Raw genomic sequence first — 115,343 nt, 5'->3', positions numbered from 1 at the left:
CATTGCCGCCCAGGCACTGGTAAAAGGCGAAGCCACTGCGCATCTGATCGAAGATATCCCAACCGGGATTTATACCATTCCGGAAATCAGCTCCGTTGGTAAAACAGAACAGCAGCTCACGGCAATGAAAGTTCCATACGAGGTTGGCCGCGCCCAGTTTAAGCATCTGGCACGTGCACAAATCGTGGGTATGAGTGTCGGAACGCTGAAGATCCTGTTCCATCGCGAAACCAAAGAGATTTTGGGGATCCACTGCTTTGGGGAGCGCGCGGCCGAAATTATTCACATCGGACAAGCGATAATGGAGCAAAAAGGTGGTGGTAACACTATCGAGTACTTCGTTAACACCACCTTTAACTACCCAACCATGGCAGAAGCCTATCGGGTAGCGGCGCTAAATGGCTTAAACCGCCTGTTTTAACGCACTGTCGAAATGGCCATCCATTGATCCACGGATGGCCTCTGCCAGCTGTTCATAACGGCTGCGCAGCGGCGAACCAGGACGGTACACCAGACCAATCGTACGACGCGGTTCGGGTTTAATGCATGGCAGATAAACGACACCATCACGCTTACGCTCCGGTGGAACGGCCAGCGCAGGCAGTAAGGTAATACCACTGCCTGCCGCCACCATGTTACGCAGCGTTTCCAGACTGGTTGCCCGAAAATGGGTATCTTCATCAGCACCCGCTTCAAAGCAGAAACCCATTGCCTGATCGCGCAGACAGTGGCCATCTTCCAGCATCAGCAGTTTTTCACCCGCCAGATCGGACATCGGTACACAGTCACGGTTTGCCCATGGGTGATCTTCATAGATCGCCAGCATCATAGGCTCATCAAATAACGGTACTTCGATGAACGCCTCACTCTCTTTGACCAGCGCCAGAATGACGCAGTCGAGCTTGCCGCTATCCAGTTGCGCCAACAGCTGATGTGTCTGCGCTTCATGGAGATACATCTCCAGTTTTGGGAAGGTCTGGTGCAACATCGGAATAATATGCGGCAGCAGGTATGGCCCCACCGTTGGGATCAAACCAATATGCAGCGGGCCAGACATTGTCTCGCCTTGTTGGCTTGCCATCTCCTTGAGCACTTTGACCTCGCGCAGCACGGTGCGCGCCTGATCCACCAGCAGCAAACCGGCCTGGGTGAACAGCACCTTGCGACTCGTACGCTCCAGCAACATGACGCCAAGCTCATCTTCCAGCTTGCGGATCTGCCCGCTCAGCGTTGGTTGGCTAACGTGACAGGAGTCTGCCGCTCGTCGGAAGTGACGATGTTCGGCTAGCGCCACCAGGTATTCAAGATCACGAATATTCATTATTCATCCTCCATCGCCACGATAGTTCGTAGCGATAGGTAGCATAGCAACGAACGATTATCCCTATCAAGCTTTCTGTTTAATAATGCACCACAGAAACGGAACGGTACCCCTTTAACCCTTGAAGCTACTGTCCGTTTGAGAGTTTCTCTCATACTCGAAATAACTAAAGCCAACGTGAACTTTTGCGGACCTTGAGTCCGCATTTTTTTTGCATAAAAAAAGCCCGGCGTCGCAAAGCTCGGCCGGGTTATGGTTTGGTAGGCCTGATAAGCGTAGCGCCATCAGGCAGAACGGCGCACAGTGCCGGATGGCGGCTTCGCCTTATCCGACCTACAGGCGTGCCTTCGCGTAGTCGATCGCCTGCGCAACCTGCTGCGGCGACACGCCACCTTTCGCTGCACGTTTATCCAGACACGATTGCAACGAGAGGATCGGGTAAACGTCATCGCCAATCACCTGGCTGAACTTTTGTAAGTCGGCAAGCGACAGCGCTTCCAGCGGTTTGCCCTGACGAATCGCCTCGACCACCGTTTCCCCCACAATATGGTGCGCTTCGCGGAACGGGACGCCTTTCGCCACCAGATAATCCGCCAGCTCAGTGGCGTTAGCATAACCCTGCTGCGCCGCTTCCTGGCAACGCGGACGTTTCACCTGGATTCCATCCAGCACCAGCGCGGCCATATGCAGACAGTCCAGCCAGGTGTCGAGCGCGTCGAACAGCCCTTCTTTGTCTTCCTGCATATCTTTGTTGTATGCCAGTGGAAGGCCTTTTAAAGTCATCATCATGCCGGTCAGCGCACCCTGCACGCGACCGCATTTACCACGGATCAGCTCCAGCGCATCCGGGTTTTTCTTCTGCGGCATCAGAGATGAACCGGAAGTCACACGGTCGGAGAGTTCAACAAAGCCCGCTTCGCCGGTGTTAAAGAAAATCAGATCTTCAGCAAAACGCGACAGGTGTACCATGCCGATAGAGGCGTCGGAGAGTAACTCCAGCACGTGGTCACGGTCAGAAACGCTGTCCAGGCTGTTGCGCGTTGCCGAGGCAAAGCCCAACCAACCCGCCAACTGCTCGCGATCGATTTCATACGCCGTACCCGCCAGCGCGCCGCAGCCTAACGGACTGACGTCCAGGCGTTTGAGCGCATCCTGCAAACGGCTCTCGTCACGCGCCAACATTTCAACATAGGCCAGACACCAGTGAGCAAACGTCACCGGCTGCGCACGTTGCAGGTGGGTGTAACCCGGCATGACGGCGTCCTGGTTATTCTCCGCCGTCACCACCAGCGCAGTTTGCAACTGACGATTGGCCGACAGTAATTCGATAACCGTGTCTTTGCACCACAGCTTGAGATCGGTCGCGACCTGGTCATTACGGCTACGCCCGGTATGCAGTTTTTTACCAAGCTGGCCGACTTTATCAATCAGCTTACCTTCCACCCAACTGTGAATATCTTCGGCATCGCTTTGCAAAATCTGCTGAGGATTCGCGCGAACCTCTTCCAGCAGGTTATTCAGCGCCTCTTCCAACTGCAGCTGTTCATCGGCAGTCAGTACACCTACCGTTACCAACGCTTTGGACCAGGCCACAGAGCCAACAATATCCTGTTCTGCCAGGCGGTAGTCAAAACGCAACGAGTCGTTGAACTGTTTGAACCGCTGATCTGCTGCCTGTGTAAAACGCCCACCCCAAAGTGCCATAACGAATTTCCTTAATATGATATTTTTGCCCGGTGGCGCTGCGCTTACCGGGCCTACAAAACCCACGTAGACCGGATAAGGCGAAGCCGCCATCCGGCACATTAATGGTTAAGCCAGAATACGCGTACCAATTGGCGTGCCGTTAAACAGCGCCGGAAGTTGCTCTGCATGACGCCAGGAGGCGATATCCACCGGACGGCCCAGCGTACGCGCGGCATCCAGCGCTGCATTCACCTTCACGATCATGCCATCGGTAATAATGCCCTGTTCAATCAGCTGTTCCGCTTTCGCCGCGGTCATTTCGGCAATGCGCTGGCCTTTGCCATCCAGAATACCGCTCACATCAGAGAGCAGGATCAGATCCGCACCCAGCGTTGCCGCCAGCGCCGTTGCAGCCTGATCGGCATTCACGTTCATCAGCAGACCATCATCAGTGACACCAATAGAGCTCACTACCGGCAGAAAACCGCTTTCCAGCAGCGTGTTAATCAGCTTAGGCGAACCCGGCTGCGCCAGTCCAACATGACCCAGTTCTTTATCGAGCGGCGTCACTTTTACGCTGTCGCCATCGCCAAGATACAGACCAACAGACGCGATGTGATGCTTTTTCGCCCAGGCCAGCAAGGTTTTATTCGCCGTTCCCGCCAGGGCACCGGTAATAATGTCAATTTGATCGGCAGGCGTGACGCGCAGACCATTTTTCTTTTTCACCGGCAGATTCAGCTGCTTCATCAGCTCGTCGACCACGCAGCCGCCGCCGTGCACAATGACCAGCGGACGCTGGTGCGACTCACGATAATTCACCAGTGCGGTAAACAGACGCTCCAGCGCCTCTTCGCTATCCAGTAAAACGCCGCCCAGCTTGATAATTAATGGATTCATTGTTGCACCCTTAAATAAGAGACTGCGTTTGGGCAAAGCCAAAACGAATATTTGCGCACTGCATCGCCTGTGCCGCCGCGCCTTTCAATAAGTTGTCTTCCGTCGCCACAACGATCAGATGCTCACCCTGCACAGCAAACCCGATATCACAGAATGGTAATCCAACCACATTCTTCAGCGCTGGAACCCCTTTGTCATACAGACGCACCAGCGGTTTATCGCCATACGCCTGTTGTAGCGTCTGAGCCACCTGAGCATGAGTTACGCCCGCTTTAAGGCGGCAAGTGATAGTTTCCAGAATTCCGCGCGGGAAGTTGCCCAGATGTGGGGTGAAAATCACTTCAGCCCCCAGATGAGTGGCGATTTCCGGCTGGTGACGATGGGTAAACACGCCATACGGTTGCAGGCTTACTTCGCAAAAACTATTAGAGATAGCCGCTTTACGGCCCGCGCCGCTCACGCCGCTGGTCGCATTAATTACCGGCCACTGGCTGAGATCCAACAGCCCGGCATCAATCAGTGGTTTCAGCGAAAGCTGCGCCGCCGTCGGGTAACAACCCGGCACAGCAATCAGATTCGCTTCTTTCAGCTGGTCTTCGTTCCATTCCGCCAGCCCGTAAACTGCCTGCTCCAGCAGGTCGGGATGCTGATGGGTAAAACCATAATATTTTTCATAGAACGCGCCGTCATTTACGCGAAACGCGCCAGAGAGGTCAAACACCACGCAACCGGCCTGCAAAAACTGCGGAGCCAGGTCATGACTTACCTCATGAGCCGTTGCGAGGAACACAACATCCACCCCTGCGCTAAACTCGCTGATATCTGACATTGGCTGCAACGGTAAATCGACAATGCCTTTCAACTGCGGATGCAAATCGGAGATTAATTTTCCTGCATCATTGCTTTGCGCTGAGACGGTCAAAGCGGTTATGGTCATATCAGGATGGCGATTTACATAGGTCACAAGCTCTGCGCCGGCATAGCCACTGGCGCCCACAATCAGCGTATTCAACATCGGGGCTGCTCACCTTCTTAGATTCTGTTGCCAGGTATAAGCCTTTATCACCTCACCTTACACTTGGTGGGTTTTATTACGCTCAACGTTAATGTATTTTTATTCACAAATACTGCATGAATATTGATACTATCATGACCCGAGGTGTGTCAACAATGAAAAACAATTTACCGCCATTTATCGAGATTTACCGCGCTCTGATTGCCACGCCATCGATTAGCGCTACCGAAGAAGCGCTCGATCAAAGCAATGCAGGTTTAATCACTCTGTTGGCGGGCTGGTTTAAAGATTTAGGCTTCAATGTGGAGGTCCAGCCGGTTCCCGATACGCGAAATAAATTCAATATGCTGGCGAGCATTGGACAGGGCGCTGGTGGTCTGTTGTTGGCGGGCCATACCGATACCGTACCCTTTGACGACGGACGCTGGACGCGCGATCCGTTCACCCTGACCGAGCATGACAATAAGCTCTATGGTTTGGGTACGGCGGACATGAAAGGCTTCTTCGCCTTTATCCTCGACGCGTTGCGTGATGTCGACGTCACGAAGCTGAAAAAGCCCCTCTACATTCTGGCCACTGCTGACGAAGAGACCAGCATGGCGGGAGCTCGCTACTTTTCTGAAACCACTGCTCTGCGCCCAGACTGCGCGATTATTGGCGAACCCACTTCACTGCAACCGGTTCGCGCGCACAAAGGTCATATCTCTAATGCGATACGCATTCTGGGACAATCGGGTCATTCAAGCGATCCGGCACGTGGCGTTAATGCGATTGAACTGATGCATGATGCCATCGGCCATATCATGCATCTGCGCGATGACCTGAAAGCGCGCTATCACCATGATGCCTTTACCGTTCCGTATCCAACGTTAAATTTGGGCCACATCCACGGTGGCGACGCCGCCAACCGAATCTGCGCCTGCTGCGAACTGCATATGGATATTCGCCCGCTACCAGGTATGACGCTAAACGATCTCAATGGGTTACTTAACGAAGCGCTGGCCCCTGTCAGCGAACGCTGGCCGGGCCGCCTGACCGTATCGGAACTGCATCCACCGATTCCAGGCTATGAGTGTCCGCCTGACCATCAACTGGTAGAGGTGGTTGAGAAACTGCTGGGCGCACAGACTGAAGTGGTGAACTACTGCACCGAAGCGCCATTTATCCAGACGCTTTGCCCGACGCTGGTATTGGGTCCTGGTTCTATTAATCAGGCGCATCAGCCGGATGAATATCTGGAAACACGCTTTATTAAGCCAACTCGCGAATTAATCACCCAGGTTGTGCATCATTTCTGCTGGCATTAACTGCTTGTCACCCCGCCAATCCTTTAGTGGTAAGCGGGGTGATTTTTTAACATTTCCATAAGCAACGCTTATTTGATTGGATGTGAATTAAATAACGTAAATTCACGGCATTTATTCGTTTGCTGAACCGATTTCGCAGCAATTGACGTCACGTGTTTTACGTGGCTTTATAAAAGACGGCTAAAAAATTAAGTCCGCAAGATTTCGCGTGATAGTCAGGCGTGAAAGATACAGGACATATTCAAAATAGATGGGGTGTCTGGGTTAATATGAACGAACAATATTCCGCGTTGCGTAGTAATGTCAGTATGCTCGGCAAAGTGCTGGGAGAGACCATCAAGGATGCGCTGGGAGAGAACATTCTTGATCGCGTAGAAACAATTCGTAAGCTGTCCAAATCATCTCGCGCTGGCAATGAAGTTAATCGCCAGGAATTGCTCACCACACTGCAAAATCTGTCTAACGACGAGCTGCTGCCGGTTGCCCGCGCATTTAGCCAGTTCCTGAACCTGGCCAACACCGCCGAGCAATACCACAGCATTTCGCCAAAAGGCGAAGCAGCCAGCAACCCGGAAGTGATTGCTCGCACTCTGCGTAAACTGAAAGAGCAGCCCAACCTCAATGACGCCACCATCAAGAAAGCCGTAGAATCACTCTCTCTGGAGCTGGTACTCACCGCCCACCCGACCGAGATCACTCGTCGTACGCTGATCCATAAAATGGGTGAAGTGAACGCCTGCCTCAAGCAGCTTGATAACAAAGACCTCGTCGATTATGAACGCAACCAACTGATGCGCCGTCTGCGTCAGCTCATTGCCCAGTCCTGGCATACGGATGAGATCCGCAAGCTGCGCCCAAGCCCGGTTGATGAAGCTAAATGGGGTTTCGCGGTAGTTGAAAACAGCCTGTGGGAAGGTGTACCGAACTACCTGCGCGAGCTGAATGAACAACTGGAAGAGCATCTGGGTTATAAGCTGCCGGTTGATTTTGTCCCGGTTCGATTTACTTCCTGGATGGGCGGTGACCGTGATGGTAACCCGAACGTAACGGCAGATATCACCCGTCACGTGCTGCTGCTCAGCCGCTGGAAAGCGACAGACCTGTTCCTGAAAGACATCCAGTTTCTGATTTCTGAGCTGTCGATGGTGGATGCCACGCCGGAGCTGATGGCGCTGGTAGGCGAAGAAGGTGCAGCTGAACCTTATCGCTATCTGATGAAAACCCTGCGTTCTCGTCTGATGGCAACCCAGGCCTGGCTTGAAGCCCGTCTGAAAGGCGAGAAATTGCCGAAACCAGCGGGACTTCTCACCCAAAACGAACAGCTTTGGGACCCGCTATACGCGTGCTACCAGTCTCTGCAGGCCTGTGGCATGGGTATTATCGCCAATGGCGAATTGCTCGACACCCTTAGGCGCGTGAAGTGTTTCGGTGTACCGCTGGTGCGTATTGATATTCGTCAGGAAAGCACCCGTCATACTGAAGCCCTGGGCGAACTGACCCGTTATCTGGGTATTGGCGACTACGAAAACTGGTCGGAAGCGGATAAACAGGCTTTCCTGATCCGCGAACTGAATTCCAAGCGTCCGCTCCTGCCACGTAACTGGGAACCGAGCAACGACACCCGTGAAGTGCTCGACACCTGTCGGGTCATTGCCGAAGCCCCATATGGCTCCATTGCCGCCTATGTTATCTCGATGGCGAAAACTCCGTCGGATGTGCTGGCCGTGCATCTGCTGCTGAAAGAAGCCGGAATTGGTTTTGCTATGCCGGTCGCTCCGCTATTTGAAACGCTGGACGACCTCAACAATGCCGATGACGTCATGTCTCAACTTTTAAATATCGACTGGTACCGCGGCTTTATTCAGGGCAAACAGATGGTCATGATTGGCTATTCTGATTCCGCAAAAGACGCGGGCGTGATGGCGGCCTCCTGGGCGCAATACCAGGCTCAGGACGCGCTAATCAAAACCTGCGAAAAAGCCGGTATCGAACTGACGCTTTTCCACGGTCGCGGTGGTTCCATTGGTCGCGGCGGCGCGCCTGCACATGCGGCGCTACTCTCTCAACCGCCGGGCAGCCTGAAAGGCGGTCTGCGCGTGACAGAACAAGGGGAGATGATCCGCTTTAAGTACGGCCTGCCGGAAGTGACCATCAGCAGCCTGTCGCTGTATACCGGAGCAATTCTGGAGGCCAACCTGTTACCACCGCCAGAACCGAAAGATAGCTGGCGTCATATCATGGATGAGCTTTCCGATATTTCCTGCGAGCTCTATCGTGGATATGTGCGTGAAAACAAAGACTTCGTCCCTTATTTCCGCTCAGCGACACCGGAGCAGGAACTGGGTAAACTCCCGCTCGGTTCACGTCCGGCAAAACGCCGTCCGACCGGCGGGGTAGAGTCTCTGCGCGCCATTCCGTGGATCTTCGCCTGGACGCAGAACCGCCTGATGCTCCCGGCCTGGTTGGGTGCAGGTACCGCGCTGCAAAAAGTGGTTGAAGACGGCAAGCAAAGCGAACTTGAAGCCATGTGCCGCGACTGGCCATTCTTCTCCACACGCCTTGGCATGCTGGAAATGGTTTTCGCGAAAGCAGACCTGTGGCTGGCAGAGTATTACGATCAGCGCCTGGTCAAAAAAGATCTGTGGCCGCTGGGTGCAGAGCTACGCCAACGCCTGGCAGCAGATATCGATGTCGTACTGGCGATTGCCAACGACTCGCATTTGATGGCCGACCTGCCGTGGATTGCCGAGTCCATTCAGTTAAGGAATGTTTATACTGACCCACTGAACGTATTACAGGCAGAGCTGTTACACCGCTCACGCCAGGCAGAAGAACAGGGCAATGCACCGGACCCACGCGTGGAACAAGCATTGATGGTCACAATCGCTGGTGTCGCCGCTGGTATGCGTAATACTGGCTAACGTCCCTCCCCCGTCGCCTTCGTGCTATTGTACGAAGGCGACAGCAAAAACCACTGTTACAACCACTTCATTTTCAATATATTTCCCCTCGAACATATTCACCACGTGGATATAACAACGGCAAAACACGATCCTAAGATCGTGATGCTTCAGTTCCTCTTAATGTTTAGGTGCTAATCTTGGCGCTACAATTAAAGACAGGCTCATACTATGCAATCCTTACAACTCCAGTCTAAACCCGTATTTAGCTGGAAAGCCCTGGGTTGGGCGCTCCTCTATTTTTGGTTCTTTTCTTCGTTACTGCAGGCCGTTATCTATTTTAGCGGCTACAGCGGATCTACCGGTTTACGCGACTCCTTGCTGTTTAGTTCGCTGTGGTTGATTCCGGTATTCTTATTTCCAAACCGTATCCGCATTATTGCTGCCGTGATAGGCGTGGTGTTATGGGCGGCCTCGCTGGCTGCTCTGAGCTATTACGTCATCTACGGGCAAGAGTTCTCGCAAAGCGTTCTGTACGTAATGTTTGAAACCAATGCGAACGAAGCCAGCGAATATCTGAGCCAATATTTCAGCCTGAAGATTGTCTTAATTGCGCTGGCCTATACAGCTGTGGCAATTCTGCTATGGACACGTCTGCGTCCTGTGCATATTCCATCACCCTGGCGCTATCTGGTGTCGTTTGCACTGTTATACGGATTGATTCTGCATCCGATGACAGTGAACACATTTATCAAACATAAGCCGTTTGAAAAAACGTTGGATGGTCTCGCCTCACGCATGGAGCCTGCCGCACCGTGGCAATTCATCTCCGGTTATTATCAGTATCGTCAGCAGTTGACCGCGCTGAACAGCCTGCTGAATGAGAACAATGCCCTACCGCCGTTGGCCAACTTTAAAGACAGCTCAGGTGATGCACCGCGTACGCTGGTACTGGTGATTGGCGAGTCAACGCAACGTGGCCGCATGAGCCTGTACGGTTACCCACGCGAAACAACGCCTGAACTGGATGCGCTGCATAAATCCGATCCTAACTTCACCGTGTTCAATAATGTCGTGACCTCACGTCCGTACACCATTGAAATCCTGCAGCAGGCGCTGACCTTTGCCAACGAGAAGAACCCAGATCTGTATCTGACTCAGCCGTCCCTGATGAACATGATGAAACAGGCAGGTTATAAAACCTTCTGGATCACCAATCAGCAGACGATGACCGCCCGCAACACCATGCTGACGGTGTTCTCTAAGCAAACGGATAAACAGTTCTATATGAACCAGCAGCGTACCCAAAGTGCGCGCGAATATGACAGCAACGTGCTGGCGCCATTTAAAGAAGTACTGGCTGACCCTGCACCGAAAAAGTTCATCATCGTTCACCTGCTGGGTACGCATATTAAGTACAAATTCCGTTACCCGGATGGTCAGGGTAAGTTCGACAATAATATCGACAATGTGCCCGCTGGTCTGAGTAACGATGAGCTGGAAGCTTACAACGATTACGACAGCGCGAATGTCTACAATGACCATATCATTGCCAGTCTGATCAAAGACTATAAAGCGACCGATCCGAACGGCTTCCTGCTGTACTTCTCCGATCATGGGGAAGAGGTATACGATACGCCGCCGCATAAAACGCAGGGTCGTAATGAAGACAACCCAACGCGTCATATGTATACGGTGCCGTTCCTGCTGTGGACCTCGGAAAAATGGCAGGCTGCACACCCGCGTGACTTCTCACAGGATGTGAATCGTAAATACAGCAGCTCAGAGCTTATCCACACCTGGTCTGATTTAGCGGGCTTCACCTATGATGGTTTCGATCCAACTCGTGCCATTACCAGCCCGCAGTTCAAAGAGACGACCCGCTGGATTGGCAACCCGTACAAAAAGAATGCCCTGATTGATTACGATACCCTGCCTTACGGCGATCAAATCGGTAATCAGTAACAGTCTGCCGGATGGCGGCTAATGCCTTATCCGGCCTACAGCTCGCAAAGACTTGTAGGCCGGATAAGGCATTAGCCGCCATCCGGCAATAATCACTTGAGGGCGATTGTTTTCAACGTTACTGTTTCCCTGTCTGCTGCCTGCAAGGGATTAACATGTATCACGACATCAGCCACCTGCTCTCTCGCCTGATCAACGGCCCCACACCGCTGCGGCAGATTTACTTTGCCAGCACCAGTAGCTCAACGCCGGAACTGGCGTATCAGGTCGATTTTCCCCGACTGGAGATTGTGCTGGAAGGTGAATTCACCGATAACGGTGTTGCTGGTGCATCCGCGACGTTACAGCCTTGCGATGCCTTGTTCGTTCCGGCTGGTGGCTGGAACTTTCCACAGTGGCTCACACCGGTGACCACACTCAGTATCTTATTTGGCAAACAGCAACTGGGTTTTAGCATCGTTCAGTGGGACGGTAAGCAATATCAAAACCTTACCCGCCAGCACGTCGCGCGGCGTGGACCGCGTATTGGCTCATTCCTGCTGCAAACGCTCAATGAAATGCAGATGCAGCCGCAGGAGCAGCAAACCGCCAGGCTAATCGTTGCAAGCTTACTGAGCCACTGCCGCGATCTGCTCGGCAGCCAGATCCAAACCGCATCACGCAGCCAGGCGCTTTTCGAAGCCATTCGCAACTATATTGACGAACGCTACGCTTCACCGCTCACCCGAGAATCCGTCGCGCAGGCGTTCTACATCTCACCCAATTATCTTTCCCACCTTTTTCAAAAAACGGGCGCTATCGGTTTTAACGAATACCTGAACCACACGCGACTAGAACACGCAAAAACGCTGTTGAAGGGTTACGAATTGAAGATTAAAGAGGTGGCGCACATTTGTGGGTTTGTTGACAGCAACTACTTCTGCCGCCTGTTTCGCAAAAATACCGAACGTTCACCATCAGAATACCGTCGGCAATACCACAGCCAATTGACGGAGAAAGAAGCTAATCCAGAGTAAGATGTGTGTGCTGTGGCGCTGAAAGCAGCTTTCGCACGGCGCTCATCACCCGCTGCGGCTCACGCAGAAATGCGCTAATGCCCGACTGAACGTATCGGCTCTGCGTAAAACGCTCTGCTCCTGCCAGTTCAATATCAGTAATGAGCAACACCACATCAGCGCGGTTAATATCCTCTTCCGTCAGGCGATTTTCGGTACCCAGTGCCCCTTGAGTTTCGATCTTGATGCTCCATTTTTCCTGCTGGCAGAGTTTCTCCAGCCGCTCAGCTGCCATATAGGTATGGGCTACGCCGCTTACGCACGCGGTGACAGCAACCAGATATCGTACAGGTGCGATGGTCATACTATCCTCCTACTGTTACCTGAAATCCGGCGCATTCTGCCATCTTACGTATAATATCCACCTCTTGCGCAGTCGGTACGGGCACTTCTTTCATCAACCAGGGCAAACCGAGCAGGCTGTATTTGGGCTCGCCATATTGATGAAACGGTAGCAGGTGTACCTGTTTTATGCCTAGCGATGACAACATCGTCAACACATGCTGCGTGTTATCTGAATTCATCGTAAAGCCCGGAATCAGCGGCAGGCGAGGTATGACATTAACCCCTTCCTCCACCAATAGCCGTAAATTCGCCAGTACACGCGGTAGGTTCATGTTGATGACCTCACGAGCCAGATCTCCATCCATTATTTTGAGATCGAACAACACCTCATCACACTCTTTTGCCAGCGATAACAAGCGACCGGCCGGCGCATCGCCAGCCGTTTCAATTGCACAGCGCACATCCCAGCGCCGCAGACGTTGCAGGAACCGTGTGGCAAAGGGCGCTTGCATCAGCACTTCACCGCCAGAAAGCGTTACCCCCCCACCAGAAGAGCGAAAGAAAATATCATCTTTCATCACTTCACGTTCCAGATCGTCCAGCGTGATATCACGACCAATACGTTCAAACGTCCCAGAGGGACACTCGTCGGCATCACGCAGACAGGGTGTACAGTGCAGACATTTACTCTCCCGCCGTACCGTTTCAATACGTGGTGAGAGTGATTCCGGGTTAGCACACCAAGGGCAGGTATGCGGACAGCCTTTAAAAAAGACGACCGTACGAATACCCTGCCCATCATTCAGTGAGTAACGCTGAATGTTGAATATACGCGCGACTTCCTCGCCTCGTGGGTCAATTACCTCACAGTTGATGCGCGGTGCGGCGAATGATGTCATCCTGGATCTCCTTCGACAACTCGACAAAGAAGGCGCTGTAACCCGCCACACGCACCACCAGCCCGGTGAAATCCTGCGGGCGCTGCTGCGCTTCGCGCAATGTGTCGGCATTCACCACGTTAAACTGGATATGCTGGAGTTTGAGCTGGGTAAATGCCCGCAGAAAATCCGCCAGCTTGCGTAAACCGGCCTCACCTTCCAGTGTGGCTGGCGTAAACTTCACGTTCAGCAACGTCCCATTGGAAAGCAGTGTGTTATCCAGCTTGCTGACCGACTTCAATACCGCCGTCGGTCCTTGCATATCCTGTCCCAGCATCGGCGACAGCCCCCCATCTGCCAGTTGCTCCCCGGCGAAGCGGCCATCCGGTGTTGCCCCAACGACCGAACCCAGCGGCACGTGTGCAGAGACGGTATACGAACCCGGCGTAAATTGCCCGCCGCGCGGATTCTGGTATTTTTCTACCTCTTTGCAGTAATGACGTAGCAGTTCGGCGCTGATGTTATCTACATCATCGATATCGTTGCCGTATTTTTCGAAGCGATTGATCAGCCTGGCGCGAACTTTCTCGCCTTCCGGGGTAGCAAAGTTATCTTTTAGCACCGACAAAAGTTCATCAAAAGATAAGCGCTGTTGTTCGAATACCAGCCCATTGAGCGCATGCAGCGAATCGCTCAGGTTTGCAATACCGATCCCCTGTACGCCGGAGAAGTTATAACGCGCACCGCCGTCGGTAATATCGCACCCTTTATCCAGACAGTCGCTAATAAACGAGGAGAGCAGCGGCACCGGCGCCCAGTCGCGGTGACCGATATCGCAGATATTACTGCCCTCCACCATCAACGTGATGTAGTGGCTGATTTTGGCACGAATATGCGCCAGGAGATCGTCGTACGTCAGAGTGCGGTTGCCTTCGTTCTCATGCAGACAAATTTCCATCACTTTCAGCAGATTAAACATAGCGATATCGTGCAAACCGTATGTTCTGCCTGGAATAGACAGCTCGACACAGCCTACTACCGCGTAATCCCGCGCATCTTCCAGCGAAACACCGCGATTCAGAAACGCGGGCACCACCACTTCATCGTTAAAGATTTGCGGGATGCCGGTACCAAGACGAATGGTCTGTGCTGTTTTCATCAGGAACGGTGTATCGATCAATGCATTCGTGCGCACACCGAGGTTTGGTTGTGGTAGCTGTACGTTCTGGTACGCATCAAGACAGAGGAAAGACAATACATTTACCGCACTACGACCATTCTCCGTCAATCCCCCCAGTAGCGCGGTGTAGCCTGTTGGGAAGCCAGCGAAGTAGCGCGCACTGCTGGTGGATCGCAGCAGTACGATGTCATTACATTTCACCCATAGGGATTCGAGGATCTCTTGTAAGAATGCTGGGTCTTCCCCCTGCGTCAGCGAAGCCTGATAAAACGGCAGCATATACTGGTCGAAGCGTCCAAGTGAAAGAGAACTGGCGTTGGATTCATATTGCAAAATAATGTTCATGTACCAGAACAGCTGACATGCCTGCCAGAAGGTTTGCGGCTTGCTTTGGGCGTTATGCCGAGAGTTTTCAGCAATCGTCAGTAATTCCTGGCGTCGCTGCGCATCCGGGCAGCTTTCCGCCATCTTCTCTGCCAGCATAGCGTAACGCAGAATATGGTTTTGCGAAGCCTCAAGCAGCAGCAGCGCAGCCTGATAAAAGTGATTCTCCGGCTGCTGCAGACAATGCGCTCGCATCTGCGCTACCAGTTCGCCAAGCCCATGATTCAACAGGCGTGGATAATCAATAATGATATGTCCCTGACCTTTGTCAGTCTGGTTAATGCTAAAAATCTGGGTACTGACGGCAGCTTTAACCTCATCGGTCATCTGACCGTTGATGAAATCTTTCATCGACCGCTTTTCCCAGTACGGATACAGCACATCGCGATAGAGATGTTTATCCTCTTCGCTGATGTCAAAACGGTCCTGCGGACGGGTTGGAAACTGCTCCAGCTCTTTAAGCAGCCAGTAAGGATCCATTTCCGGTGACATAATGCCCGCACGCGGTTTAACAGTACGGTTTCCGGCAATCAGTTCCTCATCACGAATCGAAATCTCAACGTGCTCAAGAATATATGCGGTGGCTTTCGCCCGACGCAGAATAACCGGCTCTCCCTCCGTCTGCTGGTGGCTGGCGGTATATAACAGCGCACGTTCAAGCGAAATTTCACGGTTGTTCTGAAACAGAGCGGTTTTTAAACGTTGGATACGGTTCGTCATGAGGAACTCCTGCGGGAATAGTTGCCTGATGGCGCTACGCTTATCAGGCCTACGCATCTGTAGGCCGGATAAGGCGAAGCCGCCATCCGGCAAACAAACGGTTAAGCGGTTTGCGCCAGATGCGCGCCAATCTTGTTCATGATGGCATCGGCACGTTTCACCGCATCGCTGATGTTGACGCGAACGATAGTTTTGCCCGCAAAACGTTCTTCAAATTTAATACCAATGTCCTTGGTCAGAATGACCATGTCGGCTTCCGCCACATCCGCCGCGGTCAGTTCGTTTTCCAGACCGATCGAACCCTGAGTCTCAACCTTTACTTGCCAACCTTTAGCTTTAGCGGCGCTTTCCAGCGCTTCGGCTGCCATATAGGTGTGGGCAACGCCAGAAGGACATGCGGTTACTGCGATAATCTTGGTCATGACTCATTCCTCACTTAATTCATTTCAAAATCTAAATCCAGGTCATCTTCTTTCTGATCGACCTGAGACACTTTTTTCCGCGCCAGACTTTTCAGTACGTTAACGCACACTGCGGTCACTACAGCACCAACGGCAACCGCCGCGATATAACCCAGTTTTCCTTCCACTACAGGCAGAACAATCAGTCCGCCCCAGCCGGCATAACACTGCGCACCAAACAGGGCGGCGGTTACCGTGCCACAGGCGGAACCCACCATAATCGATGGAATGACACGCAGCGGATCGGCTGCAGCAAACGGAATCGCGCCTTCCGTTACGCCAACGCAGCCCATTACCAGCGCAGCTTTACCGGCTTCGCGTTCTTCAGAAGAGAAATTCTTACGACCAATCAACGTCGCCAAACCTAAACCCAGCGGCGGCACGCAGATCCCTACTGCGGCGATTGCCACGACGGTATAAACCCCCTGCGCCACGCAAATCAGCATGAAGGCGTAGGCAACTTTGTTAATTGGCCCTCCCATATCGAAGGCCAACATCAGTCCCATAATTACCGCCAGCAGCACAATGCTGCCCTGCTGCATACCCTGCAGCCACTCAGTCAGGCTAGTGGTTAACGCGCCAACAGGCTCCCCCAGCCCCCACATCATGATGCCTGCGGTGATAAAAGTGCCGACGATGGGAATAACGAAGATAGGCATTACCGAACGCAACACCTTATGTACGGGGATCTTCTTCAGATAATGGACAACGATACCGCCAATAATCCCAGCAATTAATGCGCCAAAGAAACCTGCACCGAAGCTGTTTCCCACCCATGCGCCAATCGCACAAGGGGCCAGAGCAGAACGTTCAGCGATGGAATAGCCGATATAAGCAGCAAGAAATGGCACCATCAAAGTCAACCCGGCGACGCCAATATCAAACAGCTTTTTAAGATTAGGATCGGTCGCAGCATCCGGTACCGCGCCTTTGCCATACAGCATGACGGAGACAGCCAGCAAAATACCGCCCGCTACTACGAAGGGGATCATATGCGAAACACCGGTCATCAGGTGCTGACGAGTATTTTTCAGGATTTGTACCAACTCTTTCATAAGTCGCTCCCGGGCTGCCTAAAGCCCATATCCATAAACTTGTTGCGGAAAACAATAGGCAATCTGACGCGACGCAAACAGTGGATAAAAAGGCCATTTGCTGGACTTTTGTAATATCAGTACAAAAATGCGATCCGCCTCATAACTTGCAGTTTCTCGGAATTTATAGTGGATACGCTGACTTGTGAGGGATGTCTCACTTTGATAGTTACATTACATTTATCCAGTTTTTGGCAGATTTGTCACATGGCAGGCTCAGGCGTTGCCCTTTTATCCTGTAGCGAGAAATCGTTATGGGAGATGAGGCTATGGCCCTGATTGTGGAATTTACCTGTGAGCTACCCAATGGCGTACATGCACGCCCGGCAAGCCACATAGAAACGCAGTGCAACACCTTTACCTCACACATTGAGTGGCACAACCTGCGTACCGAACGTAAGGGCAACGCTAAGAGCGCACTATCGTTGATTGGCACCGATACTCTGGCGGGTGATAGCTGCCAGTTGCTGATTTCCGGTACAGATGAACAGGCAGCCCACCAGCATCTGAGCCAATGGTTACGAAATGAATTTCCGCACTGCGATGCACCGCTAGCGGAAGCCAAAAACAACGAGCTGGAGCCACTTCCGGCATCGCTCACCCATTTAAATCCACAGCTTTTCCGCGCTCGCACCGTCTGCAGCGGCAGCGCAGGGGGCGTTCTGAGTCTGCTTTCTTCGCTGGATCTTAACGCGCTCAGTAACCTTCCATCCGCTCAAGATATTGAAACCGAGCAAGCGGCACTGGATAACGGTTTAACGCTGTTGATGAAAAATATTGAGTTTCGATTACTCGACAGCGACGGCGCTACCAGTGCGATTCTGGAAGCACACCGCTCGCTGGCAAGCGACCTCTCACTGCGCCAGCACCTGCTCGCTGGCGTATCACGCGGGTTAAGCTGCGCCCAGGCGGTTGTCGAAAGTGCCGGACATTTTTGTGATGAATTCGCCCGTTCAAGCAGCAGTTATTTACAGGAGCGTGCACTGGATGTACGCGATGTTTGCTTCCAGCTTCTGCAGCAAATTTATGGGGAACTGCGCTTCCCTGCACCGGGAAAACTGACCCAGCCTACGGTTTGCATGGCGGATGAGCTAACACCGAGCCAGTTCCTCGAACTGGACAAAACATTGCTGAAAGGCTTGCTGTTAAAAAGCGGTGGTACTACGTCACACACGGTGATTCTCGCCCGGTCATTCAACATCCCTACGCTGGTTGGCGTAGATACTGAATCTTTGATGCCATGGCTACAGCAAACGGTTTATATCGATGGTAACGCAGGAGCAGTCGTCGTTGCCCCTGATGAATCCATCGTACGTTATTATCAGCAAGAAGCCCGTATCCAGGATGCCATTCGGGAACAGCAACGTATCTGGCTGACCCAGGAGGCACGCACGGCTGATGGCATCCGTATGGAAGTCGCCGCCAACATCGCCCACTCCGTGGAAGCACAAGCAGCCTTTAGTAACGGTGCGGAAGCGGTTGGCCTGTTCCGTACGGAAATGCTGTATATGGACCGTACCTGCGCCCCGGATGAGAACGAGCTATACAACATTTTCTGCCAGGCGCTGGAACCCGCAAAGGGACGCAGCATTATTGTACGCACCATGGATATCGGCGGTGATAAACCCGTTGATTATCTGAATATTCCTGCTGAGACCAACCCATTTCTCGGTTATCGCGCGGTGCGTATTTATGAAGAATATGCCACGTTGTTTACTACGCAACTGCGATCGATCCTGCGCGCCTCAGCGCACGGTAGCCTGAAAATCATGATCCCAATGATCTCCTCGATGGAAGAGATCCTGTGGGTCAAAGAGAAACTGGCAGAAGCCAAGCAGCAACTGCGAAGTGAACACATTCCGTTTGATGAGAAGATCCAGCTCGGTATTATGCTGGAGGTTCCGTCTGTGATGTTCATCATTGACCAATGCTGTGAAGAGATTGATTTCTTTAGTATTGGCAGCAATGACCTGACGCAATACCTGCTGGCGGTCGACCGTGACAACGCCAAAGTTACCCGCCACTACAACAGCCTGAATCCGGCCTTCCTGCGCGCGCTGGATTACGCCGTGCAGGCAGTACATCGGCAGGGGAAATGGATTGGCCTGTGTGGCGAACTGGGTGCCAAAGGTTCGGTGCTGCCATTGCTGGTGGGACTGGGTCTGGACGAAATCAGTATGAGCGCTCCCTCCATTCCCGCCGCCAAAGCGCGGATGGCGCAACTCGACAGCCGTGCCTGTCGTCAATTGCTGAATCAAGCGATGGCTTGTCGAACCTCGCTGGAGGTCGAACATCTGCTGGCTCAGTTCCGCATGACCCAACAGGATACGCCTCTGGTTACCGCCGAATGCATCACACTGGACAGCGACTGGCGCAGTAAAGAAGAGGTCATCAAAGGGATGACCGACAATCTCCTGCTGGCAGGCCGTTGTCGCTATCCACGTAAACTGGAAGCAGACCTGTGGGCACGCGAAGCCGTCTTCTCTACCGGATTAGGTTTTAGCTTCGCCATTCCACACAGCAAATCCGAACATATTGAGCAGTCCACCATCAGCGTAGCTCGCCTGCAAGCGCCGGTACGTTGGGGTGATGATGATGCACAGTTCATTATTATGCTGACGCTCAACAAACATGCCGCTGGCGATCAGCATATGCGTATTTTCTCGCGTCTGGCGCGCCGCATTATGCATGAAGAATTCCGTAACGCGCTGGTTAGCGCCGCCTCAGCCGACGCTATCGCCAGCCTGTTGCAACATGAACTTGAACTTTAAAGAGGATGTTTTTGTATGGAACTTTACCTTGATACCGCCAACGTCGCGGAAGTTGAACGTCTGGCACGCATCTTCCCTATCGCGGGTGTTACCACCAACCCAAGCATTGTGGCGGCAAGCAAAGAATCTATCTGGGATGTACTGCCACGCCTGCAAAACGCCATCGGCGAAGAGGGTATTTTGTTTGCCCAAACCATGAGCCGCGAGGCGCAGGGCATGGTGGAAGAAGCCAAACGCCTGAGCAATGCAGTGCCCGGTCTGGTAGTGAAAATCCCGGTGACATCCGAAGGTCTGGCCGCGATTAAGATGCTGAAAAAAGAGGGTATCACCACGCTGGGAACCGCCGTTTACAGTGCTTCTCAGGGGCTACTGGCTGCGCTGGCAGGAGCCAAATATATCGCGCCTTACGTTAACCGTATCGACGCACAGGGCGGCGATGGGATTCGCACAGTACAAGAACTGCAAACGTTACTGGAGCTGCATGCGCCAAACAGCATGGTACTGGCAGCCAGCTTTAAAACCCCGCGTCAGGCGCTGGATTGCTTACTGGCAGGATGTGAAGCTATCACCCTGCCATTAGACGTAGCGCAACAAATGCTCAATACCCCTGCGGTAGAGTCAGCAATAGAGAAGTTTGAGCAGGACTGGAACAACGCATTTGGTCACATCAACCTGTGAGGGAAATAAAGTATGGATCGCATTATTCAATCACCTGGTAAGTACATCCAGGGTGCCGATGTTATTACCCGTCTTGGCAGCTACCTCAAACCACTGGCAGAACGCTGGCTGGTCGTTGGGGACAAGTTTGTCTTAGGCTTTGCCCAGGGCGCACTGGAAAAAAGCTTCCAGGATGCCGGACTGGCGCTGGAAATTGCACCGTTTGGCGGCGAATGTTCACAAAACGAAATCGACCGTCTGCGCGGCGTAGCGGAAAAAGCGCAGTGTGGCGCAGTACTTGGTATTGGCGGCGGTAAAACGCTGGATACCGCCAAAGCGCTGGCGCACTTTATGGGCGTGCCTGTCGCCATTGCCCCAACCATCGCCTCTACCGATGCGCCGTGCAGCGCGCTGTCCGTCATTTACACCGATGCCGGTGAATTCGATCGCTATCTGCTGCTGCCCAACAACCCGGACAGGGTCATTGTGGATACCAAAATTGTCGCGGGCGCACCGGCGCGTCTGTTAGCTGCGGGTATTGGCGATGCGCTGGCAACCTGGTTCGAAGCACGTGCTTGTTCACGCAGCGGCGCAACCACCATGGCGGGCGGTCAGTGTACTCAGGCGGCGCTGGCGCTGGCAGAGCTGTGCTTTAATACGCTAATCGAAGAAGGTGAAAAAGCGATGCTGGCAGCCGAGCAGCACGTGGTTACACCAGCACTGGAGCGCGTTATTGAAGCCAACACCTATCTGAGCGGTGTCGGTTTTGAAAGCGGTGGTCTGGCAGCTGCTCACGCCATTCATAACGGTCTGACCGCAATCCCGGATGCGCATCACTACTACCACGGCGAGAAAGTGGCTTTCGGTACGCTGACGCAGTTGGTGCTGGAAAACGCGCCAGTTGATGAAATTGAAACCGTTGCCGCGCTGTGTCATTCCGTTGGCCTGCCGATTACCCTGGCGCAACTGGACATCAAACAGGATATCCCGGCGAAAATGCGCATTGTGGCTGAGGCAGCCTGTGCAGAAGGCGAAACCATCCACAACATGCCTGGCGGCGCAACGCCGGACCAGGTGTATGCCGCCCTGCTGGTGGCTGACCAGTACGGTCAACGTTACCTGCAAGAGTGGGAATAACCTGCAAATAGAAAATCCCCGCACTCGCGGGGATTTTTTTATTCATACTATGCCGGATACGCACAAGCGACATCCGGCATTATCTGTTACAGCAGATCGAAACGATCCAGGTTCATCACTTTCACCCATGCGGCAACGAAATCTCTCACGAACTTCTCGTGAGCATCGCTGCAGGCATAAACTTCAGCCACTGCGCGCAGTACGGAGTTAGAACCGAACACCAGATCGGCGCGGGTTGCCGTGTATTTTACTTCGCCGCTCAGACGGTCACGACCTTCAAACAGCTCTTTTGACTCATCAACCGCCTTCCACTCATGGCGCATATCCAGCAGATTGACGAAGAAGTCAGTGCTGAGCACGCCAGGACGATCGGTAAAGACGCCATGCTGGCTGCCGTCGAAGTTGGTGCCCAGTACGCGCATACCGCCCACCAGCACGGTCATTTCCGGTGCGGTCAGCGTCAGCTGCTGTGCTTTATCAATCAGCAGCGACTCGGTGGTCGATACGTCAGGACGAGCGCGGTAGTTACGGAAACCATCGGCAATCGGCTCAAGCAGTTCAAACATCTCAATATCCGTTTGGTCCTGACGCGCATCCACGCGGCCCGGCGCAAAAGGTACTTTAATGCTGACACCCGCAGCGCTAGCCGCCTGCTCTATACCGACAACACCGGCCAGCACGATAATATCGGCTAACGAAGCGGTATGGGCTGACTTATAAATGCCTTCCAGCACAGGCAGTACGCGTGCCGCGGTAGCATTCACATCCCAGCCACGCTGTGGGTCCAGCGCCAGACGCGCACCGTTAGCGCCGCCACGTTTATCCCCACCGCGGAACGTTGATGCCGAAGCCCACGCTACCGATACCAGTTCGCCCACGGACAACCCGGAAGCGGCAATGGTCGCCTTCAGTTTCAGGATATCTTCTTCGCTTGGGTTAAAGAACGCATGCGGCAGCGGGTCTTGCCAAATCAGATCTTCTTTTGGCACTTCCGGTCCGATGTAACGTGCTTTTGGCCCCATATCACGGTGCGTCAGCTTAAACCATGCGCGGGCAAATGCTTCGTTGAAGGCCTGCGGATCGTTCAGGAAACGACGGGAGATCTTCTCGAACTCCGGATCGAAACGCAGCGTCAGGTCGGTAACCAACATTGTTGGCTTACGTTTTTTCGACGGATCGAACGGATCGGGGATAATTTCCGGTGCGTCAACCGCTTCAAATTGAATCGCACCTGCCGGACTGCGGGTTTGTACCCATTCATATTTGAACAGGTTCTCGAAGAAATAGTTGCTCCATTGGGTCGGCGTCTGCGTCCAGACAACTTCCAGACCGGAAGTAATTGCGTCTGCACCCGCGCCGCTGCCGTAGCTGCTGGCCCAGCCCAGGCCCTGCGCTTCAATTGGTGCGGATTCTGGATCGGCGCCTACGTGCGAAGCCGGTGCAGCACCGTGAGTTTTGCCCAACGTATGACCGCCGCCAATCAGCGCTACGGTTTCTTCGTCGTTCATGCCCATGTTACCGAAGGTCGCGCGAATAGCCGCTGCCGCAGAGAGCGGTTCGCCGCTATGGTCCGGCCCTTCCGGGTTCACATAGATAAGGCCCATTTCGGTTGCGCCCAGCGGCGCTTTTGCCAGTTCTTCCGGATGACGGTGGGTCAGCCAGGCTTTTTCATCACCCCAGTTTACGTCGAGATCCGGTTCCCAGACGTCTTCACGACCGGCACCGAAGCCGAAGGTACGGAAGCCTGAGTTTTCCAGCGCCACGTTACCCGCAAGGATAAACAGGTCGGCCCAGGAAATTTTCTGGCCATATTTCTGCTTGATTGGCCACAGCAGACGACGCGCTTTATCCAGGCTGACGTTGTCCGGCCAGGAGTTCAGTGGTGCAAAACGCTGCTGTCCGCGACCCGCGCCACCGCGTCCATCGATGGAGCGATAGGTCCCTGCACCGTGCCATGCCATGCGGATAAATAATCCGGCATAGGTTCCCCAGTCAGCGGGCCACCACGGTTGAGATTCGGACAGAAGGGCTCTGAGATCTCCTTTCAGGGCAGAATAGTCGAGTTTGCTAAACTCTTTTCGGTAGTCGAAGTCCTCACCCAGCGGGTTAGAACGGTTGGAATGTTGGTTTAAAAGATCTACACGGAGTTGATTGGGCCACCAGTCGCGGTTGTTCGTTCCTGCTCCCGCACTCTGATCGTGACCGCCCTGATGAAAAGGACACTTACCGGCAGTTGATGCGTTTTGGCTATCGTCGGACATGCTCATCTATATGCTCCCTTTACAGTGTTCTGACTACGATATACACCACCAGAGATAAGATATAGTCGAAAAAACCCACAGATTCGATAGCTAATTCCTTTTATATTTAAAGTTACAGAGATGTAGATCAAAATGATCAATAAAAAGCCCTCCGTAGAGGGCTGGGGCATCTGTTTAATTCGGTCTTACACCCAGTGTGTGACAAATAGCGTAGCTCATCTCGGCACGGTTAAGGGTATAGAAGTGAAAATCTTTCACCCCTTCGCGACTGAGGATTTTCACCATGTCCATAGCGATGTTTGCACCTACCAGCTTGCGGGTTTCCGCATCATCATCCAGACCATCAAACATGGTCGACATCCAGGAAGGGATACGAACATTGGTCATATCGGCAAATTTTTTCGCCTGTTTAAAGTTGGAGACTGGCAGGATACCCGGAATAATTTCCACATCGATTCCCGCAGACACGCAGCGATCGCGAAAGCGCAGATAGCTTTCCACATCGAAGAAAAACTGAGTAATGGCGCGGTTTGCACCGGCATCAACCTTACGCTTCAGGTTCAGCAAATCGGCCTGAGCGCTCTTCGCTTCTGGGTGTACTTCCGGATAAGCCGCAACGGAGATATCAAAGTCCGCAACGTCTTTCAGCAGAGTCACCAGGTCAGAGGCATACATATCCGGTTTACCGCTTCCCGGCGGCAAGTCACCGCGCAGAGCAACAATATGACGAATACCGTTATTCCAGTAGTCCTGAGCAATGGTGCGCAGCTCATCGCGGGTTGCATCAATACAGGTCAGGTGCGGAGCTGCTTCAAGACCAGTGCGATCCTTAATGCCTTTAATAATGCTGTGCGTACGGTCGCGCTCACCAGAGTTTGCACCATAGGTGACTGAAACAAACTTCGGCTTCAGGCTGCTCAGGCGATCGATGGAGTTCCACAGGGTTTGCTCCATTTCACTGGTGCGCGGCGGGAAAAACTCAAACGAAACGTTAATCTGACCCTGTACTTCCGCCAGGCTCTGATTCAGGGCTTCCCGCTGGTTGGCGTGAAAAAAGCTCATACCTTACCTCATCAATCTTTTGTCGTTATATGTTGTGTTGTGAACTGCTATACGTTTAGACGTCTAGATGTAAAAATGACGGAAAAGCACGCTGGCGTCAACACAAAAATCATCGTTAAAGGTGAGGAATACTCAGCCAACGTGAAAAAAATTCACATCAGCCTGAAATGATGGGGAATTGTGGCATGACCGTCTGCAAGCCGTTAACGAGAGCGGTGACAGACCCGCCTCTGGCCAGAGCGCGGGTAAGACGCAATACGGGTAGGTTTAACGCAGGATGAGAGCGTTGAAGTGATTATGCAGATGGCTGTTGACGTATTTTATCCGGCCTGGGTCACAAACGAACCGTCGGCCGGATCATCCGGCAACAAAAACTACAGCAGTTGCGCCAAACGGTTGATGTCTGACTGAATAGCGCCGGCGGTAACGTCACGACCTGCGCCCGGTCCACGGATTACCAGCGGGTTATCGCGATACCAGCGGCTTTCAATGGCGAATACGTTATCGCACGGCAGCAGCGCCGCCAGCGGGTGTTCAGGACGAACCGCCTCAACACCAACGCGCGCTTTACCGTTAGCATCAAAACGCGCCACATAGCGTAGCACCAGCCCCATTTCACGCGCCGCTTCCAGACGCTGCACCATCTGCTCGTTCAGCTCATCACCATTCTCAAAGAAATGGTCAATAGAGCCTTCTTCACAGTGTGCAGGCACCAGCGATTCCACGCGAACCTGGTCCGGTTCGATGTCGTAACCTGCTTCACGCGCCAGAATCACCAGCTTACGCATCACATCTTTGCCGGAAAGATCTACGCGCGGATCGGGTTCAGTCAGCCCCTGTTGCCACGCCTGATCCACCAGATCGGTGAACGGGACCGTGCCATCAAATTGCAGGAACAACCACGACAACGTACCGGAGAAGATCCCGCTGATCGACAGAATGGTATCTCCGCTATCAATCAGATCGCGCACGGTATGATTGATCGGCAAGCCTGCGCCTACGGTAGCGTTATACAGCCAGTGGCGACCGGTTTTTTCAAAAGCATCATGAATTTGGCGATAATTATGACTGCTGCTCGCCCCCGCCAGTTTGTTGGCGCTGATAACGTGGAAACCATGGCTGGCAAAATCCAGATACTGATCCGCAAGTTGCTCGCTGGCAGTAACGTCCAGCACCACTAAATCATCATACGGGTGAGCACGCATCCACAGGAATAGAGACTCTTCATCCTGCTCTACTGCCTCGTCATCAAAGAAAGCTAACGCGCGGCTGGCATCCAGCCCTTCGTAATTCAGCAGGCTACGACGGCTATCAACCACACCCGCCAGCACAAACTCTAATCCGGTGCGCGCCGAGAGCGTGCTCTGCTCGCGAGCGAACAGCTCCAGCCAGCGTGAGCCGATGTTGCCTTTGCCGAACAACACCAGACCAATGCGTTTTTCCGCGCGGAAAATTGACTGATGCAGACCCTGAATCAGGCTCTCTGTTGGCCCAGTACGCAGTACCGCGACCAGGCTGATACCCTCTTCCGATTGCCAGGTGAATTCAACCGGCTGACCTTTTAACTGTTGCCAGAAACGGTGGCAATGCAGCGGATTACGGGTGACGCCCGCCCCGACCATCGCCACCAGCGCCAGCCCCTGGCGCAAACGCAGCTCGCCTGGCAGACCAGCTTCATCCAGAATTTTCAGTGCGCTGTCAGCGACTTCGGAGGTATAGCAAAATTGCAGCAGTTGGCGGTCAGGATGCACACCCACTGCCAGCGGACGCACCTGGGTACGTTTTAAAACCTGATCAATCTCTTTATAAGCCAGCTTAAAGTCCTGGCCAGTCGGAACCAAAAACTCAATCAGGCAGACGTCATCATGACTGGTCACAATACGCGCCCCGGTACCGGAGGCCAGTACGCGTTCAATGCGCGTTGAACCCTGCTCCGGCGTATAGCTACAACGCAGTTGGAGATCGATATCGCTACCGGAAACCGGCTGTAAGGTACGGGCATGGAGAACCGGTGCCGCCAGACGCGCCAGCTCGCTGGCTTCATCCAGACGCAGCAGCGGCAGCAAACAGGCGTCTTTTACTTTACGCGGGTCCGCGCTGTAAACCCCGGCGACATCGCTCCAGATAGTTACGCGAGAAACGCCCGCCAGCGCGCCAACCTGCGTCGCCGAGTAGTCGGAGCCGTTACGCCCCAGCAGGACCGTTTCACCGGCATTGCTGCGGCTAATAAAGCCGGTAACCACCAGCCGTTTACCCGGATGCTGCGCCAGCAGTTGCTGTAGCAGCGGGTAAGAAAGACCTTCATCTACCTGCGGCTGGGCACCGCGTTCAGCACGTAAAAAATCGCGCGCATCCAGCCAGGCTGACTCCAGCCCCTGTTGGTTAAGGACCGCAGACATCAAACGCGCGGACCATACCTCACCATGCCCAACAACCTCAGCATAGACGGCATCGTTCACGCCGCTGTCGAGTAATCCAGCCAGACGCTCCAGATCGTGAATAAACGCGCCAATTAGTCCATCCGCTATATCAGGCGGTAACAAACCGCTGATAAGCTCGCTCTGATAGCGACGTAACGCCTGTTGAACCTGATGCGCAGAAAGGCGATCGGTCTGGCTTAATTTCAGCCAGCTAATCAACTGGTTAGTGGTACTGCCTGCGGCTGAAACAACCATCATGTCATCAGGCTGCGAGTACTCCGCCATAATGCCTGCGACACGCAGATAACATTTCACATCAGCCAGACTACTACCACCAAATTTGTGCAGTTGACGACCCTTCGCCCCTGCCTGCGCAATCACACTCATGTTTACCCCTTGTTTGCAGCCCGGAAGCCATTTTCCAGGTCGGCAATTAAATCTTCGCCATCTTCAATACCGGTGGAGATACGCAGCAGCGTTTCGGAAATTCCGGCAGCAGCACGCGCTTCTGGCGCCATGCCCGCGTGTGTCATGGTTGCGGCGTGGGAGATCAGACTTTCAACGCCCCCTAACGATTCCGCCAGCGTAAACAATGACAACCCTCCGAGGAAGCGGCGCAGCGTTTGCTCATCACCATCCAGTTCAAAACTTAACATCGCGCCAAAGCCTTTTTGCTGACGCGCGGCAATCTCATGGCCCTGATTATCCGGCAATGACGGGTGATACAATTTTTTCACCAGCGGCTGAGTTTGCAGATAATCGACTATCGCCTGAGCATTACGTTGCGCCACCTCCATTCGAGGAGACAGAGTACGCAGGCCGCGCAACAGCAGATAACTATCAAACGCGCCGCCGGTCACACCAATATTATTCGCCCACCATGCCAGTTCAGTGACCGTTTCCGGATCTTTCGCTATCACAACACCAGCCACCACATCTGAGTGACCGTTTAAATATTTCGTGCATGAATGCAACACCAGATCGGCGCCCAATGCCAGTGGATTTTGCAGTGCCGGGCTTAAAAAAGTGTTGTCGACCACGCTGACCGCGCCAGCTTCACGCGCCAGTTGGCAGATTTTCGCAATATCCACCACGCGCAGCAGCGGGTTGCTTGGGCTTTCTACCAGCACCAGCTTCGGTTTTTCCGCCAATGCGGCCTGTAATGCCTGCTCATCTCCTTGATCGACAAACAGGACCCGGTAACAGCCACGCTTTGCCAGACTGTCAAACAGTCGGTAGCTCCCGCCGTAGCAGTCATGCGGTGCGACCAGCAGATCGCCTGGCTTGAGGAAGACCGTGGTCACCAAATGAATCGCCGACATGCCAGTATTGGTCAGCACAGCACCTGCACCGCCTTCCAGTTCCGCCAGCGCACGCTGAACAACATCGCGCGTTGGGTTGCCGCGACGCGAATAGTCATGGGCGCGAGGTTCATTAAATCCGGTAAAGTTATAGGTGCTGGAGAGGTGAATCGGCGGGACAACGCAACCGTACTGTTCGTCGTCATTTAACCCGCTACGCACTGCGATGGTGGCCTGTTTACGCGTCATATTGAGGAGATCCTGGCTGAGTCGGTGAAAAGTCAGACACCAGAGTAATCATAGTTACGATAGCCGTCAATACATCTGGACATCTAAACTTCTTTGCGTATAGATTGAGCAAACTGGAAATAGCCGTTAAAATTATATGCATTAGCGTACATCTGCGTCGGCTTACTTCGTGTCAGGGCCACGCCACTACGATAAACTACGCGCAATTATGGTCCGGGCTCAGGTTCTGGCCTCAATATTAATGACGAAGAGGATTAGGTATCTCATGGCTGAATGGAGCGGCGAATATATCAGCCCATACGCTGAGCACGGTAAGAAGAGTGAGCAAGTCAAAAAAATTACGGTTTCCATTCCTCTGAAGGTGTTAAAAATCCTTACCGATGAACGCACGCGTCGTCAGGTGAACAACCTGCGCCACGCCACCAACAGCGAACTGCTGTGTGAAGCGTTTCTGCATGCTTTTACTGGGCAACCCTTACCCAACGATGACGACCTGCGTAAAGAACGCAGTGATGAAATCCCGGAAGAAGCAAAGGTAATCATGCGTGAACTGGGTATCAACCCGGAAACGTGGGAATACTGATAGTTAGAACAGCAATGGGCGTGTAGAGGCGGGAATGCTCCCGCCTTTTCTCACAGTGTTACTTACTAATACCATTGAGTTTATTCAATGTTTCTTCCATTTTGAGCGTTTCCGTACGGTTCAATGGATAGAAATAAATCAGAATGACCGCCGCCAAAAACAGGCATAGCGCCGGCAAGAGATTCGCCATCGTATAAATATTTTCCTGCACAATGCTGGTTTGCACTGCACCACCTGTTGACGATGATTGATAGCCAATGATAGCCAACATAAAGCCACCAATCGCCCCTGCGCATGCCTGACCAACCTTGCGCGCAAAGAAGTTCACACCATAAACCGTGCCATCCTCGCGATCGCCAGTGACATACTGATGGTAGTCACAAACATCAGTCATAAACGCCCAAATCATCAGGTTGAATAACCCTGCACCCAGCGTCGCCAGGAACAAGAAAACCAGATAGACCTTTGCATCCGTAATGTGGACAAAGTACATAATCACATACATGACCACGGCAAAAAGCAACGCGCCTACGCTGGCTTCTTTTTTACCAAACCGCTTCGTGAGCCAGGATGCCGATGGCGCCAGCAAAACCAGGGAACCAAAGGTAAACAGCAACGCGACTGACATCGCCTCTTTATTGTGGAAATAGTCATTAAACAGGTAAGTCATGTTGGTACCGGACAACCCCTGATTAATTACAATCAGCAAATCCACAACCACTAAAACAATCAGCGCCTTATTGCGTGCCAGTCCCTTCAGCAACACCGAAACGGGCATGCTCTCTTTTCTCTCCACGCGCACGCGCTCCGTCGTTAAATGACAGGTCAAGGATAAAAAGATCAAGCCCAGCACTGCGCAACCAATGGAAATCCAGAAGAAGTGTTGCCCGGAAATCACCTGGCTTCCATCCACCAGGGTGGTGTACATCAGGATTGGAATGAAAAAGCCAGTTGCCCCACCGCCAATTGCTGACCCAACGCTACGCCAGGTTGAAAGCGATACACGATCATCAGGATTCGAGCTAATCGCCGCAGACATAGCGCCGTACGGAATACTCACGGTAGATAACAGCGAACCGTAAATGAAATAGGAGCAGCAGATGTAGATGATTTTCGCCGTATAAGAAAAATCATTCACAAACGGCAGGAACAGGACAACCGCAATGATGCAAAATGGATACTTCATGCGACGCACCCACGGGTTGAAACGTCCATGTACCGTCAGTTTAGAGGTATCGCATAAGCGCCCTACACCAACATCAACGAACGCATCAAAGAGTTTGGTCACAAAATAGAGTGAGCCAACAATAACGCCGGAAATACCGAGGACGTTAGTGTAATAAATCATTAAAAAACTATTAACTAAGCCAAGAATAAAACAGGTTCCGAGGTCACCACATAAATAACCAATTTTATCTCTAATTCCGAAAGGCCTGACGGCAGTGGTTTCATTATTTCCGATAATAGTTCCATCATTAGACATGATGTCAACTCCTTAGACATATTATTCACACAAACTATGCTTATCGACGTAATCAGCCGATACGAAAACTATTACCGATTAAAAGTTATAACCAAGACCGACACGATAACGGGTCTGACGATCGTCTGTCGTTGTTGTGTTATAACCCGAGGAAACGTTGCCAACCTCAACAAATGGAACCCAGGAGCCTAATTTGTACGCCACGCGGAAGTTATATTCATAATCATCTTTCCGGTTGTTATATAAATCTTCGCTATCGGCAATTTTATAAATACCATTTAGCTCAAACATCCAGTCATTGACGTTATAACCAAGCCAGGCTTCCGGACGATAGACCATGCGGTCATCTTTGCCGTCAGTGTTTCTGCGCATGTACTCCTGACGATAGCGGAACGCGGTCCACCAGTTGTCGTTGATGTTGTACTGTACGCGGATATAAGGCTTATAAATCGCGATATTATCGCCCGTTTCGATCGCAATACCGGGCTGCCAGACAAGACCCTGCCATGTGAACTGGTAACTTGCGGTATACTCGTTGCCGTTACTTTCCATATTATTCCACGCATCATTTGACTGCGTGTTTTCGGAACGAGAAATGGCTTCTACTGCCACACCAAAACCCGTGGCAAAACGGTGAGACATATAAACACGATCGTAATTACGCCCATCGTCATAATATTCATGACGGTAATCAACATAACCCGCCTGTGCGGCCGCAGAGAATAATGGAATCAGTAATAACGCAGATTTAAATTTCATGACAATCCCTCTTCACACTCAACAACGGAAATAATCCATCTCGTTTGTCCATAAAATGGGAAAACAAAAAGGCTTTTAGATTAATTTTATATTTCCACGAAAGTGTATTTTAGAAAGAAAGCAGAAACCTTTGGTATTTTGCCAGGAGCTGGTAAAAGTGGCAAAAGACAGAAGATAAAAAGGACGCAGATCACCAGTTGCAATATTTTATCGAAAAAATAAAACACCGTTTTATTTATTAAATAAAATAGATTATTCAATACATCAATATATATTTCAGTTCTGAAGCGCAGAAACAAAAAAAGCGCCATAAGGCGCTTTTTTCTGACAGCTGAAACTTACTTGCTGCCTGGGATGCTGAAACGCTTGTTGAAGCGATCAACACGGCCACCGGTAGCAACATCACGCTGCTTGCCAGTATAGAACGGGTGGCACTGACCGCACACGTCCAGGTTCAGATCGTGACCGACGGTAGAGCGGATTTTCATGACGTTACCGCAAGAGCAGTTTGCAGTAATTTCTTCGTATTTCGGGTGAATATCTTTTTTCATGGGAAAACCTCGGTTTAAGGCCGCGTCGCTCTTCCAGCCCTAACGCCAGACACCACGCGATGTTAATTATTCCCCGTCACCTTTCACGCTGCATCAACAGCCTGAAACTCTCGGGTAATGGTCATTGTTTGACGCAATCAATTTGCATCAAAGGCGGCGAATCATACAGAAATTAACCTGCTCATGCAAACTGATCCGCATTCTACCCTCCACTAATGTGTATACTAACCCGCCAGATTTCAAGTCAGGATGATTCAATGCCCGTTGCGCACGTTGCCTTACCTGTTCCGCTACCTCGCACCTTTGACTACCTCCTGCCGGAAGGCTTGAGTGCCAAAGCCGGGTGTCGTGTACGCGTGCCCTTTGGCAAGCAGCAGGAGCGCGTGGGTATCGTCCTTTCCGTCAGCGAGCACAGTGAACTGCCGCGGAGCGAATTGAAAGCCGTTCTCGAAGTGCTGGACAGCGAACCTGTCTACTCGACCTCTGTCTGGCGTCTGCTGTTGTGGGCGGCTGATTATTATCATCATCCCATCGGTGACGTACTGTTTCACGCTCTGCCAATTTTACTGCGCCAGGGACGCCCGGCGACAAACGCGCCCATGTGGTACTGGTTTGCCACTGAAGAAGGCCAGGTTATTGACCTCAACAGCCTGAAGCGTTCTCCCAAGCAGCAACAGGCGCTGGCTGCGCTACGCCAGGGGAAAATCTGGCGCGACCAGGTGGCTGAACTGGAATTTAATGATGCCGCATTACAGGCACTGCGGAAAAAAGGGCTGTGCGATCTGGCGAGCGAAACACCAGGCTTTAGCGACTGGCGTACGCACTACGCGGTTTCCGGTGAGCGTCTGCGGCTGAACACCGAGCAGGCCACCGCCGTCGGGGCGATTCACAGCGCCTCAGACAGTTTTAGCGCCTGGCTATTAGCGGGCGTAACGGGATCAGGCAAAACAGAGGTCTATCTCAGCGTTCTGGAAAACGTCCTTGCCCAGGGCAAGCAGGCTCTGGTGATGGTGCCGGAGATTGGCCTGACGCCGCAAACTATTGCCCGTTTTCGCGAACGTTTTAATGCGCCGGTCGAAGTCCTGCACTCCGGTTTAAACGACAGTGAACGTCTTTCAGCCTGGCTGAAAGCAAAAAATGGCGAGGCGGCGATTGTTATCGGCACGCGTTCTTCGCTGTTTACGCCGTTTAAAAATCTCGGCGTGATTGTCATCGACGAAGAACACGACAGCTCTTATAAACAGCAGGAAGGCTGGCGCTATCATGCGCGCGACCTCGCGGTTTACCGCGCCCATAGCGAGCAAATCCCGATTATTCTCGGCTCAGCCACCCCGGCACTGGAAACGCTGTGTAACGTGCGGCAGAACAAATATCGCATGCTACGCCTGACGCGCCGCGCCGGAAATGCGCGCCCAGCCACTCAGCACGTGCTGGATCTCAAAGGTCAGCAGGTGCAGGCCGGACTCGCCCCTGCGCTGATCGCCCGTATGCGTCAGCACCTGCAGGCGGATAACCAGGTGATCCTGTTTTTGAACCGTCGTGGTTTTGCGCCTGCGCTGCTGTGCCACGACTGTGGTTGGATTGCCGAATGTCCGCGTTGCGATCATTACTACACGCTACATCAGGCGCAGCACCACCTGCGTTGCCACCACTGCGACAGCCAGCGCCCAATACCGCGTCAGTGCCCCTCCTGCGGTTCGACGCATATGGTTCCGGTAGGACTCGGCACCGAACAGCTTGAGCAGGCTCTGGCACCTTTTTTCCCCGGTGTGCCAATTTCACGTATAGACCGCGACACCACCAGCCGTAAAGGGTCGCTGGAGCAGCATCTGGCGGAAGTGCATCGCGGCGGCGCACGAATTCTTATAGGCACGCAAATGCTGGCCAAAGGCCACCACTTCCCGGACGTCACTCTGGTGGCGCTGCTGGACGTTGACGGCGCGCTATTCTCCGCAGATTTCCGGTCAGCAGAACGCTTCGCCCAGCTCTATACGCAGGTCTCTGGCCGTGCCGGACGCGCCGGGAAGCAAGGCGAAGTGGTGCTGCAAACGCACCATCCTGAACATCCGCTGCTGCAAACCTTGCTGTATAAAGGCTATGACGCGTTTGCCGAACAGGCGCTGGCCGAGCGACAAACGCTCCAGCTTCCACCGTGGACCAGCCATGTGATCGTGCGGGCAGAAGATCATAACAACCAGCATGCACCAATGTTCTTGCAGCAACTACGGAATCTCATTCAAGCCAGCCCGTTGGCTGATGACAAACTCTGGGTGCTCGGCCCGGTTCCCGCACTGGCGCCCAAACGCGGTGGTCGTTATCGTTGGCAAATATTGTTGCAACATCCATCACGAATTCGTCTGCAACATATCGTCAGCGGCACGCTGGCACTGATCAATACGCTACCCGATGCACGCAAGGTTAAATGGGTGCTGGATGTCGATCCCATCGAGGGATAACCCCTCACGATGCGAGGCGGATCGTAAAATTAAAGATCCATCACACTTTTTATGAAAATTCTGTAACCGCTTCCATTCACTATCTGATAAAAATGTTTCAGATGAAGGTTATCCAGGGACGAGTCTGTGCCAGCAGCTCTCTGGCGAGGAGAAAGAGTGAAACCGAATAAGCAGGTTGCCGCCGCTACAATGAAAGATGTTGCTCTGAAGGCGAAAGTCTCAACGGCAACCGTATCCCGCGCATTAATGAACCCGGACAAAGTCTCGCAGTCAACCCGTAACAAGGTTGAGCAGGCAGCACTGGAAGTGGGATATCTACCCCAATCAATGGGACGTAACGTTAAGCGTAATGAGTCACGTACCATTCTGGTGATTGTGCCGGATATCTGCGATCCGTTTTTTAGCGAAGTGATTCGTGGCATCGAAGTGACTGCCGCAGAACAGGGATACCTGGTGCTTATTGGCGACTGCGCGCACCAGAACCAGCAGGAAAAGACGTTTCTTAACCTCATTATCACCAAGCAGATCGATGGCATGGTACTGCTCAGCTCGCGCCTGCCGTTTGATGCCAGCGTGGAAGAACAGCGCAATTTACCGCCGATGGTCATGTCGAACGAGTTCGCGCCAGAGCTGGAACTCCCTACCGTGCACATTGATAACCTCACCGCCGCCTTTAACGCGATGAATTATCTGCTGGAACTGGGGCATAAACGCATTGGTTGTATCGCCGGACCCGAAGATATGCCGCTGTGCCATTACCGTCTGCAAGGCTACGTTCAGGCATTACGCCGCAGCGGAATTACGGTCGATCCGCATTTCATCGCGCGCGGTGACTTTACCTATGAAGCGGGAGCCAATGCGTTGAAGCAGCTCCTTGAACTACCGCAGCCGCCTACCGCTGTCTTTTGTCACAGCGACGTCATGGCGCTGGGTGCACTCTCTTACGCCAAACGTCAGGGTCTGAAAGTCCCTGATGATTTATCCATTATTGGCTTTGATAACATTTCGCTCACGGAATTTTGTGATCCACCCCTGACAACCGTCGCACAGCCGCGTTTCGATATCGGACGTGAAGCTATGCTGTTACTGCTCGATCAATTACAAGGGCAGAGCGTCAGCAGTGGCTCACGTTTACTGGACTGCGAGCTTATTATTCGGGGTACTACCCGGGCACTGACGTAAAGTAAAGTGCTTTCGGACTCCCCTGTCTGGTCAAAGGCCCGCCGCTTAAGTAACATGGCGGGCTGACGAACGAATAAATACAGCGAAACGATAGTGGCACAACGAGATTATGTACGTCGCGGCCAACCGGCACCTTCGCGGCGCAAGAAGAGCACATCACGGAAAAAACAACGCAATACGCCTGCGGTATCGCCCGCAATGGTTGCTATTGCTGCAGCCGTACTCGTGACCTTTATCGGTGGTCTGTACTTCATTACGCATCACAAGAAAGAAGAGTCCGAAACGCTGCAAAACCAGAAAGTCACCGGTAATGGCATTCCGCCAAAACCGGAAGAGCGCTGGCGATACATCAAAGAGCTGGAAAGCCGTCAGCCTGGCGTACGTGCGCCTACCGAACCGTCTGCGGGCGGCGAGGTACTGAATGCCGACCAGCTAACCAATGAGCAGCGCCAGCTATTGGCGCAAATGCAGGCTGATATGCGTCAACAGCCGACGCAGCTCAACGAAGTACCGTGGAACGAGCAAACGCCTGAACAACGCCAGCAAACGCTGCAGCGTCAGCGTCAGGTGCAACAGCAGCAGTGGAATAACGCACAGCAGCAGGCTCAGCAGCCGCGTCCACGGGCAACAGAACAGCCGTATCAGCAGCAGCAAACGCGTACAGCACAAGCCGCGCCGGTACAGCAGCCGAAAACGCAGCCAAAACCGGCGGCGCAACAGCCGTATCAGGATCTGCTGCAAACGCCTGCGCATACCACCGCCGCTCAGCCGAAAACGCAACCGGCCGCGCCAATAACGAATGAAACACAGCCGCCAAAACAGACTGCTGAGAAAAAAGATGAACGCCGCTGGATGGTTCAGTGCGGATCATTTAAAGGCGCTGAGCAGGCAGAAACTGTGCGTGCGCAGCTGGCCTTTGAAGGCTTTAACTCCCGTATTACCACCAATAACGGCTGGAATCGTGTGGTCATTGGTCCGGTCAAGGGCAAAGAGAATGCCGACAACACCATCAGCCGCCTGAAGGTTGCTGGTCACACAAACTGCATTCGACTCTCCACTGGGGGTTGAAACCCCCAAAATCCCCCCCATCTATACTTGCATTACGCCCCGTACACTGTGCGGGGCCTGTACATTGCATTTGTAACCAAGGGGTCTGCTCGTGACAACAATAGTAAGCGTACGCCGTAACGGCCATGTGGTAATCGCCGGTGATGGTCAGGCCACACTGGGTAACACCGTAATGAAAGGCAACGTGAAGAAAGTCCGCCGTCTGTACAACGATAAAGTCATCGCGGGCTTTGCGGGCGGTACTGCGGATGCATTCACGCTGTTTGAACTGTTTGAACGCAAGCTGGAAATGCACCAGGGTCACCTGGTGAAAGCTGCCGTTGAACTGGCAAAAGACTGGCGTACCGACCGTATGCTGCGCAAACTCGAAGCGCTGCTGGCCGTCGCAGATGAAACTGCATCGCTCATCATCACCGGTAACGGCGACGTCATCCAGCCAGAAAACGATCTGATTGCTATAGGCTCCGGCGGTCCCTACGCCCAGGCTGCTGCACGCGCTCTGCTTGAAAATACCGAGCTTGGCGCACGCGAGATTGCTGAGAAAGCGTTGGATATTGCAGGGGATATCTGCATTTATACCAACCACTTCCATACCATCGAAGAATTGAACTCCAAAGCGTAAGGATCCCCCATGTCTGAAATGACCCCACGCGAAATTGTCAGCGAACTGAACAAACACATCATCGGCCAGGATAACGCTAAGCGTTCCGTGGCGATCGCCCTGCGTAACCGCTGGCGTCGTATGCAGCTCAACGAAGAGTTGCGTCATGAAGTCACGCCGAAAAACATTCTGATGATTGGCCCGACCGGCGTCGGTAAAACCGAAATCGCCCGTCGTCTGGCAAAACTGGCCAACGCGCCGTTCATCAAAGTCGAAGCAACAAAATTCACCGAAGTCGGCTATGTTGGTAAAGAAGTAGATTCCATCATCCGCGATCTGACCGATGCTGCCATCAAAATGGTCCGCGTGCAGGCAATTGAGAAAAACCGCTTCCGTGCCGAAGAGATGGCGGAAGAGCGCATTCTCGACGTGCTGATCCCACCAGCTAAAAATAACTGGGGGCAGTCAGAGCAGCCGCAGGAACCTTCTGCAGCGCGTCAGGCATTCCGTAAAAAACTGCGTGAAGGCCAGCTGGATGATAAAGAGATCGAAATCGATCTCGCGGCCGCACCGATGGGCGTTGAAATTATGGCGCCTCCAGGAATGGAAGAGATGACCAGCCAGCTGCAGTCCATGTTCCAGAACCTGGGCGGTCAGAAGCAAAAACCGCGTAAGCTGAAAATCAAAGACGCGATGAAGCTGCTGATTGAAGAAGAAGCGGCCAAACTGGTGAACCCGGAAGAGCTGAAACAAGAAGCTATCGACGCCGTTGAGCAGCACGGGATCGTGTTTATCGACGAAATCGACAAAATCTGTAAGCGCGGCGAATCCTCCGGCCCGGACGTGTCCCGTGAAGGCGTACAGCGCGACCTGCTGCCGCTGGTTGAAGGCTGCACGGTCTCCACCAAGCACGGCATGGTGAAAACAGATCACATTCTGTTTATCGCTTCTGGTGCATTCCAGGTAGCCAAACCGTCCGACCTGATCCCAGAACTGCAGGGTCGTCTGCCGATTCGTGTCGAGCTGCAGGCGCTGACCACCAGCGATTTTGAGCGTATCCTTACCGAACCGAATGCCTCCATCACCGTCCAGTACAAAGCGCTGATGGCGACTGAAGGTGTGGACATCAACTTCACTGAATCCGGTATTAAACGCATTGCCGAAGCGGCCTGGCAGGTTAACGAAACCACCGAAAACATCGGTGCACGTCGTCTGCATACCGTTCTGGAACGTCTGATGGAAGATATTTCCTATGATGCGAGCGATTTGAACGGCCAAAGCATCACAATTGATGCCGAATATGTGAGCAAACATCTGGATGCGCTGGTCGCAGATGAAGATCTGAGCCGTTTTATCCTATAATCGCGTTCAATGCATTTTCATCACTGTTGATGGGGCTGATAAAGCCCCATTTTTATTGGCGCTAAATATGACTGAACAACAACAAATTAGCCGCTCACAAGCCTGGCTGGAAAGTTTACGACCTAAGACCTTACCGCTCGCCTTCGCGGCGATCATCGTCGGTACGGCATTAGCATGGTGGCAAGGATACTTCGATCCGCTGGTTGCTCTGCTGGCATTGATTACGGCAGGACTGCTGCAAATTCTGTCCAATCTCGCTAACGACTATGGCGATGCCGTCAAAGGCAGCGACAAGCCCGACCGTATTGGACCGCTGCGCGGTATGCAAAAAGGGGTCATCACCCAACAGCAGATGAAGCGCGCGCTGATCGTCACCGTGGTGCTGATCTGTCTGTCCGGGCTGGCCCTGGTTGCTGTAGCCTGTCACACGCTGGCGGATTTTGTCGGTTTCCTGGTGCTCGGCGGTCTGTCGATTATCGCCGCGATCACCTACACCGTGGGTAATCGCCCTTACGGATATATCGGCCTGGGCGATATTTCTGTGCTGGTATTCTTCGGCTGGCTCAGCGTAATGGGAAGTTGGTACCTGCAGGCGCATACGTTGATTCCAGCGCTGATTCTGCCTGCCACCGCCTGCGGCCTGCTGGCAACCGCCGTGCTCAACGTCAACAACCTGCGCGATATCAACAGCGACAGAGAGAATGGCAAGAACACGCTGGTCGTGCGTTTAGGCGCTGTCAATGCCCGCCGCTACCACGCCTGTCTGCTGATGGGCACGCTGGTCTGTCTGGCACTGTTCAACCTGTTCTCACTGCAAAGCCTGTGGGGATGGCTGTTTATCCTCGCCGCTCCGCTGCTGATCAAACAGGCTCGCTATGTAATGCGCGAGATGGACCCGGCTGCAATGCGTCCGATGCTGGAACGCACCGTAAAAGCGGCATTGTTAACTAACCTGCTGTTTGTCGTTGGAATTTTCTTAAGTCAGTGGTCTCTTTAACTGACAAATATCAATTAACAATTGATGATTTTGCCAACAGTACACATAGCGCGATATACTAAAAATTCTCGCAGCAACTGAACGTTAAGCCTATGAAATACGATACATCCGAGCTTTGTGACATCTATCAGGAAGATGTCAACGTCGTGGAACCGCTGTTCTCTAACTTTGGAGGACGGTCGTCGTTTGGCGGACAAATCATCACGGTAAAATGTTTCGAGGACAACGGGTTGCTGTACGATCTGCTCGAACAAAACGGCCGTGGTCGCATTCTGCTGGTCGATGGCGGCGGTTCTGTCCGTCGTGCGCTGGTCGATGCCGAACTGGCACGGCTGGCCGTACAGAATGAATGGGAAGGTCTGGTCATCTACGGCTCAGTACGCCAGGTAGACGATCTGGAAGAACTGGATATCGGCATTCAGGCGATTGCCGCTATTCCGGTAGGTGCCTCAGGTGAAGGCATTGGGGAAAGCGATGTACGCGTCAACTTCGGTGGCGTGACGTTCTTCTCCGGCGACCACCTGTACGCCGATAACACCGGGATAATCCTCTCCGAAGACCCGCTCGATATCGAGTAAGCGAAAAAGGCACCGCAAGGTGCCTTTTTTATGCGTGTCACTGATTGCCGGATGGCGGCTTACGCCTTATCCGGCCTACAAACTCGCACTCTAAATCCTCTAAAGATTTCACGTCAGGGCAAGGCGGCAAGTAAGTGAATCCCCAGGAGCATAGGTCACTATGTGACTGGGGTGAATGCACGCAGCCAACGCCGCCATAACGTGAAATATGACGAGGATTAGACTTCTTCCATACGACCCAGCAGGGCATGCAGACGATCCTGCCAGCCGCTCTGCTGTTCTTTCAGGCTATTGTTCTCACGCTCCAGTTCTTCACGCTGCTGCTGTGCAGTCTGAACTTCCTGCGACAGTGAGTTGTTCTTTTCTTTCAGCTCTTCGATTTCCATCTGCAACAGCGTGATGGTATCAATCGCCTGCTGTACTTTTGCTTCCAGTTTCTCAAACACTTCTAATGACATCGTCATACCTCTCCTGAATTGCAAGGCGTTGATGGATAAAAATCCTTGTCCCGATAACCGGCGACGCCTTAATAAAAACGAGCGCACTCTACTTAACACCGATTGTATGAAGCCGCGTCATCCCTGTCCAGCGGCATCCCGCGCAGATTGCGGTTTGCAACACTTTTAGTCTTTCTCCTGGTGACATTACTGTCATAACTCTTAAGTGTTAACAGATTGATCAGTGAAATGATTCAGCTCACACTATTTTTGTATAACAAATACCTCACAATGGCGCGAAAACGCTCATTTTGTTGATGCAGTACACACATTTTAATTTCGATATTTCTCGTTTTTGCGCGTTAACGATAAATTAACAGTGTGCCTACCGGCTCCGGGGATGTCAGTGACCTTCTCGCACACAATAAACATTAAACTCTCTTCAGGATCCGATTATGAGTCAAACATCAACCTTAAAAGGCCAGTGCATTGCTGAATTCCTCGGTACCGGGTTGTTGATTTTCTTCGGTGTGGGCTGTGTCGCTGCACTTAAAGTGGCTGGGGCTACTTTTGGTCAGTGGGAAATCAGTATCATCTGGGGTCTGGGGGTAGCGATGGCTATCTATCTGACCGCAGGCGTTTCTGGTGCACACCTGAATCCCGCGGTAACCATCGCACTCTGGCTGTTCGCCTGTTTTGATAAACGCAAAGTTGTTCCTTTTATTATTTCGCAAATTGCCGGCGCCTTTTGCGCAGCGGCACTGGTTTACGGGCTTTATTACAATCTTTTCCTCGATTTCGAACAAACTAACCATATCGTACGCGGCAGTACCGAGAGCCTGGGTCTGGCAGGTACTTTCTCCACCTATCCGAACCCGCATATCAATTTTGTGCAGGCCTTCGCGGTTGAAATGGTCATTACCGCTATTCTAATGGGGCTGATTCTGGCTCTGACCGACGATGGTAACGGTGTACCTCGTGGTCCGCTGGCACCACTGCTGATCGGCTTGTTGATTGCCGTTATTGGTGCTTCCATGGGTCCGCTGACAGGTTTTGCGATGAACCCGGCACGTGACTTCGGACCGAAACTCTTCGCCTGGATGGCCGGATGGGGTGAGATTGCCTTCACGGGTGGTCGCGATATCCCTTACTTCCTGGTTCCGGTGTTTGGCCCGATTACCGGCGCGATTTTGGGCGCATGGGCATATCGCAAACTGATTGGTCGTCATTTACCGTGCGATGTCTGCGCGATTGAAGAAAAAGACGTTGCGGCCAACACTCAACAAAAAGCTTCGCAGTAATGTGACTACGGGACAAAAAATTATGACTGAAAAAAAATATATCGTTGCGCTCGACCAGGGCACCACCAGCTCCCGCGCGGTCGTAATGGACCACGATGCGAATATCGTTGCCGTTTCACAGCGCGAATTCGAACAAATTTACCCGAAAGCAGGTTGGGTAGAACATGACCCGATGGAAATTTGGGCGACCCAAAGCTCCACGCTGGTAGAAGTTCTGGCGAAAGCCGATATCAGTTCCGATGAAATTGCAGCGATCGGTATTACCAACCAGCGTGAAACCACCATTGTCTGGGAACGCGAAACCGGTAAACCTATCTATAACGCGATTGTGTGGCAGTGTCGTCGTACCGCGGAAATCTGCGAAAAGCTCAAGCGCGACGGTATGGAAGAGTACATCCGTAATAATACAGGTCTGGTCATTGACCCGTACTTCTCCGGCACCAAAGTGAAGTGGATCCTCGACCACGTAGAAGGCTCACGTGAGCGCGCTCGTCGCGGCGAACTGCTGTTCGGTACTGTAGATACCTGGCTTATCTGGAAAATGACGCAGGGACGTGTACACGTCACGGATTACACCAATGCCTCACGTACCATGCTGTTCAACATCCACTCCCTGGACTGGGATGACACGATGCTGGATGCGCTGGATATTCCGCGTGCAATGCTGCCTGAAGTTCGTCGCTCTTCTGAAGTGTACGGCCAGACCAACATCGGTGGTAAAGGCGGTATTCGTATTCCTATCTCCGGTATCGCCGGTGACCAGCAGGCGGCGCTGTTTGGCCAGCTGTGCGTGAAGGAAGGGATGGCGAAAAACACTTACGGTACCGGCTGCTTCATGCTGATGAACACCGGCGAGAAAGCCGTTAAGTCCGAAAACGGACTGCTGACCACCATCGCTTGCGGACCGACCGGGGAAGTGAACTACGCGCTGGAAGGTGCGGTATTTATGGCTGGCGCATCTATCCAGTGGCTACGTGATGAAATGAAACTCATCAGCGATGCGTTCGACTCCGAATATTTCGCCACCAAAGTGAAAGACACCAACGGCGTGTACGTCGTTCCGGCATTTACTGGCCTGGGCGCACCATACTGGGACCCGTATGCTCGCGGCGCCATCTTTGGTCTGACCCGTGGGGTAAACTCCAACCACATCATCCGTGCCACGCTTGAATCTATTGCATACCAGACTCGTGATGTTCTGGAAGCAATGCAGGCTGACTCCGGTATTCGCCTGCACGCCCTGCGCGTCGATGGCGGTGCGGTCGCCAACAACTTCCTGATGCAGTTCCAGTCCGACATTCTCGGCACGCGCGTTGAGCGCCCGGAAGTCCGCGAAGTCACCGCATTGGGTGCGGCATACCTGGCCGGTCTGGCAGTAGGCTTCTGGCAGAATCTGGATGAGCTGCAGGAAAAAGCGGTCATCGAGCGTGAATTCCGCCCAGGCATCGAAACCACCGAACGTAACTTCCGTTACAGCGGCTGGAAAAAAGCGGTCAAACGCGCCATGGCATGGGAAGATCACGACGAGTAATACGTCATAGCCGGATGGCAACTGTGCCTTATCCGGCAATATCTTCGTGCGGGGGCAACCCCGCACACACATCAATAATCTCGCCCCCTCCCCTGTGCTACACTTCGCGCCATTCCTTTCAGCTACGAGTTTGCAATGAGACGAGAACTTGCCATTGAATTTTCACGCGTGACCGAAGCGGCCGCGCTGGCTGGCTATAAATGGCTGGGCCGCGGCGACAAAAATACCGCTGACGGCGCGGCGGTAAACGCCATGCGTATTATGCTCAACCAGGTCAATATCGACGGCACCATCGTGATTGGCGAGGGTGAGATCGATGAAGCACCGATGCTGTTTATCGGTGAGAAAGTCGGGACCGGTCTTGGTGATGCGGTCGACATCGCCGTCGATCCTATCGAAGGCACACGCATGACGGCAATGGGTCAGGCAAACGCGCTGGCCGTACTGGCTGTTGGCGATAAAGGCTGCTTCCTGAACGCGCCAGACATGTACATGGAAAAGCTGATTGTCGGCCCAGGCGCAAAAGGGTCTATCGACCTGAACCTGTCGCTGGAAGCCAACCTGCAGAACGTTGCCGCTGCACTCAATAAGCCGCTGAGTGAACTGACCGTCACCATTCTGGCCAAGCCACGCCATGATGAAACGATCGCCGAAATGCAAAAACTGGGCGTGCGTGTTTTTGCTATTCCAGACGGTGACGTTGCGGCCTCCATTCTGACCTGCATGCCAGACAGTGAAGTTGACGTGCTGTACGGCATTGGCGGCGCACCGGAAGGTGTCGTTTCTGCCGCCGTTATCCGCGCGCTGGACGGCGACATGCAAGGCCGTTTGCTGGCACGTCATGACGTCAAAGGCGACAGCGAAGAGAACCGTCGCATTGGCGAACAAGAACTCGCTCGTTGCGCCGCCATGGGTATTGAAGCGGGCAAAGCGCTGCGTCTCGATGAAATGGCACGTAGCGACAACGTCATTTTCTCCGCCACCGGCATCACCAAAGGCGATTTGCTGGAAGGGATTAGCCGCAAAGGTAATATCGCGACCACCGAAACGCTGCTGATCCGCGGTAAATCACGTACGATCCGTCGCATTCAGTCAATTCACTACCTCGATCGCAAAGATCCCGATGTACAGGCGCACATCCTGTAATTGATTTGATCAATAGAGCCTTCCAGCCCATATGGGCTGGAAATCTTTCGTCCAACGAACGAAGATAAGGCAATCAAAGCAGACAGGAGAAAACCATGGCAGATTGGGTAACAGGCAAAGTCACGAAGGTACAGAACTGGACCGATGCCCTGTTTAGTTTGACCGTGCGAGCTCCGGTTCTTCCTTTCACTGCAGGTCAATTCACCAAGCTTGGCCTTGAGATCGACGGCGAACGCGTCCAGCGCGCCTATTCTTACGTCAATGCCCCTGATAACCCCGATTTAGAGTTTTATCTGGTGACGGTTCCCGACGGCAAACTCAGCCCTCGTCTGGCAGCACTGAAGCCTGGCGATGAAGTCCAGGTGGTGAGTGAAGCTGCTGGTTTCTTCGTGCTGGATGAAGTCCCCGATTGCGACACGCTGTGGATGCTGGCAACCGGCACGGCTATCGGCCCATATTTGTCGATTCTGCAATTAGGCAAAGACCTGGATCGCTTCAAAAATCTGGTGCTGGTCCACGCCGCGCGCTATGCCGCCGATTTGAGCTATCTACCGTTGATGCAGGCCCTGGAAAAGCGCTACGAAGGTAAATTACGCATCCAGACGGTGGTCAGTCGTGAAACCGTGGCAGATTCGCTGACCGGGCGTGTACCGGCACTAATTGAAAGCGGTGAACTGGAAAAAGCGGTCGGGCTGCCAATGGATAAAGAAACCTGTCATGTGATGCTGTGCGGAAACCCGCAGATGGTGCGCGATACCCAGCAGTTGCTGAAGGACACCCGGCAGATGACCAAACACCTGCGCCGCCGACCGGGCCATATGACCGCAGAGCACTACTGGTAAGAACGTTTCAATGCCCGGTAAACACCCGGGCATTTTGCCGGATGGCGCTTACACTTATCCGGCCTACGAGTCAGCTCTGTACTTTACGTCCTGCGTATCCTTACCATATTTATTTGCGTCCTGGGTGCCAATGAACGCACCCAGATCGATAAGCATGCCGACCAGAATCAACGTTGGAACAAAGCGGCCTACCGCCCATTGCCAGACGCCGGGTAACATCACCCAATTTCCGGCCAGCAGCATCCACGCCAGAATCATCAACAGCGCCCACGCTCCGGAACGTCCCCGGTCATGCAGACGTTTTACCGTCACTGCCGCCGTTGGCCATAGCAGACACACCAGACAAAAAGCCGCGGTCTGAATATCGAGTAATTGTTTGCTCGCCAGCGAAAACAGAACCAGCATGCCGACGATCCATAGGCCAATCCAAATCCAGAAATCACGGCGCCCGATGCGCCCTTTAAATGAGAATAACCACTGCTGTATGGTCATGTAAGTTCCTTTATTATTACCTTCCAGAACAGTTTACCCTTTTGACAAGCTCGACGGTTACCGTTTTAATCGTGAGCAGTGAGAATGAAAGGTACGATTGATGAAGCACGGATTTACACTGTTTTTATTATTGTTTTCAGCCTTAACCGCCAGCCCTGCGGCATTGGCGGAAGAGCCATCGACGGCAACCACAGCCCCCTATTTACTGGCGGGCGCGCCGACCTTTGACCTGTCGATTAGCCAGTTTCGCGAAAACTTTAATACACAGAATCCGAAGCTTATCCTGAATGAGTTCCGCGCCATCGACAGCAGTCGCGATCGGGCAAATCTCACCCGCGCGGCCAGCAAAATCAATGAAAACCTGTATGCGTCTTCCGCCCTTGAGCGCGGTACCCTGAAAATCAAAAGCATGCAGATAACCTGGTTACCAATTCAGGGACCAGAGCAAAAGGCAGCTAAAGCGAAAGCGCTGGAATACATGACCGCCGTCATCCGCACCGTCGCACCGCTACTGACGAAGGAACAGAGCCAGAAAAAGCTACAAAAACTGCTCGCCGCAGGCAAAGGTAAGCACTATTACGCCGAAACAGAAGGCGCAATTCGCTATGTCGTGGCAGATAACGGTGAAAAGGGGCTGACCTTCGCTGTTGAACCGATTAAGCTGGCTCTATCTGAAAACCTCGAAGGGTCGAATTCCCCCTAAATTATTCACGTTTCAGGAAGGCGGCGACGCAACGAATCCCCAGGAGCTTACATCAGTAAGAGACTGGGGTGAGAGAGTACAGCCAACGCACCTGTAACGTGGAGAATGACGGGGAAATGACAAAAAGCAAAGCCTTTCGGGGGATGAATCTCTATACTGTTTCACAGACCATGCTGCCCTGACGGGCGGCCATATTCCTTAATTCGCTGACAAGCGTGGAGAAATGAAATGCGACATCCTTTAGTGATGGGTAACTGGAAACTGAACGGCAGCCGCCACATGGTAAACGAACTGGTTGCTAATCTGCGTAAAGAACTGGCTGGCGTTGCTGGCTGTGCAGTAGCGATTGCTCCGCCGGAAATGTATATCGACCTGGCGAAACACGCCGCTGCCGGTAGCCACATCATTCTGGGCGCGCAGAACGTTGACCTGAACCTGTCTGGCGCATTCACTGGTGAAACAAGTGCTGAAATGCTGAAAGACATCGGCGCACAGTACATCATTATCGGTCACTCTGAGCGTCGTACTTACCACAAAGAATCTGACGAGCTGATCGCTAAAAAATTCGCCGTACTGAAAGAGCAGGGTCTGACTCCAGTTCTGTGCATCGGTGAAACCGAAGCAGAAAACGAAGCGGGCAAAACTGAAGAAGTTTGTGCACGTCAGATCGACGCGGTTCTGAAAACTCAGGGCGCGGCAGCATTCGAAGGCGTCGTTATCGCTTACGAACCAGTATGGGCTATCGGTACCGGTAAATCTGCAACTCCTGCTCAGGCTCAGGCTGTTCACAAATTTATTCGTGACCACATTGCTAAAGCTGACGCGAAAATCGCTGAGCAAGTAATCATCCAGTACGGCGGTTCTGTAAACGCAGCTAACGCGGCAGAACTGTTTGCTCAGCCGGACATCGACGGTGCGCTGGTTGGTGGTGCTTCTCTGAAAGCAGACGCCTTCGCAGTCATCGTTAAAGCAGCAGAAGCCGCTAAACAGGCTTAAGTTGTTAAGGCGGGAGGAGCACTCCTCCCGCCGTATTAACTACCAGTACCCCAACCAGTGCCACCAGAAGGCGCCGGTCACCCCCCAAATGGTCAGGTTGACCACACTCATCACCAGCCCCGTTTTCCACCACTCTGCCAGCGTGACATAGCCCGAACCAAAGATGATCGGCGCAGTACCCGTGCCATAGTGCGTGAGCGACATCATCAAGGAGGAGGAGAAACCGAGCATTAAACCAAGCAATGCTGGCGGCGCGCCGAGGCCTAATCCTGCGGCGAAGAACGCAGCGAACATAGCCGTAATATGCGCAGTAGTGCTGGCGAAAAAGTAGTGCGAGTAGACATAAAGCAGAATCAACAGCAGCGTTGCAACACTCCAGTGCACGCCAAGATGGTCGATTGCGCTACCAACGCTGGTTGCCAGCCATCCCACCAACCCCAGTTTGCTGAGAAAATCCGCCATCATCACCAGCGCGGCAAACCAGACTATCGTATCCCATGCCCCGCGGCATTTAAGAATGTCATCCCAGCTCAATACGCCCGCCATCAATAGAATCGACAAACCAATTAACGCGGCGCTAGTGGGGTTTACGCTCCAGGCACTACCCATCAGCATCGCTGGAACACCCGCCCACAGGCAGAGCAGCAAAATGAACACTGCCAGGGTGATTTTTTCTGCCAGTGATAGTGGACCCAGCGCATCCAGTTTTTGCCGCGCGAACTGCGGCGCATTTGGCGTGCGCGTGATAGCTGGCGGATAGAGCCACCAGATTACAATCGGCATGACAACCAGTGATACCAGAGCAGGAAGAAGCGCCGCAATAGCCCACATTCCCCAGGTCATGTTCAGCACTCCATCCGTCCCCTTCGTCAAAAAGCTGACGATTAACGGGTTAGGTGCGGTCGCGGTGATGAACATTGCCGAGCTGATCGGGTTAATGTTGTAGTTCACCAGCGCGAGATAACGGCCCGTTGAGCCATTCTCGGCATGGCCGGGCTGCGAGCCGAGGCTTTCCGCAATCGCCCGCATTACCGGGTGGATAATGCCGCCGCCACGTGCGGTATTGCTTGGCGTTACGGGTGCAATTAGCGTTTCCGCAAGGGTTAATGCCCACGCAATACCCAGCGTTCTTTTACCAAATAGCGCAATAAACCCGTAGCCAATACGCGCTCCCAGGCCAGTCTTTAACAGACTTTGCGACAGCATAATGGATAAACCAATCAGCCAGATTAACTGGTTAGAAAAGCCACTCAACGCATCGTTCAACGCCGCGGAGGGTTTGCCGGGGTTAGTAACGCCAGTCATCGCCACCAGCATAATCGCCACAATCGCAATTGCGCCAATGGGCATAGCCTTACCGATAATCGCAGCGATCGTACCAATAAACAGTGCCAGCAGGTGCCACGCTTGCGGGGTTACGTCAGGAGGACACGGGATAACAAACCAGATGGTCAGCGTAATCACGAGCGAGATGATGGCAGGCCAACAGCGGATAGGGGTCAAACTGTCCATGAATCAATCCTTGAATTTCCAGTGCGCAAATCTGCGCTCAGGCATTAACCGATATTGCCGCACATAATACAATTCACTCACTCACAAAACATAAAATTAACATTTTGATACATCTACAGTTTTCCTAACACCGTAAACCAGGCGTAATCCAGCGGCAGAAGAATCAAATACGTTGCCGCCGCCAGTGCGATACACAGCAGCATCCCCGCCCTTGCAGGTACTTTCCCGAGCGCCATCGCCACTACGATCGGTGAAGCCTGATACGGCAACAGTGGCGTTGAATAACCCAGCACCTGGATCATAATCACCGACAGCAGAGGGAATCCCGTCGCATCGGCAAAACTTTGCGCCAACGTGGTATACAGCGCCGGAACACCGTTCGCCGTCATAATAAAATTAAGCGCAGTGGTAATACCGGTCAGCGCGAGGAAACTGGTAAACGGCTTTTCCGCATCCAGCGGCATCACCTGTAACAGCGCTTCGCCAACAGCGCTACCAATACCGGTTTGCGTGACGGTGATCGCCAGCCCCAGAATACCCGCCACATAAATACAGGTACGAATGTTGACCCCAGTGGAAAACTCGTCGCCATTGATAAAGCCAACCCGTGGTAGCAATGTGATAACTGCCGCAGCCAGTCCGGTCCACGCAGGGCCAATGCCGTGCCAGCTTTCGCTTACCCACAAGAACAGCACCACCGCTAACATCCAGGCCAGACGTTTTTCATCCCGGCTCATCGGCTCCGGCGGCGTGAGATCGCGCGGCGCATGCGGCTTGCCAGGGAACAACCAGCAGATAAGCACAATGAGCACCGCGCCTTTAAGCCAACCCAGAACCGGCGTATGCAGCAGCAAATAGGGAAGATAATTGAGGTGGATACCGTAAGAGCCTTCCGCCGCGCCGCTCATCACCAGATTCGGTACGTTAGCGGGTAAAATCGTCGCAGAAAGCTGGAACGTCCCAAACCCGACGGCCAGTGCTAGACCATACCAGGCGCGCGTGCCGTCGTTAATTCCAGCCCGTTTCGCCATCGCCGCGACGATCGGCATCAGCAGCGCAATGCGGCCCATGTTGGATGGCATCACAAATGCCAGCGCGTAACTCAGCAGCACTACGCTCGCCACCATTAACGGCCAGGAATCAGTCAACCTCGATGACAGCGCCCTCGCCGCCCTGTCCGCCAGCCCCGTTTTACGAATCGCGATACCCAGTACAAAGCCGCTAAACACCAGCCAGAATGCGGAGGACGCAAAGCCGCCAAAAATCACATCCGGTGGCGCGATTTTGGCCACCATCGCCACGGCAAAGAACAGCAACGCCGTTATAAACTCCGGCAGCAGCGACGTAGCCCAGAGCAGAATGGTGATACCAACCACCAGAGAGGGGATAAACAGAGGGTGTGTAAGCCAGAGCGACATGCCTGTCTCCTGTTGTTTTTTTCAACAAGAATACGGGGACAGGCATGCGGAGTAAACGCCAGATTAGGTGGGGTTAACGCAGAATATCACATTGATGATCCTGAATTTCCTCAGCAGAGGCGAGATTCAGTGCCAGCAGATTGCGCTGAGTAGCCAGCAGGACAAAGGATTCGTCGCTCTGGCGTACCATCGCCAACGCATAGCTGCCCATATGCTCACGCGCATCCGGCACCTCTTCCGCCAGCATCATAAACGGGCTGCGTTGTGCCAGTTCATTTTCCGTGACGCGACGTGCCAGATATTCATGACCGCGCAGCCCACCCGGTAATGGTAGCCAGCGGGTACTGATTTTCGCCAGGTTGTCATCCAGCTGCTTTCTGACATCGGTTCGCAGGCAGGAGATATGAATATGCAGGTGATTTTGCGTACGCCCGCTACGTGAGTTAATGGTCAGAGAGACTGCTTTGTCAGGGATTTCCTGGCCGTATTTTTGGCTCATAAAGCTACGCGCCTGCCAGGCCAGCCAGAAAAAGTTCGGCGTGCCTGATTTCAACAGCAGCGGACTTTCCGTACCGTTGATCCGCCAGGTAGGCATCAACAGATATTGCAGTGGGCCGTTACGGTCTTTGAACACCACATATCCGGCATCCGGCTTTACTTCAGCGCATGGGGCGGGGTCCTGCTGCTGCAACTGGTGCGGCAGGCATTGCTGAAGAACGATCTGGCGTAATGCGTCCGGGTTGCCGGTGAATTTCCAGTACCCGATACCTGCAGCGGCGGCGACCATAATCACCGCCAGTAAAAGATAGCCTGCTTTTTTCATTACGCGTTTCCTGTATCCCATTGAAGGGCAAGAGTAACGCAAAACCATGACAAATAAAAAACCCGGTCGCGCTTGGCCACCGGGTCGGTAAATCACAGATTATTTATCGTTTACTGATTTGGTCGAACGTACCGCCGTTAGAGAAGTGCTCTTTCTGCGCTTTCGTCCAGCCGCCAAACTCTTCGTCGATAGTGAACAGCTTCAGCTTCGGAAATGCGTTTTCGTATTTCTTCGCGACTTCTGCATCACGTGGACGATAGTAGTTTTTCGCCGCAATTTCCTGGCCTTCCGGAGAGTAGAGATACTTCAGGTAAGCTTCCGCCACCGCTTTGGTATCTTTCTTTTCCACCACTTTATCAACCACGGACACGGTAGGCTCCGCGAGGATAGATTCACTCGGGGTCACTATCTCGAATTTATCTTTGCCCAGCTCGTTCGTTGCCAACAGCGCTTCGTTTTCCCAGGCAATCAGCACATCACCGATACCACGTTCAACGAAGGTATTGGTTGAGCCACGTGCGCCAGAATCGAGTACCTCAACGTTTTTATACAGGGCCTTCACAAAGTCTTGTGCCTTGGCCTGATCGTTGTTGTTGTGGTGCAGGGCATAGCCCCATGCCGCCAGATAGTTCCAGCGAGCTCCGCCGGAGCTTTTCGGGTTTGGCGTAATGACCGACACGCCCGGTTTGATTAAATCGTTCCAGTCATGAATTTGTTTGGGATTGCCTTTGCGGACCAGGAACACGATGGTGGAGGTGTAAGGCGCGGAGTTATCCGGCAGGCGTTTAATCCAGTTTTTATCGATACGGCCACGTTCAGCAATGGCATCCACGTCGTAAGCCAGTGCCAGCGTCACAACATCGGCTTCAATGCCGTTGATGACGGAAGTCGCCTGTTTACCCGAACCGCCGTGCGACTGGCGGATCACAACGTTGTCGCCCGTTTCCTGCTTCCAGTGCGCGCTGAAGGCCTTATTGTACTGCTCGTACAGTTCACGCGTTGGATCGTACGATACGTTAAGTAACTGAATATCCTTTGCCAGAACGCTGGTCGATGCCAGCAATAATGTTAACCCTACGCCCCATTTGTTCATCGCCCAGCTCTCTTAGGTAGTGTTGTGATGAGCAAAGCGTGCCAGAAAGGAATCCAAACATTAAAGAATAAAAAAAGATTTGCTATAACTTGGGGGAATATATGGAGTCGAGTTTTTGCCTGATGACGCTACGCTTATCAGGCCTACGATTTGCATCATGTAGGCCGGATAAGGCGCAAGCCGCCATCCGGCAATTGCAATTAGTACAGTTTTTTCGCGCAGTCCAGCCAGTCACCTTTGAACGGACGCTTCATGTTTTCGATAGCGTCGATGATGTCGTGGTGAACCAGCTGCTCGTTCTGAATACCTACGCAGCGACCGCCGTGGCCTTCCAGCAACAGTGCAATCGCATATGCGCCCATGCGGGATGCCAGGATACGGTCGTAAGGAACCGGGGAACCACCACGCTGGATGTGACCCAGTACGGTTGCACGCGTTTCGCGGCCCGTTTCCTTCTCGATGTAATGCGCCAGTTCGTCAACGTCACACATGTGTTCAGTGATCGCTACGATTGCGTGTTTTTTACCTTTCGCGATGCCCGCTTTGATTTCAGTAACCAAATCGTCACGGCTGAATTCCACTTCCGGAACCACCACGAACTCACAACCACCGGCAATTGCAGCCGCCAGGGTCAGGTCACCACAGTAGCGGCCCATCACTTCGACGATGGAAATGCGCTGGTGAGAAGAAGAGGTATCACGCAGGCGGTCAATCGCTTCAACGACAGTGCCCAGAGCAGTGAAGTAGCCGATGGTGTAGTCGGTACCTTTGATATCGTTATCGATAGTGCCCGGCAGACCGATGCATGGGAAGCCCATTTCAGTCAGGCGTTTTGCACCCATGTAAGAACCGTCACCCCCGATAACAACCAGGGCGTCGATGCCACGCTTCTTCAGGTTTTCGATAGCTACCGCACGTACGTTTTCATCACGGAATTCCGGGAAGCGAGCAGAACCGAGGAAAGTACCGCCACGGTTGATCATGTCGGACACGCTGTAGCGGTCAAGCTGGACCATACGGTCTTCATACAAACCCAGGTAGCCATCATGGATCCCCATGACTTCCAGCCCTTCCGTCAACGCTGCACGTACAACACCACGGATTGCTGCGTTCATGCCCGGCGCATCACCGCCGCTTGTCAACACACCGATTTTCTTAATCATGACTACCTCTGAACTTTGGAATGCAAAATGAAATCTGCTGCCGGAAGTCGATTCCGCATATCGAAACGATCCAACGAATATGCAGATAGTATAACAATCACTTCCTGCTGAATTGATTCAGGTCAGGCCAAATGGTGGTAATTTATACACAAAATGCTGGCCCGGTTCACTTTTTTTACAACGAATTATGAAAGCTCAAACATCTTGCCTTCCTTGGGTACGACTGAACAGGGATCCTGATGAATGATGACATCCGATCCCGGGAAACGCCGTAAAATTGCCTGCTCAACCTGTTCAGCCACTAAATGCGCCTGAACGAGCGGCAGATTATCTTCCATTTCCAAATGAATCTGAATAAAGCGAGTCGGCCCTGACTGCCGCGTGCGAAGATCGTGAGCGCCGCTGACTCCAGGCCATGACGTCACTATATCAATAATTTCCTGACGTTCCTCATCGGGTAAAGCGCGATCCAGCAAAGATTGCACTGCCTCATACCCCATGCGTAATGCGCTATATAAAATATAGATGCCAATCCCCAGCGCAAACAAGGCATCTGCACGATGCCAGCCATACCATGCCAGCCCGAGCGCAATGAGAATCGCACCGTTCATCATAACATCAGACTGATAATGAAGCATATCTGCCCGAACGGCCTGACTTTGCGTACGCTTCACTACCCAGCGCTGAAACGAGACCAGAATGATTGTACACACTAACGCAATGATGGTGACAACCACCCCAACGCCCGGATCTTTCATCGGCGTGGGTTGGATGAGATGCTGAATCCCGGTCAGGAATAAAAACAGCGCCGAACCAGAAATAAACATGCTTTGCGCCAACGCCGCCAGCGATTCCGCTTTTCCGTGTCCGAACGTATGTTCATCATCTGCGGGCTGCAGCGAATAGCGCACCACCAACAGATTGGTTAACGACGCCGCGATGTCCACCAGAGAATCCACCAGTGCTGCCAGAATACTGACCGATCCGGTGTACCACCACGCAAAAATTTTGATCAAAAGTAACAGCGATGCCATCACGGTTGCCGCGATTGCCGCCCGGCTCACTAGCCGCCCATAGGTTTGATTCATAAACACTCCTGCCAGGATATGCCGCTAGTATAACGGATGAAGTAAAACAGTCAGGCAATAACCGAGGGACAAATTTTGGGCAAAAAAAAACCCCCACATCATGTGGGGGAAGACAGGGATGGTGTCTATGGCAAGGAAAACAGGGTTACTACTGGGAACGTGAGTTGCTACTACTCAATAAATTCAACGATGAGCTTTTTTTCCAGTGCGCTACATCGCGCAGTTGCTCCATTCGTTGTTCATGTTTCTCATTTAAAACCGCTTGCTGCTCTGGCGTTAACAGGCGATACATCTGGTTGCGGATCCTGGCTATTTCAACCTGGCGGGCAACCTGTTCTTGCGCCATTCTTTCTGCCTGAGCGCGCACTGCGCTTTCATCAAATTTCTCTGCGGTGACAAGGCGATGCATTGTCTCTATTTCGCTAACATTAACAGGAGGCTGTTCGTGTCTTGCCTGCTGCATTAAATCTCGCATCTGTTGACGTTGATGTTCGGTTAAACTGATACCGTCAAACATGTGGCTCTGAACGCTGCGTTGCGATGAGCCTTCACCCAGGTGCCAGTGATCGCCTGTGACGACTTCAGCTGCATGGCTAAATGTACTGAGTGCCAGCGTTGAGGCCATGACGGCAGCGGTAACTTTGCCCATCACTTGCTCCCAAAATCTTTTCTGTCGCGATTCAACGAGAGACAGTTTACGATTCGGGCTGCAAACATGCGTCAGGGGGTGTAAAACAACGTAAAGTCATAGATTAGCGACGCCTGATGACGTAATTTCTGCCTCGGAGGTACGTAAACAATGAATAAAATCCTGTTAGTTGATGATGACCGAGAGCTGACTTCCCTGTTAAAGGAGTTGCTCGAAATGGAAGGTTTCGATGTGCTGGTTGCCTATGATGGGGAACAGGCGCTTGAGCTTCTGGATGACAGCATCGATTTACTTTTGCTCGACGTCATGATGCCGAAGAAAAACGGCATTGATACGCTGAAAGCACTTCGTCAGACACACCAGACACCCGTAATCATGCTGACCGCTCGCGGCAGCGAATTGGATCGCGTACTTGGCCTTGAGCTGGGCGCGGACGACTATTTACCTAAACCGTTTAACGACCGTGAACTGGTCGCGCGCATCCGCGCTATTCTGCGTCGCTCACACTGGAGCGAACAGCAGCAGAACAGCGATAACGGTTCGCCGACGCTGGAAGTTGATGCGTTAAGCCTTAATCCGGGTCGCCAGGAAGCCAGCTTTGACGGGCAAATTCTGGAGTTAACCGGCACCGAATTCACCCTGCTCTATTTGCTGGCTCAGCATCTCGGTCAGGTGGTTTCGCGTGAGCACCTGAGCCAGGAAGTGCTGGGCAAACGCCTGACGCCTTTCGATCGCGCGATCGACATGCATATCTCGAACCTGCGTCGTAAGCTGCCAGAGCGTAAAGACGGACACCCGTGGTTTAAAACCCTGCGTGGTCGCGGCTACCTGATGGTCTCCGCTTCATGATAGGGAGCTTAACCGCACGCATCTTTGCCATCTTCTGGTTGACGCTGGCACTGGTGTTGATGTTGGTACTGATGTTACCCAAGCTCGACTCACGCCAGATGACCGAGCTACTGGACAGCGAGCAGCGCCAGGGGTTAATGATTGAGCAACATGTTGAAGCTGAACTGGCGAACGATCCACCCAACGATTTGATGTGGTGGCGTCGCTTGTTTCGGGCGATAGACAAGTGGGCGCCGCCAGGACAGCGGTTATTACTTGTTACGACGGAAGGACGCGTGATCGGCGCAGAACGTAACGAAATGCAGATCATTCGTAACTTTATTGGTCAGGCCGATAACGCCGACCATCCGCAAAAGAAAAAATACGGTCGCGTTGAGATGGTCGGGCCTTTCTCCGTCAGAGACGGTGAAGATAACTACCAGCTGTATCTCATACGACCTGCCAGCAGCTCACAATCTGACTTTATCAACCTGCTGTTCGACCGACCGCTGTTGTTGCTGATCGTCACCATGTTAGTCAGCTCACCGCTATTGCTTTGGCTTGCCTGGAGTCTGGCGAAACCGGCGCGTAAGTTGAAAAACGCGGCGGATGAAGTAGCTCAGGGTAACCTGCGTCAACATCCTGAGCTGGAAGCCGGTCCACAGGAGTTCCTGGCGGCAGGCGCGAGCTTTAACCAGATGGTGACGGCGTTGGAACGGATGATGACCACACAGCAACGCCTGCTGTCGGACATCTCTCACGAGCTGAGAACACCGCTAACGCGTCTGCAACTGGGCACCGCTCTGCTGCGCCGTCGTAGCGGTGAGAGCAAAGAGCTGGAGCGCATTGAAACAGAAGCACACCGACTGGACAGCATGATCAACGACCTGCTGGTGATGTCACGTAATCAGCAGAAAAACGCGCTGGTCAGTGAAACAGTGAAAGCTAATCAGCTTTGGGGCGAAGTGCTGGATAACGCCGCCTTTGAAGCTGAGCAGATGGGTAAATCGCTCACGGTGAATTTCCCGCCGGGTCCGTGGCCGCTGTACGGTAACCCAAATGCGTTGGAAAGTGCGCTGGAAAACATTGTGCGCAATGCCCTGCGCTATTCACATACGAAGATTGAAGTTGGCTTCGCGGTGGATATCGACGGGATTACCATCACCGTGGACGACGATGGCCCAGGCGTTAGCCCTGAAGACAGAGAACAGATTTTCCGTCCGTTCTATCGTACCGATGAGGCGCGCGATCGCGAGTCTGGCGGAACAGGTCTGGGTCTGGCGATTGTTGAAACCGCAATTCAGCAGCATCGTGGCTGGGTGAAGGCCGAAGACAGCCCGCTGGGTGGTTTACGGCTGGTGATTTGGTTACCGCTGTATAAACGCGCTTAACAGGCTTCCCCGGTACGACATAATTACCGGGGAAGCATTCACGTTATGCCGCCGCAGCCGCCGCCGCTAGCTTTTGCTTTTTAATTCGCTTCACCAGAATGGTCGAGCAGATAAAGCCCATTAAGCTGAACGCAATCATCACGCTAAAGACATAGTTGTAGCCAGTGATGCCGCTATTGGTATCCAGCAAATAGCCGTACAACGTGTACGCAAACATCGCTGGCATATAACCGATGATGCAACCAAATGCCATTGCCGAGCCCGCATACTCACGTGGGGTACCGATCTCATCCATCGGCGCGAAGAAAATGGCACGCTGTGAGAAGATAATCGCTCCGAACCCTAATGTCGCCGCCATACCGATATACACGTTCATTGTTTGATGCGGTAACTGCATGAACACAAGCATCGCCACAGCAGAGATCAGGAACGTCCACTTCAGATACACTGTCGGTGATTTAGCAACTTTATCTGCCAACATTCCACCAATCGGCCCACCTACCATTTTTAACGCATACTGGTTGATGATGCCGTACGCACCGACGAGAGCTACCGGCAGCATATAGATATCTTTTAAGAACGGAATAAAGTAAGTCAGTCCACAGTACGCGGCATAAACGAAGAAAATACCTAAAGAAGCCAGCCAAACATTAGGGCAGGACAAAACATGTTTGATACCCTTTAACACTTCCATGTTGGCACTGGTTTTCTCGCCGCCTTTCACTTTGTCATCATCGACAATAAAGTACGTCAAAATACCTGCCACAAGCGTAATTACCGTATAGAACAACAGGCCCGCCTGCATCCCCGCTTTACCCTCACCAAACTGGACGAAGACAAACAGAGCGCCAGATGCAACGATAACATCCACCACGCCACGTCCGGCTTCTAAAAAGCCGAACATGCGTCCTTGTTCTTCTTTCGTTCCCAGCAAACGAACGGCTTTCAGCAATACCGGCCAATAAACCACATCGGCAAAGAAAGCCATCGCGGCAAAGCAAATGAGATAACCAGTAAATGACGGTAGCGTTGCCAGATATAAGCCACATAACCCAACGCCAATCAGACCGAACGGTAATAATATTTTCTTGGAGTAACGATCTGCGATATAGAGAGAAAGAAAAAGTCCGGTTGTCTGAACAATCGTATAAACCGTAAAGCTCAACCCAATTTGCGTATTAGTTAAACCCCAGTCATTCTGCATTGGCACATAGAAAACATCTTTCATACTTGAAAGCTTGAATATCGTGCCGCCGCCTAAAATCAAAAAACAGAGCCTTGCCCATTTATTCATGAACATGATTAAACCCTCATTGCTTGTTGAGAGAAATATCTAAATTAAATTGTATAATTAATAAAGCCAGGGGATTATTTTCATAATCCTTTCCGCATTTAATAATATTTTAAGAAAACTAATTAATTGCCTATAAACTTGTCACATATATCACGAATGTATTTTATTTGGGCAAGAGCATGTTCTTTTTCCTGCGCCAGTCGCGCATCAATCATGTTGCTGTCAGGCAGTGGCGTATAACTTGCATCGCGCCATGGGATCCATGGATTATCACCCTCATCGTCGAAGCGAAATGCAGGGGCATAATATTCAACTTCTTCTTCCAGGCCAAAAGCATGTACTTGCGGTTTATCTTCACCTAAAAGTAATAATGCCTTAAGCATCTCTTCCATGGGTAAATCGCCGTGTCCAGAACGACAAGCCTCATGCCCCCAGCCTTTACCTTCTTTAATAATTTTAGCGTCTTTGATATGCACCTGGGTGATTAATGGAGACATAACCTCTAACGCAGAAAGCGGCTGTTCATTAGCATTAATCATGTTGCCAAAATCAAACAGAATAGAGAGATTTTTCATCCCGCTATTGTTAACCAGCGTCACCAGCTCATGGCCTTGCAGATCTTCATGCTGTTCGATAGTAAAGCTTAGTCCGCAATCGTCATACTGAGACAGCCATGCAATATCATTGGCAATCTTCGCCATAACATCGTTGAGATGCCCTTCATAACGCGGGTAGAAACGCACTGAAGTTGCACCAGTAGCAACAGCAATACGTATGGCATCCGTCAATGTCGCCTTATCCGATGCGCTCGTTTCGATATGCACATCCAGATTATATTTTTTGGCCTTCTCTTTAAAATCGTGTAGCTGCTGATCGTTCAGTTTCTGCAGTGATTGGGATTCACCATCCTCAACATGTATTTTTACACCCTTCAATTTTTGCTGATGCGCAATATCCAGAAGATCCCCCGGCAGGACTCTCTCGTAGCGCATATTCAGATGAAAAGCATAAGCATGTAGGTACAGCGGTATATTTCTCGCGCGTTCCGCAAGAAGTTCTTGGTTACATTTTCCCATTATTTTTCTCATTCATCGCGAATAACAAGTTCCACTGATTCAAGTCGCCAGTATTCGAAATCAACCTGAACCACTTTTTTATCTCGGGTAGCCCGATGTTTTTCTACTAAAATTCCATACGTATTAGGCGCAACACCCAGCTCTTTGCAGGCCACTTCTGGCATATTGACCGGTTTAAAAATCATTTTTTTGATATTTAAAACATGGCCAAACGCATCTTCCCAGACGCTGGCAAAAGACTGATTGCCCAATTTATTAATGAATCCTGGCGCAACATCAGCATCAATATAGGATTCATGGTAAAACACTTTATGTGAATCAAGACCGCACCAGCCGGTAACTAAATAGCGGTCACCGGAGGAGAGAAAAACATCATCAACATGATGCGGAACTGTATCAATGGTTTCTTTGGTTAAATAATCCCAAAAAGGCTTACGTCCCTGAGCACAGGCTTCAGCATTGAAGCTGGAAAGTGATTTAGGGTTATAAATAAATCGCTTCGACGAAATAAACCAACCACTGCGGTTCTTGCGGAAAATACGCGCATCGATCTCAAGCTCAATCAGAACCTGACGTAAGGTCATACGCTTTGCATCCAGCAGCTCACATAACTCCCTTTCCGAAGGCAATTTGGACCCCGCTGGTAAATTCTTCTCGTTTAACCAGCTTTCAAAGCGCTCCCTGAGCACATCAACATTGTTTTTCTTTTTCATTTCGCTCATCTGGTTTAAACCAATTTGAAGCTAAGATATTTGAGTGCAGGAAATACTCAAGTTTTTTTTCAACGCAGAGTTTCTTTTTGTGGACCAGGTATCAAGAATGGCTTTGAAGCAAACCGAGACCGTCAGGTTTTTGCCCGGTTTTGTACACAGGGGGGATGAAGCACGGAGGAGAGGTAAATCAGGTGTCTCCACCTGATTTAACTGCCAGATGAAGGTAGGTTTATTTTCCCCACAAACGGCGGGAATTGTCTTCGATCTTGCCGCTTAAACGGCGCTTTTGCATCGTTCTGGTCCAGCTTTTTGATAACCCAGCAGCCGACAGTAAACGGTGATATTGCGAATCATCAAACGGCATATGCCAGGCGATAGCAATGGCCTCCCGCACGCTGACGTCGCTCACGCGTGACGCCAGGATCAATGGCGCGTCTGCTGACACCTGACCAGGCGCGATGACGCTACACAGCCAGCCCGTCTTGCCCGCATCCTGCATCTGGCTGGCCATATCGCTGATGCCAAAATGGAAATTCAGCTTAAAGCACGGCGAGCGCGGCTGCGTGACCTGAATCAGCGCCTCTCCCCACTGGAAAATGTCGCCAATATACACATTATCTTCAGTCAGCCCCTCAGTAGAGAGGTTCTCACCAAACGCGGGGGCGACAAATAGCTCCGCCTGCTCCGGAAACGCTTGTCTCCAGTGCTGATAGTGTTCACGCGGATAGTGACACAGCGCGCGATCCGGCCCGCCGTGAATTTTCGTTTCCGCTTGTTCATCCCCCGTCAGCCCCAGTTCGGTCAGCATCAACTCACCGTCAATCTGGACTTTAGCAATCGCGCTGGGACGGCTTCCCGTGTAGTCCCGAACTTTGCCTGTAAAAACATCGACCGGATATCGCATCTGTTCCCTCTCCCGATAAATTTCCCCCATTACACCACATTTATTTTACCCCAGTCGCTCAAAATGAGAGCACGGTTCACATGAAACTTAGGGACACATGCTATCAATGTAATCTGGTTTTGAAACATCATTTCAAATAAGGAGTCGACAACGTGACTGGTCAATCGCAATTTGCCGGCGTCTGGTGTCCTTCCATTACGCCAATGGACAATGATGGCAAGATCGATCTCAACGGTCTAAGCCAGCATCTCAAACGCCTTACCGAGGCCAAAATCGACGTGATTTTGCTGATGGGCAGCATCGGGGAATTTGCCTCCTTCACGCTTGAAGAAAGGCTGCTGCTGATCCGCGAGGCCCGGGCCATGAGCTCGCTGAAGATGGTCGCCAACGTCTCATCCACCTGCCAGAATGATGTTTTATTGATGGCGCAGGAAGCGTATCGCTCAGGTTACGATGCCGTGATGATCCTGCCGCCCTACTACTACGGACAAACGGCGAAACAGCTGCTGAGCTACTTCCGTCAGTTGGGGCAGACACTCAGCGGCAAATGGTTTGCTTATAACTTCCCGGCACGCACCGGCTGCGATTTAACCCCCGAACTGGTAGCCACCCTCGCCGCCGAGTTCCGGAATTTCGCTGGCATTAAAGACACCGTCGACTGCCAGTCCCATACCCGCAGTATGATTCAGACCACCCGCGCCGTGCGGGAGGATTTTGCCGTGCTGTCCGGCTATGACGAATACTACATTCCCAACCTGTTAGCAGGTGGCGCGGGGATAATTTCAGGGTTGAACAACGTCATGCCGGAACTGTTTGTCAGCGCGCGGGAAGCGTTTAAACAGGGCGACCTGGCAGCGCTTCGCGATATTCAGGACCAGATTGGCACCTACATGTCCATCTATGCCATCGGCGAAGATTTTGTCACCACCATCAAAACCGTGGTATCGCGTAAGTTTGGCTATTGTACCAGCGTGTCACGTAATGCCGGTGGAGAGTTGAACGAGAGTGAGTGTCGAACAATCGATGAGGTGTTTGTCGTCAAAGGGTAAATAATTAAGCCGGATGGTGCAGACCATCCGGCTTAAGAGACTTACTTCACGGTGCCACGAATATCAATTTCTGCCGCCCTTGCTTTGGCCCTTTTCGACCAAATAGACGTGATAATCGGCACCAGAATGGAGGTCACAATCACCGACGTGGCGACCAGGGAAGTTGCTGCCGGTGCCATCGGTTTAAATGCCGGAACCATTTCAGCAATCAGCACAGGCGTAGCAACTGCCGCGCCCGCAGAACTGGAAGCGGCAATCCCCGCCGTACCATCGCCACCACCAATCAGTTTATCGGCGATAATCAATGGAATACCAGTGATGATAATCACCGCCACGCCCAGCAGAATACCCAGCACGCCGGTCTGCGCAATCACGCTCAAATCAATGGTGTTACCTAATGCGAAGGCAAAGAACGGGATCAGCGTCTGTACCGCTTTGCTGAAGAACTCCCGCAGTTCAGGGTCCAGATTCCCCAGCGCAAAGCCAATCAGGAACGGCAATACCGCACCAACAAATACGTGTGGTTCAAACGACGCGATCCCGGCGGTTCCCAGAATCACCATGGTCATCAGCGGGCCAGACTCCAGCGACATCAGGACAAACGCCCCGGCCTCTTCTTTGGTGCCGTACTGCTGCATAATCGAGGCATACAGCCCGCCGTTGGTCATATCCATCGCGGCCACCAGCGCCAGCGTAGACAACCCAGCGAAGAATCCGACCTCTACACCATGTTCCGGCAGAATGCGTGAAGCAATCGCTGCAACCACCCACGCCACCAGAATCTTGGTTATGACTAACGTACCTGATTTACGCAGCACGGTGCCGGTGGCGCTTAGCTTGATCGACGCCCCCATGCAAAAGAACCAGACTGCCAGGATAGGCACCGTACCGGTGATCATACCGTTGGTAAAAGAGCCGAAATATTTCCCGGCGCCGGGGGAAAAGGTGTGACACAACGCGCCCAGGAAAAGCGGCACCAGCATCATACCGCCTGGGATTTTCTCTATCGTACGTTTGATCTGCATTTCCATCACCTGTAGACATAAAAATGGGGCAATTTTTATGGGCGATTGCATCTTGCTTTGAGATGCGCCCGTCTTGATGAAAAGAAGATAGACATTCATAGAGACTATAAAAGTGATCCCACTCGCATAATAAAACCTTGTTTCAATTTAATTGGATCATTGTTTTTGTATTGAGTTTGATCACAAAAAAACCCCACAAGCATCGCTTGCAGGGCTTTGTTAAAGCGTAGAACTTATTTTTTTGCTGCGAAACGCGCGGCAGCTTCGTCCCAGTTCACGACGTTCCAGAACTCTTTGATGTAGTCCGGGCGACGGTTCTGGAATTTCAGGTAGTAAGCGTGTTCCCAAACGTCCAGGCCCACGATTGGGAAACCGGAAGCGCCAGAGATAGCTTCACCCATCAGCGGGGAATCCTGGTTGGCGGTGGAAACAACAGCCAGTTTGTCACCTTTCAGAACCAGCCACGCCCAGCCGGAGCCAAAGCGGGTTGCCGCTGCTTTTTCAAATTCAGCTTTGAAGTTGTCAACGGAGCCGAAGTCACGTTCGATAGCCGCTTTCAGGTCGCCCTGCAGCGTAGTGCCGGTTTTCAGGCCTTTCCAGAACAGGCTGTGGTTAGCGTGACCGCCCGCGTTGTTACGCAGTACGGTTTTCTTGTCTGCTGGCAGTTGATCCAGTTTGGTGATCAGCTCTTCAACGGACAGGCTGGCGAATTCAGGCAGGCTTTCCAGCGCAGCGTTGGCGTTGTTTACGTAAGCCTGGTGGTGTTTGGTGTGGTGGATTTCCATCGTCTGCTTATCGAAGTGCGGTTCAAGGGCATCATAAGCGTACGGCAGGGATGGCAGTGTATAACTCATAATCATCTCCAGTATTGTCGGGCGGCCAGTGTTAACGCCGCGTAAGCAGTTGGGTCATTATAGTTAATTAAATGATATTGAAAATGATTATCAATGCCGTACTTTTTACAGGGTTTTAATGAATCAAACCCATTGTTAAAGATGTGAGCCGAATCACCCACTTAACGTGATAATTGCCAACATGCGCAAAAGGGCGGCAATCGTCAAAAGGTTAACCACCTGCGTAATTTTTAAACTCGTTAGGTCGGAGGGGTCATTACCGACGATAAAAAATAACGAGGATTAAGTCATGAGTAACGCGATTACGATGGGTATCTTTTGGCATTTGATAGGGGCAGCCAGTGCCGCCTGTTTCTATGCCCCGTTCAAGCAAGTCAAACATTGGTCATGGGAAACGATGTGGTCGGTTGGCGGGATCGTCTCCTGGATAATCCTGCCGTGGACCATCAGCGCCATGTTACTTCCCGATTTCTGGGCCTACTTCAGCTCCTTCAGCCTCTCCACGCTGGCGCCGGTATTTCTGTTTGGTGCAATGTGGGGGATTGGCAATATCAACTATGGCCTGACCATGCGCTATCTCGGTATGTCGATGGGTATCGGGATTGCGATAGGTATTACGCTGATTGTCGGCACGCTGATGACCCCGATTATCAACGGCAATTTTGATGTACTGATCAATACCTCTGGCGGCCGCATGACGCTGCTTGGCGTACTGGTCGCGCTGATTGGCGTGGGTATTGTTACCCGTGCCGGTCAGTTAAAAGAACGAAAAATGGGCATCAAAGCGGAAGATTTCAACCTGAAAAAAGGTCTGGTTCTGGCCGTCATGTGCGGTATTTTCTCCGCCGGGATGTCCTTTGCGATGAACGCGGCGAAACCGATGCACGATGCCGCCGCCGCGTTGGGCGTCGATCCGCTGTATGTCGCCCTGCCTAGCTATGTGGTCATTATGGGCGGTGGCGCGCTTGTTAACCTGGGCTTCTGCTTCATTCGTCTGGCAAAAGTGAAGAACTTGTCGATAAAAGCCGACTTCTCGTTAGCCAAACCGCTGATTATCACCAACGTACTGCTCTCTGCGCTTGGTGGCTTGATGTGGTATCTGCAATTCTTCTTCTACGCCTGGGGCCACGCACGTATTCCGGCGCAGTATGACTATGTAAGCTGGATGCTGCACATGAGCTTCTATGTTCTGTGCGGCGGGATTGTCGGTCTGGTATTGAAAGAGTGGAAAAACGCGGGTCGTCGTCCGGTCAGCGTGCTAAGCCTCGGCTGCGTAGTGATCATTGTCGCGGCAAACATTGTCGGTCTGGGAATGGCCAGCTAAGCATGCTGAGTACTGAGATGACGCCACTGGCTCGGCGTCATCCCGGTTTCCCGCGTAAATACCACCGAAAAGTAGTTACTGTCCTCAAAGCCGCAGCGCATGGAAATCTCGCTAATCATCAACCGACTATGTTTGAGCAGATACTGCGCATGGCAAACCCGCACCTGGCGGAGATACTGGTTGATGGTCATCCCGGTCTGGCTGCGAAACTGCTGGCGCAAAACGCGCTCGCTGCATTGTTCGCGCTCGCAAAACGTATCCAGTTCAAACGCATGCTCATGGCTACCGGCTAACGCGGTGATCAGTTTATCCAGCAGCGTTTCACTGGAGGTCGCCGGGAGCGTATCCGTGGCATAACGATGCCGCTTAAGGTGTGTCACCAGCTGCCCGAACAGCAGCTCAGCCATGGTAAAAGCCTGTGCATCACGTTGATTACTTTCATGTTCAAGCTGGCTTATCACCTGTCGGACCTGGCTCATGCCAACGCTGCCGAGTCGCCAATGCGGCTGCCTCGGCGTACCGTTAAATCCGGGGATCGCCCCTTGCCAGTCAACATTCAGCGTCAACCGCTCCGGGCAGTAGATGATATTTTGCAACACCAGGTCGTTCACAGAGGTGTAGGAGTGTTTATCTTCGGCGCGAATGTAAAACAGATCGCCACGGGTTATCCGGTACGGGCGATCGTTAAGGACATGCAGACCATTACCGCGCCAGACCATAACCAGCTCGCAAAACTCGTGGGTATGCTCAGCAAAGACATCCTGCGGATAACGGTCAGCCACGGCCACAGCCTGCTGCTCATGCGCAAAGAAGTCTGATTTCAGAAGGACCAGATGATTCGCCATCACAATATTCCCTGTCGGATGGCGGCTACGCCTTATCCGACCTACAGATTACGTGACACGTAGGCCGGATAAGGCGTAGCCACCATCCGGCGTTAAGGGACATGATTATCTGAGATTCGGCGGTAAAAAACGTTGATAGCTTTCGCGTTACTGGAGGCGGCTTGCCACAACGAGATCGCGCCCCTGACGAATATCGCGTGGTGACCACTTGAACTCACGACGAAAAAGCGTCGAAAAGTGGTTACTGTCGCCGAATCCGCAGAGATAAGCGATGTCTGTCACACTGTCATCACTGTGGCGAAGCAGATGCCGGGCCTTGATCAGACGCAAGCGGTTAAGGTAGCGCTGCGGCGTCAATCCGGTTTGCTGTTTGAGTTGGCGATGCAGAGTGCGCAAAGAGAGGGAAAACTTCTCGGCCAGCGCCTCCCAACACACCTCGTCGGCAAAGTTATCTTCCAGCCACGCCATCAGGAGGTTAAGCCGCGCGTCGTTATCGGTCGCTGCTTCCATCAGGCTGCTTTTACGCAGCAGTACCAGCAACTGCATAAACAGGATCTCGCGATTTGCCGCCGTTGGTGTATCCATCCCCTCACCGAGCGCTTCCATCTGCCCCACCAGTTGTCGAACCTGCTGCAACACCCCCTGATTCACCCGCCAGTGGGAGGGATACTGCCCGTTCTGTTCCTGAGGTAAAAGCTGATTCAGCCCAGCCAGAAATTGAAACGCATCCGGGGAGCGATACAACACATTGGTCAGGCACAGATTGTCAGTATGTTCATATAAATGCCGGTCATGATCGCGAACGAAACACACTGTACCGCCGCTGATGGTGTAAGGCTGCCCATTGAACACATGGATCCCCGTTCCATGTTCGACCACAACAATTTCATGAAAATCATGATGATGCTCTGGAAACGCAGGTTGAGGAAGCCGCGGTTCAATAGCCACTGGCGCTTTACCTGTCGGAAAAAAATCCACGCAATGCAATACCGTCATGATGACATCCTTCCCGATCAAATGAACATGGCTGAATAGTAATTAAGGGTTATCACCCTCACCTTAAATTTTTGACGCCAAAGTGCGTAAACACGGTCAATTCTTCAAGAAATGGCGGGAAAGATCGCGAATTGCGGAAGGCGTCACATCCGCTAAAACAGGTCCTATTAATAGAAATTGTGAACAGCGTCACGTTCACCTTTGCCATGTTGCCAGCCGCTAATTGTGGCTGTCACTGTCAAGAAGGTACGCGTTATCTGGGGTTCTTAGACTGAGTGCAATAAAACTCAGAAGGACCTCGCTATGACTTTTCTCCATTGTGTCGCAGTCGATCTCGGCGCATCCAGTGGGCGCGTAATGCTGGCGCGTTACGACAGTGAACACCGCTCCCTGACGCTACGTGAAATCCACCGCTTCATGAACTGCCTGCAAAAAACAGACGGTTTTGACACCTGGGACATCGACAGCCTGGAAAACGATATTCGTCTTGGCCTGAAAAAAGTCTGCGATGAAGGCATTCGGATAGACAGCATCGGCATTGATACCTGGGGCGTGGATTACGTTCTGATCGATAACGTCGGTCAACGTGTCGGTCTGCCGGTCTCTTACCGTGACAGCCGCACGACCGGCATTATGGCGCAGGCGATGGAGCAGCCGGGTAAAGGTGAAATTTACCGCCGTAGCGGCATTCAGTTTCTGCCCTTTAACACCCTGTATCAACTGCGTGCGCTGGTTGAACAGCAGCCAGAACTGCTCCCGCAGGTGGCCCACGCCCTGCTGATCCCCGACTACTTCAGCTTTCGCCTGACCGGCAAAATGAACTGGGAATACACCAACGCCACCACCACCCAGCTAGTCAATATCAATACCGACGACTGGGATGACACACTGCTGGCGTGGACCGGGGCAGACAAAGCCTGGTTTGGTCGCCCGACGCATCCAGGGAACGTGATCGGCCACTGGATTTGCCCACAGAAAAACCAAATTCCGGTTGTCGCCGTCGCCAGTCACGACACGGCCAGCGCGGTCATTGCTTCTCCGCTGGCCGACAAAAACAGCGCCTATCTCTCTTCCGGGACCTGGTCGCTGATGGGCTTTGAGAGCAGAACACCGTATACCAACGATGCGGCGCTGGCGGCGAATATCACCAATGAAGGCGGCGCGGAAGGACGCTACCGTGTCCTGAAAAATATTATGGGGCTGTGGCTGCTCCAGCGCGTATTAAAAGAGCGCCAGATTACCGACCTGCCAACGCTTATCAGCCAAACGCAAGCGCTGCCGGCCTGCCAGTTCCTGATAAACCCGAACGACGATCGCTTTATCAACCCCGACGATATGAGTGCAGAAATTCAGGCAGCATGCCGTGAATCAGGCCAACCCGTTCCCCTGCAAAACGCCGAACTGGCGCGCTGTATCTTCGACAGCCTGGCGTTGCTGTACGCCGACATCCTGCAAGAACTGGCACAACTGCGTGGTGCAGCATTTAGCCAGCTGCACATTGTCGGTGGCGGATGCCAGAACACCTTACTGAACCAGCTGTGTGCGGACGCCTGCGGTATTCGCGTGATGTCCGGGCCGATTGAGGCCTCCACGCTCGGCAATATTGGCATCCAGCTGATGACGCTGGACGAGCTGAACAACGTCGATGATTTCCGTCAGGTGGTGCGCGCCAACTACGAACTGACCACCTTCATTCCCAATCCTGAAAGTGAAATTGCCCGCTACCAGGCGCAGTTTCAATCACTACGACAGACAAAGGAGCTTTGCGCATGACCACTCAACTTGAACAAGCCTGGGAACTGGCAAAACTGCGTTTCGCCGCGGTAGGCATTGATGTCGAGGCGGCCTTACGCCAGCTCGATCGTCTGCCGGTCTCCATGCACTGCTGGCAGGGCGATGATGTCGCCGGTTTCGAAAACCCGGAAGGCTCGCTCACTGGCGGTATTCAGGCTACCGGTAACTATCCGGGTAAAGCGCGTAACGCCACCGAACTGCGGGCCGATCTGGAGCAGGCGCTGAGCCTGATTCCTGGTCCAAAACGTCTGAATTTGCACGCGATCTATCTGGAATCTGATACGCCGGTTGCCCGCGACCAAATCAAACCTGAGCACTTTAAAAACTGGGTGGAGTGGGCGAAAGCGAACCAGTTAGGGCTGGATTTCAACCCATCCTGCTTCTCACACCCGCTGAGCGCCGACGGTTTCACGCTGGCGCACGCCGACGACACCATTCGCCAGTTCTGGATCGATCACTGCAAAGCCAGCCGTCGCGTCTCGGCGTATTTTGGCGAGCAGTTGGGTACACCATCGGTGATGAACATCTGGATCCCGGATGGCATGAAAGACATCACCGTTGACCGTTTAGCGCCGCGCCAGCGTCTGCTGGACGCACTGGACGAAGTGATCAGCGAGAAACTCGACCCGGCGCACCATATCGATGCCGTCGAAAGCAAGCTGTTTGGCATCGGTGCGGAAAGCTACACCGTGGGCTCTAACGAGTTCTACATGGGTTACGCCACCAGCCGCCAGACCGCACTGTGTCTGGATGCGGGCCACTTCCATCCGACTGAAGTGATCTCCGACAAAATTTCCGCCGCCATGCTGTATGTACCGCGCCTGCTGCTGCACGTCAGTCGTCCGGTGCGTTGGGACAGCGATCACGTGGTGCTGCTGGATGATGAAACTCAGGCGATTGCCAGCGAGATCGTTCGCCACAACCTGTTCGACCGCGTACACATTGGCCTCGACTTCTTCGACGCCTCCATTAACCGCATCGCCGCGTGGGTGATCGGCACCCGCAATATGAAAAAAGCCCTGCTGCGCGCGCTGTTAGAACCCACCGAGCAACTGCGTCAGCTCGAAGCCAGCGGCGACTACACCGCACGTCTGGCCCTGCTGGAAGAGCAAAAATCGCTGCCGTGGCAGGCCGTCTGGGAGATGTATTGCCAGCGCCACGACACGCCTGCGGGCAGCCAGTGGCTGGACAGCGTGCGCGCTTATGAAAAAGAGATTTTGAGCAAACGTAGCTAACCGTGACGCCAGGCTTGTAGGCCGGATAAGACGCCCCGCGTCGCCATCCGGCAAGAAATGAAACACGATTGCCGGATGGCGCTTCGCTTATCCGGCCTACGTAAGACCCGATAACGTTCGGGCAATAAACAGGAACACCGAACATGCAAAAAATTACGACTTCCTGGTTCGTCCAGGGGATGATCAAAGCCACTTCTGATGCGTGGCTGAAAGGCTGGGACGAGCGTAATGGCGGCAACCTGACGTTGCGTCTTGATGAAGCAGATATCGCGCCGTTTAGCGCCGATTTCCACGAAAAACCACGCTATATTGCGCTAAGTCAGCCGATGCCGCTGCTGGCAAACACACCGTTTATCGTCACCGGTTCCGGTAAGTTTTTCCGTAACGTCCAGCTCGATCCCGCGGCAAACTTGGGCGTGGTACAAATAGACAGCGACGGTGCGGGCTACCACATCCTCTGGGGCCTGACCCACGAGGCCGTGCCGACCTCTGAACTGCCGGCTCACTTCCTCTCTCACTGCGAACGCATTAAAGCGACGAACGGTAAAGACCGCGTGATCATGCACTGCCATGCCACCAACCTGATCGCTCTGACCTACGTACTGGAAAACAACACAGCGCTGATTACCCGCAAGCTGTGGGAAGGCAGCACCGAGTGCCTGGTGGTGTTCCCGGATGGCGTTGGCATTCTCCCGTGGATGGTGCCGGGTACAGATGAAATTGGTCAGGCTACCGCCGAGGAAATGCAGAAACACTCGCTGGTACTTTGGCCGTTCCACGGCGTGTTCGGAAGCGGACCTACCCTCGACGAAGCGTTCGGTTTGATAGATACCGCAGAGAAATCCGCCGAAGTTCTGGTCAAAATCTTTTCGATGGGCGGTATGAAGCAGACCATCTCACGTGAAGAGCTGGTCGCACTTGGCAAACGCTTTGGTGTTACGCCGCTGGCAAGCGCCATAGAGCTGTACTGATACCTCCCAACGCAACGCCGGATGCGGCTTCGCCTTTCCGGCCTACAGGATTTTATTATTAAGGAGAATAATGATGAGCTTTATGTTGGCACTGCCAAAAATTAGCCTGCATGGCGCCGGCGCGATTGCCGATATGGTGAATCTCGTGGCGAATAAACAATGGGGCAAAGCGCTGATCGTCACCGATGGTCAACTGGTAAAACTGGGCCTGCTGGATAGCCTGTTTGCCGCGCTGGATAAACATCAAATGTCTTACCACCTGTTTGATGAAGTATTCCCGAACCCGACAGAAGAGCTGGTACAGAAAGGGTTTGCGGCCTATCAGGGCGCAGAATGTGACTACATCATCGCCTTCGGTGGCGGCAGCCCGATCGATACCGCCAAAGCGGTGAAAATCCTGACAGCCAACCCTGGCCCTTCTACCGCTTACTCCGGAGTGGGCAAAGTGAAAAATGCTGGCGTCCCGCTGGTCGCCATCAACACTACCGCCGGTACGGCAGCAGAGATGACCAGCAACGCGGTCATTATCGATTCTGCCCGTAAGGTTAAAGAGGTGATCATCGACCCGAATATCATCCCGGACATCGCTGTGGATGATGCCAGCGTCATGCTGGAAATCCCGGCCTCCGTCACCGCCGCAACCGGTATGGACGCCCTGACCCACGCGGTGGAAGCCTATGTTTCCGTTGGTGCTCATCCGCTCACCGACGCTAACGCACTGGAAGCGATTCGCCTGATCAACCTGTGGCTACCAAAAGCGGTCGACGACGGTCATAACCTCGAAGCTCGTGAGCAAATGGCGTTTGGTCAGTATCTGGCGGGGATGGCATTTAACAGCGCTGGTCTGGGTCTGGTGCATGCGCTGGCGCACCAGCCGGGCGCAACCCATAATCTGCCACACGGCGTCTGCAACGCCATCCTGCTGCCGGTAATCGAAAACTTTAACCGTCCGAACGCCGTGGCGCGTTTTGCCCGCGTGGCGCAGGCAATGGGCGTCGATACCCGTGACATGAGCGATGAAGCGGCAAGTATAGAGGCCATCAACGCGATTCGTACACTCAGCAAGCGTGTTGGTATTCCTGCGGGCTTTAGTTCCCTTGGCGTGACGAAAGAGGATATTGAAGGCTGGCTGGATAAAGCGTTGGCCGATCCGTGTGCGCCGTGCAACCCGCGCACCGCCAGCCGCGACGAGGTCCGCGAGCTGTATCTGGAGGCGTTATGATCCGCAAGGCCTTTGTGATGCAGGTGAATGCCGACGCGCACGTTGAATATCAACGTCGGCACAATCCCATCTGGCCAGAGCTGGAAGCGGTGCTGAAAGAGCACGGCGCCCATCACTACGCGATTTATCTCGATCAGGCGCGCAATCTGCTGTTCGCCACCGTTGAGATTGAGTCCGAAGAACGCTGGAATGCCGTTGCCAGCACCGACGTTTGCCAACGTTGGTGGAAGCATATGCGTGACGTAATGCCAGCAAACCCGGACAACAGCCCGGTTAGCGCAGAGCTAAAAGAAGTGTTTTATTTGCAGTAAGTTATATGCCCGGTGGCGCAAGCTTACCGGGCCTACGGTTTTATTTTTTGTAGGTCGGATAAGCGATAGCGCCATCCGGCAATTCAATTTTGCTCAGAAACCAGAATCGCCTGAGTGTCAGGCTCCAGCGCTTTAAAAATATGCGCCCGATCGGCGGGGTAACAAATATAGTCCCCCTCGCCTAACTCCTCCGGCGCTTCCGTCAATCCTACCATCGCCTTACCCTGCGTCACGATGATGTGTTCAACCGATCCAGGTGGATGCGGCTGTGAAATACGATCCGCGCCCGGCTGCGTCAGCAGCAGATAGATATCCCGCCGCGCCCCCGGCGGGCAGGCGGCCAGTAAAATGGCCTGGTAGTGGGCCTGCTCAGCCACCACCTTTGTCCCTTCTCCGCGACGAATCACCTGCGTTTTTTGTTCCTGCGGCTCCAGCAGGCGAGCAAAGGGAATATCCAACGCCACACACAGCGACCAGAGCGTTTCCAGGCTAGGATTGCCATTGCCCGCTTCCAATTGCGAGAGTGTCGATTTTGCAATCCCTGCGCGACGGGCAATCTCTGCCAATGACAAACCGGTGCGCTGACGTTCACGCACAAGGCTTTTCGCGATCATACTGATGGGCTGGGTCATTCACGACTCCACGTTCTTTATATCGAACGATTCGTTCGACTTGTAATATTAACTGGTCGCGTTCATTATAATGGAAATTCGTTCGATATGGCTAAAACGGTATGAAACATTATTTTTCCAGTCTCAAAGGCGACACGATAAAAGCAATATTTTTGGTCTGTCTGGCCGTCGGCGTAGTCGGCATGTCATACGGCTCGCTGGCGATGGCCTACGGCTTCCCGCTGTGGGTACCGTTTGTGCTTTCGATTACGGTACTGGCGGGTGCGTCCGAGTTTATGTTTATCGGTATCGTCGCCAGCGGCGGTAACCCACTGGCGGCGGCGGCTGCCGGTTTACTGGTCAACGCCCGACACGTGCCGTTTGGCGTCACGGTGCGCGATCTGGTGGGCTCCCGGGCTGCGAGTTTCCTCGGCTGTCATATCATGAACGACGAAAGCGTAGTCTTTGGCCTGTCGCAAAAAACGCCCGAACAACGTAAAGCCGCCTTCTGGCTGTGCGGTCTGGGCGTCGCGATTTTCTGGCCTGTTGGCACACTGATCGGCGCGGGCGTAGGCAAACTGCTCCCCGCCCCGGAAACCATCGGTCTGGATGCCGTCTTCCCTGCAATTTTATTAGCCTTAGTGGTCCCGGCCTTTAAAAACCGCACCACGCTGATTCGCGCCTGTAGCGGTGCCGGGTTGTCGCTTGCCGCCATCCCCTTTGCGCCGGTCGGTTTACCTGTTTTGCTCTCACTGTTTGGCTTACTGACGAGGAAAAAATAATGGGCAACATGACGCTGTTTATCGTCGGTATCGCCATGTTATCTCTGGGAACGTATTTAATGCGTTTAGGAGGAGCGAAGCTTGGGAGTCGATTAGCGTTCTCGGAACGCTCGCAGGCGCTGCTTTCCGACGCCGCAACGGTATTACTGTTCTCCGTTGCGCTGGCGACCACCTTTTACGAAGGTGAACACTTCGCTGGCATGGCGCGCGTGCTGGGCGTGGCTTTTGCGGTATTTCTCGCCTGGCGCAAGATGCCGCTAATCGTGGTGATCGTCGCTGCCGCAGTGGTGACCGCATTGCTGCGAATGGCGGGTATAAACTAAAAAAGCGCCTCAAGGGCGCTCTTTCGACAGTACTAAGGTATCTTATTTCAGCAGTTCGGCGGTCATGTGCACGCGGTTACCGGTGTATGCCTGAGTGATTTTGTTATCGCTGGCGCCCGCACGTTCAGCCTGAGCGGCGATTTTTGCTTCAGCGCTTTCCAGCGTAGAACCGGTTGCGGTCACTGTCTGAGCAGCGAAAGAACCGAAAGAAGTAGCCAGAGCGATAACTGCGACAAAAGTTTTGATGCTTTTCATAATATAAACCCTTTAACTTAGTTGTTTGAGTAAGGCACCGTGCCTTGATGTGATAAATAATAGGCTGATACTCGAACAACTGAAAGCGGAAGGATTTGCCAGTCTTATTCAAATTATTTGAGAGATAAGATGTCGCGTAATCAAGAACCAAAATGCCTCGCAGGCAGCCGTAGAAAAACGCAACCGGCGGGTAGTTGGTTACTTCGTCAGGGTGAACTACAAAGTAAAATTCATCTTTTACATCATGGTGTGGCTCGTGCGGTTTATCACGCGGACAACGGTGTTGAAAGAGTTAAAGAGTTCTACTTTGCCGGGGAATACTGCTTTCTGTACCTGAACTGGCTAACTAACACACCTGCCGATTACAGCCTGCAAATGATCGCCGCTGGAGAAACCACTGAAATCCCCTTGGCTTTGCTTGATGCGCCGGAAAATCGGGATATTAAGACTCAGCTACTGGTCCAGCAATTGATCTACAAAGAGAAAAAAGAGCAAATGCTGCTGCTCAATACCCCAGAGCAACGCTATCAGTACGTACAAACACACTTCCCGGACTGGGAGTCACAGCTCACCCAGCGCGATCTTGCCAGCTATATCGGCATTACCCCCGTTAGCCTGTCCCGTATTCGCCAGCGTCTTAACAAAGGTTAACGCCTTACGGTGATGCGTCGATTATTGTCCCGTCACTCTTTAATAAATGACGACCACAATGAACGCATTTCTTCTTTCTCAGATGCTGGCTGGCATCAGCTTCTTACTGGATATTTCCGCTTTTCATTTTCAACGCCGGGCTATCACTTTAACGCTGCTCACCAGTTCTACGTCTCTGTTAGCTATCCATTTCTATCTTTTGGATCAACACGCTGCGGCTGGGTTAATGATCATTGCCGCATGCCGCTATGCGACGGCCATCGTCACCTTTCACCGCTGGGTGATGTGGGGATTTATGCTGGGGTCGCTGCTGTGTAGCATTTATCTTTGGCAAAATCTGTCGAGTATTTTGCCGCTGATGGGAAGCCTGCTGATGACCTTTGCGTCATTTCAAAAACGCAGCGGAAAATTACGGGGATACACCTTGTGTGGCAGCCTGTGCTGGCTGCTGAACAATGTGATTGTTGGCTCGCCAGTTGCCGTAATCATGGAACTGGCATTTTCCGGCAGTATTCTGGCCGCCTGGTGGCGTCACAGCGCGACCAGACGTTGCGGATGCGTATAGATCGTCGCCCTGCCCGGTTTGCAAAAACCCACCAGCGTCAGGTTACAACGTTCGGCAACTTCCACGGCGAGCGTTGTCGCCGCAGAAACAGCAAACAGAATCTCCACACCGCACATCGCCGACTTCTGCACCATCTCATAACTGGCGCGGCTGGAGACTAATACCGCGCCCTGTTGCCAGGTTTCCCCTTCGATTGCACGTCGTCCCAGCAGTTTATCCAACGCAACATGACGTCCAACATCTTCATGCCCGCCCGCCAGATGACCTGACGGCTGTACCCAGGCAGCCGCGTGCGTGCAGCCTGTCAGTTGCCCCACGGGTTGAAAATCGTTGAGATGTCGTAAAGCGTTATCAAGATTCGCCAGATCGAATGTCTGGGTAAACGGCAGCGGCTGGACCGGCTTGCCAATGTCATTGAGCTGCTCCACGCCACAAACGCCGCAACCGGTGCGACCGGCCAGCGCGCGACGACGCTCCTTCAGCCCCATAAAGCGACGGCTGGACAGTTCAACCTGCACTTCCAATCCGTTGCAGGAAGGCACTACGTCCATTCCGTAGATATCCTGCGGGGACTCAATAATGCCTTCAGAAAGTGAAAAACCCATCGCGAAATGCTCAAGATCTTTCGGTGATGCCATCATCACCACGTGTGAAATCCCGTTGTATACCAGCGCTACAGGCACTTCTTCAGCTACCTCATCAGGCTGAGGATGTTGCAAATCCTCGCGTTTCCAGAGGGTCAACTGACGAGATCCTGTCGGAGATGTCACATTCTTGATGTTTTCTTGAATAATCTTATTCACTTTCTTTTAACCATATTGGAACACACATACCAACATTGTGGTATTCTTTACAAACCCCTCCTGGACGGAGGGAAATTCACCCAATTCTGGACCTTTGCGGTCCCGTCCGCAAAGAAAAATAACAACCACTTCCCTCGCGTTCGCGTTATAGAAAAGCGAAGGGAACGTGACAATGTCGAAACAAGGAGCGAACCATGCAGGTCAGCAGAAGGCAGTTCTTTAAGATCTGCGCTGGCGGTATGGCAGGCACCACGGCAGCGGCACTGGGCTTTGCACCCGGCGTAGCGCTCGCGGAAACACGGCAATATAAACTGCTGCGCACCCGCGAAACCCGTAACACCTGCACCTACTGTTCCGTTGGCTGTGGACTGTTAATGTACAGTCTCGGTGACGGCGCAAAAAACGCCAAAGCATCCATCTTCCATATTGAAGGGGACCCGGATCACCCGGTGAACCGCGGCGCGCTGTGCCCGAAAGGGGCAGGACTTGTGGACTTCATCCACTCCGAAAGCCGCCTGAAATTCCCGGAATATCGCGCACCAGGCTCAGATAAGTGGCAACAGATTAGCTGGGATGAGGCATTTGACCGCATCGCTAAGCTGATGAAAGAAGACCGCGACGCTAACTACGTTGCACAAAACGCTGAAGGCGTAACCGTTAACCGCTGGCTTTCCACCGGAATGCTGTGTGCTTCCGCTTCCAGTAACGAAACCGGCTATTTAACGCAAAAATTCTCCCGCGCGCTCGGTATGCTCGCGGTCGACAACCAGGCACGCGTCTGACACGGACCAACGGTAGCAAGTCTTGCTCCAACATTTGGTCGCGGTGCGATGACCAACCACTGGGTCGACATTAAAAACGCCAACCTCGTCGTGGTGATGGGCGGTAACGCCGCTGAAGCTCACCCGGTCGGATTCCGCTGGGCGATGGAAGCCAAAATTCACAACGGCGCGAAGCTGATTGTTATCGATCCACGCTTTACGCGAACCGCTGCGGTGGCTGATTTCTATGCGCCAATTCGTTCCGGTACTGACATTGCTTTCCTGTCAGGCGTTTTGCTGTACCTGCTGAACAACGAAAAATTTAACCGCGAATACACTGAGGCCTATACCAACGCCAGCCTGATCGTGCGTGAGGATTACGGTTTCGAAGATGGCCTGTTCACCGGCTACGACGCGGACAAACGCAAGTATGACAAAACCAGTTGGAACTACGAGCTGGATGAAAAAGGCTTCGCCAAACGCGACGTCACCCTGCAACATCCGCGCTGCGTATGGAACCTGCTGAAACAGCACGTCTCCCGCTACACGCCAGACGTCGTAGAAAACATCTGCGGTACACCAAAGGCCGACTTCCTGAAGGTCTGTGAGTACATCGCAGAAACCAGCGCCAAAGATAAAACCGCGTCGTTCCTGTACGCCCTGGGCTGGACACAACACTCCGTGGGTGCGCAGAACATCCGTACCATGGCGATGATCCAGTTGCTGCTTGGCAACATGGGGATGGCAGGCGGCGGTGTTAACGCCCTGCGCGGTCACTCCAACATTCAGGGCCTGACCGACTTAGGCCTGCTGTCACAAAGCCTGCCAGGCTATATGACGCTGCCAAGCGAGAAACAAACTGACCTGCAAACCTACCTTGCAGCCAACACGCCAAAACCGTTGCTGGAAGGTCAGGTGAACTACTGGGGCAACTACCCGAAATTCTTCGTTTCGATGATGAAAGCCTTCTTTGGCGATAAAGCGACAGCGGAAAACAGCTGGGGCTTCGACTGGCTGCCGAAGTGGGATAAAGGGTACGACGTCCTGCAGTACTTCGAGATGATGAATCAGGGCAAAGTGAATGGCTATATCTGCCAGGGCTTTAACCCGGTCGCGTCATTCCCGAACAAAAACAAAGTTGTGGCTTCACTGTCCAAACTGAAGTTCCTGGTCACTATCGACCCGCTCAACACCGAGACCTCCACTTTCTGGCAGAACCACGGTGAGTCAAACGATGTTGATCCGTCGAAAATCCAGACCGAAGTATTCCGTCTGCCGTCCACCTGCTTCGCCGAAGAGAACGGTTCTATCGTTAACTCCGGTCGCTGGCTGCAGTGGCACTGGAAAGGCGCGGACGCCCCGGGGATTGCCGTTACCGATGGCGAAATCCTCGCCGGTATCTTCCTGCGTCTGCGCAAGATGTATGCCGAGCAAGGTGGCGCGAACCCGGAACAGGTGCTGAGCATGACCTGGAACTACTCCACCCCGCACGAACCGGCTTCGGAAGAAGTGGCGATGGAGAGCAACGGTAAAGCGCTGGCCGACATTACCGACCCGGCAACCGGTGCGGTTATCGTCAAGAAAGGCCAACAGCTTAGCTCGTTCGCCCAACTGCGTGACGATGGCACGACCTCCAGCGGCTGCTGGATTTTTGCCGGTAGCTGGACGCCGGAAGGCAACCAGATGGCACGTCGCGATAACGCCGACCCGTCAGGCCTTGGTAATACGCTGGGCTGGGCCTGGGCATGGCCGCTTAACCGACGCATTCTGTATAACCGCGCCTCCGCTGATCCGCAGGGGAATCCGTGGGATCCAAAACGTCAGATCCTGAAATGGGATGGGGCGAAGTGGAGCGGGATGGATATTCCGGACTACAGTGCCGCCGCACCTGGCAGCAACGTAGGGCCGTTCATCATGCAGCCGGAAGGGATGGGACGCCTGTTTGCTATCGATAAGATGGCGGAAGGTCCGTTCCCGGAACACTACGAGCCGTTTGAAACACCGCTGGGGACTAACCCGCTGCACCCGAACGTTATCTCTAACCCTGCCGCGCGCATCTTTAAAGGTGACGAAGAAGCACTGGGTAAAGCAGATAAGTTCCCGTACGTCGGTACAACCTACCGTCTGACCGAGCACTTCCACTACTGGACCAAGCATGCGCTGCTGAATGCCATCGCTCAGCCGGAACAGTTTGTGGAAATTGGCGAGAAGCTGGCGAATAAGCTCGGTATCTCCCACGGCGATACCGTCAAAGTCTCCTCTAATCGCGGCTACATTAAGGCCAAGGCGGTGGTGACCAAACGTATTCGCACGCTGAAGGCTAACGGTAAGGATATCGACACTATCGGTATTCCGATTCACTGGGGCTACGAAGGTGTGGCGAAAAAAGGCTTTATCGCTAACACGTTAACGCCATTCGTCGGTGATGCGAACACGCAGACGCCGGAATTTAAGTCCTTCCTCGTGAACGTGGAAAAGGTGTAACGGAGACGACCTATGGCTTATCAATCGCAAGACATCATTCGTCGTTCCGCCACTAACGGTTTCACCCCCGCGCCTCAGGCGCGGGACCATCAGGAAGAAGTGGCGAAGCTTATCGACGTCACCACCTGTATCGGCTGTAAAGCGTGTCAGGTGGCGTGTTCTGAATGGAACGACATCCGTGATGAAGTGGGCAACAACGTTGGGGTGTACGACAACCCGGCCGATTTGACCGCCAAATCCTGGACGGTGATGCGCTTCTCGGAAGTGGAACAAAACGACAAACTGGAATGGCTTATCCGCAAGGATGGCTGTATGCACTGCGCCGATCCGGGCTGCCTGAAGGCGTGTCCGGCTGAAGGCGCAATCATTCAGTATGCCAACGGTATCGTCGACTTCCAGTCTGAGCAGTGCATCGGCTGTGGCTACTGCATCGCGGGCTGCCCGTTCGACGTGCCGCGCCTCAATCCGGAAGACAACCGCGTCTACAAATGTACGCTGTGCGTTGACCGTGTTGTGGTCGGGCAAGAACCGGCCTGCGTGAAAACCTGTCCAACCGGCGCCATTCATTTCGGCACCAAAGAGTCGATGAAAACCCTGGCAGGCGAGCGCGTGGCGGAGCTGAAAACGCGTGGTTACGAAAACGCGGGTCTGTACGATCCGGCGGGTGTTGGCGGTACGCACGTAATGTACGTATTGCACCATGCGGACAAACCGAATCTGTATCACGGCCTGCCGGAGAACCCGGAGATCAGCGCAACCGTTAAGTTCTGGAAAGGCATCTGGAAACCCCTCGCAGCCGTCGGCTTTGCAGCGACATTTGCGGCCAGCATCTTCCACTACGTCGGCGTAGGCCCGAACCGTGCGGAAGAAGAAGAAGACAATCTGCATGAAAAAGACGACGAGGTGCGCAAATGAAACGACGTGACACCATCGTGCGCTACACGGCGCCGGAACGCATCAACCACTGGATCACCGCCTTCTGCTTCATTCTGGCGGCGGTGAGCGGGATGGGCTTTCTCTTCCCGTCTTTTAACTGGCTGATGCACATCATGGGCACTCCACAACTGGCGCGAATTGTGCACCCGTTTGTCGGCGTGATCATGTTTGCCTCGTTTATCATCATGTTTTTCCGTTACTGGCACCACAATCTAATCAATCGGGATGATATCTTTTGGGCGAAGAATATTCGTAAGATTGTCGTCAACGAGGAAGTAGGTGACACGGGACGTTATAACTTCGGCCAGAAATGCGTATTCTGGGCGGCGATTATCTTCCTGGTCCTGTTGCTGGTGAGCGGAGTGGTCATCTGGCGTCCGTATTTTGCGCCTGCTTTCTCAATCCCGGTGATCCGATTCGCGTTAATGCTGCATTCATTTGCCGCAGTAGCGTTAATTGTGGTTATCATGGTGCACATTTACGCCGCCCTTTGGGTGAAAGGCACCATTACCGCGATGGTGGAAGGATGGGTTACCAGTTCATGGGCGAAGAAACATCACCCACGCTGGTACCGTGAAGTCCGCCAGAAACAGGAAAAGTCATCTGAATGAGTATTCGCATAATCCCGCAAGATGAGCTGGAGAAGAGCGAGAAACGCACGGCGGATATGATTCCGCCGTTATTATTCCCCAGACTCAAAAATTTGTATAACCGCCGCGCTGAGCGCCTGCGCGAGCTGGCCGAGAACAACCCGCTGGGCGACTACCTGCGCTTTGCCGCGCTGATTGCCCACGCGCAGGAAGTGGTGTTGTACGACCATCCGCTGCAGATGGATCTGACCGCTCGCATCAAAGAAGCGAACGATCAGGGCAAACCGCCGCTGGATATCCACGTCCTGCCGCGCGACAAGCACTGGCAAAAACTGCTGCAGTCGTTAATTGCTGAGCTGAAACCAGAAATGAGCGGTCCTGCGCTTGCCGTGATCGAAAATCTGGAAAAAGCCTCAGAACAGGAACTGGAGCTGATGGCCAGCGCGCTGTTTGCCTCTGATTTCGCCTCCGTCAGCAGCGATAAAGCACCGTTTATTTGGGCTGCCCTGTCGCTCTACTGGGCGCAGATGGCAAGCCTGATCCCCGGCAAAGCCCGTGCAGAATACGGCGAACAGCGTCAGTACTGCCCGGTGTGTGGTTCAATGCCGGTCTCCAGCATGGTGCAAATCGGTACCACTCAGGGGCTGCGCTATCTGCACTGCAACCTGTGCGAAACCGAGTGGCACGTGGTACGCGTGAAATGCAGCAACTGCGAGCAAAGCCGTGATTTGAACTACTGGTCGCTGGATAACGAACAGGCGGCAATTAAAGCTGAAAGCTGCGGCGACTGTGGGACTTACCTGAAGATTCTCTATCAGGAAAAGGACCCTAAAGTTGAAGCCGTGGCTGACGATCTCGCTTCACTGATGCTGGACGCGCACATGGAGCAAGAGGGCTTTGCCCGCAGCTCCATCAACCCGTTCCTGTTCCCAGGTGAAGGGGAGTAAGTACTCCGCACCACCGGGCGGCGTAAGTCGCCCGGGTTATAACGTATACGGCGTGACCACGCCTGATATGCCTGCAAAATCCTTGGTATTTCGCGTAACCAGTGTAAGACGATGAATCTGCGCAGTGGCCAAAATAATGGCATCCGGCAATTTCATCCCATGCTCCTGCCTGATACTCACGCTTCGTTCAGCAATATCCTGTGAAACGCCGATCACGTTAAAAGCGCCTAGCGCAACGCGAGTACGGGCTTCCTGATGGTATTTTTTTGCGCCCACCATCACCTCCATCCATGTAATGAGGCTGATTGCATTCTGCGGCGGCCATGTTTCTATCGCTAGTTTTGCTTCATTTCTACCGCTAAACAGATCGATGAGGATGTTGGTATCAAAAAGCGCTGATCCTTTGACCATTACCATTCCTCACGGAGTTTACGCTGGTATTCAACACCATCTTCCTCACAGCCTTGCCACAGCCCAAGAGCGCGTGAAATTGTTGTTTCAGCCTGATCCTGCCTCTCAAGATACTGTTCAACGGCCTCCCGTAAGAGTTCTGCTCGCGGCAGATTGCGCTGAACCTTGAGGTCATCAAGACGTTTAATCACCTCATCTGATAAATCGAGTAAAATTCTGCCCATATCCATCCCAACCATCATACTCACATATACCTCCAGTATATCATCGGCGATTAATTTCCACACAACATACACCTGAGAAAAGCGGGAAAGTAGCCTTCACACGAACGATTTTTACTTTTGCGAGCCACTTTCCAGAATCATAACCACCCCCATTTTTCCCATTTTCATTCTTAGTTATCCAGGTTATAAACCTGTATATCCATACAGATAAGGGGATGTGAAAATGGCACTGGAAAGCGGGATTGCACCGCTGGTTGAGGCATTTATCGCGGCGGGACGTCCTTCTTCGCGCGAGCAGAATATTGATGACCGGAGAGCAGGCTACATCGCCAGCACGGTACTGGCCGGAGACACTGAAACCCGCGTACAGGTTGAAGATATTGAACTCGATGCCATGATGTTTCGCGTAGTTTCGCCGCGGGGCAGCACGGGAAATCTCCCCTGTGTTATCTATTATCACGGCGGCTGCTTTGTCAGCGGTGGATTTGCCACACATGATAACCAGTTAAGGCAACTCGCCTGGTACAGCGGCTGTCGGGTCATTGCGGTGCAGTATCGCCTCGCACCAGAGCACATCTTCCCGGCAGCACATAACGATGCTGAATCGGGGGCCAATATTATCTGGAAGTATGCCAAGAAACTGGGAGTAGACCGCAGCAACATTACGCTGGCTGGCGACAGCGCTGGCGGGCATCTGGCGCTGGTCACCGCACTACGCCTGAAAGCTACCAGGCAATGGCAACCTGCGCAGCTTATGCTGATCTACCCGATGCTGGATGCAACCGCCAGCTTTGCGAGCTATGACCATAATGGACAGGATTACATTATCACCCGCGACACACTCCTGTCGGGCTACGAGATGTATATGCCGCAAACCGATCCATTGCATCCCGAAGCCAGCCCGCTCTGGCGTGAAGACTTCAACGGTTTACCGCCCACGCACATCATTACAGCTGAATTCGACCCACTGAGAGATGAAGGTGAGGCCCTGTATCAACGGTTCCAGGAGCAGGGCGTGGATTGCACCTGCCAACGCTATCTCGGTGTTATCCACGGATTTTTCCAGCTAGCAGGGGTGAGTCAGGCGGCACGAAGCGCAATGCGGGATGTTGCCTGGCGCGCCATAAATTCTACAGCAGTAAGACATGCTTAATTAATATAGTGTTTTCATCTTGTAAACTTAATTGCGTTGCGTTATTTTGTTTACAGGTTGAAAACCTTGTAATGGAACTACACCGTGCATGTTATCAGCCGAAAACCTTTTAACGAGGCAATGCTCATGTATCCAAATCATCAGCTTGCTCTCGCTGATTTACTGAATGTTTTGGAGAAAAAAACATTCATTCAGCCTGAAGAGATGAAGCAGTATATTCCTTCACTGGATAATTTTAAGTACAGAGATAAATGGTGGGTGATTGATGTTTCTGGTAACAGCCTAAGACTCATCTCCTACATAGATTTCAGGTCACATAAGATATTTGTCAAACATATCGTTTCCCATGCCGAATATGACAAACTGACAGCATATTATCGGGGTAATAAAGAATGAGAACGCATCGTCATATGGATGCAGCCAGCGCAAAAAAGATTGTTGATACCTTCAGCGATGCGGTAAAAACCATCCCACTGTTGGGGGAAGACCGAAATGACACTGAGTATCGCAGGGCACTTGCGCTAGTGGAGTATCTGGTCGACCACGACGATCTTGAAAACCCACTATTTGAATTGCTCTGTGCCCGAATCAGTAAATATGAAAAACATGCGCCGGAATTCAAAGCACTCAACCAACACCTGGAGAAAACACCCTCTGGCGTTTCAGTATTGCGTACGCTCATGGACCAATACAGTCTCAAAGCAGCAGACCTTGCCAACGAACTCGGTTCAAAATCGAACGTCAGCAACATCTTAAATGGTCGCAGAGCACTGACTGTAAGCCATATTAAAGCGCTTGCAGAACGCTTTAATCTTCCGGCAGACGCATTCATCGAGTAGAGAAGATACCCTCTGACTTACTCTTCCTCGTTCCCGCCTTCTTCATATGCGCCAAACGGTTTTGCGGGTAGCACAATGTAGGTGCCTTCGAACACCACGCCCGGCGTGTCGTCGCCAAATACCCCGACCTGCATCTGAACGCGCGCCTTACGACCTCTTGCCAGACGGTCCAGGTCTCCGCTCAGCGAGCCCAGATCGGCGATAGCGGTAGGTTTCCCGGTGATCGGCCTGCTGTACCGTATATGCGCGTCAGCAAGGATTATCGTCCCGCCCAGATGACGCTCACGCAGCATCAGCCAGATAAGTCCCCAGCCCGTTAGCGTCGCCAGGGAAAACAAGCTACCGGCAAACAGCGTATGGTGCGGATTCTGATTGCCCGTCTCGGGCATCGTGGTGATAAATTTCTGCCCGGTATATTGCTGAATGCGCACACCCATTTTCTCACTCAATGGAATATGTTCGTACCAGGCTTGCTGTAGCTGTCCGCACCAGTCCCCGCGATGGAGAATGTCGTCCAGCGTCGCGATGGGTTTAATCATCAAAAAGTGACGCACCGGCGTGGTTTGCGGCGTAGTGATTTCTCCCTGGCTCACAAACCCCAGCTTGGCGAAAAATTCGACCGCATCTTCACGGGCGCTACAGGTTACGCGCTTTACCCCTTCCTGACGCGCCACAGACTCCAGGGTCATCGCCATCAGCGTGCCCAACCCTTTCTCCTGCACGGAGGGGTCAACGGCCATAAAGCGTATGGAGGCTTCGTTATCCGCATTGATGTACAGACGTCCTACTGCGACCAGATTCCCCTCTTCGTCCACCACCATCTGGTGATGCGCCATCGCATCCCAGGCATCCCGTTCGGAGCCTTTAGGCTGGTGCAACGGTTTACGCAGCATCTCCCAGCGAAACTGGTAGTAACGCTCCAATTCTTCTTCTGTTTGCGGTACTCGAAGGTGATACATCGTCGTATTCTCTCTTGTTGTCCGCGGCCACACCGGTAGCTGGTTCATACTTGTAACCAGAACGTCACGGGGCCATCATTAACCAGTGAAACCTGCATATCCGCAGCGAATCGACCGGTTTGCGTATTCATTTCCTGTTGGCGGCAACGCTCAACAAAGTACTCATACAGCGCCTCTGCACGATCGGGCGCAGCCCCTTTTGAAAACCCCGGGCGCATGCCGCGTTCGGTATCTGCCGCCAGCGTGAACTGTGAAACCACCAGCACGCTGCCCCCTGACTGCTGCACGTTAAGGTTCATTTTGCCTTCGGCATCGCTAAAGATTCGATAGCCGAGTACGCGCTCGCACAGGCGGTTCGCTTTCTGTTCGTCATCATCCCTTTCGACACCTAACAGGACCAAAAGTCCTGGGCCAATTTCACCCGTCACCTCGCCCTCCACGGTGACGCTGGCACGGGTTACGCGCTGAATTAATGCAATCATGGTTGCTCTGCTTCTTCTTGTTCTGCGGCTTGTTTAAGTTTGCGGTATTCCCCGAGAGTGACAGTTATTTCCGCGCCTAGCAAGACGATACACCAGGTCCAGTATACCCAGACGAACAAAATGGGGATCACCGCCAGGACACCGTAAATGAGCTGATAAGACGGGAACATCGTGATATAGAGCGCAAATCCTTTCTTTCCGGTTTCGAACAACACAGCGGCCACAAAGGCGCCAATAACCGCATCACGGTTAGGTACACGTGTAGTCGGTACGATGCTGTAAAGCAGCCAGAAAGAGAGCCAGGAAAGCACCAGCGGGAAAATACGCAGGACGTTATCGATCACCGTGTTGAGATCGCTGGCCCAGCGCAATGACAACAGATAAGAGCTGATTGCCAGACTGGCCCCCGCCAGCAGCGGCCCCAGCGTTAAAATCATCCAGTAGACGGCGAAAGAGTAAACTTTAGGCCGAGTACGCTTGCTACGCCAGATAGTATTCAGCGCGTTATCAATGGAATACATCAGTAATAGCGCTGTCACAATCAACCCGCACGCCCCAACGGCCGTCATTTTGTTCGAGTTGGCAACGAACTGTTCGATATAACGCTGAATGACATCTCCCGTCGCCGGGATAAAGTTTGCGAAAATGAAATGACGTAGCTGGACGCTGACGTCAGAAAACATCGGAAATGCAGCGAAAAGCGCAAAAACTACGGCAATAAGCGGCACTAATGAGAGCAATGAGACATAGGCAAGATTCCCTGCCAGCGTCGTCATGTTGTCCTCATCAATCCGCTGCCATAGTAGCTTCAGCCAGGCCCGAACAGGACGCGTATGGTGCCTGGCTTGTTGCTGAACATTTTTTAGCATAGCAACTTCGCGAAATAGTCCGGAATGGTCGTTTTATCGACAACCTGGATGCTGGTAATCCCTAACCGATTAGCCCCTTCAATATTATCGGCGTTGTCGTCGAAAAATACCGCCTCATGCGCAGAAAAACCTTCAGACTGCAGGACATGCTGGTAAATCCGCGCTTCCGGTTTACGCATGCCAAGATCCTGGGAAAGGTAAATATGGTCAGCAGCCTGACGGATTTCGGGGTATTCGTCCGGCCAAAACGTCGTGTGCAGACGGTTAGTATTCGACAAGACGACCACCCGATGCCCCTGCTCACGCAGCTTTTGCATGATGTCGATGACTTCAGGACGCAAGGCAACAAAAACGGCCTGCCAGCCGTGGGAGAACTGCTCATAGCTTAGCGGTAGCGCCATGTCATGACATAGCGCTTCGGCAAAGGCTTCATCCGTTATTTCACCTCGCTCGTGCTGGTGAAAAGCCTCTCCCATGGTGAAACTTTGCTTTAACGAAGCCAGCGGTACACGGCTCAGATCGCTCCAAGTACCTAACACGCGATTGAAGTCGATATCGACAATCACATTACCCAAATCAAAGATATAGAGCATGCCCTTCTCCTTATTCGCCGTGGATGAATAACTGTAGCGGGAAAGGAGAAGTTTGACTATGAGTCCCTGTCGGGATTATTGGCTAAGCCATCAGAATTCCTGTGTAAATTGCCAGCGCGACTCAATCACCAACGGAAGACCTGCACTGACAAACTGCGGTGTCCTATTTATCGCATTTGGCGCCTGAGTAAGCGGATTGACACATGTTGCGTCGGGCTGTTTGTCAAAAACGACCAGGCTTTGCGCACTCGATGTCATCGTCATACTCAGCTTACCTGGCCACTGTAATCTGACATTGAGACCATCATTAAAACCAAAGCAGTCATCCCACGGGCCTGATTGTGGGGGGATTTTATTACCTGTTGGTAACTCATTATTCCCGGCTTCTTCCTGCCAGTCGGCCTTAAAACATACCAGTAATTCATCTTCTTCATTCTGCTGGCCCAGTTGTTTTGCAAACCAGGGGTGCCATCCAGCAGATGCCGGAAAAGTTTCAGACATGGTGTGAATTTCAAGTCGCAGAATTAACGCATCGTCTTCAAGAGTCAGCGTCTGCAGGACCTCTCCTTCCCAGGGCCAAGGAGCGCCCAGTGGCATGCGCAGTTTCAAGGTATCCGCTTTATGTTCGACAATTTCCCATGATGAATAACAGGCCATACCATGTAGAGCATGAGGCGGTTTGTTAGCAGGTAATACGTACTGTTTCTCCCCCACGGTCAATGTTGCATCGCCAAGGCGGCCTGCCCAAGGAACCATAGGAAAGCAGCCATACTGAAATGCTTTACGCTGTGGCTCCCATTGACGTAACACTTCAAAACCAAACGCCTGAAGCGAGGTGATTCTGGCACCATCGCGCGGAAAAATTTGCAGACGTAGATGTCCTTTTTCCAGAAAAATAGGTTGGCCGATCGGTCCCGGCCAGGCGGTATCAAAAGCACGTTGTAATGCTTGATAATGCTCAGTATTCAATTCATTGTTCATGTTATTGCTCTCTGATATTTCGGTAAGAAGTTAAATGTTATTAGCGTCATTTTTATTGTCTGAATGTGGCTCGATAAGCCAGACGCAACTGAATGAAAGTATTGAGATAACAAACAGAAACAGTGCTACATACCACGGTTTCCCGCCTCCCAGCGCCAACAAACTGGAGGCAATGAGCGGGCTTAACCCACCCAGAATTGCTGAGAACTGATAGGCAAAGGAAAGACCCGTATAGCGCACTCGTGTTCCGAACATACGAGTAAATAAGGTGGGTTGTACTGCAAACATCATCGTTGGCCCCAGGTTATAGCCAAGGATCATGCAGCACCAGATGATAAGTGTGCTTTTCGTATCCAGCAGCAGGAAGAATGGAAATGCAAAAAGGATGCAAAAACCAGCGCCAAATAAATACATCTTCCGTTGCCCAACGCGGTCAGAGATCCAACCAATTAATGGACAACACACAATGCCAATTGCTGAGGCGATTAGCATGCCGTTGAGTGGAATATCCCTTGATAATGCCAACTGGCTGGAAATATAGACAATACCAAAGGCATTAATGATGTTCGACGAAACGCTCTCCGCCAGCCTGGCCCCTAGCGCCAACAGAATATTCCGTGGATGCTTACGGAAAAGTTCAATCAACGGTGGTGCTGATTGTTCCTGTGAGACAGCCGTTTTTTGTTTTTTAAAATCCAGTGTTTCTTCAGTATGTAACCGTATGAACATCCCAACAATTAACATGATGGCAGATAGCCAAAAAGGGATACGCCATCCCCAGGCCAGAAACTCTTCCTGGGTCAGGAAGTGATTGCATAATGCAAACACCCCTGTCGCCAGCATAATCCCAACTGAGGCTGCCGTTTGTGGGAGCGAACCTAAAAATCCGCGCTTCGCCTCAGGCGCAGATTCAATAGTCATCAATGCAGCCCCGCCATATTCCCCACCCAGACCGAACCCCTGAACCAGGCGCAGAACCATCAATATAATCGGGGCCCAGATCCCAATATCCTGGTATGTTGGAATGAAACCGATTAAAAACGTTGAGGAACCAACTATCGCTAACGTCCAAATCAACGTTATTTTGCGACCGACTTTATCGCCAAAGTGGCCAAAAACAATGCCTCCAAGCGGACGTGACAGAAAACCCACACCAAAGGTGGCGAATGCGGCGATTAAACCAATAAAAGGATCGCTATCAGGGAAAAACAGGGGAGCAAAGACTAGCCCTGCCGCCGTTCCGAAAATAAAAAAATCGTACCATTCCATCAACGCGCCAGCGAAACTGCCCATGACAACGCGTCTCATGGCTTTGCCGGATAGCTCTTTCCCTGGTACATGTTCTATTTCAGCCATAATTTTCCTCTCCGGGTCGGCGAGAAATCTGCGCAATAAAATCACTAAAAAAGCGGCGGATTTATACGAAAAAGCGCGTCGACATGTTGCGACGCGCTTGCTTGTTATTTATCCAACTCAGCCAGTACCTCAGCGTCTTCAGCGTCAACGTTTGCACCAAGTGGTTCCCACTTAATCAACACGCATGTCAGGAAGCCGAGAAAAGGAACAATTGCCAGCCAATAGAACGCTTCTGTCTTTAATGCACCCCACAACATAGGCCAGAAAATAAGTCCGGCAATCGCCCCAGTACGCATAATTGCACGAGCAAATCCTACGCCTGTCGGGCGAATAGATGGCGGATAAGAAAGTGTGGCAATGGTCATTCCCAGGCCGCCCGGGCCCGCTGAATGGAAGAAAATGATTGCGCCCAACAAACCTAAAGAAAGCCATGGGTTGGTGGTTGCTAATGCACCTAAAGCCAGTAATGCAACCGTTACGACGGCGAAACCATACATCGACTGAAGGCGAGTTCCCAAACGCTGGAGGATAAGAGAACCAATCAATCCACCTGTAATGCCACACAGGGCATTCACTACCGCAGAACCGCTAAGAGCCCCGGTTAATCCACCGCTCAGTATTCCCGCCAAAGTCAGCGGTAAATAAACACCCACGGCGTTATATTGCCAGGCTTGCATCGTCGCCACAACGCAGCCGAGAATAGTGCGTTTGCGATAACGTGAGTTAAATAAAATCCCATAGCCGCCATGAAACTTACTTTCTGTTTTTTCAGCAGAAAAATCATCGTTTTTTGGTTTGGCAGCAACGCGAGCATGAACCCCATAGCGTTTAGCCAGAATATCGCAGGCTTTATCATAACGTCCGACTCGTGCGGCCCACATTGCAGACTCACCGATGAAGAAATAACGCAGAATCATGATAATGACGGCAAAAATAGCACCAATGAAAATACCATAGCGCCATAATTGCTCTTCCGCGATACCCGACAACAACAGTGGAAGCAGCACAAGATAGACGACCGTAGTTGATACATACCAGGCCATTTGCCAGAGATTAACTGACGAACCGGTTTTCTTAGATGTTGAGCCGCGTAGTTCTGCCACCGCATTTGTTGCCAGCGGGAAATCAATACCCAAGCCAAATCCCATGATTACGCGACACACCAGCACCCACCAGATGTTCGGGGCTATCGCGACAGCTGCGGCACCTATTGTGCACAGGCCCATTCCGATGATAAATGCACGCTTTTGACCAAAGCGGTTAATCACACGGTTCGCCAGTAATCCACCAATCAGGGCGGCGACTAAAACAGAGGCGTTAACCGTCGCCGCCAGCCCCGGTGAAATACCAAATTGCAATGCAATATATTTATTACCAAAACCCACCATCGCCGCCTGATAGGCATCAATTAGAATGCCACCAAGAGCGATAAAAATGACGCCGACACTGGTGTTTACTGCTGAATGTTTATTAACAATATCAATCACGTCCTGGGGACGACCGATCGAGTAAGGTGTAGGACTGGTGATGTGACTCATCGCAGCATCCTTTTTCATTGTTGTAGGATGGCGCTACCCTTTAGCAGCGCCAGACAGAGGGTTACAGCATCAAACCTCAGCAAATTGCAGCATGACTTTTATAGAGTCATTTTGCTGCGCACGTTCAAACGCCTTATCCGCATCTTCGACAGGGAAGAGATCGGTCACCAGTTCGCTGGTGTCAAACCGCCCATCCGCAAGCCATTCAATCACGGCATCGAAGTCTTCCGGGATGTACATGCCGGAATTCAACAAATCGCGTTCGAAGCGCTGCATCATCGGAAGAGGAATTTCACGTGGGCCACTCGGTACCCCCATGCACACTACCGTTCCGCCAGCATAAACATGGGTAAATGCATCATTCAGCGTGGCTTGGGCGGCAACAACATCAATTGCCCCCGTAAAACGGACCTGTGCATCCAATTCCCCCAGAGCCCAGACTTCCGTGGCACCTAGCTTTAACGACAACGCGCGCTTGGCGGCATCAGGCTCGATGACGGTGATCTTTCCCGCACCCATGATGCGCAATGCTTGAACGATGGATAAACCAATTGTCCCTGCACCAATCACTAATACACTTTCCAATGACGCTTTCGGCATACGGCTCACGCAATGACGCGCGCAGGCTGCTGGCTCAGCGAAAGCCAGTGCTTTTAGTGGTAACGAAGCAGGTGCAACATGGCAGTTCCGTGCAGGTACAATGTGCTGCGAGCGGGCAAAACCCGGCGCCCGGAAGCCAGCAACCTGTGGCGGCTCACACAGATTAAAGCGACCCGCTTTACAAGCACGACACTCCATGCAGGCCATAATTGGGTCGACTACGACATGATCGCCCGGCTTAACATTCGTTACTTCACTGCCCACTTCAGTTACGCGTGCCGCAATTTCATGTCCAGGCACAACCGGAGGTTTTGCAAATGGGTGTCCTCCTTTCAGTACATGCAGATCAGAGCCACATATTCCGTAAAACACCGGAGCAATGCGGACTTCTTGCGGTTTAAGTTCCTGGTGCGGCAGCTCAACATATTGGGTGGTCACCTTCCCAATATCAGAAAATAGAACTTGGGTAATCTTATCCATAGTTCTTCTCCAGATTCGTTAAAATGGGTGATTAACGCTGAGAAATCCCTTCATCGACGATTTCTGCCAGGCGTTGTAAGCGTGGAACCGACACATCACGCAACATTGTTTGCGGATCTTGAGCACCAACAACCGATGCCCAAACGGCACGCCCTGCCAGGAATCCGGAAGCTCCACCCTTCATGGCGATACGGACCGCGCGGCCAAAAATGTCCGCATCAACACCAGAAGAGAGAATGACCCACGGCATTTTCATTTGTTCATGCAACTTTTGACACGCAGCAAGTAGGGTCTGTTCATCACCTTTGCCGCCTAATGGCATTTCAGCTTTATAGAGGTCAGCATCGGTGCAGCCGAGTTCAGCCGCTGCGGCAACGATGGCGCTTTCCCGGTCAAATTCCCAGCCACGACGAGGAGGACGAACGACCGGCTCAATGATGCTGACCAGCCCTGCGCTACGACAGCGTTGAACAAACTCAGCCACCATAGCCAAACGTTCTTCTGCGGGTTCATCTTCACGCCACAGCACTAACAACTTCATGGCTTTCGCACCCATTTCGCGGGCTTTATGCGGATCAATTGCTCTGTCAATTTCGACACTATCAACCGGAATACCATTACCCGGAACAAAATGGTCAGCCGCCACAATCAGTCCACATGAATCAGCGACTGCACCTTGAGAGACAATCTGATCGAGACAAAATTGTTTATCTGCCAGAACCGCTGAAGCGTAGGGAGACAGAATTTGTGTTGCTGCAACTTTAAAATCAGTCAATACGCTGTCGGCAACAGGTTTAGGATGTCCAGACGCTGCAAACATCAGACGCATTGCTTCACGCTGATCAACGGCCAGCATGGCAAATCCACCGCCAGGGCGAGAAATATCTTTCAGCGTGTATGGGGTATTGTGGGAAGACATAATAACTCCTGTAACTGTTTAAAATTTAGAGTGAATCTGGTCGGCCAGCCTGCTGACGAACCTGAGATAACAGCGCACTCCAGTCCTGACGGCCTCGACCGTTCTCGCTGGCACGGGTGTAATAGGTTTCTGCTGCAATGCCCATATTGAGCGGCGCACCGGTCTGACTAGCGACATCGACGGCAATACGCAGGTCTTTCAACGCGAGGTCCACCATGAATGCCGGAGAAAGGTCTCCTTTAAGTACCTTGCCAGGCCAGGTTGTCGTAAAGTGCCCCTTGCCTGCGGCAGTACCGCTCATGACCTTAATGGCCACATCAAGGCTCAAACCCAATGACTCGCAAAGAACAGCGGCTTCCGCTGACAAGGCGTTCAGCGCAATACTCATATAGTTATTGATGAGCTTTACGCGGATCCCCATACCGGGACCGCCAGCTTCCACCAGCTCATTCCCCATACACATCAGCACAGGGCGAGCACGTTCAACCTGTTCAGGCGTTCCGCCAGCAAGAATCAGCAGCGTGCCGTCAATCGCGTTAACTGACGTCCTGCCCACAGGAGCATCCATCATGCTGATGCCTTTCTCTTTCATCTCATGAATCAACTCATCGGTCTGCAATGGATGAATCGTGGACATGTCAATAACCAGGGCATTGGGGGACAGGCCTTCGCTGACGCCATCTTTACCCAGCAGAACTTGCCGAACGATGTCGCCATTTGGCAGCATAGTAATTATGAATTCGGCACCTTTAGCGGCTTCAGCGGGTGTTTGAGCAGCAGTCGCACCTTTTTGTACTAATTCATTGACTGCCTGTTGGTTTACGTCGAACACACGCAAAGCATGTCCCTTTTGCAACAGATTATTAGCCATTGGGCTGCCCATCTGGCCCAAGCCCAAAAATGCAACGGTTGTCATGAATGCTCTCCTGTGTCAGGTTGACAAAATAATTACAATTAAAAACTCGTTTTCGTCTGTTTTTGAGCATATTTGTAATTTATGACTAAAAACAAGACACGCGTCACTAATTTGATCATTTATGTCATTAAAATGAACAAAAGAAGACAAGATCACACAGGACTAACCAAATATGACCAGAATTGCATGTGTTGGAATCACCGTTCAGGACCGTATTTATTCTCTGAACAACCTGCCCGATGGCGGGGGAAAATATCAGTCAAATCAATATCTGGAGACAGGTGGCGGCCCGGCGGCAACAGCAGCTGTCGCCATTGCCCGGCTTGGTATTGACGTTGATTTTATAGGCCGTGTAGGCGATGACAGTTGTGGGAATACCTTGCTTAACGAGCTTCAGAGCTGGGGGGTCAATACGGCGTTCTGCCGGCAATACCCGAACTCCCGTTCATCCCAGTCCGCAATTTTGGTCGACCAGCATGGCGAACGCATTATCGTGAACTATCCAAGCCCGGATCTCGATACGGATGCAAGGTGGCTGGAGTCGATTGATTTTTCCCGTTATGACATCGTTCTGGCCGATGTACGTTGGCATGAAGGGACGTTGAAATCCTTCGAACTGGCACGTGCCGCCGGAGTTCCAACGCTGTTGGATGCCGATATGACACCACAAGATATAACCCCATTGGTGGCGCTTGCCGATCATGCCGTTTTTTCAACTCCAGGTCTGAAGAGAATGACCGGGCAAGATGATGCACAACAGGCACTTAAACTGGCCGCTGAGCAAACCAATGGTAAAGTGTACGTTACGCTTGGCGGCGAAGGGTCACTATGGATCGAAAATGGTCATATGTGTCAACAGACTGCATTTTCTGTCAATGTTGTGGATACAACCGGTGCAGGCGATGTTTTCCATGGTGCAATGGCAGCAGCTCTTGCAGAGCAAATGCCGACTGACCAGGCGATTCGCTTCGCAAGTGCGGTGGCGGCGATGAAATGCACTCAGGCGGGCGGACGAGCCGGAATTCCTAATCGTGCGCAAACCGAATCATTTTTGTCACTTTATGCGTAAAATAGCCAACAATTACGGGGAAGAAGTCCAGGAGTATTCATGAGCATCATTGAAGTCACCGGTAATCCGCGACACGATCAACTTGTTCATTACATTACAGAACGCGGCTATATGAATATCGAAGAGCTCGCACAATTGCTGGACGTGTCCACGCAAACCGTGCGCCGGGATATTCGTAAGTTAAGCGAACAGGGCTTGATCACCAGACATCATGGTGGAGCCGGACGTGTATCCAGCGTCATGAATACCGCCTTTGAACAGCGAGAGTTGTCCCTTACCCAGGAAAAAGAAGCGATAGCGGAAGCGGTTGCTGATTATCTTCCTGAACGCTGTACGGTATTTATTACCATTGGTACAACGGTGGAAGCCGTCGCACGAGCTTTGCTGAACCGTCGGGATCTTCGCATCATTACTAACAGTCTTCGTGTTGCGCAGATCTTATATAAGAATCAAGATCTTGAGGTTATGGTGCCCGGTGGAACGTTACGTGCTCATAATGGCGGTATTGTTGGCCCAGGAGCAGTGAACTTTATTGAAGGATTTAGAGCCGACTATTTGATTACCAGTATTGGTGCCATCGAGGAAGACGGCACACTATTGGAATTTGACGTTAACGAAGCGCTTGTCGCCAAAACGATGATTAAGCATGCACGTAATACGCTGTTAGTTGCTGATCATACTAAGTTTACCGCCTCAGCCGCTGTATCCATCGGTAATATGCGTAAAATTCGGGCATTTTTTACCGATTCCCAGCCACCAAATTCATTCAAGCAATTGCTTGATTTAGAAAATATTGAGCTAGTCATTGCAGAGCAGGAAACGACCTGATCTTTTAGATAAAAAAAGCCGCTGATAATCAGCGGCTTTTTTGTGCTTACCTGAAAAAGAGTGTTAATTACTCTTCTTTCGCGCCACGCATTGCACGGCGACGATCGTTTTCAGTCAGGTGACGCTTACGGATACGGATAGAGGTTGGTGTTACTTCTACCAGTTCGTCGTCATCGATGAATTCCAGAGCCTGCTCCAGAGTCATCTTAACCGGCGGAACCAGAACCGTTGCTTCGTCAGTACCAGACGCACGCATGTTGGTCAGTTTCTTACCGGTCAGGCAGTTTACAGTCAGGTCGTTAGAACGGCTGTGAATACCGATGATCTGGCCTTCGTAAACTTCAGCACCGTGACCCAGGAACAGCTTACCGCGGTCCTGCAGGCTGAACAGTGCGAACGCAACTGCTTTACCCTGGCCGTTGGAGATCAGTACGCCGTTCTGACGCTGACCCACATCACCCGCACGAACGTCGTCGTAGTGGCTGAAGGTGGAGTACAGCAGACCGGTACCGGAAGTCATGGTCATGAATTCTGAACGGAAGCCGATCAGACCACGGCTTGGGATCACGTAGTCAAGACGTACGCGGCCTTTGCCATCTGGATTCATGTTTTTCAGGTCGCCTTTACGCTCACCCAGAGCCTGCATCACAGAACCCTGGTGCTGCTCTTCAACGTCCAGCGTTACGTTTTCGAACGGCTCTTGTTTACGGCCGTCGATTTCGCGGAAGATTACTTTCGGACGGGAAACCGCCATTTCGAAACCTTCACGACGCATGTTTTCGATCAGAACAGACAGGTGCAGCTCACCACGACCGGATACACGGAACGCATCCGCATCTTCGGTTTCTTCAACGCGCAGCGCAACGTTGTGCACCAGCTCTTTGTTCAGGCGGTCAAGGATCTGACGAGAGGTAACATATTTACCTTCTTTACCGCAGAACGGAGAGGTGTTTACGCAGAAGAACATGGTAACGGTCGGTTCATCAACGGACAGAGCTGGCAGCGCTTCAACATTCTGCGGGTCGCAGATGGTGTCGGAGATGTTCAGTTCGCCCAGACCGGTGATCGCGATGATATCGCCTGCTTCAGCAATATCACTCTCGATACGTTCCAGACCCAGATGGGTCAGAACTTTACCGACTTTACCGTTACGGGTTTTGCCTTCGCTATCAATGATAGTGATCTGCTGGTTCGGTTTAACTTTACCGCGTTTGATGCGGCCGATACCGATTACGCCAACGTAGTTGTTGTAGTCCAGCTGAGAGATTTGCATCTGCAGCGGGCCATCAAGATCTACGCTCGGAGCCGGTACACGATCAACGATAGTCTGATACAGCGGAGTCATGTCTTCAGCCATGTCTTCGTGATCCAGACCCGCGATACCGTTCAGCGCAGAAGCGTAAACGATCGGGAAGTCCAGCTGCTCGTCGGTAGCGTCGAGGTTAACGAACAGGTCAAATACCTGATCAACAACCCAGTCAGGACGCGCGCCAGGACGGTCAACTTTGTTGATAACAACAATTGGCTTCAGGCCATGGGCAAAGGCTTTTTTGGTCACGAAGCGCGTCTGCGGCATCGGACCGTCCATTGCATCCACCACCAGCAGCACAGAGTCGACCATGGACATTACACGTTCAACTTCACCACCGAAGTCGGCGTGCCCCGGGGTATCAACGATGTTGATACGGTAGTCATTCCATTTGATAGCGGTGTTTTTAGCGAGGATGGTAATCCCACGCTCTTTCTCCAAATCGTTGGAGTCCATCACGCGCTCTTGGGTTTCAGCACGTGCATCGAACGTACCGGATTGTTGGAGCAGCTTGTCTACCAGGGTCGTTTTACCATGGTCTACGTGCGCGATGATGGCGATGTTACGCAAATTTTCGATCACAACTTTGCCTCAGGCATTTTAGAAATAGCGCGTTATTGTACACGGATTAATCGCAGTACAAAACAGGATCACAAACATCCTCCGCAAACAAGTATTGCAGAGTTTCTTTGTGATCACATTCACGGAGCGTTAAAAGGGGTAATCTGACATGCTTTGCACCAATATGGTGCTTAATGTTCACATTAAAGCACTATAATGGTGCAATACAACCTTCATGGTGCAGCCCCTTTGCACGATGGTGCGCATGATAACGCCTTTTAGGGGCAATTTAAAAGTTGGCACAGATTTCGCTTTATATTTTTTATGGCGACACGGCCAATTTTTGCAGAATTGAAGACTTCGTTACCACGACGACAATGACCAATCCGGGAGAGTAAGTATGTCCGCTGAACACGTTTTGACGATGCTGAACGAACACGAAGTGAAGTTTGTTGATTTACGCTTCACTGATACCAAAGGTAAAGAACAGCACGTCACTATTCCTGCTCATCAGGTAAATGCCGAATTCTTTGAAGAAGGCAAAATGTTTGACGGCTCCTCAATCGGTGGCTGGAAAGGCATTAACGAATCAGACATGGTTCTGATGCCAGATGCGTCTACTGCTCTCATCGACCCGTTCTTTGAAGAGTCTACCCTGATCATCCGTTGCGATATCCTGGAACCAGGTACGCTGCAGGGCTACGACCGTGACCCGCGCTCCATCGCTAAACGTGCTGAAGAGTATCTGCGTTCTACCGGCATCGCAGACACCGTTCTGTTCGGGCCAGAGCCAGAATTCTTCCTGTTTGACGACATCCGTTTCGGCGCAACTATTTCCGGTTCCCACGTGGCTATCGATGACATCGAAGGCGCATGGAACTCTTCCACCAAATACGAAGGTGGTAACAAAGGTCACCGTCCAGGCGTGAAAGGCGGTTACTTCCCGGTTCCTCCGGTAGATTCTTCTCAGGATATCCGTTCTACCATGTGTCTGATCATGGAAGAAATGGGCCTGGTTGTTGAAGCGCATCACCACGAAGTGGCGACTGCTGGTCAGAACGAAATCGCGACCCGCTTTAACACCATGACCAAAAAAGCGGACGAAATTCAGATCTACAAATATGTCGTTCACAACGTCGCTCACCGTTTCGGTAAAACCGCGACCTTTATGCCAAAACCAATGTTTGGCGATAACGGTTCCGGCATGCACTGCCACATGTCCCTGTCCAAGAACGGCGTAAACCTGTTCTCCGGTGACAAATATGCGGGTCTGTCTGAGCAGGCGCTGTACTACATCGGTGGCGTAATCAAACACGCTAAAGCGATCAACGCCCTGGCTAACCCGACCACCAACTCCTACAAGCGTCTGGTCCCGGGTTACGAAGCACCGGTAATGCTGGCTTACTCTGCCCGTAACCGTTCTGCGTCTATCCGTATCCCGGTAGTTGCTTCTCCGAAAGCGCGTCGTATCGAAGTGCGTTTCCCGGACCCGGCTGCTAACCCATACCTGTGCTTCGCAGCGCTGCTGATGGCTGGTCTTGACGGTATTAAGAACAAGATCCACCCGGGCGAAGCAATGGACAAAAACCTGTACGACCTGCCGCCGGAAGAAGCGAAAGAGATCCCACAGGTTGCTGGTTCTCTGGAAGAAGCACTGAAAGAACTGGATCTGGACCGCGAGTTCCTGACCGCAGGCGGCGTGTTCACCAATGAAGCGATCGATGCGTACATTGCGCTGCGTCGCGAAGAAGATGACCGCGTGCGCATGACTCCGCACCCGGTAGAGTTTGAGCTGTACTACAGCGTTTAATCGTTTGAGTTGCCGTGGAACTTTTAGCCTGCTCAGGCAGGCTTGAGATCGATGGTGAATGATAGGACGCCTGATGGCGCAAACTTATCAGGCCTGGAGGGTAACATTACCTTGTAGGCCGGATAAGGCAAATCCGCCATCCGGCATCTATGTTTGCCAGTCATCTGTAGCCCATCTCTGGATGGGCTTTTTTCTCCACTAACAACCTGCTTTTTCGCGCTTTTTTGATGTAAAAAGCTATAATGCACTAAATTGGTGCAACACTTTTCAGGAGACTGCTGAATGGCAACCGGCACGCTGCCCGATGCTGGGCAGATCCTAAATTCTTTAATCAACAGCATCTTACTCGTCGACGATGAGCTGGCTGTACATTACGCCAACCCGGCGGCACAGCAGTTGCTCGCCCAAAGCTCCCGCAAACTGTTTGGTACACCGCTTCCCGATCTGTTGAGTTATTTCTCCTTAAACATCGGACTGATGCGAGAGAGCCTAGAAGCAGGCCAGGGCTTTACGGATAACGAAGTGACGCTGGTGATAGACAGCCACTCACATATCCTCTCTGTGACCGCTCAGAGGCTGCCTGATGGCCTTATCTTGCTGGAGATGGCCCCTATGGATAATCAGCGCCGTCTGAGTCAGGAACAGCTCCAGCACGCCCAGCAGATTGCTGCCCGCGATCTGGTGCGTGGTCTGGCACATGAAATTAAAAACCCGCTGGGCGGATTACGCGGTGCGGCGCAACTTCTCAGTAAAGCGCTTCCGGACCCGGCGCTGACCGAATATACCAAAGTCATTATTGAACAGGCGGACCGCCTGCGTAATCTGGTCGACCGTCTGCTGGGGCCACAACAGCCCGGCATGCACATCACGGAAAGTATTCACAAAGTGGCGGAACGCGTGGTGGCGCTGGTCTCGATGGAGCTGCCGGAAAACGTCACGCTAATCCGGGATTACGACCCAAGTCTGCCCGAATTACTGCACGACCCGGACCAGATCGAGCAGGTTTTGCTGAACATCGTACGCAATGCTTTGCAGGCGCTGGGACCGGAAGGCGGCGAGATCATTCTGCGCACCCGCACCGCGTTTCAGCTCACGCTACACGGCATGCGTTACCGTCTGGCGGCACGAATTGATGTAGAGGATAACGGTCCAGGTATCCCCTCGCATTTGCAGGATACGCTGTTCTACCCAATGGTTAGCGGTCGCGAAGGCGGTACCGGCCTTGGATTATCTATCGCCCGTAATTTGATTGATCAACATTCCGGCAAAATTGAATTTACCAGTTGGCCGGGTCATACCGAGTTCTCGGTTTACCTGCCTATCAGGAAATAAGGTGACGTTTATGCAACGAGGAATAGTCTGGGTCGTTGATGACGATAGTTCCATCCGTTGGGTGCTTGAACGTGCGCTCGCAGGGGCAGGGCTAAGCTGTACCACATTTGAAAGTGGTAAAGAGGTACTGGACGCGCTGGCCAGCAAAACGCCGGACGTGCTGTTGTCGGATATCCGCATGCCGGGTATGGACGGCCTGACGCTGTTAAAACAGATTAAACAGCGGCATCCGATGCTTCCGGTCATCATAATGACCGCGCACTCCGATCTGGATGCCGCCGTCAGCGCCTATCAGCAAGGGGCGTTTGATTATCTGCCCAAACCTTTTGATATTGATGAAGCGGTGGCGCTGGTCGAGCGCGCCATCAGTCATTATCAGGAACAGCAGCAGCCGCGCAATGTTCAGATCAATGGCCCCACAACCGACATCATCGGCGAAGCGCCAGCAATGCAGGACGTCTTTCGCATTATTGGTCGCCTGTCCCGGTCTTCAATCAGCGTATTGATTAATGGGGAGTCAGGAACCGGTAAAGAGCTGGTTGCCCATGCGTTGCACCGTCATAGCCCGCGCGTCAAAGCGCCGTTTATCGCGCTGAACATGGCGGCAATCCCGAAAGATTTGATCGAATCTGAGCTGTTTGGCCACGAGAAAGGCGCGTTTACCGGGGCGAATACCATTCGTCAGGGGCGCTTTGAACAGGCAGACGGCGGTACGCTGTTCCTCGATGAAATTGGCGATATGCCGCTGGACGTGCAAACGCGTTTATTGCGCGTATTAGCCGACGGACAGTTTTACCGCGTTGGCGGTTACGCGCCCGTAAAGGTAGATGTACGCATTATCGCCGCCACGCACCAGAATCTTGAACTGCGCGTGCAGGAAGGCAAATTCCGTGAGGACTTATTCCATCGCCTGAACGTCATTCGGGTACATCTGCCGCCACTGCGCGAACGTCGGGAAGATATCCCCCGCCTGGCGCGTCATTTCCTGCAGGAGGCCGCCCGCGAACTGGGGGTGGAAGCCAAACAATTACACCCGGAAACCGAGGCCGCGCTCACCCGTCTGGCCTGGCCAGGTAACGTGCGTCAGCTTGAGAATACCTGCCGCTGGTTAACCGTAATGGCCGCCGGGCAGGAAGTACTGATTCAGGACTTACCAACCGAGCTGTTTGAAACCTCTGTGCCAGATGCACCGTCCCATATGCAGCCGGATAGTTGGGCAACGCTATTGGCACAGTGGGCGGATCGGGCATTACGCTCCGGTCATCAAAACTTGCTTTCTGAGGCCCAACCAGAGATGGAGCGCACGCTGTTGACTACCGCGCTACGTCATACCCAGGGGCATAAACAGGAAGCGGCACGCTTGCTCGGTTGGGGTCGTAATACCTTGACGCGTAAGCTAAAAGAACTCGGAATGGAGTGACATATCGTCACTGTGTAAAGATTAATAATTGAGCGCAAATAGCTGCTATTTTGCGCTTTACTGTTCCGATGAGTTAAGTATGATCGTGCCCGACTAACGGGGGGAAGTCATCATGCTGGAATCAATCATTAATCTGCTGTCGAGCGGTGCGGTCGAAAGCCATACGCCACAAACTGCGGTCGCCGCAGTATTGTGCGCAGCGCTGGTTGGACTGTTCAGCTAGCGGGTTCGCCGGGTGGCGCTTCGCTTATCCGACCTACGTATTGAGATTTTCGTAGGCACGATAAGCGAAGCGCCACCCGGAAAAGCGTTAAATCACCCGCGAGAATTGCTGCATCCGCGCTTTCTGGCGCAGATACGCATCGAAGCACATGCAAATATTACGGATCAGCAGACGGCCCTTCGGCGTGACCTGAATCCCCTTCTCATCGACATCCACCAGCCCATCCTTCGCCAGCGGTGCCAGCAGTTTCAGGTCTTCGGCAAAATAGTCAGCGAAGTTCAGATCCCATTGCTGTTCCACAGCGGCATAGTCGAGGCGGAAGTTGCAGATCAGGAGCTTAATAACATCCCGACGAATGCAGTCGTCACGGGTCAGGGCAATTCCGCGCCACAGCGCGTCCCCCTGCTCGTCTACCTGCTGATAATAGCGCTTCAGCTCTTTCTGGTTCTGCGCGTAGTTGTCACCAATCATACTAATGGCTGACACGCCCATTCCCAGCAGATCGGTATCACCCTGGGTGGTATAACCCTGGAAATTACGATGCAGCACACCCTTGCGTTGAGCAATGGCCAGTTCGTCATCCGGACGGGCAAAGTGATCCATGCCAATGAACTGATAGCCAGTTTCGGTCAGTGAAGAGATGGTTTCCTGCAGGATATCCAGCTTCTGCTGCGCGCTGGGCAGGTCGGCATCTTTAATTTTGCGCTGAGCGGCAAACAGCGTCGGCAGGTGCGCGTAGTTAAAGACACTCAGTCGGTCTGGATTCAGCTCAGCAACGCGTTTCAGGGTGAAGGCGAAACTTTCTGGCGTCTGTTTTGGCAAACCATAAATCAGATCGATATTCGTTGAAGTAAAACCGATCTCACGCGCATGATTCAGCAGCGCAAAGATGAATTCCTCATCCTGCTCACGGTTCACCAGGCGCTGAACTTCTTTATTGAAGTCCTGCACCCCCATGCTCAGGCGGTTAAAACCTTCAGCGCGTAAATGATCGAGCACATCCAGCTCAATTTCTCGCGGATCCACTTCGATCGAGATTTCAGCGTCGTCGTTAAAGTTAAAGTTGCCACGCAGCAGCGACATCAAACGACTGATTTGCGCTTTATTCAGGTACGTTGGCGTGCCGCCGCCCCAGTGCAGCTGACTGACATGGCGTCCGGCGAACAGCGGTGCGCGATGAATAATTTCTTGTTCTAAGACATCGAGGTATTGATCGGCTTTATGCTGCTGGCGAGTCACGACCTTGTTACAGCCGCAGAAATAACACAGCTTGTGGCAGAATGGGATGTGAACGTACAGCGAGAGAGGACGCTCAGGATAACGCGCCACGGCCTTTAGAAATGCCTCAGTGCCGTAGTCTTCAGAAAACTCCAGCGCGGTCGGGTACGAGGTATATCGTGGCCCGGAATAGTTATATTTCTGGATCAGGGCCAGGTCCCAGTCTATTAACTGCTCTGACATGCTCACTCCTTCCGATGGCGTCTCTGGCGGGTACGGCGTACCGACTTAACCCCAGTACGGGTGATAAGTCGGTTGCGCAGCCACTTCTGTCGCCGCGACAACCGCTGTAGTTTAACGAATAACCACACCAGATAACATATAACCGGAAGGGTTATAAGCAGGACGGGAAGACCCACGGTGTAAAACCGTTAGTTGCCGCCTTTCAGCAGGCGCATCATGTCTTCCTGCTTTTCTTCTTCTTCCTCTTCTTCCTCGTCATCGTAAGAAAGACCCAGCTTTTGCATCAGCTCATCGATGCGATCCAGCTTGGCATCAACCCAGGACTGATCTTCCGCGCTCAGGGTTTCTCCTGCTTCAAGACGCTCCAGCAGCGCATCCAGGCGCTCATCCGTTTCCAGTAAATCCAACTCAGCCTGTGGTGAAAGCATAGGTTTCTCACTCTTCGGTTTGTGCTGTTTGGTGACTTTTTCGGTCACGCCCAATGGAATGGGGGTTTTGCTGCCAATACGAGGATCTTTTTGCTTATTTTGGTTTCCGCCACCAGATGCGCCTTCGCTACCGGACGCACGGCTACCTGCCGCATGACCACGGTGTTTTTTCTGGCGCTTACGGTCGCGAGCTTCCTGGTTAATTTCTTCGCGTGTTTTACGACGCGCTTTTGCAGGACCTTTACCGCGTGGTGTAGAAGTTGGTTTCATCATGATTCGTCTTTGGCTGTTTTATTCAGTATATAATTGCGCCGGAATCTAGCAGAAATAAAGAAAAAAGGCGACAGAGTAATCTGTCGCCTTTTTTCCTGACTCTCAACCCTTACGGGCTCTACAATCCCTGTTGGCTATCAACACACCCTGTTTTTCCCTTAGCCTCTAACATTCCGTGTTGTTTCCATTTCCTTTTACTAACGTCTCCGGACGTTTGTCTTCCTGACAATCCTGTGTCTTCGCCTCCTGGCGCTCCTGACCCTCATCCTGAGTCGTCTATCCTTTCAGCTTCCTCGCTATGGATGCTACTTTACCGTTTTGGTTTAAACGTACAAGTAACCTGGGTAACAATTTCTGATTTTAAGAATAGCGCCCAAATGTAACCATATGATTTATTTTAGTTCTGTCATTTTTTACTCTGTCATCTCGTATAGAAACTGTCGGCAATGTCTCACAAAGCGCGAGGTTTTTACTTACACAGCTCACTCGTCGAAAAACCAGCCTTTTGCTGGGGTTCAGGTATAATCGCTGCAAAGCCCTGATTGATGGAGAGGACTGCTTTGACTAACTTGAATTATCAACAGACGCACTTTGTAATGAGTGCGCCTGATATTCGCCACTTACCTTCCGATACCGGTATCGAAGTGGCTTTTGCTGGCCGTTCCAACGCAGGCAAATCCAGTGCGCTAAATACCCTGACGAATCAAAAAGGTCTGGCGCGTACATCTAAAACGCCGGGTCGTACTCAGCTCATCAACCTGTTTGAAGTCGTTGACGGCAAACGCCTGGTCGATTTGCCAGGATACGGTTATGCCGAAGTTCCAGAAGAAATGAAGCGTAAATGGCAGCGCGCGCTGGCTGAATATCTGGAAAAACGTCAGAGCCTGCAAGGTCTGGTGGTACTGATGGATATTCGTCACCCGTTAAAAGATCTCGATCAACAGATGATCCTATGGGCAGTTGAGAGCAACGTTCAGGTTCTGGTACTGCTGACTAAAGCAGATAAGCTGGCCAGCGGTGCACGCAAAGCGCAGCTGAATATGGTACGTGAAGCCGTACTGGCATTTAACGGTGATGTGCAGGTAGAAGCATTTTCATCGCTGAAAAAACTGGGTGTGGACAAACTGCGGCAAAAACTGGATAGCTGGTTTAGTGAACTGGCACCGGTTGAAGAGGTGCAGGAAGGGGAATAACCCACCGATATGCCGGATGACGCCGCTGCGCGTCTTATCCGGCCTACAGCATGTGCAAAACTTTTCTTTCGCACAATAAAAAACGCCCCAGTCATTACTGACTGGGGCGGCTAAAATATTCAGCCAAATCCGATTACGTGAAGTAAAAGGTCTGAAAGATAGAACATCTTACCTCTGTACCCTACGAGAATAACTTTACTCTTTTTTGAGCAGCTCAGAAAGCACTTTTTGTAATTTTTTTTCATTCCTTACATAGGGAATTCTAATGGACATCACAAAAAGCTCTCTCTTATGTTGCTTAGTTACGAAATAGGAGCGTTATTAAGTAAACCCTTAGTGCGCCTGATCCCAGTTTTCACCACTCCCGACTTCCACTAGCAACGGCACGTCAATCTGAGTCTCGTTTTCCATCAGTTGGTGGATCTTTTTGGAGACGCTTTCCAGATCATCTTTGTGCACTTCAAACACCAGTTCATCGTGTACCTGCATGATCATGCGCACGCGCGGTTGCTCGGTTTGCAGCCATCCATCCACGGCAATCATGGCTCGTTTGATAATGTCTGCAGCAGTTCCCTGCATCGGGGCGTTAATGGCCGCACGTTCAGCACCAGCGCGACGAGCACCATTACTGGATTTAATATCCGGTAAATAGAGACGGCGACCTTCCAGCGTTTCTACATAGCCTTGCTCTTTCGCCTGAGCGCGGGTGCGTTCCATGTATTCCAACACACCAGGGTAGCGTTCAAAGTAGAGATCCATGTACTTCTGTGCTTCTTTGCGCGGAATATTCAACTGGCGCGCCAAACCAAAGGCGCTCATCCCGTAGATCAAACCGAAGTTAATGGCTTTAGCGCTGCGGCGTTGCTCGCTGGTCACAGAATCAAGCGGTAAACCAAAGACTTCTGCCGCCGTTGCGCGGTGAATGTCTTTCCCTTCGGCAAACGCGGTAAGCAGACCTTTATCACGTGAAAGGTGCGCCATGATACGCAGTTCAATCTGTGAGTAGTCCGCAGAGACAATCAGGTAGTCTTCTGGCGCAATGAACGCCTGACGAATACGACGACCTTCATCATTACGTACCGGGATGTTTTGCAGGTTTGGATCCGTTGAAGACAAGCGCCCGGTGGCAGTAACCGCCTGATGGTAGGAGGTGTGCACGCGCCCGGTTTTCTTGTTAATCATCAACGGAAGCTTATCCGTATAGGTCGACTTCAGTTTTGCTAAACCACGATATTCCAGGATCACTTTCGGCAATGGGTAATCCAGCGCGAGCTCTTCCAGTACCTCTTCCGACGTTGATGGCGCGCCGCCAGGGGTTTTCTTCAACGGCTTAATACCCTGCTTTTCAAACAGGATAGTTTGCAGTTGCTTAGTGGAAGAGAGGTTAAACGCTTCTCCGGCGATCTCGTGCGCTTTTTGCTCCAGCTCATTCAAACGCAGCGTCAGCTCTTCTGAATGCTTGTGCAGAACAGCCGGATCGATTTTCACACCGTTGCGCTCAACGCGAGACAAAACCGGCACCAGCGGCATATCGATATTTTCAAAGACGTTCAACGGCCCTTTATGCTGCTGCAATTCTGGCCACATCTTCAGATGCAGCTGTAGCGTAACGTCGGCGTCTTCCGCAGCGTAACGACCAGCCTCTTCCAGTGCTATCTGGTTAAAGGTCAGCTGGTTTTTGCCTTTTCCGGCGATCTCTTCAAAGGTGATGGTTTTATGTTTCAGCCAGCGGTCCGACAGGCTGTCCATATCGTGTCGTCCAGCGACGCTGTTAAGAATGTAGGATTCGAGCATGGTGTCAAAGGTGATGCCGCGCAGCTCGATGCCATAGTTCGCCAGGATGCCGCGATCGTACTTCAGGTTTTGCCCGACTTTGTGCGCGTTCTCATCTTCCAGCAGCGGCTTTAGCAGCTCCAGCGCACGGTCGCGCGCGATCTGGTCAGGGGCATCCAGGTAATCGTGGGCAACAGGAACATACGCCGCCACACCCGGTTCAATGGCAAAAGACAGGCCAACCAGATTCGCGGAAATGTTGTCCAGGCTGTCAGTTTCAGTATCGAAGGCAAAGACAGGTGCTTTTTTCAGCTTAGCGATCCACTCTTCCAGCGTCGCTTCGTCCAGAATCGTCACATAGTTTTCATACGAAAGAACCGTGGCCGGCTCCTCAGGCGTTTCATCGACGACAATAGTTTCTTGCGGTTTTGCCGCCGGCTTCGTCCCTTTCGCCTGTAGCCATTTACCCGCTTCAACGTCGGTAACCCAACGTTTAAATTCATACTGTTTAAACAGGCCAAGCAGTTCTTCTGCAGCGGGCTGACGCACTTCCAGCTGCTCACAGGTCAATTCCAGCTCAACATCGGTTTTGATGGTAGCCAATTGATAAGAGAGGTACGCCACCTCTTTATTCTGCTCAAGTTTGCCCGCCATGGTTTTCGCACCACGGAAGGTCAGCCCCGCTATTTTGTCTGATTCGGCATAGAGGGTATCCAGCCCACCCAGCCCCTGCAGCAGTGCCTGAGCGGTTTTTTCGCCTACGCCTGGAACGCCAGGAATGTTATCTGAGGAGTCACCCATTAGCGCCAGGAAATCGATGATCAGTTCCGGCGGGACGCCGTACTTATTTACCACTTCATCCGGGCCGAGGATCGTATTGGTCATGGTGTTGATAAGGGTGATATTCGGTGTCACCAACTGAGCCATATCTTTATCACCGGTGCTAATCAGCACCGGGCGACCGATCTTCTCTGCTTCCCGCGCCAGCGTACCGATAACATCGTCCGCCTCCACGCCAGAAACAGCCAACAGTGGCAGCCCCATCGCCTTTACCATCGCATGCAGAGGTTCAATCTGCGCACGCAGATCGTCCGGCATCGGTGGGCGGTGAGACTTATAATGTTCGAATAATTCATCACGGAAGGTTTTACCCTTGGCGTCGAATACCACCGCTGCATGGGTTGGTTGATATTGCAGAATCAAGCTACGCAGCATGTTGAGGACACCGTACATCGCGCCCGTAGGTTCTCCTGCGCTGTTAGTCAGCGGTGGGAACGCGTGGTATGCGCGATACAGGTAAGATGAGCCATCTACAAGGATAAGTGGGTTTTCTGGGATCTGAACCATAATGTCCGTGCCTGTTTATCAGATTATGGGTAAAGGATGCCACAGACAGGATGAAAACATGAGTTTTTCGCCGCATTTGTCGAAAAACTTTTGCAGATCTTCTGCTTTGCTCGCAAAGATAGCTGTGGATAACTTTGTGAATAAATAATTTTCAGCTCTTTAAATATAGCAAGGCAATTAATGCTCCATTGTATTTATACAACATTTTCAATTAGTTAAATAAACTCACGGCATTTTATTCCATTTTTACAGCTTATATCCTGATGTGGATAGATATTCTCTTTTTTTCTATTCAGGGAAGATCCATCATTTGGTTCGTTTTCTGATAAAATCAGCCCCTTGCGCCTCTTTCGCGCACTGTCTATGGCTAACCTTTTGAATAATTTAATTATGACGAGAATACTCGCTGCGATAACGCTGTTGCTGAGTATCGTATTGACCATATTGGTCACGATTTTTTGTTCTGTGCCGATCATCCTTGCCGGGGTTGTGAAACTCCTTTTGCCCATTCCTGTCATCTGGCGCAAGGTTTCTGTCTTCTGTAATTTCATGATGTACTGCTGGTGTGAAGGTCTGGCGCTACTGCTGCACCTTAATCCACGGCTGAAGTGGGATGTTGAAGGGCTGGAAGGTCTTAGCAAGAAAAACTGGTATCTGCTCATTTGTAATCATTACAGCTGGGCCGATATCGTTGTGCTTTGCGTTCTGTTCCGTAAGCACATCCCGATGAATAAATATTTCCTCAAGCAACAGCTGGCCTGGGTGCCCTTTATTGGCCTGGCTTGCTGGGCGCTGGATATGCCGTTTATGAAACGCTATTCACGTGGCTATCTGCTTCGCCATCCGGAACGCCGTGGTAAAGATGTCGAAACAACCCGTCGTTCCTGCGAGAAGTTTCGCGTACACCCGACAACCATTGTGAATTTTGTCGAAGGTTCGCGCTTTACCAAAGATAAACGTGAGCAAACCCGCTCACCCTATCAAAACCTGCTCCCACCCAAGGCGGCAGGTATTGCGATGGCATTAAACGTACTGGGGTCACAGTTCGATAAAATGTTGAACGTCACGTTATGCTATCCGGAAAACAGCAGTCGGCCTTTCTACGACATGCTGAGCGGTAAGCTAACGAGGATTGTCGTGCGGGTGAATCTGGAGCCAATCCATGAAGAGTTACACGGTGATTACGTGAACGATAAGGCATTCAAGCGCCGCTTTCAGCTGTGGTTGAATACGCTGTGGAGTGAGAAAGACGCGCAGCTCGACGCGATTAAAGCCGCAAATAAAAAAGCCGGTCAGTGACCGGCTTTTGCTTTTACTTCTGACCGACCAGGTATTTCACGGTATCCGCATACTGTTGTACAAAGATATCCATGCTGCTGGTATCCATGCCCTGCGGGTTGACCTGATATTTGCCATTCACGAACATCGCCGGAACGCCCTGCAGCTGTAAATCAGCCGCTGCTTTTTCCTGCTGTGCCACGAGAGATTTCACTACGAAGCTGTTCCATGCCGCATCATAGTCTTCGCCTTTAATACCCGCATCGACAAACACTTTACGGATGTCAGCAACAGACTGAACGGTCTGCGTTTTCTGAACGCCTTCAAACAGCGGAACAGTAACCTGATCTTCAACACCCAGCGCCATAGCAACCGCCCATGCCTGCGTCAGATCTTTGCCCAACGGCCCGAGAAACTCGACGTGGTATTTGGTCATCTTGGTGCCTTCCGGCAGTTTTTTCTTCACGTTATCAGATACATGAAGCACTTCTTCAAACTGGTAGCAGTGCGGGCAGTAGAAGGAGAAGAACTCCAACACTTGCGGTTCACCCGCAACTGGCTTTTCCAGAGTGATGTATTGTTTACCATCCTGGAACTGCGCTGCAGATGCGCTAAAAACTAAGACCATACCAGCCAGCGCCAGCCATATTTTTTTCATGTTCAAGTTTCTCCGATTAATACATTGGCGTTAATTGTAAGGGGGGCTCTTGCAGAATTTTTGCCTGCTCAATAAAGGTCGCGGTCTGACGATGCCAGTAATCTTCCCCGGTTAACCACGGGAAGTTTTTTGGGAACGCAGGGTCAGCCCAACGTCGAATCAGCCAGGCAAGATAATAAACTAAACGCATAGCGCGTAAAGGTTCTATCAGTCCGATTTCAGAGATGTCGAACTCACTAAACTCTTCATAAGCCTCGATAATGGTTTCTAGCTGCATGCGTTGTTCAGCTTTATCACCATTGAGAAGCATCCATAAATCCTGAATAGCCGGACCATTGCGGGCATCATCTAAATCGACAAACATCGGGCCATCGCGCCACAGAATATTACCGGCATGACAATCACCGTGCAGGCGTAACGCAGTAAAACGCGTATGCCAGCGTTCGGTAACCACCGCGATAAGCGCATCCGTTGCCTTCAGGAAAGCCGCTTTTTGCCCTGATGGGATAAGCTGTGCGTGTTCAAAAACTTTACGCGGCTCAGTCAGGTATTCTTCAAGGCCAATCGTCGGTCGGAAGGCAAAAGTACTCTTGGATCCGGTCTGGTGCATACGCCCGAGATAGCGCCCGACCGCCTCCATCTGATCGATGTTGTCGGCCTCAAACTGGCGCCCACCGACGCTGGGGAAGATCGCATAATGGAAACCCTGATGGCTTAACAGCGTTTGGCCGTTCAGTACCAACGGCGCAGCTACCGGGACTTCATCGCTTACCAGTTCCAGAGCAAACTGGTGCTCTTCCTGGATCTGATCGACAGACCAACGTTCAGGGCGATAAAACTTAACGACAAAGCGTCGACGGTCTTCGTCCTGGAATTGATAGACACGGTTTTCATAGCTGTTAAGCGGGGTAAGCCCGGAATCCACCCGGATCCCCTGCTCAAACAGTGCATCCATGATGGTATCCGGGTGTAGCGTCTGGAAATTAAAAGCGTTGTCGTTCATCCCATCATCCGGAAAATACTACGAATGATTCAGGATATCATTTCGCAGCGCTTTCGGTGGCGGCGATTACAAGCTTTTACTCTTTAATTACACCACGAGCGCGGAGTAGTGCGGTTTTAAAATCTTCTTCATAATCTTTCTGAATACCTGGGATGACAGCATCCTTCGCTGAGTCTCGCATTTTCAGGTGATAGATCAGAATGTCATCAGTTAAATCCGCCAGTTCGCCGTCAAAACCTGACTCTTGCGCCAGTTTCTGCAAAAATTGCATCAGGTTAAGATCGGGTTCCTTCTGCCAGGCAGGCTGGAGGAGTTCAATAACTTCATTCAGACGTTTACATTTCATGGTTGTGCTCCTTAGGCTCAATACAGATACGTTAGCAGGGTCAATCCCACATTAAAAGAGGCGATATCAGTGATTCTGGATAGTGCAATAACAGGGGTTGTGCTGGCTGGCGGTAAGGCCAGACGGATGGGTGGAATCGATAAAGGTCTGCTTGAACTGGACGGTAAACCTCTTTGGCGGCATGTGGCCGACATTCTCGCTTTGCAGGTCGAAACCGTGGTGGTTAATGCCAATCGCCACCGGGATATATACCAGCAAAGCGGCCTGAAAGTTATTCCCGATTCCTTGGCCGATTTCCCTGGCCCACTGGCCGGGATGCTATCGATATTCCTGCAGCAAACGGGGGAGTGGTTTCTGTTTTGCCCGTGCGATATGCCCTATATTCCTCACGATCTGGTCGCTCGTCTAAAAGAGCAACGTAAAGCTGCACCCGTTGTCTGGGTGCATGATGGGGAAAGAGATCACCCAACCATTGCGCTGATGCACCGCTCGATGCAGCCTTTGCTGCAGGATTATCTTCAGTCCGGTGAACGACGTGTCATGGTCTTTATGCGTCTGGCTGGCGGCCATGCCGTCGATTTCAGCGATCATAAAGATGCGTTCGTAAACGTGAACACCCCCGAAGAGCTTGCAAAATGGCAGGATAAATCATGATCCCATTACTCGCCATTGCGGCATGGAGCGGCACGGGAAAAACCACGCTGCTCAAAAAGTTGATCCCGGAACTACGTGCCAGAGGTATACGTCCCGGATTGATTAAGCATACCCATCACAATATGGATGTCGACAAGCCCGGTAAAGATAGCTATGAACTGCGCAAAGCCGGTGCAGCACAAACGCTGGTCGCCAGCCAGCAACGTTGGGCATTAATGGTAGAAACACCGGAAGAGCCCGAACTGGATTTAGCATATCTGGTAAGCCGGATGGATGCAGCGACGTTGGATCTAGTGCTGGTTGAAGGGTTTAAGCATGAACCTGTCGCTAAGATCGTGCTTTTTCGCGACGGTTGCGGGCATAGCCCTGAAGAATTGGCGATAGACGAATATGTTATCGCGGTTGCCAGTGATGTTCCGCTGGCGGTGGATGTTCCATTGTTAGACATCAACGACATACAGCAAATTGCTGATTTTGTTACGCAATGGATAAGATGGTAACCGTGGTGTTGTGATGAGCCTGATGCGCTGCGCTTATCAGGTCTACTGAAACGCATTCACTGACGGGCTTTTGTAGGCCGGATAAGGCGGCACGCCGCATCCGGCGGTTTTCATCCCGCACAGACGCAAAAAAGCCCATCCGTCAGGATGGGCTTCTTCACTTTATTTGATGCCTGGCAGTTTATGGCGGGCGT

The 115,343-nt window shown here is 52.3% G+C and carries 109 protein-coding genes and 1 pseudogene (1 of these 110 running past the window's edge); 52 read left to right on the top strand and 58 right to left on the bottom strand.

The genetic code is table 11. The annotated features are described in order from the left end of the window. A protein-coding gene (gene sthA / locus OGY13_RS00810) for a Si-specific NAD(P)(+) transhydrogenase (RefSeq protein ID WP_003028860.1) crosses the window boundary here: on the top strand, positions 1-421 show its final stretch. 980 nt of this gene lie to the left of the window's left edge; 421 of the gene's 1,401 nt are visible here — the last part of the coding sequence; its start codon lies beyond the left edge, outside the window; it ends in the stop codon at positions 419-421. On the opposite strand, the gene oxyR is transcribed toward sthA, so the two are convergent. The 4 genes from oxyR to argC all read right to left on the bottom strand — a co-directional run bounded on the left by oxyR (position 404) and on the right by argC (position 4,922). Further along, positions 404-1,321 carry a DNA-binding transcriptional regulator OxyR gene (oxyR, locus tag OGY13_RS00805; RefSeq protein ID WP_008787060.1) on the bottom strand — a complete coding sequence of 306 codons (918 nt, stop codon included), beginning with the start codon at positions 1,319-1,321 and terminating at the stop codon, positions 404-406. The two genes, sthA and oxyR, sit on opposite strands and share 18 nt — an antisense overlap. A gap of 333 nt (positions 1,322-1,654) precedes the next feature. Continuing rightward, a complete protein-coding gene (argH, locus tag OGY13_RS00800) occupies positions 1,655-3,025 on the bottom strand; it encodes an argininosuccinate lyase (RefSeq protein WP_032945646.1) in 1,371 nt (456 codons plus the stop codon). Positions 3,026-3,133: 108 nt separating this feature from the next. Beyond that, positions 3,134-3,907 (bottom strand): acetylglutamate kinase, encoded by a 774-nt coding sequence (gene argB, locus OGY13_RS00795; RefSeq protein ID WP_003028854.1) that lies wholly within the window; start codon positions 3,905-3,907, stop codon positions 3,134-3,136. Positions 3,908-3,917: 10 nt separating this feature from the next. Next, complete coding sequence (gene argC / locus OGY13_RS00790) at positions 3,918-4,922, bottom strand: N-acetyl-gamma-glutamyl-phosphate reductase (protein ID WP_071444524.1); 1,005 nt, start codon at positions 4,920-4,922, stop codon at positions 3,918-3,920. 155 nt (positions 4,923-5,077) lie between these two features. Here argC and argE point away from each other — a divergent pair, with 155 nt between their 5' ends. From argE to OGY13_RS00770, 4 genes are all read left to right on the top strand, one after another. Then, positions 5,078-6,229: an acetylornithine deacetylase gene (argE, locus tag OGY13_RS00785; protein WP_003028848.1), complete on the top strand. Its 1,152-nt coding sequence runs from the start codon at positions 5,078-5,080 to the stop codon at positions 6,227-6,229. A 269-nt stretch (positions 6,230-6,498) separates the two neighbouring features. Further along, positions 6,499-9,150 (top strand): phosphoenolpyruvate carboxylase, encoded by a 2,652-nt coding sequence (gene ppc / locus OGY13_RS00780; RefSeq protein ID WP_048237072.1) that lies wholly within the window; start codon positions 6,499-6,501, stop codon positions 9,148-9,150. 210 nt (positions 9,151-9,360) lie between these two features. Then, the gene (locus tag OGY13_RS00775; protein WP_048237073.1) at positions 9,361-11,094 is read left to right on the top strand and encodes a phosphoethanolamine transferase CptA; all 1,734 of its coding nucleotides are present in this window, start codon (positions 9,361-9,363) and stop codon (positions 11,092-11,094) included. Positions 11,095-11,249: 155 nt separating this feature from the next. Further along, a complete protein-coding gene (locus OGY13_RS00770; RefSeq protein ID WP_008787053.1) occupies positions 11,250-12,110 on the top strand; it encodes a helix-turn-helix transcriptional regulator in 861 nt (286 codons plus the stop codon). On the opposite strand, the gene OGY13_RS00765 is transcribed toward OGY13_RS00770, so the two are convergent. The 5 genes from OGY13_RS00765 to OGY13_RS00745 form a co-directional block, all read right to left on the bottom strand. Further along, on the bottom strand, positions 12,097-12,453 hold the full coding sequence (locus OGY13_RS00765; protein ID WP_008787052.1) for a PTS fructose-like transporter subunit IIB: 357 nt from the start codon (positions 12,451-12,453) through the stop codon (positions 12,097-12,099). The two genes, OGY13_RS00770 and OGY13_RS00765, sit on opposite strands and share 14 nt — an antisense overlap. 1 nt (position 12,454) lies before the next feature. Beyond that, on the bottom strand, positions 12,455-13,333 hold the full coding sequence (locus OGY13_RS00760) for a [formate-C-acetyltransferase]-activating enzyme (protein ID WP_213752509.1): 879 nt from the start codon (positions 13,331-13,333) through the stop codon (positions 12,455-12,457). After that, a complete protein-coding gene (locus tag OGY13_RS00755) occupies positions 13,299-15,596 on the bottom strand; it encodes a formate C-acetyltransferase (protein WP_008787050.1) in 2,298 nt (765 codons plus the stop codon). Before OGY13_RS00755 ends, OGY13_RS00760 begins: the two co-directional genes overlap by 35 nt. Before the next feature lie 101 nt (positions 15,597-15,697). Beyond that, entirely contained in the window at positions 15,698-16,018 is a 321-nt protein-coding gene (locus OGY13_RS00750) for a PTS fructose-like transporter subunit IIB (RefSeq protein WP_003825151.1), read from the bottom strand. A gap of 14 nt (positions 16,019-16,032) precedes the next feature. Next, positions 16,033-17,112: a PTS fructose transporter subunit EIIC gene (locus tag OGY13_RS00745; RefSeq protein WP_003825153.1), complete on the bottom strand. Its 1,080-nt coding sequence runs from the start codon at positions 17,110-17,112 to the stop codon at positions 16,033-16,035. A 308-nt stretch (positions 17,113-17,420) separates the two neighbouring features. On the opposite strand from OGY13_RS00745, the gene ptsP reads away from it, so the two are divergent. Genes ptsP through gldA form a run of 3 tightly spaced genes read left to right on the top strand, consistent with a single transcriptional unit; the run spans position 17,421 to position 21,716 of the window. Then, positions 17,421-19,922: a phosphoenolpyruvate--protein phosphotransferase gene (gene ptsP / locus OGY13_RS00740; protein WP_213752510.1), complete on the top strand. Its 2,502-nt coding sequence runs from the start codon at positions 17,421-17,423 to the stop codon at positions 19,920-19,922. 15 nt (positions 19,923-19,937) lie between these two features. After that, positions 19,938-20,600: a fructose-6-phosphate aldolase gene (gene fsa / locus OGY13_RS00735; protein WP_020996106.1), complete on the top strand. Its 663-nt coding sequence runs from the start codon at positions 19,938-19,940 to the stop codon at positions 20,598-20,600. Between the two features lie 12 nt (positions 20,601-20,612). Next, entirely contained in the window at positions 20,613-21,716 is a 1,104-nt protein-coding gene (gene gldA, locus OGY13_RS00730; RefSeq protein WP_003825158.1) for a bifunctional L-1,2-propanediol dehydrogenase/glycerol dehydrogenase, read from the top strand. Positions 21,717-21,802: 86 nt separating this feature from the next. Here gldA and katG read toward each other — a convergent pair whose 3' ends face one another. From katG to metB, 4 genes are all read right to left on the bottom strand, one after another. Beyond that, positions 21,803-23,983, bottom strand: coding sequence for a catalase/peroxidase HPI (gene katG / locus OGY13_RS00725; protein WP_048215178.1), 2,181 nt, complete (start codon positions 23,981-23,983; stop codon positions 21,803-21,805). 168 nt (positions 23,984-24,151) lie between these two features. Continuing rightward, complete coding sequence (gene metF / locus OGY13_RS00720; protein ID WP_003825161.1) at positions 24,152-25,039, bottom strand: methylenetetrahydrofolate reductase; 888 nt, start codon at positions 25,037-25,039, stop codon at positions 24,152-24,154. Between the two features lie 374 nt (positions 25,040-25,413). Beyond that, positions 25,414-27,846, bottom strand: coding sequence for a bifunctional aspartate kinase/homoserine dehydrogenase II (gene metL / locus OGY13_RS00715; protein WP_174770850.1), 2,433 nt, complete (start codon positions 27,844-27,846; stop codon positions 25,414-25,416). A 2-nt stretch (positions 27,847-27,848) separates the two neighbouring features. Beyond that, the gene (gene metB / locus OGY13_RS00710) at positions 27,849-29,009 is read right to left on the bottom strand and encodes a cystathionine gamma-synthase (RefSeq protein ID WP_003028818.1); all 1,161 of its coding nucleotides are present in this window, start codon (positions 29,007-29,009) and stop codon (positions 27,849-27,851) included. 265 nt (positions 29,010-29,274) lie between these two features. Here metB and metJ point away from each other — a divergent pair, with 265 nt between their 5' ends. Continuing rightward, a complete protein-coding gene (metJ, locus tag OGY13_RS00705; protein WP_003825168.1) occupies positions 29,275-29,592 on the top strand; it encodes a met regulon transcriptional regulator MetJ in 318 nt (105 codons plus the stop codon). Between the two features lie 58 nt (positions 29,593-29,650). On the opposite strand, the gene OGY13_RS00700 is transcribed toward metJ, so the two are convergent. The 3 genes from OGY13_RS00700 to rpmE all read right to left on the bottom strand — a co-directional run bounded on the left by OGY13_RS00700 (position 29,651) and on the right by rpmE (position 32,385). Further along, positions 29,651-31,075: an MFS transporter gene (locus tag OGY13_RS00700; RefSeq protein WP_003825170.1), complete on the bottom strand. Its 1,425-nt coding sequence runs from the start codon at positions 31,073-31,075 to the stop codon at positions 29,651-29,653. Between the two features lie 78 nt (positions 31,076-31,153). Continuing rightward, positions 31,154-31,834 carry an oligogalacturonate-specific porin KdgM family protein gene (locus tag OGY13_RS00695; protein ID WP_003825173.1) on the bottom strand — a complete coding sequence of 227 codons (681 nt, stop codon included), beginning with the start codon at positions 31,832-31,834 and terminating at the stop codon, positions 31,154-31,156. Positions 31,835-32,172: 338 nt separating this feature from the next. Beyond that, on the bottom strand, positions 32,173-32,385 hold the full coding sequence (gene rpmE / locus OGY13_RS00690; RefSeq protein WP_008787040.1) for a 50S ribosomal protein L31: 213 nt from the start codon (positions 32,383-32,385) through the stop codon (positions 32,173-32,175). A 257-nt stretch (positions 32,386-32,642) separates the two neighbouring features. Between rpmE and priA the strand changes: the two genes are divergently transcribed. The 7 genes from priA to rraA all read left to right on the top strand — a co-directional run bounded on the left by priA (position 32,643) and on the right by rraA (position 40,629). Continuing rightward, on the top strand, positions 32,643-34,841 hold the full coding sequence (priA, locus tag OGY13_RS00685) for a primosomal protein N' (protein WP_048215183.1): 2,199 nt from the start codon (positions 32,643-32,645) through the stop codon (positions 34,839-34,841). 156 nt (positions 34,842-34,997) lie between these two features. Next, positions 34,998-36,023, top strand: coding sequence for a DNA-binding transcriptional regulator CytR (gene cytR, locus OGY13_RS00680; RefSeq protein ID WP_003825179.1), 1,026 nt, complete (start codon positions 34,998-35,000; stop codon positions 36,021-36,023). Between the two features lie 93 nt (positions 36,024-36,116). Further along, on the top strand, positions 36,117-37,091 hold the full coding sequence (gene ftsN / locus OGY13_RS00675) for a cell division protein FtsN (RefSeq protein WP_081364640.1): 975 nt from the start codon (positions 36,117-36,119) through the stop codon (positions 37,089-37,091). A gap of 91 nt (positions 37,092-37,182) precedes the next feature. Beyond that, complete coding sequence (gene hslV / locus OGY13_RS00670; RefSeq protein WP_003028805.1) at positions 37,183-37,713, top strand: ATP-dependent protease subunit HslV; 531 nt, start codon at positions 37,183-37,185, stop codon at positions 37,711-37,713. 9 nt (positions 37,714-37,722) lie between these two features. Further along, entirely contained in the window at positions 37,723-39,054 is a 1,332-nt protein-coding gene (gene hslU, locus OGY13_RS00665) for an ATP-dependent protease ATPase subunit HslU (protein ID WP_003028803.1), read from the top strand. Between the two features lie 67 nt (positions 39,055-39,121). Further along, on the top strand, positions 39,122-40,051 hold the full coding sequence (gene menA / locus OGY13_RS00660; RefSeq protein ID WP_003825185.1) for a 1,4-dihydroxy-2-naphthoate polyprenyltransferase: 930 nt from the start codon (positions 39,122-39,124) through the stop codon (positions 40,049-40,051). Between the two features lie 92 nt (positions 40,052-40,143). Further along, a complete protein-coding gene (gene rraA, locus OGY13_RS00655) occupies positions 40,144-40,629 on the top strand; it encodes a ribonuclease E activity regulator RraA (protein WP_008787034.1) in 486 nt (161 codons plus the stop codon). Between the two features lie 218 nt (positions 40,630-40,847). Here rraA and zapB read toward each other — a convergent pair whose 3' ends face one another. Continuing rightward, positions 40,848-41,093, bottom strand: coding sequence for a septal ring assembly protein ZapB (gene zapB, locus OGY13_RS00650; protein ID WP_095533156.1), 246 nt, complete (start codon positions 41,091-41,093; stop codon positions 40,848-40,850). 428 nt (positions 41,094-41,521) lie between these two features. Between zapB and OGY13_RS00645 the strand changes: the two genes are divergently transcribed. The 4 genes from OGY13_RS00645 to fpr all read left to right on the top strand — a co-directional run bounded on the left by OGY13_RS00645 (position 41,522) and on the right by fpr (position 45,886). Then, entirely contained in the window at positions 41,522-42,367 is an 846-nt protein-coding gene (locus tag OGY13_RS00645; protein ID WP_003825195.1) for an MIP/aquaporin family protein, read from the top strand. Between the two features lie 22 nt (positions 42,368-42,389). Continuing rightward, the gene (gene glpK / locus OGY13_RS00640) at positions 42,390-43,898 is read left to right on the top strand and encodes a glycerol kinase GlpK (protein ID WP_032945601.1); all 1,509 of its coding nucleotides are present in this window, start codon (positions 42,390-42,392) and stop codon (positions 43,896-43,898) included. Positions 43,899-44,033: 135 nt separating this feature from the next. After that, positions 44,034-45,044, top strand: coding sequence for a class II fructose-bisphosphatase (gene glpX / locus OGY13_RS00635; RefSeq protein WP_008787030.1), 1,011 nt, complete (start codon positions 44,034-44,036; stop codon positions 45,042-45,044). Positions 45,045-45,139: 95 nt separating this feature from the next. Continuing rightward, positions 45,140-45,886, top strand: coding sequence for a ferredoxin--NADP(+) reductase (gene fpr, locus OGY13_RS00630; protein ID WP_008787029.1), 747 nt, complete (start codon positions 45,140-45,142; stop codon positions 45,884-45,886). Positions 45,887-45,949: 63 nt separating this feature from the next. Here the strand turns inward: fpr and OGY13_RS00625 are convergent, their stop codons facing one another. After that, positions 45,950-46,378 carry a DUF805 domain-containing protein gene (locus OGY13_RS00625; RefSeq protein WP_213752511.1) on the bottom strand — a complete coding sequence of 143 codons (429 nt, stop codon included), beginning with the start codon at positions 46,376-46,378 and terminating at the stop codon, positions 45,950-45,952. Positions 46,379-46,478: 100 nt separating this feature from the next. Between OGY13_RS00625 and OGY13_RS00620 the strand changes: the two genes are divergently transcribed. Further along, positions 46,479-47,081 (top strand): YiiQ family protein, encoded by a 603-nt coding sequence (locus OGY13_RS00620; protein ID WP_032945595.1) that lies wholly within the window; start codon positions 46,479-46,481, stop codon positions 47,079-47,081. 228 nt (positions 47,082-47,309) lie between these two features. Next, positions 47,310-48,077 carry a triose-phosphate isomerase gene (gene tpiA / locus OGY13_RS00615; RefSeq protein WP_003028783.1) on the top strand — a complete coding sequence of 256 codons (768 nt, stop codon included), beginning with the start codon at positions 47,310-47,312 and terminating at the stop codon, positions 48,075-48,077. A gap of 39 nt (positions 48,078-48,116) precedes the next feature. Here tpiA and OGY13_RS00610 read toward each other — a convergent pair whose 3' ends face one another. The 7 genes from OGY13_RS00610 to cpxP form a co-directional block, all read right to left on the bottom strand. Continuing rightward, entirely contained in the window at positions 48,117-49,589 is a 1,473-nt protein-coding gene (locus OGY13_RS00610; protein ID WP_003825206.1) for a DASS family sodium-coupled anion symporter, read from the bottom strand. A gap of 113 nt (positions 49,590-49,702) precedes the next feature. After that, a complete protein-coding gene (locus OGY13_RS00605; RefSeq protein WP_008787026.1) occupies positions 49,703-51,007 on the bottom strand; it encodes an SLC13 family permease in 1,305 nt (434 codons plus the stop codon). 73 nt (positions 51,008-51,080) lie between these two features. Then, complete coding sequence (locus tag OGY13_RS00600) at positions 51,081-51,830, bottom strand: CDP-diacylglycerol diphosphatase (protein ID WP_111466275.1); 750 nt, start codon at positions 51,828-51,830, stop codon at positions 51,081-51,083. 103 nt (positions 51,831-51,933) lie between these two features. Beyond that, positions 51,934-52,923: a sulfate/thiosulfate ABC transporter substrate-binding protein Sbp gene (sbp, locus tag OGY13_RS00595; protein ID WP_008787024.1), complete on the bottom strand. Its 990-nt coding sequence runs from the start codon at positions 52,921-52,923 to the stop codon at positions 51,934-51,936. Positions 52,924-53,123: 200 nt separating this feature from the next. Continuing rightward, positions 53,124-54,086 (bottom strand): 6-phosphofructokinase, encoded by a 963-nt coding sequence (gene pfkA / locus OGY13_RS00590; RefSeq protein ID WP_048237083.1) that lies wholly within the window; start codon positions 54,084-54,086, stop codon positions 53,124-53,126. 185 nt (positions 54,087-54,271) lie between these two features. After that, on the bottom strand, positions 54,272-55,174 hold the full coding sequence (fieF, locus tag OGY13_RS00585) for a CDF family cation-efflux transporter FieF (protein WP_003825216.1): 903 nt from the start codon (positions 55,172-55,174) through the stop codon (positions 54,272-54,274). Positions 55,175-55,322: 148 nt separating this feature from the next. Further along, positions 55,323-55,823: a cell-envelope stress modulator CpxP gene (gene cpxP, locus OGY13_RS00580; RefSeq protein WP_213752513.1), complete on the bottom strand. Its 501-nt coding sequence runs from the start codon at positions 55,821-55,823 to the stop codon at positions 55,323-55,325. Positions 55,824-55,973: 150 nt separating this feature from the next. Here cpxP and cpxR point away from each other — a divergent pair, with 150 nt between their 5' ends. Then, positions 55,974-56,672, top strand: a complete 699-nt coding sequence (gene cpxR / locus OGY13_RS00575) for an envelope stress response regulator transcription factor CpxR (RefSeq protein WP_003028763.1) — start codon at positions 55,974-55,976, stop codon at positions 56,670-56,672. Continuing rightward, the gene (gene cpxA / locus OGY13_RS00570) at positions 56,669-58,042 is read left to right on the top strand and encodes an envelope stress sensor histidine kinase CpxA (protein ID WP_003028758.1); all 1,374 of its coding nucleotides are present in this window, start codon (positions 56,669-56,671) and stop codon (positions 58,040-58,042) included. Before cpxR ends, cpxA begins: the two co-directional genes overlap by 4 nt. Before the next feature lie 43 nt (positions 58,043-58,085). Here the strand turns inward: cpxA and OGY13_RS00565 are convergent, their stop codons facing one another. The 4 genes from OGY13_RS00565 to yiiM all read right to left on the bottom strand — a co-directional run bounded on the left by OGY13_RS00565 (position 58,086) and on the right by yiiM (position 62,029). Next, positions 58,086-59,336: an MFS transporter gene (locus OGY13_RS00565; protein WP_213752521.1), complete on the bottom strand. Its 1,251-nt coding sequence runs from the start codon at positions 59,334-59,336 to the stop codon at positions 58,086-58,088. Positions 59,337-59,458: 122 nt separating this feature from the next. Beyond that, positions 59,459-60,412, bottom strand: coding sequence for a sugar phosphate isomerase/epimerase family protein (locus OGY13_RS00560; RefSeq protein ID WP_020996111.1), 954 nt, complete (start codon positions 60,410-60,412; stop codon positions 59,459-59,461). A gap of 8 nt (positions 60,413-60,420) precedes the next feature. Continuing rightward, entirely contained in the window at positions 60,421-61,125 is a 705-nt protein-coding gene (locus OGY13_RS00555) for a GntR family transcriptional regulator (RefSeq protein ID WP_213752514.1), read from the bottom strand. Between the two features lie 229 nt (positions 61,126-61,354). After that, complete coding sequence (gene yiiM, locus OGY13_RS00550) at positions 61,355-62,029, bottom strand: 6-hydroxyaminopurine reductase (RefSeq protein ID WP_020996113.1); 675 nt, start codon at positions 62,027-62,029, stop codon at positions 61,355-61,357. 152 nt (positions 62,030-62,181) lie between these two features. On the opposite strand from yiiM, the gene OGY13_RS00545 reads away from it, so the two are divergent. Then, positions 62,182-63,078 carry a dihydrodipicolinate synthase family protein gene (locus OGY13_RS00545; protein WP_008787017.1) on the top strand — a complete coding sequence of 299 codons (897 nt, stop codon included), beginning with the start codon at positions 62,182-62,184 and terminating at the stop codon, positions 63,076-63,078. Between the two features lie 41 nt (positions 63,079-63,119). Here OGY13_RS00545 and kdgT read toward each other — a convergent pair whose 3' ends face one another. After that, positions 63,120-64,103 (bottom strand): 2-keto-3-deoxygluconate transporter, encoded by a 984-nt coding sequence (gene kdgT / locus OGY13_RS00540; protein ID WP_020996114.1) that lies wholly within the window; start codon positions 64,101-64,103, stop codon positions 63,120-63,122. Between the two features lie 233 nt (positions 64,104-64,336). Continuing rightward, positions 64,337-64,957, bottom strand: coding sequence for a superoxide dismutase [Mn] (gene sodA / locus OGY13_RS00535; RefSeq protein ID WP_003825239.1), 621 nt, complete (start codon positions 64,955-64,957; stop codon positions 64,337-64,339). A 289-nt stretch (positions 64,958-65,246) separates the two neighbouring features. Here sodA and rhaT point away from each other — a divergent pair, with 289 nt between their 5' ends. Next, on the top strand, positions 65,247-66,281 hold the full coding sequence (rhaT, locus tag OGY13_RS00530; RefSeq protein ID WP_003825242.1) for an L-rhamnose/proton symporter RhaT: 1,035 nt from the start codon (positions 65,247-65,249) through the stop codon (positions 66,279-66,281). Here the strand turns inward: rhaT and rhaR are convergent. Then, a complete protein-coding gene (gene rhaR / locus OGY13_RS00525; RefSeq protein ID WP_008787014.1) occupies positions 66,278-67,126 on the bottom strand; it encodes an HTH-type transcriptional activator RhaR in 849 nt (282 codons plus the stop codon). The genes rhaT and rhaR overlap by 4 nt on opposite strands. 147 nt (positions 67,127-67,273) lie before the next feature. Beyond that, entirely contained in the window at positions 67,274-68,122 is an 849-nt protein-coding gene (gene rhaS, locus OGY13_RS00520; protein WP_008787013.1) for an HTH-type transcriptional activator RhaS, read from the bottom strand. Positions 68,123-68,425: 303 nt separating this feature from the next. On the opposite strand from rhaS, the gene rhaB reads away from it, so the two are divergent. The 5 genes from rhaB to rhaM all read left to right on the top strand — a co-directional run bounded on the left by rhaB (position 68,426) and on the right by rhaM (position 73,655). After that, entirely contained in the window at positions 68,426-69,895 is a 1,470-nt protein-coding gene (rhaB, locus tag OGY13_RS00515; RefSeq protein ID WP_213752515.1) for a rhamnulokinase, read from the top strand. After that, positions 69,892-71,151 carry an L-rhamnose isomerase gene (rhaA, locus tag OGY13_RS00510; protein ID WP_008787011.1) on the top strand — a complete coding sequence of 420 codons (1,260 nt, stop codon included), beginning with the start codon at positions 69,892-69,894 and terminating at the stop codon, positions 71,149-71,151. Before rhaB ends, rhaA begins: the two co-directional genes overlap by 4 nt. 143 nt (positions 71,152-71,294) lie before the next feature. Then, a complete protein-coding gene (gene rhaD / locus OGY13_RS00505; RefSeq protein WP_008787010.1) occupies positions 71,295-72,122 on the top strand; it encodes a rhamnulose-1-phosphate aldolase in 828 nt (275 codons plus the stop codon). Between the two features lie 73 nt (positions 72,123-72,195). Continuing rightward, positions 72,196-73,344 carry a lactaldehyde reductase gene (gene fucO, locus OGY13_RS00500; RefSeq protein WP_213752522.1) on the top strand — a complete coding sequence of 383 codons (1,149 nt, stop codon included), beginning with the start codon at positions 72,196-72,198 and terminating at the stop codon, positions 73,342-73,344. After that, entirely contained in the window at positions 73,341-73,655 is a 315-nt protein-coding gene (rhaM, locus tag OGY13_RS00495) for an L-rhamnose mutarotase (RefSeq protein WP_003825253.1), read from the top strand. The genes fucO and rhaM overlap by 4 nt, the downstream gene beginning before the upstream one ends. A gap of 83 nt (positions 73,656-73,738) precedes the next feature. Here the strand turns inward: rhaM and OGY13_RS00490 are convergent, their stop codons facing one another. Then, a complete protein-coding gene (locus OGY13_RS00490; protein ID WP_003825255.1) occupies positions 73,739-74,287 on the bottom strand; it encodes a helix-turn-helix domain-containing protein in 549 nt (182 codons plus the stop codon). A 101-nt stretch (positions 74,288-74,388) separates the two neighbouring features. Between OGY13_RS00490 and OGY13_RS00485 the strand changes: the two genes are divergently transcribed. Together OGY13_RS00485 and OGY13_RS00480 are read left to right on the top strand one after the other, a co-directional pair. After that, a complete protein-coding gene (locus OGY13_RS00485) occupies positions 74,389-75,048 on the top strand; it encodes an AzlC family ABC transporter permease (RefSeq protein WP_003825259.1) in 660 nt (219 codons plus the stop codon). Next, on the top strand, positions 75,048-75,371 hold the full coding sequence (locus tag OGY13_RS00480; RefSeq protein WP_003825260.1) for an AzlD domain-containing protein: 324 nt from the start codon (positions 75,048-75,050) through the stop codon (positions 75,369-75,371). The genes OGY13_RS00485 and OGY13_RS00480 overlap by 1 nt, the downstream gene beginning before the upstream one ends. Positions 75,372-75,413: 42 nt before the next feature. Here the strand turns inward: OGY13_RS00480 and OGY13_RS00475 are convergent, their stop codons facing one another. Next, positions 75,414-75,626, bottom strand: coding sequence for a YdgH/BhsA/McbA-like domain containing protein (locus tag OGY13_RS00475; RefSeq protein WP_286637513.1), 213 nt, complete (start codon positions 75,624-75,626; stop codon positions 75,414-75,416). Between the two features lie 129 nt (positions 75,627-75,755). On the opposite strand from OGY13_RS00475, the gene OGY13_RS00470 reads away from it, so the two are divergent. Continuing rightward, complete coding sequence (locus OGY13_RS00470) at positions 75,756-76,277, top strand: Crp/Fnr family transcriptional regulator (protein ID WP_071444494.1); 522 nt, start codon at positions 75,756-75,758, stop codon at positions 76,275-76,277. Positions 76,278-76,335: 58 nt separating this feature from the next. Continuing rightward, positions 76,336-76,842: a YgjV family protein gene (locus OGY13_RS00465; RefSeq protein WP_032945569.1), complete on the top strand. Its 507-nt coding sequence runs from the start codon at positions 76,336-76,338 to the stop codon at positions 76,840-76,842. On the opposite strand, the gene fdhD is transcribed toward OGY13_RS00465, so the two are convergent. After that, on the bottom strand, positions 76,809-77,645 hold the full coding sequence (gene fdhD / locus OGY13_RS00460; RefSeq protein WP_071992584.1) for a formate dehydrogenase accessory sulfurtransferase FdhD: 837 nt from the start codon (positions 77,643-77,645) through the stop codon (positions 76,809-76,811). The genes OGY13_RS00465 and fdhD overlap by 34 nt on opposite strands. 194 nt (positions 77,646-77,839) lie before the next feature. On the opposite strand from fdhD, the gene fdnG reads away from it, so the two are divergent. The 4 genes from fdnG to fdhE are packed head-to-tail and all read left to right on the top strand — an operon-like array spanning position 77,840 to position 83,363. After that, positions 77,840-80,890, top strand: a complete 3,051-nt coding sequence (gene fdnG / locus OGY13_RS00455; RefSeq protein WP_100247862.1) for a formate dehydrogenase-N subunit alpha — start codon at positions 77,840-77,842, stop codon at positions 80,888-80,890. A gap of 12 nt (positions 80,891-80,902) precedes the next feature. Further along, on the top strand, positions 80,903-81,805 hold the full coding sequence (fdoH, locus tag OGY13_RS00450) for a formate dehydrogenase O subunit beta (RefSeq protein ID WP_003825273.1): 903 nt from the start codon (positions 80,903-80,905) through the stop codon (positions 81,803-81,805). Beyond that, positions 81,802-82,437 carry a formate dehydrogenase cytochrome b556 subunit gene (gene fdoI / locus OGY13_RS00445; RefSeq protein WP_003028686.1) on the top strand — a complete coding sequence of 212 codons (636 nt, stop codon included), beginning with the start codon at positions 81,802-81,804 and terminating at the stop codon, positions 82,435-82,437. The genes fdoH and fdoI overlap by 4 nt, the downstream gene beginning before the upstream one ends. Beyond that, the gene (gene fdhE / locus OGY13_RS00440; RefSeq protein WP_003028685.1) at positions 82,434-83,363 is read left to right on the top strand and encodes a formate dehydrogenase accessory protein FdhE; all 930 of its coding nucleotides are present in this window, start codon (positions 82,434-82,436) and stop codon (positions 83,361-83,363) included. The genes fdoI and fdhE overlap by 4 nt, the downstream gene beginning before the upstream one ends. A gap of 36 nt (positions 83,364-83,399) precedes the next feature. On the opposite strand, the gene OGY13_RS00435 is transcribed toward fdhE, so the two are convergent. Together OGY13_RS00435 and OGY13_RS00430 are read right to left on the bottom strand one after the other, a co-directional pair. Further along, positions 83,400-83,774: a type II toxin-antitoxin system VapC family toxin gene (locus OGY13_RS00435; protein WP_020996118.1), complete on the bottom strand. Its 375-nt coding sequence runs from the start codon at positions 83,772-83,774 to the stop codon at positions 83,400-83,402. Next, a complete protein-coding gene (locus OGY13_RS00430; protein ID WP_020996119.1) occupies positions 83,774-84,016 on the bottom strand; it encodes a ribbon-helix-helix domain-containing protein in 243 nt (80 codons plus the stop codon). The genes OGY13_RS00435 and OGY13_RS00430 overlap by 1 nt, the downstream gene beginning before the upstream one ends. 205 nt (positions 84,017-84,221) lie before the next feature. Between OGY13_RS00430 and OGY13_RS00425 the strand changes: the two genes are divergently transcribed. From OGY13_RS00425 to OGY13_RS00415, 3 genes are all read left to right on the top strand, one after another. After that, positions 84,222-85,151 carry an alpha/beta hydrolase gene (locus OGY13_RS00425; protein ID WP_213752516.1) on the top strand — a complete coding sequence of 310 codons (930 nt, stop codon included), beginning with the start codon at positions 84,222-84,224 and terminating at the stop codon, positions 85,149-85,151. 84 nt (positions 85,152-85,235) lie between these two features. Then, on the top strand, positions 85,236-85,547 hold the full coding sequence (locus OGY13_RS00420; RefSeq protein ID WP_048215202.1) for a type II toxin-antitoxin system HigB family toxin: 312 nt from the start codon (positions 85,236-85,238) through the stop codon (positions 85,545-85,547). Beyond that, a complete protein-coding gene (locus OGY13_RS00415) occupies positions 85,544-85,990 on the top strand; it encodes a helix-turn-helix domain-containing protein (protein ID WP_048215203.1) in 447 nt (148 codons plus the stop codon). The genes OGY13_RS00420 and OGY13_RS00415 overlap by 4 nt, the downstream gene beginning before the upstream one ends. 17 nt (positions 85,991-86,007) lie before the next feature. Here the strand turns inward: OGY13_RS00415 and fabY are convergent, their stop codons facing one another. The 10 genes from fabY to yihU all read right to left on the bottom strand — a co-directional run bounded on the left by fabY (position 86,008) and on the right by yihU (position 95,683). Next, the gene (gene fabY, locus OGY13_RS00410) at positions 86,008-86,949 is read right to left on the bottom strand and encodes a fatty acid biosynthesis protein FabY (RefSeq protein WP_003825286.1); all 942 of its coding nucleotides are present in this window, start codon (positions 86,947-86,949) and stop codon (positions 86,008-86,010) included. Positions 86,950-86,993: 44 nt separating this feature from the next. Further along, complete coding sequence (dtd, locus tag OGY13_RS00405; protein WP_003825289.1) at positions 86,994-87,431, bottom strand: D-aminoacyl-tRNA deacylase; 438 nt, start codon at positions 87,429-87,431, stop codon at positions 86,994-86,996. Continuing rightward, positions 87,428-88,300 (bottom strand): virulence factor BrkB family protein, encoded by an 873-nt coding sequence (locus OGY13_RS00400; protein WP_008786998.1) that lies wholly within the window; start codon positions 88,298-88,300, stop codon positions 87,428-87,430. Before OGY13_RS00400 ends, dtd begins: the two co-directional genes overlap by 4 nt. Next, positions 88,294-88,893, bottom strand: coding sequence for a glucose-1-phosphatase (gene yihX, locus OGY13_RS00395; protein WP_008786997.1), 600 nt, complete (start codon positions 88,891-88,893; stop codon positions 88,294-88,296). The genes OGY13_RS00400 and yihX overlap by 7 nt, the downstream gene beginning before the upstream one ends. Before the next feature lie 90 nt (positions 88,894-88,983). Beyond that, on the bottom strand, positions 88,984-89,874 hold the full coding sequence (locus tag OGY13_RS00390) for an aldose epimerase family protein (RefSeq protein WP_111466284.1): 891 nt from the start codon (positions 89,872-89,874) through the stop codon (positions 88,984-88,986). A gap of 30 nt (positions 89,875-89,904) precedes the next feature. Further along, positions 89,905-91,230: an MFS transporter gene (locus tag OGY13_RS00385; protein WP_020996120.1), complete on the bottom strand. Its 1,326-nt coding sequence runs from the start codon at positions 91,228-91,230 to the stop codon at positions 89,905-89,907. Between the two features lie 104 nt (positions 91,231-91,334). Beyond that, positions 91,335-92,768 (bottom strand): MFS transporter, encoded by a 1,434-nt coding sequence (locus OGY13_RS00380; protein ID WP_008786994.1) that lies wholly within the window; start codon positions 92,766-92,768, stop codon positions 91,335-91,337. 69 nt (positions 92,769-92,837) lie between these two features. Beyond that, the gene (locus OGY13_RS00375; RefSeq protein ID WP_213752517.1) at positions 92,838-93,848 is read right to left on the bottom strand and encodes a zinc-dependent alcohol dehydrogenase; all 1,011 of its coding nucleotides are present in this window, start codon (positions 93,846-93,848) and stop codon (positions 92,838-92,840) included. A gap of 31 nt (positions 93,849-93,879) precedes the next feature. Next, on the bottom strand, positions 93,880-94,767 hold the full coding sequence (locus OGY13_RS00370) for an aldolase (RefSeq protein ID WP_008786992.1): 888 nt from the start codon (positions 94,765-94,767) through the stop codon (positions 93,880-93,882). Positions 94,768-94,792: 25 nt separating this feature from the next. Continuing rightward, positions 94,793-95,683, bottom strand: a complete 891-nt coding sequence (yihU, locus tag OGY13_RS00365) for a sulfolactaldehyde 3-reductase (RefSeq protein WP_008786991.1) — start codon at positions 95,681-95,683, stop codon at positions 94,793-94,795. A gap of 172 nt (positions 95,684-95,855) precedes the next feature. Between yihU and OGY13_RS00360 the strand changes: the two genes are divergently transcribed. Further along, a complete protein-coding gene (locus tag OGY13_RS00360) occupies positions 95,856-96,752 on the top strand; it encodes a sugar kinase (protein WP_008786990.1) in 897 nt (298 codons plus the stop codon). A 39-nt stretch (positions 96,753-96,791) separates the two neighbouring features. Then, positions 96,792-97,580, top strand: coding sequence for a DeoR/GlpR family DNA-binding transcription regulator (locus tag OGY13_RS00355; protein ID WP_008786989.1), 789 nt, complete (start codon positions 96,792-96,794; stop codon positions 97,578-97,580). A 67-nt stretch (positions 97,581-97,647) separates the two neighbouring features. On the opposite strand, the gene typA is transcribed toward OGY13_RS00355, so the two are convergent. Continuing rightward, positions 97,648-99,471, bottom strand: a complete 1,824-nt coding sequence (typA, locus tag OGY13_RS00350) for a ribosome-dependent GTPase TypA (RefSeq protein ID WP_008786988.1) — start codon at positions 99,469-99,471, stop codon at positions 97,648-97,650. 379 nt (positions 99,472-99,850) lie between these two features. On the opposite strand from typA, the gene glnA reads away from it, so the two are divergent. The 4 genes from glnA to OGY13_RS00330 all read left to right on the top strand — a co-directional run bounded on the left by glnA (position 99,851) and on the right by OGY13_RS00330 (position 104,235). After that, positions 99,851-101,260: a glutamate--ammonia ligase gene (gene glnA, locus OGY13_RS00345; protein WP_008786987.1), complete on the top strand. Its 1,410-nt coding sequence runs from the start codon at positions 99,851-99,853 to the stop codon at positions 101,258-101,260. Between the two features lie 282 nt (positions 101,261-101,542). Beyond that, a complete protein-coding gene (glnL, locus tag OGY13_RS00340) occupies positions 101,543-102,592 on the top strand; it encodes a nitrogen regulation protein NR(II) (protein WP_008786986.1) in 1,050 nt (349 codons plus the stop codon). 10 nt (positions 102,593-102,602) lie between these two features. Further along, positions 102,603-104,012 carry a nitrogen regulation protein NR(I) gene (gene glnG / locus OGY13_RS00335; protein ID WP_003825317.1) on the top strand — a complete coding sequence of 470 codons (1,410 nt, stop codon included), beginning with the start codon at positions 102,603-102,605 and terminating at the stop codon, positions 104,010-104,012. A 112-nt stretch (positions 104,013-104,124) separates the two neighbouring features. After that, the gene (locus OGY13_RS00330) at positions 104,125-104,235 is read left to right on the top strand and encodes a YshB family small membrane protein (protein WP_020996121.1); all 111 of its coding nucleotides are present in this window, start codon (positions 104,125-104,127) and stop codon (positions 104,233-104,235) included. 87 nt (positions 104,236-104,322) lie between these two features. On the opposite strand, the gene hemN is transcribed toward OGY13_RS00330, so the two are convergent. The 3 genes and pseudogenes from hemN to OGY13_RS00315 form a co-directional block, all read right to left on the bottom strand. After that, on the bottom strand, positions 104,323-105,696 hold the full coding sequence (gene hemN, locus OGY13_RS00325) for an oxygen-independent coproporphyrinogen III oxidase (protein WP_032950661.1): 1,374 nt from the start codon (positions 105,694-105,696) through the stop codon (positions 104,323-104,325). 188 nt (positions 105,697-105,884) lie between these two features. Then, positions 105,885-106,394 (bottom strand): Der GTPase-activating protein YihI, encoded by a 510-nt coding sequence (gene yihI, locus OGY13_RS00320; RefSeq protein WP_003028627.1) that lies wholly within the window; start codon positions 106,392-106,394, stop codon positions 105,885-105,887. A 168-nt stretch (positions 106,395-106,562) separates the two neighbouring features. Beyond that, positions 106,563-106,748, bottom strand: a pseudogene (locus OGY13_RS00315) (hypothetical protein). Positions 106,749-106,957: 209 nt separating this feature from the next. On the opposite strand from OGY13_RS00315, the gene yihA reads away from it, so the two are divergent. Then, positions 106,958-107,590 (top strand): ribosome biogenesis GTP-binding protein YihA/YsxC, encoded by a 633-nt coding sequence (gene yihA, locus OGY13_RS00310; RefSeq protein ID WP_008786982.1) that lies wholly within the window; start codon positions 106,958-106,960, stop codon positions 107,588-107,590. A 119-nt stretch (positions 107,591-107,709) separates the two neighbouring features. Here the strand turns inward: yihA and spfP are convergent, their stop codons facing one another. From spfP to OGY13_RS00300, 3 genes are all read right to left on the bottom strand, one after another. Beyond that, the gene (gene spfP, locus OGY13_RS25085) at positions 107,710-107,757 is read right to left on the bottom strand and encodes a small protein SpfP (RefSeq protein ID WP_071892919.1); all 48 of its coding nucleotides are present in this window, start codon (positions 107,755-107,757) and stop codon (positions 107,710-107,712) included. Positions 107,758-107,923: 166 nt separating this feature from the next. Beyond that, positions 107,924-110,710 (bottom strand): DNA polymerase I, encoded by a 2,787-nt coding sequence (polA, locus tag OGY13_RS00305; protein ID WP_048237100.1) that lies wholly within the window; start codon positions 110,708-110,710, stop codon positions 107,924-107,926. 215 nt (positions 110,711-110,925) lie between these two features. After that, positions 110,926-111,261: a hypothetical protein gene (locus tag OGY13_RS00300; protein WP_233899654.1), complete on the bottom strand. Its 336-nt coding sequence runs from the start codon at positions 111,259-111,261 to the stop codon at positions 110,926-110,928. Here OGY13_RS00300 and yihG point away from each other — a divergent pair. After that, the gene (gene yihG, locus OGY13_RS00295) at positions 111,146-112,009 is read left to right on the top strand and encodes a 1-acylglycerol-3-phosphate O-acyltransferase, YihG family (protein ID WP_286637515.1); all 864 of its coding nucleotides are present in this window, start codon (positions 111,146-111,148) and stop codon (positions 112,007-112,009) included. The two genes, OGY13_RS00300 and yihG, sit on opposite strands and share 116 nt — an antisense overlap. 13 nt (positions 112,010-112,022) lie before the next feature. Here the strand turns inward: yihG and dsbA are convergent, their stop codons facing one another. From dsbA to OGY13_RS00280, 3 genes are all read right to left on the bottom strand, one after another. Next, complete coding sequence (gene dsbA / locus OGY13_RS00290) at positions 112,023-112,646, bottom strand: thiol:disulfide interchange protein DsbA (RefSeq protein WP_213752518.1); 624 nt, start codon at positions 112,644-112,646, stop codon at positions 112,023-112,025. Positions 112,647-112,662: 16 nt separating this feature from the next. After that, positions 112,663-113,649, bottom strand: a complete 987-nt coding sequence (locus tag OGY13_RS00285) for a serine/threonine protein kinase (RefSeq protein ID WP_213752519.1) — start codon at positions 113,647-113,649, stop codon at positions 112,663-112,665. A gap of 76 nt (positions 113,650-113,725) precedes the next feature. Further along, the gene (locus tag OGY13_RS00280) at positions 113,726-113,995 is read right to left on the bottom strand and encodes a YihD family protein (RefSeq protein WP_003028616.1); all 270 of its coding nucleotides are present in this window, start codon (positions 113,993-113,995) and stop codon (positions 113,726-113,728) included. Between the two features lie 69 nt (positions 113,996-114,064). On the opposite strand from OGY13_RS00280, the gene mobA reads away from it, so the two are divergent. Both mobA and mobB read left to right on the top strand, forming a co-directional pair. Beyond that, positions 114,065-114,649, top strand: coding sequence for a molybdenum cofactor guanylyltransferase MobA (gene mobA, locus OGY13_RS00275; RefSeq protein ID WP_213752520.1), 585 nt, complete (start codon positions 114,065-114,067; stop codon positions 114,647-114,649). Continuing rightward, positions 114,646-115,149, top strand: coding sequence for a molybdopterin-guanine dinucleotide biosynthesis protein MobB (gene mobB, locus OGY13_RS00270; protein ID WP_008786976.1), 504 nt, complete (start codon positions 114,646-114,648; stop codon positions 115,147-115,149). Before mobA ends, mobB begins: the two co-directional genes overlap by 4 nt. The last annotated feature ends 194 nt before the right edge of the window (positions 115,150-115,343 follow it).

Source organism: Citrobacter sp. Cpo045 (genome assembly GCF_030332875.1).
GTDB classification, from domain to species: Bacteria; Pseudomonadota; Gammaproteobacteria; order Enterobacterales; family Enterobacteriaceae; genus Citrobacter; species Citrobacter portucalensis.
Note: the sequence above shows the minus strand (reverse complement) of the source record. Positions and strands in the feature narration are given on the sequence as shown.

Bases quoted from the DNA above. Each gene is read 5' to 3' on its own strand.
- oxyR (WP_008787060.1), bottom strand. From the start codon at position 1,321: ATGAATATTCGTGATCTTGAATACCTGGTGGCGCTAGCCGAACATCGT.
- argH (WP_032945646.1), bottom strand. From the start codon at position 3,025: ATGGCACTTTGGGGTGGGCGTTTTACACAGGCAGCAGATCAGCGGTTC.
- argB (WP_003028854.1), bottom strand. From the start codon at position 3,907: ATGAATCCATTAATTATCAAGCTGGGCGGCGTTTTACTGGATAGCGAA.
- argC (WP_071444524.1), bottom strand. From the start codon at position 4,922: ATGTTGAATACGCTGATTGTGGGCGCCAGTGGCTATGCCGGCGCAGAG.
- argE (WP_003028848.1), top strand. From the start codon at position 5,078: ATGAAAAACAATTTACCGCCATTTATCGAGATTTACCGCGCTCTGATT.
- ppc (WP_048237072.1), top strand. From the start codon at position 6,499: ATGAACGAACAATATTCCGCGTTGCGTAGTAATGTCAGTATGCTCGGC.
- OGY13_RS00775 (WP_048237073.1), top strand. From the start codon at position 9,361: ATGCAATCCTTACAACTCCAGTCTAAACCCGTATTTAGCTGGAAAGCC.
- OGY13_RS00770 (WP_008787053.1), top strand. From the start codon at position 11,250: ATGTATCACGACATCAGCCACCTGCTCTCTCGCCTGATCAACGGCCCC.
- OGY13_RS00765 (WP_008787052.1), bottom strand. From the start codon at position 12,453: ATGACCATCGCACCTGTACGATATCTGGTTGCTGTCACCGCGTGCGTA.
- OGY13_RS00760 (WP_213752509.1), bottom strand. From the start codon at position 13,333: ATGACATCATTCGCCGCACCGCGCATCAACTGTGAGGTAATTGACCCA.
- OGY13_RS00755 (WP_008787050.1), bottom strand. From the start codon at position 15,596: ATGACGAACCGTATCCAACGTTTAAAAACCGCTCTGTTTCAGAACAAC.
- OGY13_RS00750 (WP_003825151.1), bottom strand. From the start codon at position 16,018: ATGACCAAGATTATCGCAGTAACCGCATGTCCTTCTGGCGTTGCCCAC.
- OGY13_RS00745 (WP_003825153.1), bottom strand. From the start codon at position 17,112: ATGAAAGAGTTGGTACAAATCCTGAAAAATACTCGTCAGCACCTGATG.
- ptsP (WP_213752510.1), top strand. From the start codon at position 17,421: ATGGCCCTGATTGTGGAATTTACCTGTGAGCTACCCAATGGCGTACAT.
- fsa (WP_020996106.1), top strand. From the start codon at position 19,938: ATGGAACTTTACCTTGATACCGCCAACGTCGCGGAAGTTGAACGTCTG.
- gldA (WP_003825158.1), top strand. From the start codon at position 20,613: ATGGATCGCATTATTCAATCACCTGGTAAGTACATCCAGGGTGCCGAT.
- katG (WP_048215178.1), bottom strand. From the start codon at position 23,983: ATGAGCATGTCCGACGATAGCCAAAACGCATCAACTGCCGGTAAGTGT.
- metF (WP_003825161.1), bottom strand. From the start codon at position 25,039: ATGAGCTTTTTTCACGCCAACCAGCGGGAAGCCCTGAATCAGAGCCTG.
- metL (WP_174770850.1), bottom strand. From the start codon at position 27,846: ATGAGTGTGATTGCGCAGGCAGGGGCGAAGGGTCGTCAACTGCACAAA.
- metB (WP_003028818.1), bottom strand. From the start codon at position 29,009: ATGACGCGTAAACAGGCCACCATCGCAGTGCGTAGCGGGTTAAATGAC.
- metJ (WP_003825168.1), top strand. From the start codon at position 29,275: ATGGCTGAATGGAGCGGCGAATATATCAGCCCATACGCTGAGCACGGT.
- OGY13_RS00700 (WP_003825170.1), bottom strand. From the start codon at position 31,075: ATGTCTAATGATGGAACTATTATCGGAAATAATGAAACCACTGCCGTC.
- OGY13_RS00695 (WP_003825173.1), bottom strand. From the start codon at position 31,834: ATGAAATTTAAATCTGCGTTATTACTGATTCCATTATTCTCTGCGGCC.
- rpmE (WP_008787040.1), bottom strand. From the start codon at position 32,385: ATGAAAAAAGATATTCACCCGAAATACGAAGAAATTACTGCAAACTGC.
- priA (WP_048215183.1), top strand. From the start codon at position 32,643: ATGCCCGTTGCGCACGTTGCCTTACCTGTTCCGCTACCTCGCACCTTT.
- hslU (WP_003028803.1), top strand. From the start codon at position 37,723: ATGTCTGAAATGACCCCACGCGAAATTGTCAGCGAACTGAACAAACAC.
- menA (WP_003825185.1), top strand. From the start codon at position 39,122: ATGACTGAACAACAACAAATTAGCCGCTCACAAGCCTGGCTGGAAAGT.
- rraA (WP_008787034.1), top strand. From the start codon at position 40,144: ATGAAATACGATACATCCGAGCTTTGTGACATCTATCAGGAAGATGTC.
- zapB (WP_095533156.1), bottom strand. From the start codon at position 41,093: ATGACGATGTCATTAGAAGTGTTTGAGAAACTGGAAGCAAAAGTACAG.
- OGY13_RS00645 (WP_003825195.1), top strand. From the start codon at position 41,522: ATGAGTCAAACATCAACCTTAAAAGGCCAGTGCATTGCTGAATTCCTC.
- glpK (WP_032945601.1), top strand. From the start codon at position 42,390: ATGACTGAAAAAAAATATATCGTTGCGCTCGACCAGGGCACCACCAGC.
- glpX (WP_008787030.1), top strand. From the start codon at position 44,034: ATGAGACGAGAACTTGCCATTGAATTTTCACGCGTGACCGAAGCGGCC.
- fpr (WP_008787029.1), top strand. From the start codon at position 45,140: ATGGCAGATTGGGTAACAGGCAAAGTCACGAAGGTACAGAACTGGACC.
- OGY13_RS00625 (WP_213752511.1), bottom strand. From the start codon at position 46,378: ATGACCATACAGCAGTGGTTATTCTCATTTAAAGGGCGCATCGGGCGC.
- OGY13_RS00620 (WP_032945595.1), top strand. From the start codon at position 46,479: ATGAAGCACGGATTTACACTGTTTTTATTATTGTTTTCAGCCTTAACC.
- tpiA (WP_003028783.1), top strand. From the start codon at position 47,310: ATGCGACATCCTTTAGTGATGGGTAACTGGAAACTGAACGGCAGCCGC.
- OGY13_RS00610 (WP_003825206.1), bottom strand. From the start codon at position 49,589: ATGGACAGTTTGACCCCTATCCGCTGTTGGCCTGCCATCATCTCGCTC.
- OGY13_RS00605 (WP_008787026.1), bottom strand. From the start codon at position 51,007: ATGTCGCTCTGGCTTACACACCCTCTGTTTATCCCCTCTCTGGTGGTT.
- OGY13_RS00600 (WP_111466275.1), bottom strand. From the start codon at position 51,830: ATGAAAAAAGCAGGCTATCTTTTACTGGCGGTGATTATGGTCGCCGCC.
- sbp (WP_008787024.1), bottom strand. From the start codon at position 52,923: ATGAACAAATGGGGCGTAGGGTTAACATTATTGCTGGCATCGACCAGC.
- pfkA (WP_048237083.1), bottom strand. From the start codon at position 54,086: ATGATTAAGAAAATCGGTGTGTTGACAAGCGGCGGTGATGCGCCGGGC.
- fieF (WP_003825216.1), bottom strand. From the start codon at position 55,174: ATGAATCAAACCTATGGGCGGCTAGTGAGCCGGGCGGCAATCGCGGCA.
- cpxP (WP_213752513.1), bottom strand. From the start codon at position 55,823: ATGGGCAAAGTTACCGCTGCCGTCATGGCCTCAACGCTGGCACTCAGT.
- cpxR (WP_003028763.1), top strand. From the start codon at position 55,974: ATGAATAAAATCCTGTTAGTTGATGATGACCGAGAGCTGACTTCCCTG.
- cpxA (WP_003028758.1), top strand. From the start codon at position 56,669: ATGATAGGGAGCTTAACCGCACGCATCTTTGCCATCTTCTGGTTGACG.
- OGY13_RS00565 (WP_213752521.1), bottom strand. From the start codon at position 59,336: ATGAATAAATGGGCAAGGCTCTGTTTTTTGATTTTAGGCGGCGGCACG.
- OGY13_RS00560 (WP_020996111.1), bottom strand. From the start codon at position 60,412: ATGGGAAAATGTAACCAAGAACTTCTTGCGGAACGCGCGAGAAATATA.
- OGY13_RS00555 (WP_213752514.1), bottom strand. From the start codon at position 61,125: ATGAAAAAGAAAAACAATGTTGATGTGCTCAGGGAGCGCTTTGAAAGC.
- yiiM (WP_020996113.1), bottom strand. From the start codon at position 62,029: ATGCGATATCCGGTCGATGTTTTTACAGGCAAAGTTCGGGACTACACG.
- kdgT (WP_020996114.1), bottom strand. From the start codon at position 64,103: ATGCAGATCAAACGTACGATAGAGAAAATCCCAGGCGGTATGATGCTG.
- sodA (WP_003825239.1), bottom strand. From the start codon at position 64,957: ATGAGTTATACACTGCCATCCCTGCCGTACGCTTATGATGCCCTTGAA.
- rhaT (WP_003825242.1), top strand. From the start codon at position 65,247: ATGAGTAACGCGATTACGATGGGTATCTTTTGGCATTTGATAGGGGCA.
- rhaR (WP_008787014.1), bottom strand. From the start codon at position 67,126: ATGGCGAATCATCTGGTCCTTCTGAAATCAGACTTCTTTGCGCATGAG.
- rhaS (WP_008787013.1), bottom strand. From the start codon at position 68,122: ATGACGGTATTGCATTGCGTGGATTTTTTTCCGACAGGTAAAGCGCCA.
- rhaB (WP_213752515.1), top strand. From the start codon at position 68,426: ATGACTTTTCTCCATTGTGTCGCAGTCGATCTCGGCGCATCCAGTGGG.
- rhaA (WP_008787011.1), top strand. From the start codon at position 69,892: ATGACCACTCAACTTGAACAAGCCTGGGAACTGGCAAAACTGCGTTTC.
- rhaD (WP_008787010.1), top strand. From the start codon at position 71,295: ATGCAAAAAATTACGACTTCCTGGTTCGTCCAGGGGATGATCAAAGCC.
- fucO (WP_213752522.1), top strand. From the start codon at position 72,196: ATGAGCTTTATGTTGGCACTGCCAAAAATTAGCCTGCATGGCGCCGGC.
- rhaM (WP_003825253.1), top strand. From the start codon at position 73,341: ATGATCCGCAAGGCCTTTGTGATGCAGGTGAATGCCGACGCGCACGTT.
- OGY13_RS00490 (WP_003825255.1), bottom strand. From the start codon at position 74,287: ATGACCCAGCCCATCAGTATGATCGCGAAAAGCCTTGTGCGTGAACGT.
- OGY13_RS00485 (WP_003825259.1), top strand. From the start codon at position 74,389: ATGAAACATTATTTTTCCAGTCTCAAAGGCGACACGATAAAAGCAATA.
- OGY13_RS00480 (WP_003825260.1), top strand. From the start codon at position 75,048: ATGGGCAACATGACGCTGTTTATCGTCGGTATCGCCATGTTATCTCTG.
- OGY13_RS00475 (WP_286637513.1), bottom strand. From the start codon at position 75,626: ATGAAAAGCATCAAAACTTTTGTCGCAGTTATCGCTCTGGCTACTTCT.
- OGY13_RS00470 (WP_071444494.1), top strand. From the start codon at position 75,756: ATGTCGCGTAATCAAGAACCAAAATGCCTCGCAGGCAGCCGTAGAAAA.
- OGY13_RS00465 (WP_032945569.1), top strand. From the start codon at position 76,336: ATGAACGCATTTCTTCTTTCTCAGATGCTGGCTGGCATCAGCTTCTTA.
- fdoH (WP_003825273.1), top strand. From the start codon at position 80,903: ATGGCTTATCAATCGCAAGACATCATTCGTCGTTCCGCCACTAACGGT.
- fdoI (WP_003028686.1), top strand. From the start codon at position 81,802: ATGAAACGACGTGACACCATCGTGCGCTACACGGCGCCGGAACGCATC.
- fdhE (WP_003028685.1), top strand. From the start codon at position 82,434: ATGAGTATTCGCATAATCCCGCAAGATGAGCTGGAGAAGAGCGAGAAA.
- OGY13_RS00435 (WP_020996118.1), bottom strand. From the start codon at position 83,774: ATGGTCAAAGGATCAGCGCTTTTTGATACCAACATCCTCATCGATCTG.
- OGY13_RS00430 (WP_020996119.1), bottom strand. From the start codon at position 84,016: ATGATGGTTGGGATGGATATGGGCAGAATTTTACTCGATTTATCAGAT.
- OGY13_RS00425 (WP_213752516.1), top strand. From the start codon at position 84,222: ATGGCACTGGAAAGCGGGATTGCACCGCTGGTTGAGGCATTTATCGCG.
- OGY13_RS00415 (WP_048215203.1), top strand. From the start codon at position 85,544: ATGAGAACGCATCGTCATATGGATGCAGCCAGCGCAAAAAAGATTGTT.
- fabY (WP_003825286.1), bottom strand. From the start codon at position 86,949: ATGTATCACCTTCGAGTACCGCAAACAGAAGAAGAATTGGAGCGTTAC.
- dtd (WP_003825289.1), bottom strand. From the start codon at position 87,431: ATGATTGCATTAATTCAGCGCGTAACCCGTGCCAGCGTCACCGTGGAG.
- OGY13_RS00400 (WP_008786998.1), bottom strand. From the start codon at position 88,300: ATGCTAAAAAATGTTCAGCAACAAGCCAGGCACCATACGCGTCCTGTT.
- yihX (WP_008786997.1), bottom strand. From the start codon at position 88,893: ATGCTCTATATCTTTGATTTGGGTAATGTGATTGTCGATATCGACTTC.
- OGY13_RS00390 (WP_111466284.1), bottom strand. From the start codon at position 89,874: ATGAACAATGAATTGAATACTGAGCATTATCAAGCATTACAACGTGCT.
- OGY13_RS00385 (WP_020996120.1), bottom strand. From the start codon at position 91,230: ATGGCTGAAATAGAACATGTACCAGGGAAAGAGCTATCCGGCAAAGCC.
- OGY13_RS00380 (WP_008786994.1), bottom strand. From the start codon at position 92,768: ATGAGTCACATCACCAGTCCTACACCTTACTCGATCGGTCGTCCCCAG.
- OGY13_RS00375 (WP_213752517.1), bottom strand. From the start codon at position 93,848: ATGGATAAGATTACCCAAGTTCTATTTTCTGATATTGGGAAGGTGACC.
- OGY13_RS00370 (WP_008786992.1), bottom strand. From the start codon at position 94,767: ATGTCTTCCCACAATACCCCATACACGCTGAAAGATATTTCTCGCCCT.
- yihU (WP_008786991.1), bottom strand. From the start codon at position 95,683: ATGACAACCGTTGCATTTTTGGGCTTGGGCCAGATGGGCAGCCCAATG.
- OGY13_RS00360 (WP_008786990.1), top strand. From the start codon at position 95,856: ATGACCAGAATTGCATGTGTTGGAATCACCGTTCAGGACCGTATTTAT.
- OGY13_RS00355 (WP_008786989.1), top strand. From the start codon at position 96,792: ATGAGCATCATTGAAGTCACCGGTAATCCGCGACACGATCAACTTGTT.
- glnA (WP_008786987.1), top strand. From the start codon at position 99,851: ATGTCCGCTGAACACGTTTTGACGATGCTGAACGAACACGAAGTGAAG.
- glnL (WP_008786986.1), top strand. From the start codon at position 101,543: ATGGCAACCGGCACGCTGCCCGATGCTGGGCAGATCCTAAATTCTTTA.
- glnG (WP_003825317.1), top strand. From the start codon at position 102,603: ATGCAACGAGGAATAGTCTGGGTCGTTGATGACGATAGTTCCATCCGT.
- OGY13_RS00330 (WP_020996121.1), top strand. From the start codon at position 104,125: ATGCTGGAATCAATCATTAATCTGCTGTCGAGCGGTGCGGTCGAAAGC.
- hemN (WP_032950661.1), bottom strand. From the start codon at position 105,696: ATGTCAGAGCAGTTAATAGACTGGGACCTGGCCCTGATCCAGAAATAT.
- yihI (WP_003028627.1), bottom strand. From the start codon at position 106,394: ATGAAACCAACTTCTACACCACGCGGTAAAGGTCCTGCAAAAGCGCGT.
- polA (WP_048237100.1), bottom strand. From the start codon at position 110,710: ATGGTTCAGATCCCAGAAAACCCACTTATCCTTGTAGATGGCTCATCT.
- OGY13_RS00300 (WP_233899654.1), bottom strand. From the start codon at position 111,261: ATGAAATTACAGAAGACAGAAACCTTGCGCCAGATGACAGGAATGGGC.
- dsbA (WP_213752518.1), bottom strand. From the start codon at position 112,646: ATGAAAAAAATATGGCTGGCGCTGGCTGGTATGGTCTTAGTTTTTAGC.
- OGY13_RS00285 (WP_213752519.1), bottom strand. From the start codon at position 113,649: ATGAACGACAACGCTTTTAATTTCCAGACGCTACACCCGGATACCATC.
- OGY13_RS00280 (WP_003028616.1), bottom strand. From the start codon at position 113,995: ATGAAATGTAAACGTCTGAATGAAGTTATTGAACTCCTCCAGCCTGCC.
- mobB (WP_008786976.1), top strand. From the start codon at position 114,646: ATGATCCCATTACTCGCCATTGCGGCATGGAGCGGCACGGGAAAAACC.